A 115343-nucleotide genomic window follows, 5' to 3' on the forward strand; every position below is an offset into this window, starting at 1 on the left:
TGGCTTAACCGGTGGTGGGAGTAATCCTTGCGTATCCATTTTAGGTGTCCACTTAAAGATAGGTGGACACCATCATGTTGGCCTGGGCTCAGGAGTGAAAGGTGTGTTGGCCGGACGGATACGGCGATACGCCCCTATGTACTGGCAGAGCTGGACAAGGCAAAGCAGGCCGCCGACAACCGCGATGCCAGCGGCGCTTTCAGGCATCTGGAAAATGCCCATGTACTGGGTCAGGAATCGACGTACTGGCACGTCGTGGTGCATTGGCTGATGTTGATATGGGGAATACGGCAGCGTAACGGCCGGGAAGTCGTCGGCCAGCTTATTCGCATCGTTGGAGCCGCCGCATTAACAGCGATTAAGGGGGTGCCCATTGGCAATACCGGGGGCAGCAATGTTAGCCCGATAAAACCGCTGCCTGTCAGCTCGGAGCACGCGGCAATCATTGCCGAAGCCAAGGGCATGCAAGACTAACCTTCAGCGGAAATCGGGAGTAACCAGGGCCTCAAGCCAGTCAACACGGCGCTGCTTGAATCTACTCAGGCAGCCCCCCCAAACAAGCCCTTAGTAGGTTGCCACGACCACGCGCTGCTGGCGGGTTTCGTTCATGTTTTCAAAGGCCCAGCGGCCATTGGTCACTTCGATAGTACGGAACTTGGCGAAGCCACCGGAGGTACACTCAGCGCGATATTCCTGAGCTTTCGGTAATTCGGGGTGTTTGTTTACCGCATTGAGAAAATAGCGGTAATCTCGCCCTTCCTTTGATATCGCATAGGTGCGATCCAGAGCTACGAAGTTTTTGCCGCCGATTTCCTGCTTGAAGGCGCGAATGCAGTTGGTGAGGGCGTCTGCGGCATCCTCGCGCGCTCCCGCCTGAACGTTTACCGCACCGCTTATCAACGCCGCCAATGCGATAAATTTCAAGGGGTTAAGTGTTCTGCCAAGCCAATTTGTCATAATTCCAATCTCCTTTCAGAATGCGACACCCGCCATTCAGTACTACGCGGGAACAACTCCTGCACTACCCTGCCAGCGTCCGATGTAAGCCCGTGTCAGAGTGACTACGGGATGGCTCGAGTCTACTCTCGGCACAACTACGACACATCCCCAGAACTGTTGACGCGTAGCGAATTAGATCGTGGCTAAATAACCAACGTGGTTTAATGAGGCTAAGTGCCGCCGTGTGAGCAGCCGAAAGACATGGACAAGTTGGTAAAACACAGCGTTAAACATCGCATTCGCTTCTCTGGACACACGAATACGGTATTGGCGCCAATGAATATACTGGCCGCTATCGCGATTGTTGCTATCGCCGCCATGATAGTGATTACCAGTTTGCTGCACCGGTCACCCTGGCTGGGGGTGGAATTTGTGCCGCCCGATGACGGCCCGGGGCTGATTATCGCCAAGGTCTTTGCAGACAGCCCTGCTGCCCATTCCGGCTTGTCACCCGGCGACATCGTATTGGCAGTGCACACGGCCCCACTCCAGCGCAGTCAGCCCGCCGCTCTTCCCAACGACACCATCACCCTGCAAGCCCACGATGTCATTGATGACCCGGCACTGTTGAATCGCTACGACGAGTACCGACGGTTTTTCACCAAGCAGGCGGTGCTCTTCCAGGCCTTCAAATCAGGCCCTGTAACCTTGCAACTGCTCGACGGCCGGCATATTCAGGTGACGGCCTTGACCAAGCGTCCTGTTCTCGCGCTGCCGTGGAGCTACTGGTATCAGCTTATTTGCGCGATGATCGCGCTGTTGACCGCCGCCCTGGTTGTCGCCTTCCAGCACCGCCAGGCGGCGGCGCGCTACTATGCGCTGACCGGCCTAGGTATCAGCACGGTGATCTTCACCAACAGTTATTTTTCATCGCGGGAACTGGCCCTGCACCCCGAGTTGTTTGTGGCCTTCTCCAAAATTAACTGGCTGGGTGTATGCACCCTGGGCTGGGGTATGATTGGCACTCTGTGGTATTACCCAAGGCGCATTTCCGCCCTGCCCTTTGGCCCACTGTTGAGCATCCCCTTTGTACTGGCGTTTACTGTAGATTTTTTCGAAATTCCTGCGTCCCTTGACGTTGGCCAGCGCTACCCCCTGTATGCCGGATTTATCGCCGCGGCCTCGCTGGCAATTTATCAGTGGCGCCGATGCCGGCACGACCCTCTCAGTCGCGCAGCAATGCGTTGGTTTTTTATCTCCTGGTTTTCCGGCACCGGCGCCTTCATCGTATTGGTGCTGCTGCCCCTGACCTATGACATAGGCTGGCAACTGGATTACACCCTTGCTATCGGCTTATTGCCAGTACTGCAGCTGGGCATTGCACTGGGCATCATGCGCTATCGACTGTTCGATATGGATCGCCTGAGCATGATGATCTGGCTGTGGTTTATTGGCGGCTTGTTAGTGGTTATTCTCGACTCTATTCTGGTCACGCTGATTAATCTCACCGCTCCGGTCGCCATGTCACTGGCATTGCTGGTCGTGGGTTGGCTGTATTTCCCGCTGCGGCAATTGCTGTGGCGCCGTCTGGGCTGGAATGCAGTAAAAGTCGATTTTCAGCAGTTGTTCCCGAAACTGATCAAATCCATTCTGGCGGCCTCCAACCCGCAGCAAGTGAAAACCCTCTGGCTGGAGTTGCTGCAGGAGTTATATCAACCACTGTCGATCAAGGAGACACCCGGCGCCGTCAGCCAGCCGGAGCGCATCGACCACGGGTTGCGCATGCGGATTCCCGGCTTTGACGCTGCGCCCGCCTTCGAAATCTACGGTGCGGACCGCGGCACTCGCCTGATGGGCCCTGACGACGAGGAGTTTGCCGCCAGCCTGTGGCAGTTGTTTAAAGAAATTCAGGAGTTTCGCGCGGCCTTCGAACAGGGTGTATTAACGGAGCGGGCGCGGGTCGCGCGGGACTTGCACGATGATATTGCCAGCGACCTGCTTGGGCTGATTTACCAGGCGCCCGACCTCGACACCCGGCGCCAGGCACAGCGGGTGTTCGACGAACTCCGGGTAATCATACAGGGTATGGAAAGCTCCAATCTCAGCTTCAGCGAGAGTCTGTCTAACCTGCGCGCCGAAACCGAGGAGCGCTGTCGTTCAGCAGGCATTGATAGCCAGTGGCGAGTCGACGACAGTGCCGATATTCTGCTGCCTTCCCGCAGTATTGTGAACCTGCGCCGCGCCTTCAAGGAAGCGATATCCAATGTTATCAAGCACAGCCAAAGCAGCACTGTGGCAGTGAGCATTTTCTGTCAGGAGGCGGATTGTCCAACACTGGTCATGGAGATCCGCGACAACGGCGTGGGGATGGAAAAGGAGGTCAAACGAACTCGCGGCATCGCCAATATCAGCGAGCGATTGGCCGAACTCGGCGGCACCGCCCGGTGGTGTAAAACGGCCCACAGCGACAGCGGCACCACCTTACAGCTACGCATTCCGCTCAGTCCCCAGCCGCCTCTACGGCGCGCATCATGAATTTACGTCCGTTTACCCGCGCATTGATTCTGGAAGACCTGGAAGTGGCCCAACAATGGCTGAAAGGTGCTCTGGAACTCGCCTTTCCTGGCATCAAGGTCAGAATCGCCGCATCGCTGGCCGAGGGGCGACGCTGCCTGCTTCCCCTCCCCGATATTGCATTGATCGATTTGAAACTCCCCGATGGCGATGGCATTGAATTACTTCGCGAGATCAAAGGCAGTGGCAACCCCCTGCCCTGTATTGTCACCACCATCTACGACGACGACCGACACCTGTTTCCCGCCCTCACTGCTGGGGCCGACGGTTACCTGCTTAAAGATCACGACCAGGAGGATCTCGCCAATGAGCTGCAGCGCATTCTCGTCGGCCAGCCACCGTTATCTCCGGGTATTGCGCGACGGGTACTCAGTTCGTTCACGCCCTCCACCGAGCCGCTGGTCGAACCCTTAACGCCCCGACAGTTACAGGTGTTGCGAATGATTGCCCAGGGCCGCAGCATTCAGCAGGTGGCAGATGAATTGAGCATTAGCTATCACACGGCGGCCAGCCATATTCGCGGCATTTATCAGCGCCTGGGCGTCACCTCGCGGGCAGAGGCCACCGCCCGTGCTATCAAGCTGGGTCTGGATACTTAGGGGCTGGATACTTAGGGTCTGGAAAATTTGGGTCTGGGCAGTCAGGGCCTATTGTTGCCTTGCCATTCAATGCCTGGGAAGGTAGTTCGCCAACCATTGTTCAAACTGAGCCGGAGGCAAGGCACCGGCATTGCGCACCACTTCCCGCCCTTGAGAAAACACCATCAACGTCGGTATTGAGCGAATCTGGTATTGCCCCGCCGTCACTGGCTGGGCTTCCGTATCCAGTTTTAGAAAGCGCGCCCGGCCTGCCCATCGCTTGGCCACATCCTTATACACCGGCGCGAAGGACACACAGGGGCCGCACCAGGGCGCCCAAAAATCCACTACCACCGGCAGGTCGTTCTTCTGCAGCCAGCGGGCAAAATTGGCATCCCCGACGTTGATGGCCTCGCCACTGAGAATCAACGATTTGCATTTGCCGCACACCGGGCGATCGGCAAGCCGCGATGCAGGCACTCGATTAACCGCACCGCAGCTCGCGCATACCAGCTGTAAAGCCTGTTTTTCGCTCATTTCTGACTCCCTGCTGAGCATTTTTCGACATTGAGGCTATTGTTCAAGACCTTCACTGATGGCCATACCGCGACATAAGACCGCCGTTTTCCACCCTGCTCGGCACCGCGTTGTGCACAACAAAAAAGGCGCCCGCAGGCGCCTTGATAATACCAAACCCGCGCGGGTTACAGACTGAGTATTTTCTCGCCCCGAGCGATGCCGGACACACCACTGCGCACCACTTCCATGATGGCAGCGTCACCCACTGCCTCCAGAAATGAGTCGAGCTTGTCGGCAGCGCCGGTCACCTGAATGGTGTACACGCTGGGGCCGACATCGACAATCTGGCCACGGAAGATATCGGTGCAGCGTTTGATCTCGGCGCGCTGGGCACCGGTCGCCCGCACCTTGACCAGCATCAGTTCGCGCTCGATGTGAGCACCCTCTGACAAGTCCACCAGCTTCACCACATCGACCAGGCGATTGAGATGCTTGGTGATTTGCTCGATCTTGTGGTCGTCGCCAATGGTTGTCAGCGTGAGCCGCGACAGCGTTGGGTCTTCGGTCGGCGCCACATTCAGGGTCTCAATGTTGTAACCCCGCTGGGAGAACAACCCCACTACCCGCGACAGCGCACCGGGCTCATTTTCCAGTAGTACAGAAATAATCCGTCGCATCAGGTTCGCTCCGTCTTGCTCAGCCACATATCACGCATCGAGCCATTGGGGGCAATGTGCATCGGGTAAACGTGCTCGTGTGGGTCAACATGTATATCCATGAATACCAGTTCGTTTTTACGCGCAAACACTTCAGTCATGGCGTCTTCCAGGTCACTCAGTTGGGTCACCTTGATGCCTGAGTGATGATAGGCCTCGGCCAGCTTGATAAAGTCCGGCAGCGAGTCTTCATACACACTCTGGGAATAGCGCCCTTCGTATTGCATGTCCTGCCACTGCTTCACCATGCCAAGGTAACCGTTATACAAATTCAGGATTTTCACCGGAATATTGTACTGGGCGCAGGTAGACAGCTCCTGAATATTCATCTGGATGCTGCCTTCGCCGGTCACACACGCCACATCGGCATCGGGGAAGGCCAGTTTGACCCCCATCGCCGCAGGCAGGCCGAAGCCCATGGTGCCGAGGCCACCGGAATTGATCCACCGGCGCGGTTCGTCAAACTTGTAGTACTGGGCAGCAAACATCTGGTGCTGGCCCACGTCGGAGGTGACAAACGCCTTGCCACCGGTCACCTTGCACAGGGTCTCGATAACCTGCTGGGGCTTGATATAGGGCGTCGTGGTGTCGTAGCGCGGCGCGGTCCACAGGCCGTGGGAATCGCGCCATTCGTCGATCTGCTCCCACCACACTTTCAGTGCCTTTTGATCCGGCAAAGCCGGTTGCTCGGCGCGCATTTCCTTGAGCACATCGAGAAGGTCGTTCAACACCGAATCCACCGGGCCAACGATGGGCACATCGGCGTTGATGGTTTTGGAGATCGCCGCGGGGTCAATATCGATATGAATGATTTTGGCACCGGGACAGAACTTGCCTGTGGTATTGGTTACCCGGTCGTCAAAACGGGCGCCTACCGCCAGAATCACATCGCTGTGGTGCATGGCGTTATTCGCTTCGTAGAAGCCGTGCATTCCCAACATCCCCAGGAATTGTCGGTCGCTGCCGGGATAGGCGCCAAGGCCCATCAGCGTATTGGTCACCGGGAAGTTCAACGACTGGGCCAATTCGCGCAGCTGGGCAGAAGCATTGCCCTGTACCACGCCGCCACCGGAGTAGATCACCGGGCGTTTGGCCGCCAGCAGAAGGCTGGCCGCCTTTTTGATCTGGCCGCTATGGCCGCGACTGGCCGGGGTATACGAGCGCAGTTTGACCTTTTTCGGGTAGTTGTACTCGTACTTGTCGTGGGGGTTGGTCAAGTCTTTAGGCAGATCGACAACAACCGGGCCGGGGCGTCCGCTGGAGGCAATATAAAATGCCTTCTTGATAATCTCGGGGATTTCCGCCGTGCTGGTGACCTGAAAGCTGTGTTTCACGATCGGCCGGGAAATACCCAGCATATCGGTTTCCTGGAAGGCATCTTCGCCAATCAGGTGGCTCATGACCTGACCGGACAGCACCACCATCGGAATCGAGTCCATATAAGCCGTGGCAATACCGGTAATAGCGTTGGTCGCGCCGGGACCCGACGTTACCAACACCACACCGGGCTTGCCGGTGGCACGGGCGTAGCCGTCAGCGGCATGGGTTGCCGCCTGCTCGTGGCGCACCAGAATATGGGGCACCTTGCACTTATTGAATAACGCGTCGTAAATATGCAGTACCGCACCGCCGGGGTAGCCGAAGATGAATTCAACACCCTCATCTTCCAAGGCGCGTGCGATCATTTCACCGCCAGATAACAACTCCACTGAATGACCCTCGCTTCAATCTGAAAATAAATTTCGTCGCTGCGCCTCCGAATAACTCGGAAGCGCCTGTAAATGTGAACGCGCGTGATGTCGAAACACATACCTACCGAACACAACAACGGTGCGTTCGGGCGAATCGCCTAAATGCCACAAAAGGTGGCCTTTTATATGCCACGCGGGGTACGCGGGGCGGGCAATCTCGCAACACAGGTCATGTGTCTGCAGAGTGAATGGAACTACACCGGGTAGCAGCGCGACAGCTTGAGTCGCACTCTGTACATAGGCCGCAGGTAAGCGGCGCGAAAAACAGCCATCTCTACCCTTTCGGATAGACCGCGTATTTTTTAACCTGGCCCATTTTTTGTCAAGGTAAACCGACAGTAAAGCCAGTATTTTTAACCATTTACACCTTATCGAGCCTCATTTCACACTAATTGGCGCAGACGCTTTTTGCGCTGGGAGGCTTATCTGCCATAATTAGTCCACAAATCCGACTCGCGGTAGACCCGAATGACACACAAGCGCCTGCAAACAATTGGACTGGCACTGCTGATGACCCTGGGCAGTGCAGACTTGCTGGCGGGCAAAAGTGGCTACTACCGCTGGGTAGACGATGAAGGCGAAACCCACTTCACTCAAAAGCCGCCCCAGGGCAAGCCATCGGTGTTCATTGAAACCGTCAGTGGTCGTCAGGGCAAAGCCCCAAGCACAGAGCCCGCCCAGTCAGGCAGTAGCAACAGAGCCGCACCCGAGCCGGGTAAAATGGAAGTACTTCCACCCAAGAATCCCGAGTTGTGCACCCGGGCCAAGGGCAATATGGAGTCGCTGTCGATTTCCGGGGCACGCATCAAGGCAACCGGGAAAGACGGTGAAGCCCGCTACCTCACCCCCGAAGAAATCGAAGTGCAGAAGCAGCGCGCCAAGGACGTTATCGATATCCACTGCTAAGGCCCTAGATGCGCTGCCAGGCCCAAAACATTCCGATAAGGGTAATGACCGCCATCGCCGCGGGATTTACTCCCCGCTGATACCAAACCGCCCGCCGAAACAGGTAAAGTACCGGCAACACCAGCAACATCACCGCGATTTGCGCCACCTCAATACCGAGATTAAAGCTCGCCAGCGCCAGCACGGTATGCGGCCCCTCGGCGAGCAAGCCCGCCAACATGCTGGCGAAGCCAAAGCCGTGGATCAGCCCAAAACCCGCCGCCAACTGCCATTGCAGGTGATAACGGCTCCACAACCCCAGCACCGCGGCAATACTCACCGACAGGGCGATCACCAGCTCCACCGGCCCCGAAGGCAGGCGAACCCACGACAAACTGGCCGCCGTAAGGGTCAGGCTATGGGCCAGTGTGAATGCGGTGACAATTTTGCCGCACTGCCACAATAGCCCGGGCAAACGCGATGAAGCCGGCAGACGCGCCACCACCGGCAACAACAGCGCCAGCAGAAAAAGAATATGGTCATAACCGAAGACCAGGTGAATCACCCCTTGACCGAAAAAGTCCACCACGGTCTTCCACAGGCTATGTTGACCGAGCAGCAGTGGCGGTGAGTCTGGCGCCAATACCCCCACGTCAACAACCGCACCCCGTTCCACCCGGTACAGACTTCGGTGCAGCGGGTCGATGGCAAACAGCAACTCATAGGAGAGGCTGACACCCTGCACCTCGGCGGCGAGACAGGGCGACTCCAACTGCCACACCCCATACGCGCCATCGCTATGCTGAGTTACACCGGAGAGTGCCGCATTGACCGCACAGAACGCTCCGTCGCGCTGTAGCACGACAGCACCGAGAATATCCGCCGCCAGAGCCGCTTCGGCGGCACGCAGCTCACCCCACACCACTCGTCCATCGCCATTGCTGTCGATATTCTGCAAGCGTTGCAGGTCCTGCACCGCCACATCGAGACGCGCCGAGCCGTCGGTTATATACAAAAAGCTGTCGCTGGCCTTGTGGGCATGGGCGGTGCCCATAGTGAACACCACCAACAGAAGGAGAATCAGCGCAGACCTCGCCATCATGGTGCCTCCTCGCGACCGACAGCCCGCCGCGCCTCCTCGAGAAGTCGCCAGTCCGGCAGTTCTTTTTGCTCGGCCCAGTTGGCCTCAGCAAGCACCAAAGCCTCCTCCGGCCGCTCGGCAATTCGTAGCAGATAGCGGGCCTGAGCACGCTTGTGCAGGGCCTCCCCGCGCCATTCGGCTTCGGCAAAGCGCTCTGCCAAATAGGCTTGCAGGCGATGCAGACGACGACGCTCTTCGGCCTCGCCCGAAGCAACCCTGTCCACGCTCTGCTCCAGCGCTTCGGCATGGCACAGCGCAAGGGTGTCGATATGATCGAAACCTCTGCTGACCTCAAGGGCCTGTTCAGGATCGCCAGCGTACAACGCCGCGTCACACAGACGGCTGCGGGCATACAGGTCGCTGTCGTCCAGTTTGACGGCCAGCTGCCACAGGGCCACCGCGTCGCCAAGGGCTCTGCGCTCCCCGGCGTCGGCCAGGGTCACTGCGAGCCAGGGCGCGACGGCATCGCCGGCGACCACCGCCGACATCAATAATTGTTTCAGTTCGTTAAAGCTCTCTGCCGCGCCGGCATCGCCGGCACTGTGCAATTCCAGCTGATAGCGACAGCCCGATGCATAGCTGCTCGTTGATGGTATCGCCGCACAGGCAACTCGGGCAGTACCCATATCCAGCCGCACCAGAGCGATGCTATATTTCAGTAAGTATAGAGCCACGGCCTCCGGCTGCTGGCGCAGCGCCATATCTATCGCGACCATGGCATCGTCAAAACGGTGCAAACTTTGCGCGGTTCGCGCCTCCAGTTCGTAATATCGCGCTCCCCGTTGAGCTTTCGCAACACCATTCAACAGAATTTGGGCTTCGCCCAGGCGCCGCGGATCACCGCTTTGGTGAAATGCCCGCAGTGCCGTTTCCGCACGCCCCAACAGTCCAGCTGTCGGCTTATCGACGACACCATCAGCACTATCACCCCAGATATCGCCCTTGATTTCATACAGTACATCCTGCTCCGCCGGAACTGCCACAGGCGGTGCGGCTGTCGCCAAGGGCGCCCAAATCAGCAAGGCACACAGGTAAACGGGGCGCCATCGGCACCCCGTTTTCGCCTTAGCGCTATCACGCTCAGTTTTGCAGATATTCATCAAAGGACTGATTATCCGCAAACTGAATGTCCACGCCGTTCACCGCAAGCGGCGCATCGTCAGGACTGCGTTTGAACGCCTCATCAACCAGCGCTGAAAAGCTGCGGGCTTGCCCGGCTTCTGCGCCGGGGGCTGCCGCTGGCGAGCGACTGCTGTCGTCGTTGCAGGCACTCAGCGCCAGCAACGACGCAGCAAGTGCTATTCCGGTTAAATGTTTCATGGTCGCCTCCCTCAGTTATTCGCCAGTGTGTCGCCGGGCGAGCCGGGAACAGGCGTGTTCAGGTAGGGGAAGACGGTCAGGTAATCTGCCTGGCTGGGCATCGCACCATCATTCACCACCGCTCCCTCGTTCACCACAGTTGGGCTGGCGCCGCTGAGGTCACAGGTTTGCAGATTCAAGGCATTAGTGCCGTCAATCGCGCCTTCGGCTACGGTCAGTGCGATATCGACCACGTCATCATAGGGGCGACGACCATTGGGGAAACCCGCCAGATCACAGTCGAGGAAACCGAGGTTTTTCTGGCTTTCGATCGACACCGCCGCGATAGCTGTGTTCAAGCGCAACATCTCGCCCGGAGCTGGCGAATCAACCTGTGGTTTGGTCAGGCCATCGACACCGGTCACAAAGGCGGCCAACAGGTCGTTGCGCGGTGTCGCCGGTGCAGGAACGTCAAACAATACCTGAACCAAAACCGGCAGGGTCGGATACAACACATAGCTGCCGAAACTACCGACGTCGTTACTGGGCTCGCTGGCATTGAACTTGTCTTTATCAGTAATACCAATGACCACTTCATTAACCAGCGGGCTACCCAAACGGGATACCTGAGTCCACGCACCACCTTCTACCGAGGACCCTTTACCGTTGTCGCCGTCAGTCGGTCCGGCGGGTTCAGGGTTGAGAACACGCACCTGGGGCTTGCTCGCTGTCGTCCACGCCCCGATAACCGGATTGCTTCCCGCAGTCACACAGCTGATGGGCAACTCCAGCGCCAGTGAGGTGACGTTTTTGTCGCCAATGGTGTTCTGGCGACTATTGCGCGCGCCCAGTGGGTTTAGGTTGACCTGGTCAAACACCTCACCGAGGTTCACCACAAAACCTTCGCGGCGTTGACCGACAAACAATTTAGCCGATGTCGCACAGCCAGGCACATTCACATCATAGACAAACTGCTGGGCGTAGCCCGCGTAGTCCGGAATGGTTTTTTCACCCATATTATCGACCGGCTTGGTAAAACTGGTGCTGCCGTCGGACTGCTTGGTCACGCTGGCCTTGGTGCCTGTGCGGCGGTCACCGGTAACGACAGTCACGGTGTAATCTTCCACCACGTTTAACAAACCCGGGCTGGTACCCGAACCGCCGCCGACCGCTGCCAAAGGCACCTGAACCAAACCGTTACCGGTTTCAACGGCACCATTGGTAATCAAGCCGCTGGCGTTAGCCTGGGCGTATTTATTGCTGAATCGAAACTGAAAGGTCAGATCTTCAACGGCGTCGCCGTTGTTGTCGATATGAATTTCATAAAGCGCATTGGGATCCATGGTGAAATAGTTTGGACCACCATAGGGGTCCTGCAGGGGCTGGTAGTTGGCGATCAGCGTGACATAGTCGCCGCGATTGCCTTCGTAACTGCGGAACATATAAAAATCGGTGCCATCAACTTTTGGCGAACCGGCGATATAAGGCGCTTCACGGTGACTGGAGGCCATGGCGGAACTGGCGATAATACCGGCACTGAGCGCACCCAGCACGAGCACCTGGAGTGGGGAAGACAATTTCATGTAACACCTCGTTAGCGTTATGGCGATGTAGTGGAATCTACTTAGTGCCTACGCCACAACCCATGCTGCTGGATCACCGGTGAACAAAATAGTCTTGACGAAAAACTGCGCCAAATGAGGAAAAAGGACTGTACGATCGGCGCCCGGAGGGGCGCTACAGATAATATGAAAAGGCTTGCGCCAGGCCGGCCCGAAGGGTGGCGTCGGTGCAAACGGCCCGCCGCACCGATCTGGCGCAAACACTTTTCACCCTTATACTTACGCGGCGAACTGCAATCAGATCAGTATTCCCGCGGGATATTTCACTGCAAGGTCGCCGCCTTGAAACTGAGATGGTCGCCCTCGATGTCAGCCACGATACGCTGCCCCGGCAAAAACTCACCGCGAAGCAAGCGCTGCGCCAGCGGGTTTTCAAATTCCTGCTGAATCGCCCTTTTCAAGGGGCGCGCACCGTACACCGGATCGAAACCGATGCTCGCCAGCCGCTGCATTGCGGCGTCGCTGACATCCAGAGTCAGCTCGCGCTCCGCCAACCGCTGGTTCAGAATCTCCAGCTGAATACCGGCAATGGCCCGCACCTGCTCGCGATCCAGTGGCTCAAAGACCACCAGCTCATCCACCCGGTTGATAAACTCGGGGCGGAAATGGCGGCCGACCACATCCAGCACCGCATCGCGCACCGCCGGATAATCGCTACCGGCGCGGGTCATTTCCTGAATGACGTCGGAGCCGAGGTTAGAGGTCATCACAATCACTGTATTGCGAAAGTCCACGGTACGCCCCTGGCCATCGGTCAACCGGCCATCATCCAATACCTGCAATAGAATATTGAACACATCGGGGTGGGCCTTTTCGACCTCGTCCAGCAGCAACAGTGAATAGGGCCGGCGACGTACCGCTTCCGTCAAGTAGCCACCCTCTTCGTAACCGACATAACCCGGGGGCGCACCGATGAGCCGCGCCACCGAGTGTTTTTCCATAAACTCCGACATATCAATGCGCACCATGGCGTCGTCGCTATCGTAGAGGAAGCTCGCCAACGACTTGCACAGCTCGGTTTTACCCACACCAGTTGGCCCCAAAAACATAAACGAGCCATTGGGTCGGTTGGGGTCACTAAGCCCAGCCCGGCTGCGACGCACCGCATTGGAAACCGCGTCTACGGCCTCGTGCTGACCAACCACTCGGTGGTGAAGGGCCTCTTCCATACGCAGTAATTTGTCGCGCTCACCCTCCAGCATTTTGCTGATGGGAATACCTGTCCAGCGGGACACCACCTCGGCGACTTCCTCCTCGGAAACCTTGTTACGCAGCAATTGCATCTCGCCGTGTTCCACCGCGTCGGCCGAAGCCAACTGCTTTTCCAGGTTGGGAATCACCCCATATTGCAGCTCGGACATTTTGGTGAGGTCACCCGCGCGGCGGGCGGCATCAAGGTCGAGCCGCGCCTGCTCCAGCTCACCCTTGATTTGGGCGCTGCCGTGCAGGGTGGCCTTTTCCGCCTTCCAGATTTCATCGAAGTCGGCGAACTCCTTCTCGGCCTTGTCGATGTCGGCATCGAGTTTTTCCAACTGCTTTTTCGCCGCCTCGTCTTCGTCTTTTTTCACCGCCTCGCGCTGGATTTTCAGCTGAATAAGTCGCCGCTCCAGTTTGTCCATCACCTCGGGCTTGGAATCGATTTCCATACGAATGCGGCTCGCCGCTTCGTCGATCAGATCAATAGCCTTATCCGGCAACTGGCGGTCAGTGATATAGCGCTGGGACAGCTTTGTCGCCGCGATAATTGCCGAGTCGGTAATATCGACACCGTGATGCACCTCGTAGCGTTCCTTCAGGCCACGAAGAATGGCAATGGTGTCTTCTTCTGACGGCTCTTCCACCAGCACTTTTTGAAAGCGTCGCTCCAGCGCCGCATCCTTTTCAATATATTGACGGTATTCATTCAGCGTCGTCGCGCCCACGCAGTGGAGCTCGCCCCGCGCCAGCGCGGGCTTGAGCATATTGCCTGCGTCCATCGCGCCATCGGCTTTGCCAGCACCCACCATGGTGTGTAACTCGTCGATAAACAGAATGACCTGCCCCTCTTCCTTGGCCAATTCATTCAGCACCGATTTCAACCGTTCCTCGAAGTCGCCGCGAAATTTGGCACCGGCCAGCAACGCACCCAAATCCAGCGACAGCACACGCTTGCTTTTCAGGCCCTCCGGCACTTCGCCATTGATAATACGCTGGGCCAAACCTTCGACGATGGCGGTTTTACCCACCCCCGGCTCACCGATCAGCACCGGATTGTTTTTGGTACGGCGCTGCAAGACCTGAATAGTGCGGCGAATTTCATCGTCGCGACCAATAACCGGGTCGAGTTTGCCCGCCTCTGCGCGGGCGGTGAGGTCGATCGTGTATTTTTCCAATGCCTGGCGGTTTTCCTCCGCAGATGCATCATTCACCGGCTGCCCTCCACGGAGCTTTTCAATTACAGATTCCAGGGTCTGGCGCTGTATCCCCGACTTCTTCAACAGTTCAGCAACGGCGCCCCCCGCCTCGAGTATGGCCAGCACGACCAATTCGCTGGAGATATAGGCATCCTGCCGCTGCTGGGCCAATTTATCGGCAACATTGAACACTCGGCCAAGACCCTGAGACACGTGCACATCCCCCGGCGCGCCCTCCACCCGGGGCAGTTTATCCAGCGCCTGTTTCAGGCCCTGTTCCAACATGGGTATATTGCCCTGGGCCTGAGCCAACAGCGGTCGCACTGACCCGGAGCGGGTATTGAGCATCGACGACAACAGGTGCTCAGCTTCAATAAACTGGTGATCGCGCCCCAGGGCCAGCGACTGCGCATCGGCCAGAGCGCTTTGCAAGGATGTGGTAAAACGGTCTATACGCATATTCAGTAACTCCCTGACAAGCGCGTTATTTCCGCACTCGTATTGTGGTCTTTGCTGAATAAAAGATGGGGGTGAATCGCCACCTTTCAAGGTGGCCGGTAGTATTTTATGGGTTCTCGCTAATCCAGATCAGCGAGGCCTGGCGCCCGCAACGGGGCTCACGCCGATAGGAGAAAAAGCGCTCGGCGTCACCATAGGTGCAAAATTCGCCGCCATAAATCGCGCTGACGCCAAGGGCTTTCAGCTGCATCCGCGCCAGCGCGTAGAGGTCGGCGAAATAGCGGGTCACCCCCGCGCGATCAGTGTGGGGCGATGAAAAGGCACAGTTGATTTCGGCAGCGCTCGGCCCGGCAAAGTCGCGCAGAAAGGCTTCGCGCACTTCTGCCCCCACCTCAAAATACTCGGCTGAGATCGCCGGTCCCAGCCAGGCCAGCAGCTGCTGGCTCGGCGACATCATCTGTGCAACGGCTTTCAATAGAATGCCCTGACACAGGCCCCGCCAGCCGGCATGCACCGCCGCCACTTCAAAGCCACCGCGGTTACACAGCAGCACCGGCAGACAGTCAGCAGTGAGCACCGCGCTGGCAACTCCGCAGCGCCGACTGATACTCGCATCGGCATCGGGGCAAACAGCCAGGTCTATGTCCCGGTCCCGGGGCACCTCCACCAGAGTGGTGCTGTGGGTCTGATTCAGCCAGTACACCTCACGCAGCCCGTCAGCGGCCGCATTGGCGAGCAGGGCCCTGCGGTGCGCCTCCACCGCGCGGGGGTTGTCATCCACATGGCTGGCCAGATTAAAGCCGCTGTAGCGACTCTCCGGGGCGACTGACGCCCCCGCCGGCAACAGGCGGGTGGTCGCCAGTGCGCGAATATTATTGGGTGCCGGCCAGTCGGGGCGAATCAGCACAGCTTTTCCTCAGCGCGCAGCACCGCAAGCAAGCCCTGCATGTCCTCAGGCAACTCGCATTCCCAGCTCATGGTGTCGCCGCTGACCGGATGTTCCAGCTCCAGCCGCCGCGCGTGCAGGGCCTGGCGACGAAACCCGCGCAGGGTATCAACCAGTTCTGGGCTGGCCCCCTTGGGTAAGCGGGGACGGCCGGCATAGGTCGGGTCACCGACCAGTGGGTAGCGAATATGGGCCATATGCACGCGAATCTGATGGGTCCGGCCGGTTTCGAGAAAGCAGCGAATATGGGTGTGGTCGCGGAACCGACTCTGCACCCGATAGTGAGTAATCGCTTCCTTTCCACCTACCTGCATTACAGCCATCTTGGTACGATGTTGAGGGTGGCGTCCCATCGGCTCATCAACGATTCCGCCCCCGGTCATCCGCCCGAATACCACGGCGTCGTACTCCCGGTGTACATCCCTCGCCTGCAACTGGGCAACGAGATTGGCGTGGGCGGGCAGATTTTTCGCCGCCACCATCAATCCGGTGGTATCCCGGTCGAGACGGTGGACAATACCCGCCCGGGGCACGGCGTCAATACCGGGGCAGTGACTGAGCAGCGCATTGAGCAGTGTGCCACCAGGATTGCCGGCACCGGGGTGAACCACCAGCCCCGCCGGCTTGTTAATGACCAGAATGTCGTCATCTTCGTAAACAATATCCAGCTCGATATCTTCGGCTTCGTAGCGCCCTTCTGCCTGTAGCTGGGCGTCAATACGCAACTCCTGGCCGTCCATTACCTTGTCCTTGGGGCGGCAGGCCTTGCCGTCGAGGGTCAGTTCGCCACTTTTGATCCAGCTTTGCAGGCGGGAGCGGGAATACTCCGGGAACAAGCTGCTGGCCGCCTGGTCGAAGCGGGCGTGATTAAGCGACGCAGGTACAATTTCCTGCCTTTGGATGGTCTCTGTCATAGTGAATCTCCGAGGTCTTCTTTATACCACCCACACGCTGTGGTTAAATAGCAGGCCCTCGCGGTCGCAGGGTTTTTCCGCCATCTGGAACGGGTACATGAAAGCGTTAAATAATGTCGTAATAGTCCTACTCATCGCTGTCCTTGCGGGCTGCGCCAGTAAACCCAACAGGCAGGAGCAATCCGAGCGCGAGATATACGAAACCGCGCAAGGCTACCTGAACAGCAAGAACTTTTCACTCGCTGTGCAAAATCTTCAGCTTCTGGAGAGCCGCTACCCCTTTGGCCCGTACGCGGAACAGGCCCAGCTTGAAATTATCTACGCCTATTATCGCGGTGGCGATAACGAGGCCGCGGTCACCGCCGCAGACCGTTTTATTCGCCTTCACCCCCGCCACGAAAAGGTAGACTACGCCTATTATATGCGCGGCCTGGCCAATTACACCGAGGGCGAGGGGATTCTGGAACGTTTTATCCCCACAGATATGACCCAGCGCGACCCCGGGTCAGCGATTCAGTCCTTCGAGGACTTCCGCATGCTGCTCCAGCGCTTCCCCAACAGCCCTTACGCTGACGATGCCCGCGCGCGCATGGTCAACCTGCGCAACCGCTTGGCCCGCTATGAAATCAACGTGGCCAACTACTACTTCAAGCGCAAGGCCTACCTCGCCGCCGCCAACCGCGGCCGCTACGTGATCGAGAACCTGCCACAAACCCCGGCAGTACCCGATGCCCTGGCGGTCATGGTGCAGGCGTATTTACTACTGGGCATGGACGACCTGGCCGAGCAGTCATTGACGGTGTTGCGTAAAAACTACCCCGACCACCCCAACCTCGACAAAAAAGGCAACTTCGTCAGCAATGTCGGGCTGGATCAGGAAGGGTCGCTGGTGAACAAAGCCACCTTCGGACTGTTCGACCGCTATGAACCACCGCGTTTCGACAACCGCGATAAGGATAATAACTAGCGCGGGAGACGCTGGGCGGGAGACGCTAGACGCTAGACGCTAGACGCTAGACGCTAGACGCTAGACGCTAGACGCTAGACGCTAGACGCTAGAAAATGCTTGGTTTTACCAATATCGCAGTCAAGCGAATTCTCAGCATTTTCTATATTTTTTAAGCCCGGTCGGGCCGCCTTTGCGTCTCACGTCTCCCATCTAGCGTCCAGCCGCCCTTGGCGCCCCCACCTCAATCCCCAATCGGCCAGCGCTGGGTAATTGGATAGCGCCGGTCGCGACCGAAACCGCGTTCGGTAATCCGAGTGCCGATGGGCGACTGGCGACGCTTGTATTCACTCAGATCGACCAAACGCAGCACGCGGTAGACCATGTCGCGGTCGTAGCCCGCTTCGATAATCGTTTCCGCGCTTTCGTCGTGTTCGATGTAGCGCTCCAGTACCTTGTCGAGAATGGGGTAAGGCGGCAGGCTGTCTTCGTCTTTTTGGTCCGGCGCGAGTTCGGCTGAAGGCGGCCGGTCGATGACCCGCTGGGGAATGGCCGGCGAGCGGGTGTTGCGAAAGCGCGCCAGCTCAAATACACGGCATTTGGACACGTCTTTGAGTACGTCGAAGCCACCGGCCATGTCGCCGTAGAGGGTGGAGTAGCCCACCGCCACTTCGCTTTTGTTGCCGGTGGTCAGCACGAGGTAGCCCTTCTTGTTGGAAATGGCCATTAACAGCACGCCACGGCACCGGGCTTGAAGGTTTTCCTCGGTTTTGTCCACCGCCGTGCCGGCAAATTCGTCGGCCAGGGTTGCCATAAAGCTCTCGTAGATCGGCTCGATGGACAGGCACTGGTATTCAACACCCAACAATTCGGCCTGGGCCTCGGCGTCTTCTATACTCATTGACGAGGTATAACGAAACGGCATCATCACGGCCTGCACCCGCTCTGCGCCCAGAGCGTCCACGGCGATCGCCAGGGTCAAGCCCGAGTCAATACCGCCAGACAGGCCCAACACGACGCCTTTAAAGCCATTTTTCTCCACGTAGTCGCGCACACCCAGCACCAGGGTTTCGTATACATCCTCCAGCACCGGGCGCAAATCGGTGATCTCGGCTTCATCAAAGACCAGGCGCTTACCGTTCCAGTGGGCGGTGACACAGCCCAGATGCTCGACGTAGGCCGGACTCCGCGCCATCAGCTCGCCGCTTTTACTGACCACCATCGACGCGCCATCAAAGACCAGCTCGTCCTGACCGCCGACCAGGTTGCAATACACAATGGGCATACCGCCCTGCCAGGCCCGCTGTGCCAGCAAGGCTTCACGCTCGGCCTGCTTGCCCGCGTGAAAGGGCGAGGCGCTCATATTCAGCAACAACTGGGCACCTGCTGCCTTGGCCGCAGAGGTGGGGGCTTTCTCCCACACGTCTTCACAGATACTCAACGCCGTGGGAACACCGAAGACGTCGAACACCAGCGGTTCGCGGCCTTCGATAAAATAGCGCTTCTCGTCAAATACCCGGTAGTTGGGCAGACACTGCTTGTAATACTCGCACTGCAAACGCCCGCGGAAAAACACCCCCGCAGCGTTGTAGAGCCCCTCTTCTGCCACACGGGGGTAGCCCACTACCACATAGGCTTCAGCGCTGGCCTCGGCAATACGTGCCAGGGCCCGCTCCACCCGGTGTTTCAGGCTGCTGCGCAGCAGCAAATCCTCCGGGGGATAACCGGTTACCACCAATTCAGGAAAAAGAATCAGCTGAGGGGTATGCGCGGCGGTCGCAGAGGCCATCGCCTCGATGATTTTTTGGGTGTTACCCTCGATATCGCCCACTATGGGATTGATCTGGGCGGTTACGATTCGAAGCGATGTCATTCGGTCTTGTTCCTATGTTGAGCGCGAGCACCAAGCAGTGAACCTAGCCCGCGCGGCGACATTCTATCAAAACTCGGGGAGTGCATCCGCTTTCTGCTGCGGATACACTGGAGAATCCCTACTGTTCGGAAGGTTTATGGTGGTTGCAGCGGATTATTCCCAAAAAAATGCCGTAATGCGCGTGTACTCCTGTTATCGGCTGGTACTCGCCAATCTGCTGTTTTTCAGCTTTTTTATCACTGAACAGGACAACCTCATCGGCTCTGAAAGGCCCGGACTGTTTGTTCTGGTGTCCTTCGCCTACCTGGGCTATTCCCTGCTGGCTCTGTGCAAACACCTGCTGTCGCGGCGCGAGCCGTCGGACAACATCCTGTTCTTCGATTTTTTTATCGACGTCGGCGCGATTATGCTTATGGCCTACTGCTCAGGCAGTGGCGAATCTGGCTTGCCGCTGCTGCTGATCGTCAGTATCAGCGCCGCGAGCATGACCCTGCCGGCGAGGCTGTGCCTGTCGATTGCGTCTTTATCTACCATTACCACACTGGCCGATGCCGGTGCCCACAGCCTGAACGCCGGTACAGACACTCGGCAGTTCGTGGTTGCCGGCATGACCGGTATCGCCTATTTTTCCACCGCGCTGATCATTCGCTACCTCAGCGGCCGCATCACCAGTGCGCAGAATCTGGCGGAACGCCGCCGCTACGACCTGGAAACCCTGTCGGAAATCAACCAGAGCATTGTCCAGCGCATGCAGACCGGCATTGTGCTGATGTCTCGCAGCGGACGCATCAAGCTGTTGAACGCCGCCGCCGCAGAGCTATTGAATATTCGCTATCAACACGCCCCCCGCCAATTGTTCGCACCGCCACAATTGATTGAACTGGCGATGCGCGGTCGCAGCGCGTCAGAGGTGATTCAGCTTAATTCCACCGGGCTGGAATTACACATCAACCTGACCCATCTCGACCATAATTCCGAAGATGAGTGCCTGCTGTATATCGAAAATATCAGCAAGATCAACCAGCGCGCCCAGAACCTCAAACTAGCTTCCCTGGGCCGCTTCAGCGCGAGTATTGCCCATGAAATCCGCAATCCCCTTGCGGCCATCAGCCACGCGGCACAACTGCTGAAGGAAAACGAAAATCTGGATGTCGACGACCGCCGCTTTCTCGACATTATCCACAACAACAGTGTACGCATGGACGGCATTATAAAAAACATTTTGAATATGTCGCGAGGCAATCCACCACGACCACAACGTTTTTCACTGGTGGAACACCTCGACCAGTTTTGCCAGGAATGGCACTGCGAGCAGCGGGACAAGACCACACTGACCGTCTCTGGCCGGGAATTCAGTGGACAGGTCAATGTTGACCCCCATCAGCTGAATCAAATTCTGAGCAACCTCACCGAGAATGGCGTGCGCCATGCCATCGCCGCCCACGGCAGCGCCGAAATCCAATTTGTCATTTCTGTCGGCAGCGCTACCGGTGGCCCCTGTGTCGATGTCATCGACAGCGGCCCGGGCATTAACGAGGCCGATCACGACCGGATTTTCGAGCCCTTTTTTACCACCCAGACCCAGGGTAATGGTCTCGGCCTCTATTTGTGCCGGGAATTATGTCTCGCCAATCAGATTGCCATTTCTTATCAACGAGGAACCAGCAAGGAAAGTCGTTTTCGACTACAATTCGCCCATCCCGAACGGGGCACTTTCGCCGAATAACCCGGCCCCGAATATGGCCGTTGCCAATTTCGCTGACAACAGATAACAGGACCAATGACCAAGAAAACCGTATTGATCGTTGACGACGAGCCCGATATTCGCGAGTTGCTGGACATCACTATCGGGCGCATGGGCGTGCACACCGAATCTGTTGGCTGCGTACGCGACGCCCTGGCACTGCTGGGGGAGCAAGCCGTCCACCTGTGCCTGACTGACATTCGCTTGCCCGATGGCTCCGGCATCGACATCGTTCGCCATATTCAAGACAACAACCGCGATACCGCCGTGGCGGTCCTCACCGCCTACGGCAGCACCGAACTGGCGGTGGAAGCCCTGAAAGCCGGGGCCTTTGACTTTATCAACAAGCCGGTGTCGATCGAACAACTGCGCAATACCGTCACCACGGCCCTGCGCCTGGAAAGCGGCGAACCCAGGGTCGATAGCAGCAGCCATACCCGCTTGCTCGGTGAAACTCCGGTGATCCGCCAACTGCGCGAACAAATCACCAAATTGGCGCGCAGCCAGGCACCGGTCTATATCAGCGGTGAGTCCGGCAGCGGCAAGGAGGTGGTCGCCCGCTTGATTCACGCCAACGGGCCGCGCAGCAGTGCCCCCTTTGTACCGGTTAACTGTGGCGCCATTCCCGGCGAGCTGGTAGAGAGCGAATTTTTCGGCCATGTTAAAGGCAGCTTCACCGGCGCCTACGACAACAAGGAAGGACTGTTCGAGGCGGCCAACGGCGGCACTCTGTTTCTGGACGAGGTCGCGGATTTGCCGCTAAACATGCAGGTTAAGTTGCTGCGGGCGATTCAGGAAAAGGCCGTGCGGCGCATCGGCTCAAATCAGGAAATTCCCGTGGATGTGCGTATTCTCAGTGCCACCCACCGCGATCTGGCCAAGGAGGTCGCCGCCGAGCACTTCCGCAGCGACCTGTTCTATCGCATCAATGTTATCGAGGTGCAGGTGCCCAGCCTGCGGGAACGGGGTAGCGACATTCCGCTACTGGCGCGTTTTATGCTCGACAAGCTGGCGCAGAGCTGGGGAATTGAAGCCCCGGAGCTCAACCCTTCTGCTCTGGAAGCCCTGACACGCTACAGTTTTCCCGGCAATGTGCGGGAGCTGGAAAATATTATTGAGCGAGCGGCAACCCTGTGCGAAAACAATATTATCGTGGCGGCAGACTTGTCGCTGCCCGATAGCAGCGTGCCCGCAACAGTCGGCGCGGATCAGGGGCCTTCGCTGCTCGGTCAGGCAAAGGGCGATATCGAGGGCTATCTGGCAGGCATCGAGCAGCATATTCTGCGGGATGCGCTGTCCGCCAACGACGGCAATAAAACCGAGACCGCCCATATGCTCGGGCTGACCTTCCGGCAATTGCGCTATAAACTGCAAAAATATAATTTCGACTAGGGCCTGATAACACTCGCCTCTATCAGTTTATTTGTAGTACCAGTACGTCCGTTTGCGTGCGCCGGAGAGGTCCAAAGCCGGTGTTGAGGGCGTAAACGGCGATGGCCCGGTGCCTCCGATAATAAAGGGCACCGTTTTGCCATCGATATCCACAAGGCCCGCAATCGGCGATGGTGGCAGCCCTCCGCCCACAAACTCATTGCGCTGACGCTCACCCGTGACCAAACTGACAATGTAGGCTCCCGCATTGCCCAAATTAGCGGTACAGGAACCCGACGCCGGCACATCCGGCTGATTGGTACCAAAATAGACCTTGCCCGCCACCGTCAGCGGCGCATTTACCCCTTTTTCTCCAGGCAACAGGTCAAAATAATACCCGGCAATGGTGCTCGACTGACCATCAAAGTAGAGGGCACCTACACTGTCGGCACTGGCACAGTCCACCGCACTGCCGCCGGCGTCTGCGCACTGCAACACTGACTGATCGACCAGATCAGACATGGTGACCGTGGTGTACGAGGCGGGAACCGACTTACCCAGGTTTTTATCCATTACCATAAAGAATCGGTTCTGCACGTTAAAGGACAGGCCCGGAGTCGTGTCGGCGGTATACAGCGGGTGCTCACGATCTCCGGATACCGCAACAACGGCATCGAAGTTTCCGGTAGGAATAACATCGGGTGGAAACAGGAACTTACGCGCATTGTTACCCGTGCCACCCAGGCTGGCTAATTTCGTCACCGCCACGTCGCTGAAGGCCGGGCTGGTTGATGACACCGGCTCGAGATCTACCCGCCAGATATTCCCGCCGACATCGTTGGCATAAAGACGCTCGATATAGCCATCCAGGTCGCGATCCAGCAGTGTGATAGACGCCGGTATTGAGTGATTCATATCGCTGACGGCCAGGCAGTGCCCCCCGGACACGGTGGTCACTCCGCTACAACTTTTCAAGCCAGCCCAAACAACACCGCCAGTAACCGAGTCGAGAATGATAATGCCCCTGCCCTGGGTATCGCTGGCCGGAGCCGGCTCGGCATCCTGCGCCGGATCATAGCCAGCGCCCAACACCAGTACCGGGTTCGCGTAACCCTTTATCAGTGCAATTTGCGCCTGCGACCATGTCTGCCCCAACTCGGGGATCTCAGCCTCGCTGATACGCCACAGGAATTTGGGGCTGGTCGGTGTGGTCACATCCAACGCATAGATAAAACGTCCACCGCGACGGGCCGACATATAAATATACGATTTACCGGCGGTAGGGCTACTACTCCGTTTATCTTGCAGCACCGTGGTATTACCGTCGAAAAAGTAATCCCGCGGCTCCGCATCCGGGTCTGTCACATTGGGGTAGCTCACCAATGGGCTGTTGTTGAATTGACGCTTGAGCTTGGGGAAGAACTCCGGCGCGACAAAGCTCCACAATTCGCCGCCGGGTTGCACACTGCCTACATTGCTCTGCTGATTGCCATTTACCGCATGGAAATGGCCGTCGTTCGAGCCGTAGAACAGCACCACCCCGGTAGAACCACCATAATTGATAACCGCTGGACGCGAGTGCAATACATCGGCATGGATGGAGCCGCGCGCGCTGATAGGGCAGTCACTGTCGCGGGATTCCGGCGGGCACGGCCCTCGACGGCTCTCGTTGCCCACGATGTCGTCACCGCGCACCCAGTCGATCAGATTCGCCGCCGACAGGGTTTCCACACTGCTGCCACAACTGATCCCGGCACCCTCTATCATCACGTAGTTGCCAATAGTCATCGCAAAACTGTTGGCACTCTCTATACTCGCCACGCTACCCAGCACCTCCCCCGTCACCGAGGCGAGGTTATAGGTGTTGGTGGTGCCGGATGCTGTGCAATTATCCAGAGTTACCGCGTCGCCCTGTGCCAATGAATGCGCGCTCTGGGTCACGGTGAGCTTATTGGTCACCCGCAGCACTTCAATGCCGGTGTAACTTGCCCCGGAGGGAATATCCTTACTATTTACGGTAAAGGAATTCGCGGTGACATTGGACACCGTACAGGGGGTACTCGAGGTACAGACCTGCTTGTTGGTATTCAGCGAGTCATTCCAGGCCCCGTTGACAATCAACTTGTCAGACGCCGCATTAATCACCATGGTGCCATCGTGGGTGATGACGCAGCTACGCCCGTTACCCGATCCCGAACAGGAGGTGGAGAGATCCATTGCCGGCTCGTAATCACCGCCACTCAGGCTCGCAGCCCCCCCCGCTGTCCCCGCTCCGAGCATAGTAGTGAAGTTATTGACCAAGGTGGTATTGTCGGTGGAAAACGCATTCAGCGCCGCCCCCCCTGTCGGACACGAGCCCGTGGCATTACAGGTATACACCCGGCGCTGGTCAGAACTGAGCAGGTTATCAACCCTTAAAATTTGACCCACCCCGCCTTTTTCAACCAATTCTCCATCCGGGGCGTCTTTCTTGAAGGCCTGACCTTCCGGGCTGTTTCGCCAAAAACCATCGCTGGGCCAGGCGCTGATGAGGGTGCCCGAACTGTCCTTCGGCGCATTGGTCGTCCAGAAACTGCGCGCCAATGGCTCGATAGAACCGGTCAGGGGATTGATCGCTGATTCAACGACACCACTCACATCCTGGTCGGCGTCTGCCAGTACAATATTGCCGCCGGCATCAAAACCCAACTGGTATTGCTTGACGTTACCGTTCCATCGCGGCGCCGCGTCGCCGTCGGGGCGGAAGTTGGCAATATAGACCTGGTTGAGGAAGGTGCCCTGGGTGTTGGCACTGACCGGCAAGGTCGCGGAGGAGAAGGCACTGTTGACATCCTGCACCTCATTAAATATCTGTAGAAAAATTGCCTGTAGGCCCGCGTGATTCGCAGCGGTCACCTTAAAGGCCTTACCACCGCCCTCCAGTGCTAAATCGGCAAGAAAATTAATTTCCCCCGCCAGCTTTGCTTCCAGTGCAGAATCAAAAACCGCGATGGAATAGGTGGTGATATTGCGGTCAGATTGACTACTGTCACTGGTATCCACCAGATTCATAAATCGCGTCCACTCATCGCCCCAATAGGAATTATTCGACGCATCGGAATTGTTTAATTGGGTTACGGCTCTCGGCGTAGCGAAAAAGTTGTATTGCTCGGAGCTGGTCGAATAACCAAACTTATCAGTCAACTGGGCCTTGAGTAAAACATCGGGATTACCGGTACCGTCTTTGACATTGGCCGTTTCCTTGGTGGCATTGCCGATATACACCAATACCGCATCCCGGCAATCGGTAGCGGATTCGGCCAGCTGTGAGTAATCCACCCCCGAGCAGGACGTGGGCAGACCATTCAACATTGCCCAGCTCTCGGCGATTAGATCGCCCAGTCGAGTTTGGTTACCGAGATCACTCTTGTCCATGCTTTTGAGCAAGCGAATAAAATCATTGATCCCCGCCTCATCCATCAACACCGGTGGTACCAATAAAAAGCCGCAGCGGTTGTCACCGTTGCCCAGTGTCGTGCCATTGTCAAAACTGCTGAAGGAGTTCTGGTTGAACACCATCAGACCAATTTTAATAGCGCCCAGTAAATAGTCATTCTCGGGTTCGAGCAGCGACAGCATGGTATTGACCATGGCGCACTGTTCCATTCCCCCAACTGTACTGCCGAGATTGGGAACCCCGAGATCATCGGCGTACAGACAACCGTGCACCACATTCGCATTGGAGTTGGCCGAGCTGTGCCAGCCCAATAACACTGTCGGCGGGTTCGCCCCACCCGGAGTGATCCCGGCGAACAGATCAATATCTTCCGCAAGTACTGATGACGACAGCAGTAGCACTGCTATCAGACTTATTCCTGTACGAAGCATGTTTTTCATCATATTACCGCTCTCGATAACGCCGGAATGTCCCGACGACACCAAAGAGTCACCGACGGAACGCCGGCGACCTAATTCAAACAGGGTGTACCAATAATGGCTTTTACATACACCCCTTGATGCATTTCTATATTGGTCGAAGTCGCCACGTCATTCACCGTAGACATCACATCCCAGGTCATTTTCGCGCACCAGGAGTTGCCCTGCAGGGCAGTGGAGTCATCAGTGAGAGTGCCTCCGCTCGATGACTGGCCGGTACCCAAACACTGGGCGTCCTCAGCTTTGGAAATATCCAGCTCCTGTTGTTTGATCGGCCCCGAGCGCATGCAGGTAGGAGGCGCGACAACGGCGACCATGTCGGCGACACCGTCACCGTTAAAATCGGTTTCAAACTCGCTGGGCAGGGTGGGCAGCGGAATGGCAAAGTTGGCGGGGTTACTCAAGTAGGACTCCAGCGAATTCCGTGCACTGGCCTTCGCCTCAAGCCGATACTGCTGGTTCCCGGCAATTTTAAAATTGATATTACTGCTGCCGATCATGGCCACCACGATCACGCTGAATATTCCCAGCATAATCAACACCACGATCAACACGACACCGGACTCACCTGGCTTTTTCATCACTCACGGGGCCCCGCTACATTGGGTAACATGATTACCGACGAACTGACCTGACGCTTGAAACGATCATCGAATGGTCCCACCCGCGCCGCGCGCCCGATATCGTAGGTGTCGTCGGCCACCGCCTCCAGAGTCTCGGTTTCGGCTCTGACCAACAGGTGAACTTTTATCGCCACCACATTTTGCCAATTTTCCACCGGGGTCGCCGACCAACCCGCTACAGCACAACCGGCGGGAGCCGCCGCTAGCGCAGGGTTGTCGACATAGCAGTCGGGGCTACCATCACCCGTCAAGTCCAGTCCGTATTGAAAGTGCATATCCTCAACACCCGACACCAGCGCTTCGACACTGAGTGTGCCGTTGGCATATCGCGCAAACTTCAGTGTCGGGCGCCCATCGCCACCGTTGCTACAGTCTTCGCAAGTACTGAGGAAATAACTGGTCACCTGATATGGCCATGCTACCGCCGGGGCGTCACAGGCTTTATTGCGCAGGGTCAGCTGAACCGGATCGGTATGAAGAAGATAAGGCGATGCATCGAGGGCACACAGGGCAATTTGTAGATAAGGCGTGGTGTTCGATGCAGCAATGTCGGCGACCGCAACGGGGGTCACATCAACCCGCCGAACCGTAAGAACCTCGGCATTCGCCACGGGGCTTTCCGCAGCAATACAGTCAGGGAGGGGGTCACCTGCCGCAACACCCGACACCGGTACGGGCAGCTCGATTGTCCCACTATCAAACCCCAGATTCGCGGCCAGCCCACTGTCGTCACAGGGGTCGGTTAACTGGTAATCTCCAATACCCACTCCCGGATGATATTCTCCAAAGAAGCCCGCTACCGCCACATCTTCATTGAACAAAAACATCGAATAACGGGCATTTTCAATCTGCTCTGAGGAGGTCGCCAGCCGGGTTCGCGTGGCACTCACTGCGGCGACCAGCGAGATAATCCCGATCAGCATGAATGCGCCAATACTCATGGAAATCAACAATTCGATAAGCGATAGTCCGCGCTGATGTTGCCGTGGAGCAATCATGACAGATCACCTATCTGAACCACCGCACTCACCACCCGGCGCTGCCGGTCATCATCCCCGTATTGATTCTGACCACATAGCAGGTTTGCTGCAGGCGCGGTGCTCTCGCTCATTCCCTGCCAGACCACCGTCACTCGATAGCGCCGATCAACGGCATCAATCTGCTCTATGCAGCCCCGCGCGCCAACCATCGCACCGATATTTTCATCGTCCTCATTCTGTCGCGCCGCACCTAACAGCGCGGCGTTCCATTCAGCCAAATCAAGATTTGCAGTGGCCCGTTGTTCTGCGGTGCCCAAGGTACAGGCCGTCGGCGCCGCCGCCCCGGTGCCCAGCACTCGGCCATTGGCCGCATCGGAATAACAGTCCACTACCTGCCTGTTGGCATTAATACGATCGGTAATGTCCTGAACCAGATTCAGTGCCTGTAAGCGCTGAAAGGCGTCCACTTCCTGCTGTACGGTTCGCACAATCAGCCCCGCAGCACCCATCATGCCCACTAGCGCAATGACCAGTGCAACCAGCACTTCGATAAGCGTAAAACCGCCGCTTCGACTGCGTGTCATCAGCAAGGCCCCTTTTTACTGCGGGCTTTCCCGCTCAAGCTAATCTCTACACAGTAATCGGAAGCACCACTGCCCGTAGTAGGCGCAATAGCAAAACTCACCGATGTCGCCGCTCGACCCGAGGGATTAAACACCAGGGCATTGGCCGCACTGGTAATGGTCAGCGACGATACAGCCGGCTCACTGCGTAACACAGTCGCGCCCTGAGCAACCTGCCAGCCCTCTTCCCAGCTGGCTCCCACTCGGCTAACAGTAATATTGCTGTTGCGCTTGATGGCCTCACTGCGCGCCAGATCCAATGAAGAACGCAAATTGTCTACGGCACTGCGCGCACGCTGGGACTCAATAAGCTGTGTAAATGAGGGAGCAGCGATACTGGCCAGTATCGCTACGATCGCCATTACCACCAGGAGCTCCATCAAGGTGAACCCCCTCACGGCTGCTCGGCCTAATCCCAGCATCGTGTTGCACCGGCAGCGTGGCCCTTTTCCCCGCGACTGTTCAGCGTCAGGGTGCCACAGGCGTCACTGGTCTGCCCCCCGGATGCCGCCGGCGCTGCAGAGAGTGTATAAGTGGGCGGTGTGGCCGCATTATTTGCCGCCACAGTAATAGTGTATTTCGCCGCGATTTCTGCAGGCACCGCGACCCCGAGAGTCGCGATATCGACTGCATAAGCGCGGCGTTCGAGGAATCGGCGCTCTTGCATATTTGCCAGTTCCAGCAGGTAGCTTGCCGCCGCCGCGCGATTACTGCGCTGCATGTGCCCGTTATAGCTTGGCAATGCAATTGCCATAAGGATGGCAATAATCGCCGCCGTAATCATCACCTCAATTAAGGTAAAGCCCGCGTGCTCATTTCTTTTATGCTTCACTGTGTTGAGTCCCTGACGCTACTGGGGCTACAAACAGTTGAAAAAAACCGCTATTGACGGCATTCCATTACGAGTAATAGCTTCCCTGCTAACTCCGTGACAAACAGCATTGATTTATTTCGACAGCCTGTAGATATTCTGAAAACACCTTAAAACTAGGATACTGGGGCAACTGTTAAAAGTACAAAGCCAATGCGCGAATTCGCGCACTATTACACACTTGCCAACAATACCTATTGCTGTGACACCGGCACCAGCCCTTATGTCATAGCGACACGTCCGGAGGAAAACGCCGGGTCAGCGTCGCCAGCAGTCGGCGAGGCTACGATTCGAACCACTGGGCTTATCACTTAACGACACCACCCCGGTCTCATCGAGATTAAAGTTGCCGCAGTCGTCACCGGTCATTGCGCCCGCCCGCACAGCCCTGAGGATATAGCGGTTGTCCGAGGCCGCAGTGACCACAATATTGTAGTAGGCAGTGCCACTTTCAGGCACCTGTGTACGGTATACCGCCGGTAGCTGCCCACTGCCCGCGGCGGTGGTGTAACGGCCATTCGCGGAATAGAATCGCTCAAGTGCCTGCGCCGCCGTCAACAAGGCCCCGGCGGCTTCACTGCGGCGCGCCTTGGCCACCTGTTCCTGATACGTTGGCACCGCCACCGCCGCAAGAATGCCCACGATCGCCACTGCTATCAGTAACTCAATGAGTGTAAACCCTTTTAGCCGCACACTTTTCGCTCCCATTTATTATCACTCTCACAGCTTAGCCTGTTTCATTGCAGCTGCCGCCAGGACTGCCGCCCCGGATACCTGAGGCCACCGGCATCCTCGGTAATCACACCAATCGTACCACTAGTTCCCGAGGTGTACTTATATTCCACTTTCCCGGCGCCAAGAACACCCGGCGTTTTAATCATTTCGTCGCTGCCGACACCGCTGACCGAATAAAAGTGGCCGTTGACTTCCACCATGTCGCCGTCATCAATTATCCCGTCGCTGTTGGTATCCAGCACCGGGTCGGCAATCATACCGCCATTTAACGCATCGACTTCCATCAACCAGCTGCGTCCACCAAAACCGCACCGGCTTTCACTGGGAATAATCGACGCAAAGATGACGCGCCCACTGCGCAGCAGCGGCGCAGACACCACACGTTCACCTTCTGCCCGGCCATCGGGCGGAGTTAAGCGCAGATGCCAGCCAGCGGCCGGAACGGCATCCGCGCTGTTGTTGCTGACCACTCGAACAGGCTCGGCAGTGCTGCCCCCGCTTTGGGTGGCGGCCCTTCCTTCAAAGATTACCGTCTGTGATACCAGACTTGATTTGGTGGTGATGCGCTCTCCGTTGTCCCTCACCCCATAGAAATCGAGAATCTGCGGACTCGAGGGCAACACCGCATCGTCGGTGGTGAAATATCGGCCGGTGCCGAAGTAAACCAGGTAGCCACCGTCGGGGTGACGCCCCACCGTGGGTCGAGTGGTGATCGGCTGACCACGACCATTGCCATCCACCGCTCTGAACAGCGGGGCAGGGTCACCGACTTCGGTATAGGCCACTGACCAAGCACTGATGTTGTCGCCACGAAGGTCGAACTTCCACATATTTCCCGCCAGATCGCCGGCGTAGACAAAGTCGGTAACGCGGTCGTTGTCGACATCCACCGGCACCGGCGTACCCAGGCTGTTACCTTCGCCACTTTGCTCCGTATCAATTGCCTTTAGCAGTGCCCCGGTAGCGAGGTCGACAATAAACAGTTTAACGCTGTCACCGGAGTCGTAGCCATTACCGAATACCGCGACCCAGCGGTTGTCTGCCTTGAGTCGCGCAATAACCGGCTGACTCAAGCTAATACCGAGTTGATGAGTGTCGGCCTCATCAGTGGCGAACTCCCACAGCAGGTTGCCTTTACCGAAACTGTCGGGGCTGCTGACATCCAGAGCGAAGACCGAGCGCCCTCCCGCAGCCAGCGAACTGACGAGCACCGTTTTCCAGGCGTTATTGAGATAGGCATCCATAGCTCGGGGCGAGCCATCCACGAAATACCGATGCTGGTATTGAGAGTCGGTCAGGCTGTACAAACGGGGATACACCCCAAGCGGAATATAGGCCAGCATCTCCTTACCGGTTTCCGCATGGAAGCCATGGAGCATGCCGTCGTTGGCACCCACGTATATCATCGGCGCTCGGCTTTCCTTGGTTTTGAGAAAGCTGTTATAGCTAACGCCTTCGGCACCCGGCAATATGCCCAGACCGAAGTTTTCTGCGCCGACGAAAAATGGATCAGAATTGACAATGTCGCCTAACACCGCGACGCGCTCTCGGTATTTTAAGCCGGCGTTACGGGTGTCGCCGCGCAGCCATTGAATCGCATCCTGCCCCTCGGATTCGGCGCCACCATCACTCAAAAAAGCCCGCTGCTCGTCGGTTAAATCCGTCCACTTTGCGACTTCGAACGCCTCTGCAGAGGTACTGACGTCCCCCTGATTGCCAACGCCGGTGATGATATTCCGCTGCGGTGCACTGGGGACAGTGTCATTGCTGTCCCACACTGCCTGCCCCAACTGACCATCGCTGCGAAGGCGATAGGCCACTAGCCGCCCGCTCCAGTCAGCACTGTTGAAACTGGCCTGGTAAATCAGCGTGCCGGAATCCAGTCGCGTCGAGTTGGCGGCAATTGATGAGGCCGACGACTTGCTTTGATCTGCAATGTTTTGCAATACCGCCGACAGTTCCGCAGCAAAGGTGTCGGGGTCCGCCGCGCTAAAGAAACCTCCGCGGCTGTTGACCGCTGCATGCAGCAGGTCATCAATTTTATAGCCTTCCCTCACGGTGGGGTCCGGCCAGCTCAGCGCCTCGCCCGTGCCCACAGCAGCAAAGGCTGCAGAGGGTTCAACCGTGCCGTAGACTCCGAGCCCCACGCCGTAGGTTGTCATATGCTGCCAAAACGCCGGGTTGTCACGGGTCACGGCAACAACGTTATCCAGATCACCGCGTAAATCCCGCTTCCAGTAATACATTGCGACGTCAGCGAGGGTATCGCTGTAGTCATCGGCAAACGGCGAACTGGCGGTATAGGTATACGCCGCTCCGGTTGGCCCACTATGGCTGGGCGAGCTTGTGCCATCATTGTTGTTTTTGGCATCGCCGTTGGCATCATTGCTGTCGCCGCTACTCCAATAGCCATCGGTCATCAATACCGCGTAATTACGTCGACAGGCCAACTGATCGTCACCATTATCCACACCCGGTGTCGCACTCCAGGGGCCCTTATTGTCACGGCGCTGGAAATACTGCCCCACATCATCCAGCGCCCGGCGCAAGGGTGTTCCTTCGGCGGGAATATCCCGCTGATACAGCAAATTATAAAAGTGTTCGCGGCTGTCCCCATTGAAGTTGCGCACACCGCTGACGATCGTCCGGCTATCATGCCCATCGACACGGTGCTCACTTTGGTTAATAGCGCTGAAACCCACACGCAATCCCGCGCCCTGTTCGTAAAAGGCGAAACCACTCCCCGCCCGCGCCATATTGATACGCGAGCGATAGTAGGTATACCAGTTGGCAAAATTCTGCAGCTCTTCCGCATAGGTGCAGGTCGCGTTTTCCGCATCGGCGCAGTCGTCCCGAGCCTCTCGACCATGACCGATATAAACAGAGGTCGTCGGTCGAATCTCCACGGCGGAATAGTTAGCCCAAAGCCAGTCACTTCCTCCGTTATGCCAGAAGTATTTCGCTGGCCAAAAATTTTTGCCGTCACTGCTAACACTACAGGAGCCACTGCTGTTGCAGTCCACCCATTGATTCCCGTTATAGTTACTGTTCAGAACGGTCAGATTGCGGCACCTTGCGGCATCGTATGACTCTGAGCGTCTCTCAGGATGATGAAGGGCACAGCTGGGGTCGGCATTCGGGTAGGTACTGCCATCAGCCTTTATCCAGGGCGCGTAGGTTCTTCCGGGGTCGTAGTACACTTTGTTCACCTGGGGTGAACGACTGCGGGCATTGTAGGCAGAACCCGCCGCTACCGTAGGCACCCGGTTAGTGTAATCACTCCCGCCGTATACCCCGTTCGCGCGAGGGAAGATATAGCGTGCTGAGGACAGAATGATACTGTCGGGCATCAACTCAAATTGCATCGAACCCGAGTCGTCCAGAATATACATCACATTGGGTTCGGAGGGCTGCGTGAGAAACAATGGCGCCTGTGCGACTGCTGTTGACGGTGCCGGAGCGGTACAGCCCTCAAGTTCCCCGTAGACTTTGAATCTGGCCTTGCAGGTATAGCCATCGTCGTCGCGGTTATATACCGTCAGCACATTATCACCATTGGTGTCATGATATGAGCGTGGGGGGCAGGCGTGACGATCGGGATTTTTTAATTCAAATACTTCAATGCGCGCAATGCTTTTCAGCTCGCCGAAGGTATAGCTGTCGTTTCTTTTATTTTTGCCCACATACTCATCGGTGATACGTTCGACGCTGCACGACAACGCCGTTACGGGCAGCGCCCACAGGCTGGCCAGCACCAGCAACATGGACAACACCAACTCCATGGCTTTCCACCTCCCTGTTCACGTTTCGTCGTCCTGACTCACGTATTATTCATTGTTGCGGTTAAAGGTTGTGCTCAACACCACCATTGTTCTGTCACTAAAGCCGTAGCCCCTGGCAGTGACGCGATACAAATCCAAGGGGATGACCGGCTGATCTGAATCGAGGGATCGGTTTTCGTCCTCAATTTCCAGCTGTTCCAGAATGTACTCGGGCTGTTTGACCACACCCGGCATATCCGTTGCGATAGTCACCCAGCCCACCGACTTTTTGTCTGCCCAATCCGGCGCCGCACATGCAGTACGGGTATCACCAGGATTCGCACAGGCAATATAGTTGCCATTGGTGCCATTAAACACACCGATAGCGCCGGCCGGGGCCAAGCGCGCCTCGGCCTGACGCAGCGCTGCCTCCGCCGCCTGAAACGCAATACTGGCGTCCTTGGCATTGCCCGACATCCGCTCCTGCATGGTGGCGGTCTGCATCGACGACACACCGATCACCGCCAGTATCACCATAAAGATCAAGGCGACAATCAGGGCTGCGCCGCGCTGACGGCCCAGTGTGATCTCGCTGCTAAAATGTCGTATACCCGTCACGGCAATTTATTCCTCAGCGCAAATACATTGGTGAACACCTGACGCATCCTTCCATCGGGGTTGGCGACCGCATTGCCATTGATATCGATCACCCGCTGCGCGTCACCACTGCCATCCTCGCCAACTACCCCGCCCTGATTGGCCACCACAGTAAGCTGGGCCTTTACGCTGACCACCTGCCCCCAATTCGGAGTGACTCCGGGGTTGGCGGAAATTGCGCTGGCATCCAGGTACTGGTTGATAGAAAAGTCGCCGTTGGTATCAACCCCGTAAAGCAACTGAAGGTTTTCTACACCCTCGACCAGCTCTATTGCAGCACCCAGTACACCGCCGCCCCCAACCCCGCGCCGCCGCAGGAACAGGCTGCTTATCGGGTCACCGGCGTCATTGGCACGCCCGGTATCACGGACGAACAAACGCACTTCATCCAGGCCCAGAATTTCGGCGCCGGGACCAAAGGAGCCACTGTTGCGACGGCTCTGGCTGTTGTATTCCCCCTCGGCGTGAACCAGAACAGTAGGACCTTTCCCCGCCTTCTTCGGCTCGTTGCTCACGCGAAAAATCGCCGCCTTTTGGCAATCCGCCAGCAACACAAAATCGCCCTGCTCAAACCCTGCGACATTGTCGCTGATGTTCACCAGTGTGGCAGAGTCATCAGTCGCACTTTCAATCCGCGCATTACTGTCGGAGCCGCGCCGCAATATCAGTACATCGGTACCAGGCTGCGCGCCCCAGGCGTTGTCATCGCCGACATCGTTGGCGCCGCTAATCATGTCCTGGGGCGTAAAATTTACCGCGTCGGCAGGCAGGGCAATAATTTCCACCGCATCGCGAAAATTGTCTTCGCTCTCCCGGCCAAGCCCCCTGGACGCACAGCCCATATAACCTGACATGCGAACTTCCCTGGCAATAAAATGCATGGAGAAACGCCCGGTTTCCTGCACCTGTGCCAGCGAATCCTGAATCTGCGAACTGGTGCTGCTGGCCAAAAACACCTGAATTACCGCGGCACTCAACAGCAGGCCGAGGGTAACGGATATCATAAGTTCAACAAGGCCGAAGCCGCGCTGCCTGCTGTGGGTCACGGCGCTATAACTCCGTCACAAATACAAAGGTCTGGTTGTCGTCGGCGTTCTGTTCGCGGGTCTCCCGCAGACGCCCCTCGTCCCACTGAATGGTAATGGTAAAACGCGTGTTGACCCGCACCACCGAACCATCGCCCGAGGGCAGTCGCCGCGCCAATTCAGTCAACCACTCGCGGCGATCTGCAGCGGGAATATCGTCACCACTGGGTGCATTGGCATCCATCGGCAGGTCGTAAAGCCCGGCCAGCGCCGCGCCGCGGTTGGCGCGAATTCTATCGGCCATATCATTGGCCAGAAATACCGCCATCGAACGCACATGGGCGGCTTGATTAAACTTTACCGCATTCAATTGCAGAGCAGCCGCGCCCAGCACACCGGTAGTCGTCACCAATACCGCCACCATTACTTCGATCAGCGATACCCCCAGTTGCGAGCGCTTCATGCTACGGGCAACCCGCTTTGGATACATTGACCTGACCACTGGCGCCCACGCGAATATCGCGGTCGCGACTGCACTCAACGGGGTGGGCGCGGTAATTGAAAATCACCGTTCCTGCACCATTAAGAAAACCCTCGCTGTTGTAGCTGAATACGTTCACCGCCGCCCCTCCCTGGCTAGCAGAAATCGACGCCCCGCTTTCGGGCGCTTCAACCTTCCTCACGGTTTCGCCGTCTTCCCGGCGGCCATTTTCGTTGAGATCTACCCAAATTCTCCAGCCCTTCCCCCAGTCGCCGCCCTCCGCGCTAACGAATACATTCGCAGCCCGGGCTACCGCCTCGCCGCGTGCAGTACTGAGGGATTTCCCCAGCAGTTGTACATCCTGACTGGCGCGATTATTACTCAGAAAGTTGGCGAAATTAGGCACCGCAATCGATACCAGGATGGCGGCTATTGCCAAGGTAACAATAAGCTCCAGCATAGTAAAACCCGGGGTACCCCCCCTGCTGTGTTGACTTAATTCCCGCTCCGGGATCATTCCACTTGCCACCATTTTCAATATGGGTTAATTGTATTTCGCTGAGACGTCGAACAATACTCTTTCACATAATGTTCAACGTCTTGCCACTTCATTTCGCTAAGTACTTCACATGGAAGGGACTCCATGAAAAGAACTCAGGGAACCACGCTGCTCGAGTTACTGATGACTCTGAGCATCGCGGCCATTATTGCCACCCTGGCGGTACCCGCCTTCAGCGACTTTCTCAGCCGACAACAGTTGCGCAGCGGTACACGGAATTTATACCAGGCCCTGACCATAACCCGGGCCACCGCCGTCAGCCGCGCCACTACCGTAAGTCTGACCAATAACGATGGCGACTGGGCCACCGGCATGACGCTGTATATCGACGACAACAGCAACGGCGTGCTGGAATCCGGAGAACAGGTACTGCGGCATTTCCCACCCCGCCAACCACTGCGAATTCGAGGTAACCGCTGGGTGGCAGACTATGTTTCCTACCGCGCTGATGGCAGTGCACACACCGCCAACGGCGCATTCCAGGTCGGTACACTGTCGCTCTGCCACCCTGAACGACTGGACGAAATTCGCCTGGTGATCAGCATCGGGGGACGGGTGCGCCGCGAAGCGTCGGGGAACCAGCCCTGCCTGTAAGGGGTCAGCGCAGCTGCCGCCAGGACTGTCGTCCCGAACGTGAAGCGCCGCCTCCTTTTTGCGCGATGCTGGTGATCGAGCCACTACTGCCAGAGGTTAATTTGTATTCGAGATCCCCGGCACCAATAATCCCCGGGGTCTTTATAATTTCATCGCTGCCGCGCCCGCTGATCGGCAGGTACTCGCCGTTGTAATACACCTTATCCAGCTCATCCACCAGACGGTCACTGTTGGTGTCAAGCACAGGGTCGGCGTAGCGCCCCCCCGTCTGGGCATCCAGCTCCATCAGCCAACTGCGGCCACCGAATCCGCAAACGCCGTTGCTGGGAATCGTGGTCGAAAAGACAATTCGGCCATTACGCAGCACCGGCCGTGAGACCGAGCGCTCGCCTTCAGCGCTGTTGTCCGGCGGTTGCAGCGGCAGACGCCAACCGTATTGCGGTGAGCTATCCCCTCCCCTGGCACTGACCAGCCGTACCTGAAATTCGGTATTACGGCCTTCAACCGTCAAACCGACCTTCTCGAAAATCACATCCTGCACCAGCAAATCATCGCGATCCACCGGCTTATCCAGGTCACGAATGCCGTAAAAGTCCTGTACCTGAGGCTGTTGCGGCAGCAGCACATCGCTGTTTTCAAAGAATTTTCCCGTACCGAAATACACGTAGTAGCCGCCGTCGTTATGGCGCCCCACTGTCGGCCTGACGGTGATGGGCTGGCGCACGCCTTTATCATCCTCGGCCACAAACAGCGGGGCGGGGGAACCGGCATTACTCTGGGCGATTTTCCATGACGACGGGCTTGCACCACGCAGGTCAAACTTCCACAAATTCCCTTTGAGATCCCCCGCATATACCACATCGGTTATGCGGTCGTTGTCCACGTCGACGGGCACCGGCGTGGCCAGCCCATTGCCCACACCGCTTTGCTCGGTATTGATGGCACGCAGTAACTTTCCGGTGGCGAGATCAACAATAAATAATTTGACCTGATCGCCCGAATTGTAGCCATTGCCGAAAATCGCGACCCATTTATTCCCGGCTTCCAAACGCACTACGGTCGGCTCACTCATCGCCACCCCAAGTTTGTGCGTGCCACCGGAGTCAGTGGCAAATTCCCACAGGACATCACTGCTATTAAACCCGTCGGGATTGCTGACATCCAGAGCAAACACCGAACGTCCACCGGCACCGGTAGACGCCACCGCCACGGTCCGCCATACGCCATTGACATAGGCGTCACTCACCCGTGGCGAGCCGTCTACCAGGTAGCGATGAACATAATCGGGACTCGCCAACTGCGCGAGGTAGGGAAAAACGCCCACGGGCATATAGGCAAACAGCTCGCGGCCATTCTGGGCATCAAACCCGTGAAGCATGCCGTCGTTGGCCCCCACCAGCAGCACTGGCGATCTGGATTTTTTAGCTTTTACATAGCTGTTATAGCTTAGCCCTTCAGCGCCAGGTAACTTGCCGAAACCATAGCCCTCCGTCGGGCCGACGTAGGCGGGGTCTGAATTAACAATATCTCCCAGAATCCTTTTACGACTGCGAAATAGCGTGCCCTCCTGACTGCGGTCACCTCGCAGCCAATTTATCAGTGCGGTACCATCGGCCTTGCTTCCGCCGTTGCGCAACAGATCCTGCTGATAGCTACTGAGCTGATTCCAGTTCGCCTCGGTGAAGGCCACAGCGTCGCGCCCACCACTACCCTCTGTGCCCACACTGGTAATGATTTTGCGGCTTGCGGCCGCTGGCATACCGACGGTATCGCTGTCCCACGCCACCGCGCCGATACTGCCGTCGTCGGGGTCTATGCGATAGGAGATAATGCGCCCGCTCCAGTCGTCGCTGCTAAAACTTGCCTGATATATCAAAGACCCGGAGTCCAGACGGCTGGAGTTCGCCGAGATCGCCGAGGCCGACGCTTTGCTTTCGTTGACAATGACATTCAACAACGTAGACAGCTCATTGGCAAAAGCCGACGGGTCCGCCACGCTGAGAAAGCCGCCCCGCGAATTCACTGCGGCGTGTAGCAGGTCGTCAATTTTGTAGACATTCGCCGCAAATGGATTGGGCCAATTAACGGTCGCCCCCGTGTCCACAGCGTCGAAGGCTGCCACCGGGTCGACGGTACCGTTAACACCCAGTCCAACACCAAAGGTCGTCATATGCTGCCAGAACGCCGGATTATTCTTATTGGCAGGCACTACATTTGGGAGATCCGGACGAAGATCGTTCTTCCAGTAGTGCATCGCGACGTCAGCGAGGGTGTCAGCGCGGTTATCTGTAAAGGGCGGCAGAGCTTTGTAGGTATAAGCGGTATTCCCGACGCCACGATGACTGGGATTGTCAGTGCCATCATTGTTTTTCGCCGCATCGCCGCCGGCACTGCCGCCAGACCAATAGCCATCGGTCACCAGTACGGTGTAGTTTCGCCTGCAGGCTAACTGCTCGCTGCGGTCGCCTGTGCCAGGCTCCCCGCCCCAGGGGCCCTTGTCGTCATTGCGGGAAAAGTACTTACCCGCCGCGTCCAGCGCCCGGCGCAAGGGTGTGCCCGCAGCAGGCACCTCGAGGCCGTAAAGTGAGTCAAAGAATTTGAGACGGTCGGCCCCGGAAAAGGGCCTTACCCCCCGGGTAATCACCGGGGTCGCCACACCATCCAGTATATTACTCACCGCGTTCAAGCTGCCGAAGCCGACCCGCAAGCTGTCACCCTGTTCGGCAAAGGCAAAGCCCGATCCCGCCCGCGCGGTGGCGACGCGGGAACGGTAGTAGGAGTACCAATTGGCAAAATTCTGTATTTCCTCCGCGTAGGAACACACACCCTTGTCAGCGTCTGCACAGTCGTCACGGCTTTCACGACCGTGACCGCGGTAGTCCTTGCCAGGGCGAATTTCCACTTTGTCGTAACGGTTCCAGCGCCACACGTCGCCGCTGCCGCGATACCAGAAATAGGTCGCCGGCCAGAATGTTTTCAGCGCATTGGTGTAGGTGCAGCGGCCGTCCTCATTGCAACTGAACCAGTAGTTGAAATTAAAGTTGGTGTTGATGCTCGTTAAATCGCGGCAAAACACGTCATTAAGCACATTCACCTTGGTTAGCGGGTTGTGGGGGGCGCAGCGGGGGTTGGCATCAGCATAATAGCTGCCATCGGATTTAATCCACGGGGTATAGGTCACCGACGGATTGTAGTAAATGGTATTGACCTGAGGGGAGCGGCTGCGCGCATTATACGGGTCACCGTCATCGACAGTGGGGACATAGTTCGAGTAGTCGGCTCCCCCATGTATCCCGTTCGCCCGGGGGAAGATGTAGCGGGTATTGCCGGCAATAATATCGCCGGGCATCAGTTCAAACTGCATGGAACCGGAATCATCCAGCAGGTACATGATATTCGGTGTCGCCGCCTGGCTCAGAAACAGGGGCTGCTGGGCTATGCCGTCGGTCGCGGGTTCCGCCGGTGTACAGCCCTTCTTGCTGCCCTCTACGGTGAATTTCGCCGTGCACGTCAGGGGAATGAGCTTGCTGTTTTTCACCGTCAGCACATTTCCGCTGACCGAGTAGGAAGCAATCGTACATCCGACATTGTTGCCTGACTTGGGATCGAAGGAAACGACGCGATCGATTTCCTCCAGTTCCGGGAAGGTATGACTCTCGTTCGTGTTGTTTTTGCCAATATATTTGTCAGTTGTCACTCGAATAGTGCATTCGTCAGCCGCTTCCAGCCGCCCACCGGGAAGGGCGGACAACAGCACAAGGCACAGCACCGCAATGCTGCAGGAAGAAAGCCAGTGTTCTCGGCGTGCAATGCACATAACTTGTCTCAGAGTCAGTATTAGGTAGCTGGGTCAACGATTCCCCTGCGCCGGCCTGCCGTCGTCACCCATCTTTTTATTACGCAAGCCACAGCCCGGCCGACCAGTGTATCGCGCCAATTAGCCGTATTACGATGCAGAATTGTACTGATACCAGCCCTTTCGGGCGCCCCTGGCACCAGAAAGTATAGCTGAGCTGCAGAAAAGCACGTGGGTGAACACCCGCGCAATGGAATTTAATGCCACTTATTGTTGATATGACTCAGTGATGAGATGGCTTGCCGTCGTCCGGTAAACCGCGTCAGGAAACATCGACCAGGCGCAGCTCTCGCGGCAATGAGAAGGTGATATTCTCCGGCCGGCCGTCCAGCTCCAGCGGTGGCGCTGCACCGAGTTCACATAAACGGTCAATAACCGCCTGCACCAATACCTCTGGCGCCGAGGCCCCGGCGGTAATACCGATGCGCTGATCGGGCTTGAGCCACTCTTCACGGATATCATCTTCGCTGTCGATCAGATAGGCCACACAGCCCGAACGCTCGGCCAATTCACGCAGGCGATTGGAGTTGGAACTGTTCGGCGACCCCACCACGAGAACCAGATCCGCCTGACCAGCCAGGGTTTTCACCGCATCCTGGCGATTCTGGGTGGCGTAGCAAATATCGTCTTTACGTGGCCCCTCAATGTGGGGGAAGCGCCGGCGCAGGGCATCTATCACCGCCGCGGTATCGTCCATCGACAGGGTGGTCTGGGTGACAAAGGACAGCCGCGCGGGATCTTTTACCTCAAGCACATCGGCCTGGGCAACATCCTCGACCAGATAGATGTGTCCCCCCTTGCTGGCGTCGTACTGCCCCATCGTGCCTTCGACCTCGGGATGGCCCTTGTGGCCGATCAGAACACACTCACGCCCTTCATTGCTGAAGCTGACCACTTCCATATGCACTTTGGTCACCAGCGGGCAGGTGGCGTCAAACACCTTCAAACCGCGCCGATCCGCCTCGGCGCGAACCGCCTTGGACACACCGTGGGCGCTGAAAATCACAATCTTGTCGTCGGGTACTTCGTCAAGTTCGTCGACAAATACGGCCCCGCGCTGGCGCAGGTTCTCAACCACGAATTTGTTGTGTACCACTTCGTGTCGTACGTAGATCGGTGAACCAAACACGTCCAGAGCGCGATTGACAATTTCAATGGCTCGGTCTACACCGGCGCAAAACCCCCGGGGGTTGGCCAGTACGATATTCATGGCGCGGTCACCCATGTCACTCTCTCCCCTATCCCACCGCGCTGTCGGCGGTGGATACGTCGATAATTTCGACCTTGAAGGTCAGCGTACGGCCCGCCAGGGGATGATTGAAGTCAACCTCAACAAATTCATCATCAAAGGCAGAGACCACCCCGGGCAATTCGGTGTTGGCGGCATCAGCAAAACTCAGCATTAAACCCTCGCTCAACTCCATGTCCTCAGCAAATTGCTTGCGCGGAATACGCTGAATATTCGCCGGGTTGCGTTGACCAAAGGCGTCTTCCGGTGCCAGTGTCAGTTCAGCGCTGGCCCCCGCCGCCATGCCTTGCAACTTACCCTCAACGCCGGGTAGCAAACTGCCATCGCCAAACACGAAACTGCCGGGCTTGCGCTCGAAAGTTGAATCCACTGTACTGCCATCTTCCAGCAACAGGGCGAAATGCAGGGTCACTTGCGTACCCGGGCCTACAACTACACTCATGGCAAACTCTCGTACAAAATTCTGAATAAAAGGCTTACGAGGCCTTATCGGGGGCTTTTTCCGGATTCAGCACCGTATCCGCAATCAGCAAAATCGCCCCAACCGTAATCGCCGCATCAGCGATATTGAAGGTCGGGAAATAAGCGCTGCCCCAGTGCACCGAAATAAAGTCGATAACATGGCCCAATCTCACCCGGTCGATCAGATTGCCTACCGCGCCGCCCAATACCAACGCCAGCGCCAATGACAACAACCACTGGACTCGGGGAAGCCGCAGCAACCACACCAACAAATACGCGCTCACCCCCAACGAAATGACGGTAAAAAACCAGCGCTGCCAACCACCTGCGTTGCTCAGAAAGCTGAACGCTGCACCGGGGTTGTAGTGCAAGGTAATGTCCAGTACCGGCAGTATATGCACTGGCTGGGCATAGGTAAGTTGGCCATCTGCCCAGATTTTGGTGATCTGGTCCAGCACAATCGTCACCACCACCAATAGCATCCACCACAGCCTGCTGCGGACCTGCGCATCAGGCATAGTGCCGCACCTCACCCTGACCATCGACATTATCAATGCAACGGAAACACAGCTCGGGGTGGGTCAGCGACTGGCCCACATCCTCGCGGTGATGCCAGCAGCGGGTGCACTTCATGCCATCGCTGGCGGCAACCCGCACCTGCAAGCCCTCCAACTCGGTGGCATGGGAATCGTTGGCCGTGGAGATTGGCGCCAGCATCGCCGCGGAGGTAATCAACACAAAGCGCAACTCATCGCCAAGCGCCGATAGCACGTCGATCAACTCGTTATCGCAGAACAGGGTGACCTCCGCTTGCAGCGAGCCGCCAACCAGCCCCTCCTTGCGCGCACCTTCCAGCACCTTATTCACTGCGGTTTTCACTTCCTGCACCCGCAGCCAGTAGCTGTCGCCCAGTTCGGCATCGGCGGGGAGTTTCTCCAGGCCGGTATACCATTCAGCGGCAAATACCGGGCCGCTGTGCTCGCCGGGCAACACCTGCCACAGCTCATCGGCGGTGAAACTCAGAATGGGAGCAATCCAGCGGGTCAGCGCCTCGGCAATGTGGTACAGCGCGGTTTGCGCCGAGCGCCGCGCCAGGCTGTCCGGCTGGCTGGTGTACTGGCGATCCTTGATGATGTCCAGATAGAAGCCGCCCAGCTCCACTACGCAGAAGTTATGCAGTTTCTGATACACCAAATGGAACTGGTAGGCGTCATAGGCGGCAAGCAGCTCGTCCTGCAACGCCGCTGCCCGACTGACGATCCAGCGGTCCATTGCCAGCATGTCGCCGCTTGGCAGCACATGCTCGGCGGGATCAAACCCGGCCAGATTCGCCAACAGGAAGCGCGCGGTGTTGCGAATACGGCGATAGGAGTCTGCGGTGCGCTTGAAGATCTCGTCAGACACCGTCATTTCATTGCGGTAATCCGTCGCCGCTACCCACAAACGCAGAATATCGGCGCCGAGGTTGTTCATCACCTTCTGCGGTGCGACAACGTTACCCTGGGATTTCGACATTTTGCGACCGTTGGCATCAACGGTAAATCCATGGGTCAGCACAGCCTTGTAGGGCGCGACACCGTGGGCCGCAACAGACGTGAGCATCGACGACTGGAACCAGCCACGGTGCTGATCTGAACCCTCCAGATAGAGGTCGGCGGGAAAGTGCAGCTCCTCCCGTTGATTCAATACCGCAAAGTGGGTCACCCCGGAGTCAAACCAGACATCCAGGGTGTCGGAAACCTTCACATAGTCATTGGCCTCGTCGCCCAGCAATTCGCTCGCGTCGAGGTCAAACCAGGCTTGAATGCCGCCCTGCTCAACACGTTGCGCCACCGCCTCAACCAGTTCGGCGCTACGCGGATGCAGTTCGGCAGTGTCCTTGTGCACAAACAGGGCGATCGGCGCGCCCCAGGTACGCTGGCGGGAAATACACCAGTCCGGACGCTCAGCCATCATTGATTCAATTCGGGCGCGGCCCCAACCCGGCATCCAGTTGACCCCATCGACCGCCGCCATCGCCTGATCCAGCAAACCACTCTGCTTCATGCTGACAAACCACTGGGGGGTGGCACGGAAGATAATCGGCGTTTTATGCCGCCAGCAATGGGGATAGCTGTGCTCCAGCGGACGGTGATGCAGTAACCGTCCCCGGTCTGCCAGTACCGCCACCACCTTGTCATTTGCCTTGAACACATGCTCCCCGGCAAACAGCTCGGTACCGTCCATGTAGGTACCATTGGCCGCCACCGGGTTGTACACCTCCAGTCCATATTGCTGACCGACGACAAAGTCGTCCTGGCCGTGTGCGGGGGCGGTATGGACCGCGCCGGTACCGGCGTCGGTGGTCACGTGGTCGCCCAGAATTACCGGAACGCGGCGATCATAGAAAGGATGTTGCAGCACCAGCTTGTCGAGGGCAGCGCCCTTGCAGCGACCCACGACAGCATAGGTTTCGATACCGCAGCGGGTCATTACTGACTCGTGCAGGGCCTCTGCCAGCAACAGCACCTCATCCTGACCGTCGCGCTGATAGCTGACCCATACATAATCCAGCTCAGGGTGCAGACACACCCCCATATTGGCCGGCAGCGTCCACGGAGTCGTGGTCCAGATTGCCAGATTCAAACGGCCGTTCACCTCGCTGCCAAGATTGCAGCGGGCACGGGCATCGGCATCGTCCACCACCGCAAAGGCGACATCAATGGCGGGCGAGGTTTTGTCCTTGTACTCAACTTCCGCTTCGGCCAGCGCCGAGCCGCAATCCATGCACCAATGCACCGGCTTGAAGCCCTTGTGCAAATGGCCATTTTCGGCGATTTTGCCCAACGCTCGAATAATGTTGGCCTCGAAGTCAAAGCTCATGGTCAGGTAGGGGCGATCCCAGTCCCCCAGCACACCCAGGCGTTTGAAGTCCTCACGCTGACCATTCACCTGCTTACTGGCATAGTCTCGACATTTTTCGCGGAAGGTCGCAGCATCCACCTTGTGCCCGGCCTTGCCCACTTTCTTCTCGACGTTCAATTCAATTGGCAGACCATGACAGTCCCAGCCCGGAATATAGGGCGCGTCAAATCCGCTCAAGGTGCGGGACTTGACGATCATGTCCTTGAGGATCTTGTTTACCGCATGGCCGATGTGAATATCGCCATTGGCATAGGGAGGGCCGTCATGCAGCACGAACTTCTCGCGCCCGGCCCGGGCCTGGCGAATCTGGCCGTAATAATCCTCCTCGTACCACCGTTGCAGCGCCTTGGGTTCGCGCTGTGACAGGTTCGCCTTCATCGCGAAATCAGTCGCGGGCAAATTCAGGGTGTGCTTGTAATCACTCATAAACGCTTATCTTCAGAATCCGGTCACGGAGGGTTAGATGGAGAAAATTTGTTTGGCTTGTTCAATGTCCCGGGCAATCTGGGCACGCAGGGCATCAACGCCGTCGAACTTGATTTCATTGCGCAACTTGGCGCGGAATACCACCCGCAGATTACGGCGGTAGAGGTCGCCGTTAAAATTGAGCAGGTGGACTTCCATTATGGCCTTGTTCAAATCGCCGATGGTGGGCCTCACGCCGATATTGGCGACACCGGGTACCGGCTTGTCGGCCACCCCGTCCACCTCCACAGCATAGACCCCCGCCAGTGGCGAAGTCGGCCGGCGAAGCTGAATATTCGCCGTTGGCGCACCGATGGTGCGTCCCAGTTGCTGACCGACAATTACCCGGCCAGACATACTGTAAGGACGCCCCAGCAAACGCTCCGCAAGGACAAAGTCGCTATTGGCCAGCACTTCGCGGATACGGGTACTGCTGATACGCTCCCCGCCCAGTTCCAGGGTTTGAGTATCGGTCACTTCAAAGCCGTCGCGACGGCCAAACTTGCGCAATAGTTCGAAGTCGCCGCTGCGATTGCGACCAAAGCGCAGGTCGTCACCCACCACAATGTACTTGGCGCCGAGGTTTTTCACGAACAGGGTGTTGATAAATTCGTCGGCGCTCATATTGCGCAGGCTGTCGGTAAATTTGATACGCACCACCCGATCAACCCCAAGTGAGCGAATCAACTGGAACTTCTCCCGGAACGAAGTCAGTCGCGGCGGAGCGAGGTCCGGGGCCAGAAATTCACGGGGCAAGGGTTCAAAAAACACCACCGCCGAGGGCAGGCCGTATTCTTTGGACTTTTTTACCAGTTCACGCAATACCGCCTGATGGCCCAGATGCACACCGTCAAAGGCACCTATCGTGGCAACACAGCCCCGATGATGCGGGCGGAAATTGTGAAATCCGCGGATTAACTCCATATGACGGCCAGACCCCAAGGTTATTGGCCCATCGGGCCGCTACGTATGCAACAAAGCGGGTGATTATAACTTACCCAACCGCCTGACAAAAACTTGAATTACTCCGCCGCTGGCGGCACGCCGCGGAAATGCCGGAGCCGCAGGCCCATGGCGTATAACATCGACAGGTATACCAGCGCCCCCAACGCACACAAGGGCAGCAGCACACCGACCCGCATCCACACAGACCACTGCGCCCAGTCGGCGATCTGGTTCAACACCAACAGCAAAGCCACCGCCATCACCGCCACGGCGGTAACCAGCTGGGCGGTGTACTTCCACCAGCCACTATCGGGACGATACACATCCCGCTTGCGCAGCCCCCGCAACAACAGCAGCGCGTTCAGCCAGGCTGAGGCCGCCGTCGCCAGGGCGAGCCCAACATGACCAACTTGCCAGTAGTGATGCAGGGGCACCACCAGGGCGATATTGAACACCATATTCGCCACCATCGCGTAGATACCAATACGCACCGGAGTGCGGGTATCCTGACAGGCGTAAAAACCCGGTGCGAGCACTTTTATCAGCATAAACGCCACCAGGCCAAGGGTGTAGGCGCGCAGGCTCAACGCCGCCATCGCGACGTCGCGACTTTGCAGCTCACCGTATTGAAACAGCGCGATAAGAATTGGCTCGGCGAGAATCATCAGCGCCACCGCACAGGGCAGTGCCATAAGCAGCACACCGCGAATCGCCCAATCCAGAGTGTGGGCAAAACCGCGCTCGTCGCCCCCCGCCCGCTGTCTGGAAAGATTGGGCAGGATCACCGTGGCAATGGCGATGGCAAACACCCCCAGCGGCAGCTCCACCAGACGATCGGAATAATACAACCAGGAAATGCTCCCGGTAGGCAAAAACGAGGCCAGCACCGTATCCAGCAATAAGTTGATCTGACTCACCGACACCCCAAACATCGCCGGAATCATCAGATGTACGATGCGCTTCACTCCGGGGTCTGACCAGCCCCAGCGAGGCCGCGGCAATAACTGCATCCGCTGCAAAAACGGCAGCTGAAAGGTCAGCTGGGCCATCCCCGCCATCAATACCCCCCAGGCCAGAGCCATGGCAGGTTCGGCGAAATACGGCGCCGCCCACAACGCCGCGCCAATCAGGCACACGTTCAGCAGCACCGGCGTAAAGGCCGGCACGGCAAAGCGCCCGTAGCTATTGAGAATGGCACCGGCAAGTCCGGTGAGAGAAATCAGCATCAAGTAGGGAAAGGTAATGCGGATCATCTCAGTGGTAAGCTGAAATTTCACCGGATCGTCGCGAAATCCCGGTGCGAACACCGTGGCAACCACCGGCGCCGCCAGCACCGCTAACGAGGTAAGGGTCAGCAGCACCCCGCCCAGGGCGCCCGTCACTCGGTCCAGCAACAGTTTTACCGCGGCGCGATCACCGGCTTCCCGGTACTCCGACAACACCGGCACAAAGGCCTGGGAAAACGCACCCTCGGCAAAAAGCCGCCGCAAAAAATTGGGAATCTTAAAGGCGACAAAAAACGCGTCGGCGTTGGCTGTAGCGCCCAGCACCACAGCAATCACCACGTCGCGAATAAGGCCCATCACCCGCGACAGCATCGTCATGCTGCCCACCACCAGACTGGAGCGCAGCAGCCCCCGGCGGGGCGTGTTATCGGTAGAGTCTACTGCCATTGACGTTGCAACCGCGAGCGGTGCTGGCGTAGCCAGTGCAGGGCAATCAGGCTGTGGGCATTGTTGATAAGCCCCTGTTCCAGCCGGGCCAACGCCTCGTCGAGGGGCACCACCTCGGCGCGAATATCCTCACCCTCGCTCGGCAGGCCGTAAATTCCACCGGCCCCACTCAGATCGCAGCGGCCACAAAACAGATAAAAGTATTCATCGCTGCCGCCAGGTGAGGAGAAATATTCTGCTACCGGTTCCAACTCACCCAGAGTGATACCCGCCTCCTCCTCGGCCTCCCGCCGCGCGACCTCCTCGGGGGTTTCCTCCTTGTCGATGATCCCCGCCACCAGTTCCGACAGCCAGGGGCCTCGCGGCGCCGCCAGCGCCCCCACTCGAAACTGCTCAACCAACAACACCGCATCCAGCACCGGGTCGTAAGGCAGCACCCCCACCGCTGGCCCGCGCACAAACAATTCGCGCTCTATTGCCGCGGCCCAGCCCCCGGCGAACAGGCGGTGGCGCAGTTTGAGCAGGCGAATTTTAAAAAATCCCCGCCAGGCAATACTGTCCGCCAGTACCTCAACGTCGTCGCGACCATACCGCGGCATCAGAAACGCCTCTCGGTATACCAGTTGACATCCCGGGCGGTTTTATCCACCTGATCGACCACGTCGAGCATCAGGGCAAACAGCGCCATACGCACCAGCACACCGTTGTCGGCCTGGCGGAAAATCGCCAGATTGGGGTTGTCGTTGAGGTCATTGTCCAGCTCATTGGCCTCTTGCCGGGAGTCCCTGGGCAAGGGGTGCATGATCACCGTATTTGGCTCGCAGTAACGGGTATAGATGGCCTGGTTCAAACGATAACGGCCGCGGTAGAGGTCCGCATCGGCCTTGCTGGCAAAGCGCTCCTCCTGAATGCGTGTCGAATAGGCAATATCCACCTTGGAAATGCTGTCTTCCATCACATCGGATTCGGTAACCTGATGCCCGGCACTGCGTAGCTGTTCGACAATTTCACCGGGCATACGCAGCTCGTCGGGGGAAATCAGCACCACCTGCACATTGCGGTAAAGACGTAGCAGCTTACACAGGGAGTGCACGGTGCGACCGTATTTCAGGTCGCCGATCATGGCGATACGCAGACCGTCCAGATCGTTACGCCCGTGGTGCTGCAACTCCTTGCGAATGGTGTAGAGGTCAAGCAGGGCCTGACTGGGGTGTTCATTAGCCCCGTCACCACCGTTGACCACCGGCACCCGACTGGCGGCGGCGAACTCGGCCACCGAGCCGGAGGCCGGGTGGCGCATCACGATCACGTCGCTATAACCGCTCAATACCCTGGCGGTGTCATACAGCGACTCACCCTTGGCAATGGCGGAGCTTTCAAAACCTGTGGTTTCACGGACTTCACCGCCGAGCAGATTGAAGGCGCAGCCAAAGCTGACCCGGGTACGGGTAGACGGTTCAAAGAACATATTGCCCAGAATCGCGCCATCCAGCACATGGGTCACTCGCTCGCGATGGGCGTAGGGCACCATCATATCGGCGACATCAAACACCCGCTCAATGTCGCCACGGGCAAACTGCTCTATAGAGAGAATATGACTACCAGCAAATTTCAAAGCACTCTCCCCTGTCTGAGAACTTACAATGTCAGAAAATAATCAGTGTGGTACGGCTGCCGCGTCTGCGCCAGCATCGTCAAACTGCAAACTTGCCCAGCGCGCGTACAGCGGCGACTGACTGATCAGTTCGCTGTGGCGGCCACTGGCCACTAACTTACCCTGATCGAGTACAGCAATACGATCAACATTGATGACTGTCGCCAGACGGTGGGCAATCACCACCGTGGTACGCCCTTCCATCAATCGCTCAAGGGCCTGCTGCACCTGGTATTCGCTTTCGGCGTCCAGAGCACTGGTCGCCTCGTCCAACAACAGCAGTTTGGGATCAGCCAGAATCGCCCGGGCAATCGCAATGCGCTGACGCTGACCACCGGACAGGCGAACCCCTCCCTCACCTACGAAACTGTCGTAACCCTCGGGAAGCCGTTCGATAAACTCGTGGGCAAAGGCCGACTGCGCCGCCGCGACAATGTCGGCATCGCTGGCATCTGGTCGTCCATAGCGAATATTGTCCGCCACCGAACCGGTAAATAACACCGGCTGCTGGGGCACCATCGCGATATGCCGGCGCAGTTCATGGGGCTCCAGATCGCGAATATCAACGCCATCAAACAGAATGGCCCCAGCGGTCACATCATAAAAGCGCAGCAACAGGTCGATACAGGTGGACTTACCGGCCCCCGAACTACCCACCAGCGCCAGGCTGCTGCCGGCGGGAATGTGCAGGCTGAGATCGTCGATGGCGGCGTGGTCCGGCCGCGAGGGATAGGCGAAGGTGACGCCGTTGAAGGCAATTTCACCGGAAATATTGGCCGGTAACGAGACGGGCTGTGCAGGAGGCAGAATCAGGCTGTCCGCCGCCAGCAATTCCAGTAATCGCTCGGTCGCCCCCGCCGCACGTTGCAGGTCGCCAAAGACCTCGGAAATAGCCCCCACCGATGCCGCCACCATCACCGCATAAAAGACGAAGGCCGCCAGTTCACCGGCACTGATGCGCCCCTCCAGAACGTCGATACCACCGACCCAGAGCATGGCCATCACCGCACCCAGCACCAGCACGATCACCACGGTAGACAACCAGGCCCGCTGGTTAATTCTGCCAACGGCGACCTTGAAGGCCACCTCAACGTGGCTGTCAAAGGCCTGGCGGTCCAACTGCTGGTGGTTAAAGGCCTGTACCAGTTTGATGTTCTTCACCGCCTCGCCGACAAAGCTACCGACACTGGCAATCTTGTCCTGGCTGTCCCGGGACATGGCCCGCACTCGGCGACCAAAGATCAGTATTGGTGCCACCACCAGCGGCACACTTAACATCACCAGGGCGGTCAGTTTGGGGTTGCTGATAAACAGCCAGATCAGCCCGCCAATAAACATCAGCAGGTTACGTAGGGCGATGGACACCGAGGAGCCGATTACCGTTTGCAACAAACTCGTATCGGTGGTGATACGGGACTGGATATCGCCGCTGAGATTGGTTTCAAAGAACCCCGGATGCAGGGTAACCACATGGGAAAACACCGCTTTGCGCAGGTCGGCACTGACCCGCTCGCCAATCCAGGACACCAGATAAAAGCGCACGAAGGTGCCTATGGCCAGCAGCAGAATCATCACCATACACAGCAACAGCGCCTGGTTCAGCGCCTCTACATTGGCTTCGCTGGAAAAGCCCTTGTCGATCAGCAGTCGCACTCCCTGGCCGATAGACAGGGTGATACCCGCGGTACAGACCAGGGCAATACTGGCACCCAGCACCTGCAAGCGATAGGGCTTGAGGAAGCCAATCATCGCCTTGAGCACGCCGAGATCGGCCTTTTTCTGTGCAGTTTCTGCCGGTTTAGCCATTGTTGTCCCCTTTTGGCGGCGCATTATCACCCTTATCGAAGGCCGGCGAAAGCGGCGAATCGATCAGCTGAAGTTTTTCACGGCGGGACAATTTTTTAATGGCGGCTTCCCGCTGTGAGGCGCGGGAGCGATTTTCAGCGGGTTCGCGATACACCAGCGCTTCGGCGGGGTCACTGCGAAAAAACCGTGCACCACGGCCACCCTCGCCGCAGTGCTCACGAAAACGGCGCTCAGTATCGGTGGTAATACCGGTATACAGCTTGCCACTGCGACAGCGCACCAGATATACCCACCAGTCGCTCAAAGCCCCTCCTGCTCCAGGGCATCGGCGTAGTCATACAGCTCTTGCAATAGATGCTGTTGGAAGTCGCTGCGCGGCTCCTCGGCCAGTTCCTGCAAACGTCGACGGAAGGTGTCAAAGCCGTGCAGGGGCGTCACCGGTGAGCGCAGCCGCTGTTTACAAAAGGCAAACCAGCGCTTGCGCTCGGCCTCGTTCAATTGCTGGGGAAAGTTGCGCGCCCGATAGCGCCACAACAACTCCGGCAGACGGGCATCCTTGAATTGAAAAACCTCGTGGGCCAACTCCTCTGGCCCCAGTTGCCGAATACGCTCCATTTGCCGACGGTCGTCGTCGCCAAAGAAGCCGCCATACAACTGGGTGTCCGGGTCATCGGAGCCATTAAATTCACGCTGCTGATAGATACCCATCAGTTTTTCTTGCAACCCGCCGGCCCGATGCAACATGGCCCAGTGGCGGCGGCAGCTGTCCATATCGAGCGCCAGTCGCTGCGCTGCGGCGTCATCGACCAGTTTGGCGGTCGCAACAATCGGCGCGCGATTGAGGTGAATCTCCTTCAGGGGAATACGCGGCGTGTCTTCGCCAAGTTCAGCAGCGGAACTGAACACCCGACGCGCCACCTCTGCCCCGTCGAGTTCAATCAGCGGGGTGGGATCGACACTCAGGTCATAAACGATCACGCTGTTTTTATTCACCGGATGGGCTGCTAACGGCATCACCAGCGCACTGCACGCCCGCAGCGCTGGCAGGCGCCCGGACACATGCAACACCGGCACCTGGCTCTGGGTGTTCAACATAGCGGCGACAGTGCGCTTATTGCGCAGGGTCAGCGCGTAATCGTAGAGCTTGCGCTGGGCTCCGCGCAGCAACTTCGCCAGGTCAATGGTCGCCAGTACATCGGACAGCGCATCGTGGGCCGACTCGTGGCTCAGGCCATTGGCGGCGGTGAGCTCCTCAAGGCGAAAGCTCGGACTGCCATCCTCCCGCGTAGGCCAGTTCAGGCCATCGGGACGCAGGGCGTAACACAGCCGCATGACATCTATCAGATCCCAGCGCGAGTTACCGTTCTGCCACTCACGGGCATAGGGGTCATAAAAATTGCGGTACAGGGTATAGCGGGTGACTTCGTCGTCGAAGCGAATACTGTTGTAGCCCACCGTGCAGGTCCGGGGCTGGGCCAGCTCAGCGTGAATACGCGCAATAAATTCGGCTTCACACACCCCTTCTTCCAGCGCCTGCTGGGGGGTGATACCGGTCACCAAACAAGCCTCCGGGTTGGGCAGGTAGTCCGGTGTCGGCCGGCAGTACTGCACCAGCGGCTCGCCGATAATATTCAACTCGGCGTCGGTGCGCACTCCGGCGAACTGGGAGGGACGATCCAATGCCGGATTGGTACCCCAGGTTTCGTAGTCGTGCCAGTAGAAGGTTTCAGACATGCTGATGGACGCTGGATGCTGGACGGGAGGCGGGAAACGCTTTTAGCGGGAGATACCAAAAGCGAGACGCTATACGTGAGACGCAAGACGGGAAAGCGAGTCGCGCCGGACGGTTTAGCGTCTTGCGTCTTGCGTTTCGCGCCTCGTCACACCGCAACATCTCCCTCTCCCGTCCAGCCTTTCCCGTCAAACTACCGAGATGGCTTCGGCTTCGATCTTGGCCTGCCAGATTTGCGGGCCGGTTTTGTGCACCGACGCGCCCTGAGTGTCCACAGCGACGGTCACGGGCATGTCTTCCACGGTGAATTCGTAGATCGCTTCCATACCCAGTTCCGGGAAAGCCACGACTTCAGCTTTTTTGATCGCCTGCGCCACCAAATAGGCCGCGCCACCCACTGCCATCAGGTAAACCGCCTCAAATTCCTTGATCGCCTCAATGGCAACGTCGCCGCGCTCCGACTTACCGATCATTCCCATCAGGCCGGTTTCCGCCAGCATGGTGCGGGTAAACTTATCCATGCGGGTCGCCGTGGTCGGACCAGCAGGCCCCACCACTTCGTCGCGAACCGGATCAACCGGGCCAACGTAATAAATAAAGCGATTTTTCAGATCCACCGGCAGTTTTTCGCCCTTGCTGAGCATATCCGCCATTTTCTTGTGGGCGGCATCGCGACCGGTGAGCATCTTGCCATTCAGCAGCAGGGTATCGCCGGGCTTCCAGGTTTTGATGTCCTCGGCGGTAACGGTGTCCAGGTTCACCCGCTTCACATCCCCCCCCGTCTCGCGGGTCACCTCGGGCCACTCCTCCAGCGAAGGCGGCTTGAGGGCACTGGGGCCGCTGCCATCGAGGGTAAAGTGGGCGTGGCGGGTTGCCGCGCAGTTGGGGATCAACGCCACTGCCTTATTCGCGGCGTGGGTCGGATAGTCTTTCACCTTCACGTCAAGCACAGTGGTCAGGCCACCCAGGCCCTGGGCGCCGATGCCCAGCTTGTTCACCTTCTCGTGCAGCTCAAGGCGCAGTTCCTCTGCGCGATTGCTCGCTCCACGCTTTTGCAGATCGTGGATATCAATCGGATCAAGCAAGGCCTCCTTGGCCAGCAGCATCGCTTTCTCGGCGGTGCCGCCAATACCAATACCCAGCATACCCGGCGGACACCAGCCGGCACCCATGGTCGGCACCATCTTCAGCACCCAATCCACCACCGAATCGGAGGGGTTGAGCATGGCGAATTTGGACTTCGCCTCACTGCCGCCGCCCTTGGCCGCGACATGCACGTCGACTTTGTCGCCGGGGACGATTTCGTAGTGAATAACTGCAGGGGTATTGTCCTTGGTGTTGGCACGAGCACCGTCTGGATCAGCAAGAATAGAGGCCCGCAGAACGTTTTCCGGCAGATTGTAGGCGCGGCGAACCCCCTCGTTGACCATATCTGTCACCGACATATCCGCTTCCCACTGGACGCTCATGCCGACAGTAAGAAAGACCGTTACGATGCCTGTGTCCTGACAGATCGGACGCTTGCCCTCGGCACACATGCGCGAATTAATCAGAATCTGCGCCATCGCGTCCTTTGCCGCGGGGTTTTGTTCACGCTGATAGGCTTCGTCTACCGCTTTGATAAAATCTACCGGGTGGTAGTAGGAAATATACTGCAGGGCGTCGGCAACGCTCTGGATCAGGTCATCTTGACGGATTACGGTCATGTGGCGAAGTCCTCTCGGGGCCAGTGATGGCGTGAATACAGGTTGCCCGACGACATTGGCCGGGCAATACAAGGCGATTGGCGAGGGAATACGCTGCTCCCGCGCCGGGGTCGGCGCAGGATTATACACCAGCCAAGCGGCAAGTGCAGTCGAGGGCGGCAGCCTAGCGGGGCTGGGGGCTGCCGGAATGGTACTGTGACATGGTCCGGCGCAGTGCGTCGATATCGCGGTTTACCTGAGTGCGGAAGGCATTGACTGAATCGAGCCAATCCTCTGTCTGCCCCACCCGTTTCTCCAGCGCATTCACCCGCGCATCCAGACTACCTCCGGCGGAAAGCTGTTTGTTCACATCAAGCAGTGTCTTGCGATTGACCTCTGCCTGGGCGATTACCCGGTCGAGTTTTCCGGCCATTGAAGTCATGGTTTCGCGATCGGCCTGATACCCCTTCATCGCGCGACCCACCAGCTCTTCGTTTTTCTTACCCTGGGCCTCGATGGCCACCAGCCGCTTCTCGTTTTTGGCGAGCTGCGCTTCGTGCTCACCCAGGGTTTCTTTCTGTTTCTTCCACACATTGTCCCACAGCTTTCTCACCTCGGAGTCCAGCTCCTTGAGCTTTACGCTGGTGGTGAGACTGTTTTCCTCAAGGCTTTCGTCGGCAGATGACAGGCGGCTCTCAAGCGAATCCAGGCGCTGCTGCGCCAACTGTAACTGTTTGCGCGACTGCTGCAACTGCTCAAAGAGGAAGTAGCCACCCGCGGCCAACGCCAACACCAACACCGTCAGCACAAACAACACAAAGCCGGTGCCACCGCCACCCTGCGCTGGGGGTGGCGGGGCCTTGTCGCTGCCCGGTGGCGGCCGACGAACGAGGTCCTCTTCGTCGAGGGTCAATGAAATACGCGGTTCCTGTTTCTCTCTATCCACTTTATCCATTCCAAATTAAACGAGTTGGCCAATCGGAGGCGCACCCGGCGCTAGCGCCATTATGAACGGCGAATACCGACTCCTCCAGTGCTTTGCGTGGGCCAGGACGGCATATAAGCGTTTCACAGCCTGAATGCTCCGACTAAGACCACGCCACCACTGTGCAAGTTCAGGGCCTTTGCTATACTTCCGCAGCGGGAGGACAGGCGAATCGCCCCTCCGCGATAACAACAGTTACATTCTGACTATAGATTATAGAGAGGGGCACTATGGACGCATTTATATCGGCAGATCTACTGCTGCGCTGGCTTCACGTTCTGTTTGGCATCACCTGGATCGGCTTGCTGTACTACTTTAACTTTGTGCAAACCGAATACTTTAAAGAAGCCGAGCCGACCGCCAAGGCCGACGCTGTGCAAAAACTGGCACCACGGGCACTGTGGTGGTTCCGTTGGGGCGCAATGTTCACTTTCATCACCGGCCTGGCACTGCTCCATTTTGTGATGCAGCGGGGCTTGAATGGCTACATGATTATTGGTGCCGTAATGGGCACACTGATGTTCCTGAACGTCTGGCTTATCATTTGGCCAAACCAGAAGATCGTCTGCGGCATTAAACCCGGCGACGCCTCAAAAGCGGCACCCAAGGCAGGCCTGGCTTCGCGCACCAACACCCTTTTCTCCGCACCGATGCTGATCGGCATGCTGGGTTCATTCCACGGTTCCGGCGACGCGGCCATGGCAGCGGTCGGCAAAACCGCCACCGGCACACCGAGTTTGGGCCTGTGGATTTGCCTTGGCCTGATTGCACTGCTGGAAGCCAATGCCATCTTTGGCAAAACCGGCCCGATGACCACTGTTGTCGGCGTAGTGCATTGCAGTATCGCCCTCGCTGTCGGCATGGTCGCTCTGCTGCAGTTCGTCTGAAAACCATACCGGAGCTTGTTCCAGGCTCCGCGTGGGTTCGCTTGCGGGGCAAGCTCCTACAATAGGATTACCACGGTGGGAGCCAACCTTGCTGGCTAAGAGGCTTGTTCAAACTTCGAGCGGTTTCGCTTGCAGAGCAAGCTCCTACAATAGGAACACCACTGTGGGAGCCAGCCCTGCTGGCTAAGAGGCTTGTTTCAAACTTCGAGCAGGTTCGCTTGCGAGGCAAGCTCCTACAATAGGAACACCGCTGTGGGAGCCAGTCCTGCTGGCTAAGAGGCTTGTTTCAAACTTCGAGCAGGTTCGCTTGCGGGGCAAGCTCCTACAACAGGAGCACCATTGTGGGAGTCAGCCCTGGTGACGAAAGGGCTTATTTCAAACTTCGAGCGGGTTCGCTTGCGGGGCAAGCTCCTACAACAGGAGCACCATTGTGGGAGTCAGCCCTGCTGACGAAAGGGCTTGTTTCAAACTTCGAGCAGGTTCGCTTGCGGGGCTGGCTCCTACAACAGGATCACCATTGTGGGAGCCAGCCCTGCTGGCGAATTCCATCAATACTGACCTGTTCGCAGCAGCACCAAGGTACAGGCTTCCTCACAGTGGATACCTGCTGCTTCAAGCTCCGCTGCCAATGCAGCATCCTCGCTACCCGGATTAAAAATCACCCGATTAGGCGTCAATTCCAGCAACGCCGGCATCAGTGGCCGCAGTAACGCGCCGCGCATATACACCGTCACAGTATCAACCGGCCCGGCAATCTCTGCCATAGAAGGCACACACTTCACCCCTGCCACATCGCTGTGATAAGGGTTAACCGGGCACACACGATGCCCATGATCGCTCAGCATTGCACAGGCCTTGTAGGAATACCGTTCCGGTTTGGGGCTGGCCCCCAGTACAACAACATGTTCAGGCATTGCTTGGTCCCGATGTATACACAAAAAAGCCGGGCGCAGGCCCGGCATAACAGATCACACTTTGGTATTGCTCAGTGTCGGCAGAAAGCGCCTGTCATTTACTTCTGACGGTTGCCCATCCAACGACGCAGGGTCGCGGCAAGTTCCTGGGCATTGTAGGCCTCTGCAGTGTCAGGCATAGGATCGTTGCCCATTTTGATTTCCAGCGATGACTGGTACGACGTTCTGGTGCTGGTGCTGGACACGCCACCGCTCAAACGGCTGGGGTGATCCACCACGTAAGTATCGCAGCTCATCAGGCCACAACGCTGGTAAACCGAGCTACCACCACCCACTTCATGTACGCCAGAGAAGCTGGAGGTACTACGGCTTTTACTTTCAGAGTCGCGGTTGACCAACTGGAACCAATCGTAACCCTCTTGCATGGTCAGTTCAGCGGCGCGCAGCAGCGCGTAGTCATTCACCGTTTCTTTATCGGTGATGGTATTACCGGTGAAGGTGACACGATAGCGATTTTTACCCAGCTTGGTTTCGGTGTAACCGTAAGCGCCGCGTTTTTCGGCGGGCTGGTAGGTTGTGCTACTGCTACACGCTGCAAGCGCAACGGCGATCAGCGCGACAAAAATCATTTTAATACGCATGGTATCTCCTCGTTTGTATTTGTCCGAATGACTTCGGTATCTCGTTGTCGATAGTTATTCTACGCAACTTGTCTTAACCCTGGCTGAATAAGCATTAATACCTATACATTCAGGGCGCCTGACTCAGGCACATCTCGGCCCTCCACTCGGCCCCTGCATCAAGCTCGATCTCGTCGGCAAAGGCGCGGCCACGCTCAACACAGACGTATTGCCCGTAGCTGTCACCCACATCTGCCATGGTTCGGGCGAGCACTGCTCCCGGATTCCAGACGATCACCGTATCACATCCCGTACCAGAGACCCGCAATCGACGCTCGGAGGTCTCAATGCGTTGATCTGTACGTACGCCCTCGAACACTCGATCAACTTCGCCTTCAAAGCGCTGCTCACCGCGCAGAAGCTTGCGCCGCAGCTCGTCGGTATTATCCAGGAAATGCTGGCCATCCAGGCCGCTGACCACAGCCGAGTCCAGCCCATGAACGGCCAGATAGCTGTGCATGGCAAAGGAAAGGGGCATGGTCGTGGCGGAGGAATTGCTGATAGTCAGCTGCAAACGAAGGGTATCGCTAAACACCATCTCGGCAACCACCTGGTAACGCCAGGGAAACTGAGTGAACTCCCCCTCTGCGGAGCTGATCTCAAAGCGCAGCCTTACCGCACCATCCGCCATACATTCAGCAGCACGCAATTGCCACTCACGGCTGCGTAAAAAGCCGTGTTTTGGCAGCCCGGGTTGGTGGCGATTCACGCCAAACCAGGGCAGACACAGAGGAATGCCGCCACGAATCGCCTGCCCTTCGGTAAAACGCGCTCGGGGGCTTAGCCACAACCAGTCCCGACCGCCACGGGGAATAAAGGACAGTACCTGCGCCCCAAGTAAGCTCACTACAGCACGGCAATAGGCAGTATCAACCACCACCACAGGGGCATTGTCGGCACTGCCGAACTCCGCCGTACTATTACTGTAGCTCACACCCTGACAGAGCTCCGCCGCATTCAGGTTATTCACCGGTATCGTCCTCGTTTATCGGCGCGGCCGAGCGCACTCTCAGCATATCCGTCGCGCCCTTTTGAAATCGGTAGTCAACCCGCTCGACCGCTGGCTGGTGGCCCGCTTCCGCCAACGCCCTGATGACCCGAGGGAGGTGGGGTGAGATTTTGCCGTCCAGCCCTACCAGGGGAAACACACGCACCTCGGTCGCCACCCGACACATTTCCAGCAGCGCCGCGATATGTTGCTGCTCGTCCAGTTGCTCACTGTATAAAAACAACAGGTGAGAACACAGGGCCAGATCGAACTCCCGATCAAAAAAGGGCAATTCGGGAAGACCGGCCTCCACATAACGACCAGCGTCCAACCCCCGTGGGTAGTCACTGAGAAATTGATTCATCGCCGACATTCGCGACGAGCCGACATGTCCGGGATTGTGGAAATGCGTCCAGATGTACTGATCTGCGGTTCTCGCCAGTTGCGCAAGTATCACCGGGTAGACCTGCTGAATACGCTGACGAATTTCCTCTGCGCTATAGCAATATATCGGGTCCACCGACATCACTCGTCCGCCTGCGGCGGTCAGCTCCGCATTGAAGCTGGCCGGACCGTCGCCACAACCAAGAATATTGGCCTCAAGATCTTCATCGACCAAGGCAAACATTGCGCGATACTCGGCAAGGGATCGCCCCCAGGGCACTACCGACGACAGCTTCACTCACATCCCCACAACAACATCAAACGGCTCATTGTTTTCCTCTGCGGCAGTATATCCACTCGACCCGAACACTGCACAGACCGAGAGGATATACGACTGACAAAAAAATACCCGCAGCAGAACTGCGGGTATTTAGCGTGCCGGGAAAGCTTACCCGGCAGGGTTCAGCAGAACGGCTTACATCATGCCGCCCATGCCACCCATGCCGCCCATTCCACCCATGCCGCCCATATCAGGCATTGCAGGAGCAGAATCGTCCTTCGGCGCGTCGGCGATCATGCACTCAGTAGTAATGATCAGACCGGCGACAGAACCAGCAGCCTGCAGTGCAGTACGGGTTACTTTGGCGGGGTCAAGGATACCCATTTCCATCATGTCACCGTAGGTGCCGTTGCCAGCGTTGTAACCGAAGTTACCTTCACCTGCACGTACTTTGTCCAGCACTACAGAGGCTTCGTCGCCGGCGTTAGTCACGATTTGACGCAGAGGCGCTTCCATCGCACGCAGCGCTGCGCTGATACCCGCTTGCTGATCGTCGTTGTCACCAACCACTTCAGACAGATTGGAGATAGCACGTACCAGAGCAACACCGCCGCCAGGTACCACGCCTTCTTCAACCGCAGCACGAGTGGCGTGCAGGGCGTCTTCAACGCGGGCTTTCTTCTCTTTCATTTCGATTTCAGTCGCTGCGCCAACCTTGATAACCGCAACACCGCCAGCCAGTTTGGCTACGCGCTCTTGCAGCTTCTCACGGTCGTAGTCAGAGCTGGTATTTTCGATTTGAGTACGGATTTCAGCAACGCGTGCTTCGATATCGCTGCCCTGGCCAGCACCATCGACGATTACGGTGTTTTCCTTGTCCATGGTCACGCGCTTGGCGGTGCCCAGGTGCTCAAGGGTAGCCTGCTCGAGATCCAGACCCACTTCCTCGGAAATCACGGTGCCGCCGGTCAGAATCGCAATGTCTTGCAGCATTGCTTTACGGCGATCGCCGAAGCCAGGTGCTTTACATGCCGCAACTTTAACGATGCCGCGCATGGTGTTAACCACCAGAGTCGCCAGCGCTTCGCCTTCAACGTCCTCAGCAACAATGATCAGCGGACGGCTGGACTTAGCCACTTGCTCCAGCAGCGGCAACAGCTCGCGGATGTTGGAGATTTTCTTGTCTACCAGCAGGATGAAGGGGTTGTCGTGCTCAACGCTCATGTTCTCGGTGTTGTTCACGAAGTAGGGAGACAGGTAGCCGCGGTCAAACTGCATACCTTCAACCACGTCCAGTGCGTTTTCCAGGCCCTGGCCTTCTTCAACAGTGATAACGCCTTCCTTGCCGACTTTTTCCATCGCTTCAGCAATGATTTCACCCACTTGGGTATCGCTGTTTGCAGAAATGGTACCGACCTGAGAGATCGCCTTGGTATCGGAGCAGGGAATAGACAGCTTCTTCACTTCTTCAACCGCTGCAGCGATCGCTTTGTCGATGCCGCGCTTGAGGTCCATCGGGTTCATACCAGCGGCAACCGCTTTCAGGCCTTCGTTAACAATGGCCTGGGCCAGAACAGTGGCGGTAGTGGTGCCGTCACCAGCGTCGTCAGAAGCGCGTGACGCCACTTCTTTAACCATCTGCGCGCCCATGTTTTCCAGCTTGTCTTGCAGCTCGATTTCCTTCGCTACAGACACACCGTCTTTAGTGACAGTGGGGGCACCGAAAGACTTGTCCAGTACCACGTTGCGACCTTTGGGGCCCAAAGTGACTTTAACGGCGTTGGCCAGGGTGTTTACACCGGCAACCATGCGCACCCGTGCGTCGTTGCCAAATACTACTTCTTTTGCCATGATCGTATTACCTTTTATTCGCTAATTCGTTGATTTAATTGTTCTTTCAGGATCAACCTTCGATAACACCGAAGATTTCGCCCTCGCCGAGAACAATCAATTCTTCACCGTCAACTTTTACTGCGTTGCCTGAGTACTGACCGAAAATGACGCGATCACCCACTTTTACACCAACGGGACGCAGCTCACCGTTTTCGAGCAATTTACCTTCACCAACTGCCAGAACTTCGCCCTGGTTTGGTTTCTCTTTTGCAGAACCTGGCAGAACGATACCACCGGCGCTGGTTTGCTCCTCTTCGCTGCGACGAACTACGACGCGGTCGTACAGGGGACGAATTTTCATCTTGATCAATCTCCATTAAAACAATGAATAGATTTTTATTTGACCGGACCATCCGGCGCCGCAACACAAATGGCTGCGCTGCGACATTCCCTTGCTCAGGGACAGTTCACAGGTCCCAGCGCGCGAACCTGGTCTGATTTGTGTCAGGTCACCGTGGGCTGAGAAGGAATTGGGGGCGGGAACAGGGTTTTCAAGAGTCGAAAGTAAAAAAAATTACTCTTCGCGCCGATAGTCACCTTCGATGGTGACATTGCCGCTGTCTCTGGTATCCGCACCCGGGGGACGCTGAAATGGGCCGGCACCCGGCGCCGAACCCGGGCCAGTCATATTGACGACACCGCTGCGAATCACCGCGGCGATAATTTTGCCCCGCAGCGGCGCAATCAGGCAGGCAAAGCCCAGGGCATCAGTGATAAACCCAGGGGTTAACAGCAGCGCACCACCCACCGCCAGCACCAGCCCTTCCATCATTTCCTGGAGGGGAATCTGGCCCTGATCAAGGCGTTGCTGGGCGCGAAACAGGGTGGCAAACCCTTGCTGGCGAAGCATCGACGCGCCGATGACGGCGGTCAGTACCACACAGCCAATGGTGGGCAGCGCACCAATCATGGCGCCGACCTCGATCAGCAGCCACATTTCCAATACCGGGGCGACAATAAAAAGTAGAAACAATACTCTCATAGCGACTTCGACCTGCTTTAATGGGATTGGTGCCCCAGGCCGGGGCGCTCAAGATGTCTTCGACGACAGGGGCGTAGTATGCCAGCCTTTCACGGTCACTGCCCGGCCCGCAGTTTTTTTGGCGGCAGCAACACTCAACGTAGATTCCAACACCGAATTCTCTATAGAATACGCCCCTGCGGCAAAAGCAACGCATTATAAGCCCAGGGCACAGATCGTATGATCTCAAGCGACCTGTGCCCCCGTACGTCTCACTTCAGTACAGGATTAAACCGATGATCAGCTCACAGGAAGCCCTGCAACGGCTCAAAGAAGGCAACGCCCGCTTCGTCGAGAAGCTCAACGACGACTCCTCTTACAAGCTCAACAACAAAAAACCGGAACTGGTGGAAGAACAGAGCCCCTTTGCCATTATTCTTGGCTGTTCCGACGCTCGGGTACCCGCCGAACTGGTTTTCGATCAGGGACTTGGCGATCTGTTTGTCATTCGGGTTGCGGGTAACGTTGTAGCGCCCTCGGGCATCGGCAGCGTCGAATTCGCCGCCCTCAACTTCGGCACGCCACTGGTGGTAGTGCTGGGGCATTCGCGCTGTGGCGCGGTTAAAGCCACCGTCGGCGCGCTGACCGGCAACTCCAAGATCCCCACCTCCAGCCTGCACTCTATCGTTAAGCGGGTGCGTCCGGCAGTTGAAACCCTGCTCGCCACCGAGCTGCGCCACGATGAAGATGAGCTGGTAAAACAGGCAGTGCGCGCCAATGTCCGCACATCAGTCGAGCACCTGTGCAGCGGCTCGTCCACCCTCGAGACCCTGATCAGCGAAGGCAAGCTGATGGTAGTCGGCGCCGAGTACTCTCTGGAAACCGGGGAAGTGGACTTCTTCTACGAAGACTACTGGGAGCGGATTCGCACCCTCGACGACGAGGCGGATGCCAGCTAAGCCCTCCCCTTCGCCCGAGCCGCTGTATCTGGTGCTCGGGCAAATTCCCCATGGCCGACTGTGCAGCTACGGCCAACTTGCGACGCTGGCAGGGTATCCCGGCCAGGCCCGCTGGGTCGGACGCCTGCTTGGCAAACTCCCCAACGACAGCCGCCTGCCCTGGCATCGGGTCGTCAACGCTCAGGGGAAAATCAGCTTTCCCGTCGGCAGCCCCGCCTATCATCGCCAACTCTCTCGCTTGATCGCCGAAGGCAGCGCCGACGACAACGGCAAACTACTGTGGCGACAACGGGTCTGGCCCTAACATCTGCTCGAGGTCAAGCCGCTTCCAGCCGCTTGCGTAAAAACCAGATCAACGCAATGACCGGCACGCCAAGCAAACTCGCCAGAAGAAAGAATATTTCATAACCCACCGTCTCAACCACCGAGCCGGTGTAACCGCCGAGCAGCTTGGGGAACAGTGTCATCACCGAACTGAAGATCGCGTACTGGGTCGCGGTGAAAGACACATTGGTCAAACTGGACAACCAGGCAACAAAGGCCGCCACGGCGACGCCACCGCTGAGATTATCCGCGGCGATAACCACCGTCAGCGCCAGCACACTGACCTCAAGCCCCGCCAGCCACATAAACAGTAAATTGGTCGCCGAGACCAGCACCGCGCCGAGCATCAACACTCGAATAACCCCGAAACGCAGAGTGAGAAAACCACCAAGGAAGCTGCCGACAATGGTCATAACCACGCCAAATACCTTGGTCACGCTGGCGATCTCATCCTTGCTGTAGCCCATATCCTGATAGAACACATTGGCGATCACACCAAGAACAATATCTGACACCCGATAAAAGCCCACCAATAGCAACACCCATAGTGCGAGCTTTTTATAGCGCTGAATAAAGTCGGCAATGGGCTGAACATAGCTTTCATCGACCAGCTGCTGATTTACCACCCCCATGGCACTTTGCAGGCGAAACGCCTGATAGCCGATAAACACGGCCAACAACAGCACCAGCGAGGAGTAGCTGAACGAGAACAGCTGCTGGGAATAACCACTGAACCACACCGGGGCATCAGGCATGCCGAAAAGCACCCCGACAAAGGTCGCCACCGTGATCACAAAGGCAATAAAAAAGCGCAGGTAATCCCCGGTATCATAGTGGTAGGGAGAAACGTCTCCCGCGGGCGGCTCGGCAATTAACAGCGTGGTCGCTACCCCCACCAACATCAGCCCGGCCATACAGTAATAGGTGTTGCGCCAGGCGATGTAGCTATAGACATCATTGGTACTGCCGAAGCCCTCCGCCAGATACAGCGCCCCCGCACCGGCGGCGATCATGCCGATGCGATAACCGGCGATATAGGTCGAGGACAGCAGCGCCTGTAACCGGGGATTGGCGGACTCGATACGGAAAGCGTCGATCACCACATCCTGGGTAGCGGCGGAAAACCCCAGCAATACCGCGGCAATGGCCATCCACGCCAGCTGTTGCTGGGGATCAACCGACGCCATCAGCGCAATGGATGCCGCCACCGCCAGTTGCGCAAACAACAGCCACCCCCGGCGGCGACCCAACGCCCGACTCAACAGCGGCAGGGGAAGCTTATCCACCAATGGCGCCCAGACGAACTTAAAGGAGAAACCCAGCGCCGCCCAACTGAAATAGGTCACATCGGACTTACTGACCCCCGCCTCCCTCAGCCACAGCGACAGGCTGGAAAAAATCAGCAATAGTGGCACCCCGGCAGAAAAGCCGAGGAACAGCATGATCCACACCGGCTTTTGCCGCCACCAGACCAGAGTCGCGTCCTCGCCCCGCTCGCTCATCGGCCTTCGCCCGGCGTTGAACGGTCCCGCTCGACCCATGATCTGCCTGCGCTACATGCTGTCACTGATGATTAATCTCTGAAATTGGTGAATTGCAGGGGCTGCTCCAGATCCTCAGCGCGCAGCAAGGCCATAACCTGCTGCAAGTCGTCGCGCTTCTTGCCGGTGATCCGCACCTGATCCCCCTGAATCTGGCTCTGCACTTTGATCTTGCTATCCTTGACCAGCTTGACGATTTTGCGGCACAGGTCTGACTCCAAACCATTTTTCATCGTGACCCGCTGCTTGACCTGCTTGCCCCGGGATTCAATATCGCCGACTTCCATCGCTTTGGGATCAATTTTATTCTTTACCAAACTACCGCGTAGCATGTCTTCCATTTGAGTAAGCTGGAACTCGGCGTCGGCAAACATTGTTGCCGCCAAACCATCGCGCTCAAAACTCGCATCGACACCCTTAAAGTCAAAGCGGGTTTCAATTACCCGATTGCATTGGTCCAGGGCATTGGTAAAGGTGTGTAAATCAACTTCAGAAACAATATCAAACGACGGCATTGGGCCTCTTCCTTCTTAGGTTTGCGCGGCAAGTGTAACAAGCCCCGCCACAGCTCAGCCAGAGGCTTGCCCCAGCTATTTATGTACGGCGAACTAGTGCCTCGCCCCCGGTGTCATTTCCGCCGGGCTTCGATTAAGCTGCCGCAATGACCGCACACCCTCCACAATGGCACATCCTCGGCGCAGGCGCGATTGGCAGTCTGTGGGCAGCCCTGGCCCAACGGGCCGGAAATCCCCCAGCAATGTTACTCCGCGACGGCCACCGTCTCGCCGACTATCAGCGCGGCAAGGGCATTATTTTCGAGAGCGGCGGACAAGCCGAGATCCTCCCTGTTCAGGCGCAATCCCCCGAATCCATGCAATCACCGATCGCGCAGTTGCTGGTGTGCACCAAGGCTCAGGATACGCTCAACGCGATTTCCGCTTACGCCCCCCGACTGACACCCGACTGCACCGTGGTCCTGCTGCAAAACGGCATGGGCGTTGCCGAGGTGATTCACCGGCACTACCCGCAGTTGCGCCTGCTTCAGGCGAGCACCACCGAGGGTGCATTTCGCCGGGGCGATTTCCACATTGTTCACGCCGGGCGCGGAGAAACCCGCTTGGGAGACATTCCCGGCATATCCACTGTCTCGGAGAGTCACGCCCGCGCTGTAGCCACAAGCCTGAGCTTCCCGCCCGTCGAGGTAGTCTATTGTGATGCAATGACCGAGATCCTGTGGCGCAAACTGGCCATCAATTGCGCGATCAACCCGCTCACGGTGGTTTACCAATGTCGCAATGGCGAGCTGCTGGACAATCCCACCGCCCTTCAACGCATGCACACCGTGGTAGACGAAGTGCTTACTGTAGCCCGGCGACTGGGCATCGACCTCGGCAGCGACCTCCACCAGCAGGTTGTCGCAGTAGCCTCCGCCACTGCCCTCAATCGCTCCTCCATGCTGCAGGATGCCGAGGCAGGACGCAGCACTGAAATCGACTACATCAGTGGCTATCTGTGCCGTCAGGCTCGCGAGCTGGGCGAAGACACCCCCGAGTCAGCGGCGCTGTATGCCGCCGTCACCCAACGTCATCCCGCCGGCGCGAATTGACCTGAACCCCCGTAAAATGCGATCATCGCCGCCCTGAAGGCTCCCATTGGGATTAAAAGGGAATCGCGGTGCTGTTTATGCCCCTTGCATAAACTACTCCGCAGCTGCCCCCGCAACTGTAATTGCTTAGCGTTTTTACCCCGCCACTGGCTTTGCCGGGAAGGCATAAAACGTAACAGGCAATAGCCAGGAGACCTGCCTTCCACAGCACGTGCCACGGCACTGCTGCCCTGAATTCTATCGACGGGGTGTTCGATAGCTCATGCACTGATCACAACCAACGGTGAACATCCTTGAAACACCTGACGCAGGCCTTTGCTGCGTGCCTGACATTGCTATGGGTGCCATTTGCAACGGCGGCCACTGAGCAAGAGCACGTATTGGTCACCGATCGCCACGCCCCCAAGCGCGACAGCATCAGCGAGGTCGATCTCGCCAATTACACCGGCTTTGTACAGGTTATCGACCGCGATCAATTCGCCCACCGCTTCACCGACATTACCGACCTGCTGGACACCCTCCCGGGCATTCAGGTAAAGCAGCTGGGTGGTCTTGGCGGGCTTAGCAGTATTGCCATCCGCGGCTCCGGCGGCAAGCAGGTGAGCGTTTTCCTCGACGGCTTACTGTTAAACAATCCAGATTCCGGTTCTGCCAGTGTAGGCGACATTCCGACGGTACTTATTGACCGCATAGAAGCCTACCCCGACTTCACCCCGGTGCAGCTGGGCAACGCCAACCTTGCCGGGGCGATTAATTTTCGCAGCCGACAATTGCGCCGCGACGACAGCGGCGCCCGCGTCAGTCTGTCGGCGGGCTCCTTCGACACCCGTCACAGCGAGGTCAGCGGCTGGGGCAACTTTGCTCACTGGGAGGTCATCGCAGGCTTGAATTACACCGAGGCCGACAACGACTTCCCCGTCGACGACGAGCTGTTTCGCACCGACAGTCGCCGCCGCCAGAACGACGGCTACCGCCAGCACAGCAGCTTCCTCAAAGTGGGCCGCGACCAGAGCAATGGCCGCCTCAGCGCCCTGCTGCAGCACAGCAAGTCTGAAAAAGAGGTGGCCAGCGCGCTGAATCAGCAACGGGACAACGCCACCCTCGACAAGGAGTCCCTGCGGGTGCAGGCGGTAAGGGATTACCGCCTGGGCAGTGTAGATCTCGCCCACAGGGGTTTTGTAACCCGCAATACCACTCAATTCAGCGACGCCAACAGCACTATCGGTCTGGGCGAAGACCGGGTCGAAAGTGAATACGACAGTTTCGGTCTCTACAATACTGCACGCTGGCAAGGGCAAAGTCTGGAGTGGGTGGCAGGACTGGAACTGCGCCGCGACAGCATTGAAGTACACGACCTCCTGCGCCAGCGCATGCTGACCGAAACCCGGCGGGACACCGCCGTGCTGGCACTGGCCAACAATTGGAGTGCCGGTGACAATCTGCTGGTGAGTACCGCTGTGCGCCACTATTTGCAGGACGACCATATCGACTTCTCGCTCAGCGGCGACAATAGCGACAGCACTCTGGCCGCGTCCAGCGCCCAGCTCGGCGTTCAGTGGCGCCGGAGCTCAAGCCTGACCTTCAAGGCCAATATTGGTCGCCTGCTGCGCCTGCCCACGCTCACCGAAAATTTCGGCGCCGAGGGGCTGCTTGACGGCAACCCCTCACTTAGTCAGGAACGGGCCTTCACCGGCGACGCCGGTTTCGATTGGCAGCGCGGCACTCTCACCAGCAGCGCCAGCGTGTTTTACCGCCAGGTCGACGACGCGATTATTACCATCTACGACAGCAGGGGTGTTGGCCAGCCGCAAAACATCGGTTCGTCGGTGGTGGCAGGGGTTGAAACCGACCTGGATTGGCGTGCGTTGAAGTGGCTGACTGTTCGCGCCAGTGCCACCCTGATCGACAGCGAAAACCAATCGAACATTCGCTCGGCAAAGGGCAAGCAACTCCCCGGCATTTACCATCAGAGCATTGGCAGCGGCCTTACCCTTAGCCTCGGCCACAGCCGGATTGAGCTTGACTATGTTGTTCACAATGAACTCTTCTATGACCCCGCCAACGCGGTCGAGGCCGATAGAAAGGAAGAACTGTCCCTGTCGTTCAGCCATTTTTGGCGTCGTGTCACCGTCGATGTGGCAGCCCGCAACCTGCTCGATAAAAACTTCCTTGATGCGAATCGCTTTCCCACACCGGGGCGGTCTGTAACCGCCACGCTTACCCTTTCTCTCTGACAGCATACTCGACTACGGAGTCTTAACCATGAAATCCAACCTCCCCCTTAAACTACTTGGAAGTCTTGCCCTGACCTCCCTGCTCGCCGCCTGTGGCGGCAGCGACGGTGGCAGCAGCGCCGCCCCCGTCGTCGGTGCAAACACAGTGGTTGTGGCAACCGTCGCCGCTGATTTTTCCGGCTCAGATATCCAGCTGGTTGAACTCGGCAGCGAAGTCACCGTCACCAGCGGCGTAGCTGGCAAGGATCAGTCAGACTTTGGCGCGGCCCGTTTTGGCGAGTTTTTTTACCATATCGGTCGGTTTAATATCGACGAAGTACACAAGCATGGTTTCATCGCCCCTGGCACCCCGATCTACCAATACACCACCCAGGCGAACGCCGAAGACCCCACCGGCAATGCCCAGCGCATGGCCTTTGTCAGTAACGAAAAAGCCTACATCACCCAATACCGCACCCAGCAGGTGCTGATTGTTAACCCCAGCGCCCAGACTGAAGCGGAATTTATCATCGGTTCGCTGGACCTCAGCGCTTACGCCGACGCAGATGCCAATGGCGCACCGGAAGCCTCGGCGGCGATGATTGTCGATGGCAAGCTGTTTGTTGTGTTACAACGGCTGGTGAACTACTCCCCCGCCGAAGACGGTGTAAGCGCCTATGTCGCCGTGTTTGATACCGCCACCGATACTGAGATCGACACCAATCCCAACGACGAGCCCAGTGCTCCCAAGGGCATTGAGCTGAGCACCCGCAACCCCGGCAAGCTGGTCTACCGCGACGGCGTTGGCTTGTTCCTGCAATCCATTGGCGACGCCTATGCTTCTTCACGCAATGGCCGCACGCCGGGCTACACCGGCGGCATCAGCAAAATTGACACTGAAACCTATAGTGTCGAACTGATAGTCGACGACGGCGACAACGACAATCACCCCTACGGGTTTATCTCCAATCTCGCCATTGTCGACGCCAACAACGGCTATTTCGTCGGCTATGAAGGCTGGATGAACACCAGCCTGTACCACTTCAATCCCAGCACCGGCGACGCCACCGCTGTTACCGCTTACGCCAACATCGACATGCGCACCATCGAGGCTGATGCCGCCGGAAACCTGTGGATTGGCATTGCGGATTCCGCCAGCCCGCGCATCGAAGTGCTCGACGGCCAGCAAAGCCTGCTGCGCACCATCAACCTGATTCAGAACCCCACCGAGATTCTGTTCAGCAAAATGCAGTAAACTTGCCGCTGCCGCTGGCAAGCCTTCGGGCTTGCCAGCCATCACCTTTATTTACAGCAGAACGGGCCCGCCAATGGAATCGAGAGATATTCGCCACAAAAAAGCCATGGAGCGCCGCAAGGCACTGGTCGATGAGAAAGTCGCCGAAGCGACCACCGAAAAGGGCATTCTCATTGTGCTGACCGGTAACGGCAAAGGGAAATCCAGCTCGGGTTTTGGCTCGGTGATCCGCTGTCTGGGCCACGGCTACAACGCGGGTATTGTGCAATTTATCAAAGGCACCTGGGACTGCGGTGAACGCAACTTTATTGAACAGCGTTGTCCGGAAGTGCCCTATCACGTAATGGGCAGCGGATTTACCTGGGAAACCCAAAATCGCGAGCGGGACATCGCCGCCGCCGAACAAGCCTGGGCAAAAGCTGAAGAATTATTGCGCGACGACAGCCTTCACTTGGTCTTGCTTGACGAATTAACCTACGTCTTGAAATACGGCTGGATCGAGCAACAGCGCATTTTCGATGCCATCGCCAACCGCCCCGCAGAAATGAGTGTGATCGTCACCGGCCGCGCGGCGTCAAAAGCATTGCGCGAAATGGCCGACACCGTCGCCGAAGTCGGCGATGAAAAACACGCTTTCCGCGCCGGTATCAAAGCGCGCAAAGGAGTGGACTGGTAAGTGTCCCGAAACAGAAATTATCGTCAGTGGCGTCCCCTTCGCGCTTCTGCCATTGCACTGCTCGCCACCCTACTCGGGTCCACCGCCCCTCTGTGGGCATTCGAGCAGACCTTTTGCGCCACGGACGACCAGCAGCTGAACCTCTGCCTGCCAGCCCCAGCCCAGCGCATTATCGCCCTGTCGCCAGGTATTACCGAGCAGGTCTTTGCCGCCGGCGCGGGGGGCAAGCTGGTTGCGGCGGTGTCATTCAGCGACTACCCGGAAGAAGCTCGCGAACTACCCCGTGTCGGCGGCTACAACCGCTTCGACCTGGAGGCGATTGTCGCGCTCAAACCGGATCTGCTGATAGCCTGGAGTGAAGGCAATCCGGCGGAACAGCTCAGTCAGCTGAAGGCCTTGGGGCTGCCGGTGTATCACTCAGACCCCGATAGCTTCGACGATATCGCCAGTGCCATCGAACGCATTGGCAAGCTAGCCGGCACCGCAGACGCTGCCAACACCGCCGCGGCTCACTTTCGTCAAGGCATCGCCGAACTGGCACAACGTTACGCCGACGCCCCCAAGGTGCGGGTATTTCAGCAGATCTGGAACAATCCGCTGATGACGGTAAACAGCGACCATATGATCAGCAAGGCCACCGAACTCTGCGGCGGCGAGAATATCTTTGCCGACCTGGGCAAGCTGTCGGCGCGAATCGACCTTGAAGCGGTACTGGCAGCCAATCCAGAGGCCATCATTGCCGGCGGTATGGGCGAGGAAAACCGCGACTGGCTGGACGCCTGGGAGCGCTTCGACGGGCTCACCGCCGTACAGCGGAACAATTTGTTTTTTGTGCCACCCTCAACCCTGCAGCGGCCCACGCCCCGCCTGCTGGACGGGGCCAGGCTGATGTGCCAGCACCTGGAAACCGCCCGTGCACGCCGCTGAGTCCATCACACACACCGGCGTATTTCGTCGCGGGCCCTTGCCTCTGCTGCTTCTGCTCGCACTGGCGCTGAGCTCCCTGCTACTGGCCATCCGTGTTGGCAGCGTGACCATGAGCAGCAGCGACATCTGGGCGGCATTGACCGGCAGCGGATCGTCCCTCCATCAAACGCTGATTATGGATTTGCGCCTGCCCCGGGCGCTGGCGGCCTTCGCCACCGGCGGCCTGTTGGCCGTGGCGGGCGCGCTGATGCAGGTATTACTGCGCAACCCACTGGCCGACCCTTATATTCTCGGCCTGTCCAGCGGCGCGGCGGTAGGCGCACTCATGGCGATGATCTTCGGCCTTGGTGCGGCACTGGTCTCCGGGTCGGCGTTTATCGGCGCGGTGGTGTCGGCCACCCTGGTCTTCAGCCTGGCCAATGGCCGCGGCAGCTGGACACCCACGCGACTGCTGTTAACCGGGGTGATTATCTCCTCCGGCTGGAGCGCATTGGTAACCTTTATGCTCGCTGTCGGCCCTACCGACAAACTCCCCGGCATGCTCTACTGGCTAATGGGCGACCTCGCCTATTCCCGCTCGCCCTGGCCCGCACTCACCGTGCTACTGGCGATTTGCCTGCTGCTGATGCCACTGGGGCGCAGCCTGAACGTGCTGGCCAGAGGCCCGCTGCAAGCGGCCGCACTGGGTGTGCCCGTCAAGCAGATGGAATGGGGAATTTATATTATCGCCAGTATTCTCACAGCCTTTGCGGTAACCACTGCCGGCAGCATCGGTTTTGTCGGCCTGATTATTCCCCACATGCTACGCCTGGTGCTCGGCAATGACCAACGGATCATACTCCCGGCAGCCGCTCTGGCGGGCGGTAGCCTGCTGACACTGGCCGACACGCTGGCACGGACGATTATCGCCCCCCAACAACTTCCCGCCGGGGTGATTACCGCCATGATCGGCGTGCCTACCTTTTTATATCTGCTGCGGCGGAGCCAGTGATGACGACCCTCAGCGCCCATCAGTTGGTGATCGATATCCCTGGTCGCAGCGACGGCACCGCCCTCAATTTGTCGGTGCAAGCGGGCGATATCTGGGGGGTGCTTGGTCCGAATGGCGCAGGGAAGACAACCCTGCTCCATACTCTGGCGGGCCTGCGCCAACCCCGCAGTGGCGAAATCCATCTGGACGGACGCAATATTCATCAGTTGCGCCGCAAGCAGCTCGCGCAATCGCTGGCGGTGGTCTTTCAGGAACGACAGGACGGCTTTCCCGGCACCGTGCTGGAAACTGCAATGATTGGCCGTCACCCCTTTCTCGCCCCCTGGGATGTAGAAACCGCCAGCGACCTGCTGCTGGCGCGTCAGTCCCTTGACCTACTGGAATTGGCCCACCTCGAACAGCGCCTCGTCAGCACCCTGTCCGGCGGTGAAAGACAACGCCTGGCCATCGCCACGGCACTGTGCCAAACCCCGTCGCTGCTCCTCGCCGACGAACCCAGCAACCATCTCGACCTGCACCATCAGGTGCAGGTGATGGAGCTGCTGCAGCGCCGCGCGCGGAATGATTGCGGCATATTTCTGTGCTTACACGATCTGAACCTGGCCGCCCGCTATTGTAATCGGCTCTTGCTGCTCTACCCCGATGGTCGCGCCTGCTGGGGCGCCAAGGAAGACATGCTGTCACTCAGCGCGCTGGAGGCCCTCTACCGCCAGCCGCTGACACTGATTGAACACGACGGACAACAACTGTTTGTGCCACGCGCCAGCGAGTCCCCCCGCTGATGACCGACCGCTACTCCCCCGAAGACATCGCCGCCGTCTATCGCGCCATTGAGCAGCGCCGGGACATGCGCCATTTCAGCGGCGGCAGCGTGCCGAAGGAGACGCTGACACGACTGCTACAGGCCGCCCACCACGCGCCAAGTGTGGGCTATATGCAGCCCTGGCGATTTATCCGTATCCGCCGTGCCGCGCTGCGCCACGCCATCTACACCCAGGTGCTCGCCGAAATCGAACGCACCGCCGAGGCGCTGGACGAGCGACGCAATGAATTTCTCAGACTCAAGGTGGAAGGTATACAGGACTGTGCCGAATTGCTCGTTGTTGCCCTGATGGACAACCGCGACAAGCACATCTTCGGACGCCGTACCCTGCCCGAAATGGATCTCGCCTCAGCCTCCTGCGCGATTCAAAATATGTGGCTGGCCGCCCGGGCCGAAGGTCTGGGCATGGGCTGGGTGTCGCTGTTTGATCCCGAGGATCTGAAAGCACTGCTGCAGATGCCCGATGGCAGCCACCCGATTGCCATCCTGTGTCTGGGCCCGGTCGACGGGTTTTACGATCGCCCGATGCTCGAGCAAGTGGGCTGGGCCCAGCGGCAGGATATACACGACCTGGTTATGACCGACACCTGGCAGGAAACCGACAACGATGGCTAAAACATTGATGGTACAGGGCACGACCTCAGACGCCGGCAAAAGCGTGATGGTCGCGGGACTGTGCCGGATTCTTAAACGCCGGGGCCTCAGTGTGGCGCCATTCAAACCACAGAATATGGCACTGAACAGCGCGGTAACCGCCAATGGCGGCGAAATTGGCCGCGCCCAGGCGGTGCAGGCCAGAGCCTGTGGATTGCCCCCCCACACCGACATGAACCCGGTGCTGCTCAAGCCCAACAGCGATACCGGTGCCCAGGTGATTATCCACGGCAAGGCGCTGACCAATATGGAAGCCAGCGCCTATCACGACTACAAAAAGGTCGCCATGGACGCGGTGCTGACCTCCCATCGCCGACTGGGCGAGCACTACGACTGGATTATTGTCGAGGGCGCGGGCAGCCCCGCTGAAATCAATCTTCGCGCCAATGATATTGCCAATATGGGCTTTGCCGAGGCAGTGGACTGCCCGGTAATACTGATCGCCGATATCGACCGAGGCGGCGTATTTGCCCATTTGGTTGGCACCCTGAGTTTGCTTTCGCCCTCGGAACAACAGCGGGTATGCGGTTTTCTTATCAATCGCTTTCGCGGCGACATCGCCCTGCTGCAATCCGGCCTCGATTGGCTTGAGGATCACACCACGAAGCCAGTGCTTGGGGTCATTCCCTACCTGCACGACCTGCACCTCGAAGCCGAAGACGCGATCACCACCAGCCAACACCGGGATCAGGCGCAAATTCGCGTCGTGGTGCCGGTGTTGTCGCGGATCAGCAACCACACTGACTTTGACGTGCTGCGCATGCACCCCCAGGTGGATCTACGTTTTATCGGCAAGGGCCAGGTCATTCCGCCCTGTGAGCTGGTCATACTACCGGGCAGTAAAAGCGTATGCCGCGATCTGGATTTTCTCCGCGACAACGGCTGGGACACACAGCTACAGCGGCACCTGCGCTACGGCGGAAAAGTGCTGGGCATTTGCGGTGGATTTCAGATGCTGGGCCGCGCGGTACACGACCCACTGGGCATTGAAGGCCCCACCGGTAGCCGCGATGGTCTGGGGCTGCTGGAGATGGAAACCACCCTCGCCGAAGACAAGATTCTGCGCCAGGTCACAGGGCATTGTGTCGCTCACCTGCACCCGGACTATTCCGGCAAGGGAGCGCTGGCCGGCTACGAAATACACGCCGGGCGCAGCGACGGCCCCGCCCTGTCGCGGCCCTTTGCCACCCTGCGCCACCACGACGCCAGCCAGGAGTTCAGTGACGGCGCGATAAGTGAAGACGGCCAGATTGTCGGCACCTATGTGCACGGAGTATTTGATCAGGAGGCCACCCGCAATGCTATGCTGCAATGGGCCGGCATCAGTGTCGTCAGCACCCTCGACTATGAGGCATTGATTGAAGCCAATCTGGATCGCCTTGCCGACGCCATTGAACAGGCGATGGATATCGACGCCCTGCTGGCTTCGGTGTAACTAGAGGGTAGTGAGAATACAATGAAAAAACTAAGTTTGGTCGCGTTGCTATTGTGCCTGAGCGCATGTAGCAAGCCGATCCCGTTTACCGACTACATCGTCGAGAATCTGCTGCGCGACAATCTGGAAAACCTGACCCAGCCGCCGCTGTTTGAATTGCGTGAAATCATCGTGGTAGAGAAAACCGACCTGGGTGACCGCGCCGAGGCCAGCGTCGATGTGGTGCTGTTTTTCCCAGAAAGCTTCGAAACGGTGGTGAAGGCTCAGCAACTGCAGCCGAATAATATGGCCTACAAGCAATATCGCGGCAGCTTTGGTGCCTTCACCGCAGGCGAACAACAAACCCACCACGCCCATTACAGCTTTGTGCGTGACGGACGCAAATGGCGTATCAGCAGCAGCCGGCCACTGGCGGAACCGACAATTCAAAGGGCCGCCGAATAAGGTGCTTTAACCGTGCTTGTGCAGTTGTACCCAGGGATCGTGGCCGTCGAGTTGATACACACTGAAACGGCTCAGACAGGCATAGGGCACCGCCAGCCGAGTCATCGCCCCCATCGGCATGCCCAGCAAGTGGCACATCATGACGCGAATCACCGCACCGTGAATAACCAATAGAACGGATTCACCGGAATAGCGCTGCTGCAGGCTGTCCAGCGCAGTACACACCCGCTGGCAGAAATCCCCCATCGCCTCACCGCTAGGCGGGCTCGCCTCTGCCGGTGACTGCCAGAATTGCCGCCACTCCTGGGGATAGCGGCGCTCAGCCTCACTATGGGGCAGCCCCTCCCAGTCGCCAAAATGCATTTCCCGCAGCGCGTCATCGAACTCAAGCGGCAATTGCAGCAGACGTGACTGCTCTTCCGCAAAGCGTGCACAGCGTTGCAGCGGGGAGCTGACAATGCGCTGCCAGCGTGGCTCCCCCACAGAGGCGACGGTGTCGCGCATCTGCTGCCAGCCCAACTCACTCAGCGGGACATCGGTGCTGCCGCGAAATATTTCTCCCCCTTCGCAGGCACCGTGACGCAGCATATCGAGACGGGTGACAGCCATCAGTCGTTGCCTCGGCTGACTCCGGCCTGCTCGAAACTGGCCATTTCGTTGTGCAGTAAACAGGCCGCATTCATTATTGGCAAAGCCAGTGCTGCACCACTGCCCTCACCCAGACGTAAATCCAGCTCCAGCAGAGGCACCGCGTCCATTTTGTTCAGCAACCGACTGTGCCCCGGCTCAGCGCCGCAGTGGGAAAAGAACAGCCAGGGGCGAATACTCGGGTTGATCTTCACCGCCGACATCGCCGCCGCCGAGCAGATATAGCCGTCGACCAATACCGCGATGCCCTTTTGCGCAGCACGAATATACGCCCCCGCAAGGGCATTGATTTCAAAGCCGCCAATACGACGCAGGGTTTCCACGCCATTTTTCATATGGGGAAGATGACGCGACATGGCGCGGGTGACCACTGCGGCCTTTTTGGCCATGCCCTGGTCACTGATACCGGTACCGCGGCCCACCATCGCATTGGCCGACAAACGGGTGTGGGCCACCGCCAGTGCCGCGGCGGCGGTACTGTTGCCAATGCCCATTTCGCCGCCGATAAACAGATTGATATCACCGGCCTCGTCGATAATATCCCGGCCGACAATAAAGGCTTCCAGACACTGCTCCAGCGTCATCGCCTCGGTGACACACATATTCTGCGTGCCTGCGGCCACCCGCCGATCGAGCACATTGTCGAGGTCTTCTATCGCGTAGACGGTGCCAGCATTCACCACCTGAAAGGGCACCCCCATGCTTCTCGCCAATACGCTGATTGCCGCACCGCCGCTGGCAAAATTGCGCACCATTTCGGCAGTCACCGTTTGTGGGTAGGCTGAAACGCCCTCTGCGGTCACACCGTGGTCGCCGGCAAAAACGGCGATAAGTGGTTTGTTGACCCGTGGCGTTGATGTGCCCTGCAGGGCTGCCAACTGAATTGCGACATCTTCCAGACGACCCAGCGAGCCCTTGGGCTTGGTCAGATTGTCCTGATGCTGTTGGGCCCGCTGGCGATGCTCTTCGTCAGGCGCCGGGGCCTCTGCCAAATACCATTCACTCACTGTTATGTCCTTTTAAAATTTGCTCCAAACCGGCGGTAACCAGCACAACGCGGTCGGCTAGCTGCGCAATATCCTGATGCAAACGACCGGATTCATCGACAAACTGTCGCGACAGCGCCCCCATTGGTACTACCCCCTGGCCGACTTCGTTACTCACCAGAATCACGCGACCCGGAATACCTTCCAGCAACGCCAGCAATTCATCCTTGATGCGCTGCCACTGCTGCGCATCTTCTTTAATCAGCCAGTTACTCAGCCACAGGGTCAGGCAATCAACCAGAATGCAGCGCTGAGCCGACGCGTGCTCGCGAATTGCCGCCGCCAGCGCCTCCGGCGCTTCGACAGTAAGCCAACCACAACCCGCGCGATCACTCTGATGGGCGGCAATCCGCGCGGCCATTTCCGTGTCTCCGGCCGTCGCTGTAGCGATATATACCAGCTCCAGACCACTGGCCCGCGCCCGCGCTTCAGCCAGCCGACTTTTCCCGGAGCGCGCCCCGCCAAGGTATAATTCCAGCACTGGTGATCCTCTGTTATGTTCCGGTCAGGCCAACACTGCCTTCGTTAAAGCCGGTAACGTATAGTAGGCGCCTCATTCTACAAGACAGCGGCAAGCAGAGGGAAATATGGGACATCGTTTATCCAAGATTTATACCCGCACCGGCGATGACGGCACTACCGGTCTGGGCGATGGCAGTCGTATCGACAAAGATCACGCGCGGATGCAGGCCATTGGCAGCATAGACGAACTAAACTCCCATCTCGGCTTACTGATTGCAGAACTGCCCCAGGGGGATGACTATGCGGCCCTGTTGGCTCGCATACAACACGATTTGTTCGACCTGGGCGGCGAGTTGGCCGTACCCGGTTATACACTGGTGAGTGCTGAACGCATCGACGAGCTGGAAAAAAGCCTCGACGAGCTCAACGAAGATCTGCCGCCACTGAAGAACTTTATTCTGCCCGGCGGCAGCAAGCCTGCAGCCCTCTGTCATATGGCCCGGTCGGTATGTCGCCGCGCTGAGCGCGACTTGATTCGCTTGAACCGGGAAAATGAAGTGAACGACACCAGCCGCAAATATCTCAATCGACTGTCGGACTTTCTGTTCGTTATGGCGCGTCTTCTCGCCAGGCGCGGCGACGGCGAAGAGGTGTTATGGCAACCCGCCAATCAGCGTTAAGCGTATTATCGCGGCCATAACCAAGCCGCCCCCCTCACCCCGCTGCTGTCGCCATACTGCGCTTTCACCAGCCGGGTGCGGCAATCGTCACTGAACACCCATTGCTGCCAAAGCATTGGGACCCGTTCGTACAGGGTGGCAATATTCGACAGGCCGCCACCGAGCACCACCACCTCGGGATCGACGCAGTTAATCACTCCGGCGAGCCCTCGAGCCAGCTGCTGACAATATTGCTCCAGCGCTTGCTCTGCGAGGTCGTCGGCGCTGTCAGCCACTTCTTGCGCCGTTGCCGCCACCCCGCCAAGCTGCCGGTAAGTCTTCAATAAACCCGCTCCGCAGAGATAGGTTTCGACACAGTCCTGACGACCGCAGTAACACGCTCTTTTCTCAGCGGCTCCCGACAAGGGGTTGTGACCCCACTCACCGGCAATGGCATTAGCGCCGGTCAACAGGCGACCATGAACGACCCAGCCGCCCCCTACTCCTGTACCCAGAATCACGCCAAACACGCTGTCGCTGCCAGCGGCACTGCCATCTTTCGCTTCCGACAGGGCGAAACAGTTGGCGTCGTTGGCGATGCGCACCTCGCGACCAAGGGCCTTGCTCAGGTCCGCCGCCAGAGGCTTGCCGTTCAGCACTGTGGAGTTGCAGTTTTTCATTAAACCACTGAGCAGCGACGGCGCGCCCGGTGTCCCCACACCCACAGAACAGCGGAAACCCAATTCCGCCTCAAGCTCCCTGCACAGCGCGCTGATCGCCTGCACCGTGGCCCGGTAATCCTGTGCCGGGGTGTTTATGCGCCGGCGCAATACAATCTCGCCGTCGTCAGCAAGGACGATAGCTTCAATCTTGGTGCCGCCCAGGTCGACTCCGATGCGCATTGATTCAGACCTTGCGTTAAAACAGTTCGATCAAGGCCATGACGCCCACCCAGCACAGCAGGCTGCGCGACAGCATTTGCTGGGCCGCCTGCAATTCATCACTGGCCCGCTGTAAAAACGCACTATCGTCCTGCGCTTCTTCAGCGCTGACACCAGGTAAGCATGTGGCACCGAGCTGATCCAGGTAGTCGTCACTGGGCAGCTCGGCAACACTGAGCTGTCGCCACACCGGGAAGCAGCGATCAAAGTGGCCAATCAACGCAAAGGCAAACCCAAGCAGGCGCGCAGGAAGGTACTCAAAGTAATACAGCCCCTGAAACGCCATGTCCCGCTCGCGCTGTTCAGAGTCTTCATGGCGAGCAATCAAAAACAGCAGGCGGTAAGCCAGCGCAAACACCGGCCCGGCAAGGAAAAACCAGAACACCACCGCAAACCATCGCTCAAAGCCGTGATAGAACACTCCCTTGCGCACGGCCTGGTGCAACTGCAAGGCATTTTCCGCACCTGTGCGCAATTCCGGATCGAAATACTCTCCGTGCCGCCGCGCCCCTTCCAGATCTCCCCGCTGCCAACTATTCAGGTAGAGCCGCAGCTGTATGTGAAAATCACCCCGCCCGAGGCTATACAGCAGAATGACCACACTGATAATAAATGCCGGCAACCCGAACAAAATCGGGCCTAATAAAAACAACACCAGCGCCACCAACAACAAGGGTGACAGGGTCAATAGCAAGCGCGGCACGGCCCCATTTATTTTTCGAAGGGAGCGCCGAAGCGCCACAAACCAATCGTCGCTTTGAACAATTGCGCCACTGCCCCAAAATTGAACCGCCCCCCAGGCGATAAGCACCGCAAAGAATTCCATAGTCTGCGTTAGCACTCCCAGTATTGTAGATAGCGGTGCCAGTCAAAGGCCGGCCCAGGGTCAGTTTTTCGTCCCGGCGCGACGTCGCAATGGCCGACGATGCGCTCAGGGGTAAGCAGCGGAAAGCGCTTCATCAACGCGTCGGTAACCCTTTGCAGCTGCTGATACTGCAGGTCAGTGTAGGGGACGTTGTCACAGCCTTCCAGCTCAATACCGATACTAAAGTCGTTACAGTTATCTCGCCCCGCATAATGGGACACCCCGGCATGCCAGGCGCGATCAAGAAAGGAGACAAACTGGATAACTTCCCCAAGGCGATCAATCAACAAGTGAGCAGATACGCGCAGGTCGAGCAGGTCGGCAAAGTCAGCGTGCACAGAACAATCGAGGGTATTGCAAAACAGCTGCTCAATATAACCGGTGCCAAAACAACCCGCTGGCAGGCTAATGTTGTGTATCACCAGCAACTCAATGCTGTGGCCAAAGGGGCGCTGATTGTAATTAGTCGAAGGCCGGCGAGTCACATCGCTCAACCAACCGTCTGTATCAATCGAATACATGGGGGATTCCTGACAAACTGCAGGAATTGTAGCAGCCCTCAGCGCAATGCTACAGCGCAGGAGGGCCTTAGTTGGTAGGCTTGTTACGCATATCCCGAAGATTGCTGATCACCGACTCCAGCGCCCTATCGAACAAGCGGTCGTCGTCTATCAGTACCAAATCCCCGGACTCAAGCGCCGCTGTTAAACTGCGCAAATCGTGTTCGCAGACTTTGATACCCGCGCGATCAACAAAGATGTACTTGCCAATACCATTAATCACAGCGGCAAGGCGGCAGCGCTGCATCTTGCCATCGGCGACCGTAAGATCAACCCAATTACCGACACGCAAATTTGCCAAACCACTGGCCATCTCCCTCGGCTTGGCGGCACTGCGGGACTCCTCTGTGTCCCCGGACAGCGGCAGCGAATGGGCCGTTCGCCCCTCTTCTGCCTCCGATATTCGATCAAATTTCTCGGCGACCGCCGCGTCGAGGTCGTCGAGATCGAGAACTCTGGCCCGGTTTTCAGTCGAGGGCTGCCCCCGACTCTTCCGCGTCAATTTGGCCATGTGCAGCCGCTCAAGCTGCTCGAACCACTGCCCGGTCTCAAAAATATTGAGCGACACCCTGTTAAAGCCCAAGCGCAGGGTTTCCGTCAACACCGGCAAGGCCTCTATCAATTCGTTGCGGTGACCCGACTCATTGTTTGGAGCCACACTCCACAGCAGACGATCGACCAACTCAGTTTCGTCACGGAAACGGGCGCTGTCAGGGCCGGCCTGAACATAGCTGATAAAAAGAACCTTGCTCCACCCATCCTTGAGAATCTTGTGCACAACCGCCGGATAATTGCCCGAAGCCAATTTATCATCCAGCACACCGGCCACATAGGCGCGAGCGGTCTCCGCGGTCGCGCGACCACCCTCAGCGGACTCGGCACGCTGGGCCAGCAGCTCGGCACGCTGCATCGCGCGCCGCTGAAACTTGCTGAAGTCTTGCAGTGCATCGACAAAGACCTGGGTATCAACCGCAAAGTCGCCCAGGACTCGAATCACCACCTCTTCCAATTTCTTGTAGAGGGGGTCCTTCTTCACAGCACCATTGGGCGACCAACCAATTCCGGCACCCATGATTGAACTCAGCAGTTTTCTCGCGGGGTGTTCCTCATGGCTGAAGAAACCCTTGTCCAACAAGGCAATTTTGAGAATAGGAATTTGCAGCTGGGCCAGAAGCGCCTTCAGGTGTTCGGACAGTACATCGCCCTCAAGAATATACTCGAACAGCGAGCCCACAAAGCTGATCGTGTCGCGGTCACGCTCAGCAGACAGGGCCGATGCATCGCCAGCCCCCACCTTGTTGACCTGCTGCAGGCGCCCAATCAACTTTTCCGCAATATCTTCTATGTGCCCGGTTTCATCATTTGCCGCCCGGCGATTGAGAAAATGGGCGTACTGCTCATTCTGCATATCCTGCAGAGCAACCATAAATGAGGGCTTTGACAGCGCTTTGGGTTCAGCACCGCCAACGCCGTTATTCACAATATTCTCCAGGGCGTCGATCAGCTGGGATACCAGCACCGTCGTCTGGGTCCGAGCACTCGCACCGGATGGGGCTTCCCCCGCTCGCGCCTGCGCCGGCGCCGAAGACGAATCACCGGGCTGTACCGGAGCAGGTTCGGGTTCCGACTCAACCTGAGGGCGCGGGCCTCTTTTGCGGTTAAGCATGTCAATCGACAGTCCCTGAGCTTCGAGCACAGGAACCAGCAATTCAAACATTTCGCCAAAACGCCCAACCAACTCACTGTCGAATAATTTCAACAGCACCAGGCGAGCTTTAATATCAATATCCAACAAGCGGCTTGCTTCACCCAGCGCCTGGGCGATGCTGGCTGGACCAATCGGCAAGTCCGCTGCGGCAATAACCTCTCCGCCGACACAGTGCTGCCAAGCAGTGCATAACAGCCACAATTCCTGCAGAAACTTGCGCTCGGCTTTCTTCGCCATACCTTCAATGGCGACAAGCTCTTCAAGAGCATCTGACTCAAGTAGCTTTAACTTGGCCTCACCGCGGTCCTGGGGTGAAGATCGTCCGCGCAGCCCTCGAGGTGAAAACCCATCACTCAGCACTTCCACAAAACGGGCTTCAATGTGCTGACGATGAACGCGGATTTCCCGCATAGAGTCGAAATAGATGTGTTGTTCTTTGGCGTTACTGGCCTCATCAGCCAACTCGAACAGGCGATCATCCACCTCATCGAGCAGAACGGTCAGGCGCTCGCTTAAGTACAGACGGCTTTTTTCACAAAGCGCTTTGAGCTCTGCAGGGAGATTGGCAGTCGATGGCGCCTCGCCCTGAGGCGCTGCCTTATCGAAGCCAACTATTTTAGATCCCTTATCCGTCATCTCTAACTTATCGCCAATTATGCCATCGCCAACACTACGTTAATTACTCTGCAGCACTGCTGCCTGCAACACCAACCCTGAGGAGAATCTCCTAGATCACCGCAGTTTACACTCAAGTGACTGTTACCGAACCTGTTTTCTGATAAACTGCACCAGATAAAGGCACAAGCATGAACCCGGTCACACTGCCAATACAAACCAGAATCCAGTAAAATCCAATTCCCGCACAGTAGCTCAGCGAAAGGGCAACTCTGCCATACAATTTCACGGCCCGTCGCGCGCGCCATTCACTTTGCCACCCGCGACACAACTCGGGCGGCACCGCTTATAGCCCCCAGCATAGCCCAGCTCAATACACAAATACTACCACAGGCAGCACCATCACCATGCATTTAACAACCACGACCCAAAAAGACCTGAAAGTCAGTGTTAGCGCGGCTTTGGCCGAAGATGTGGGCACCGGCGACATTACCGCCATGCTGATCCCTGAGGGCGAAAAGGCCCGCGCACGGGTGATTACACGGGAACCTGCGGTGATATGCGGCGTGGACTGGGTCAACGAAGTATTTGCTCAAATTGATAGCGACGTCACACTTAACTGGAACGTTAGTGACGGAGACCTCGTCACCCCCAACCAAACCCTGTTTGAGTTACAAGGCAGCGCCCGCGCCCTGCTGACCGGCGAACGCACCGCACTAAACTTTATGCAGTTGCTATCAGGAACAGCGACGATCTGCCGGGAATACGCCGACATCGTCGCCCACACCGGGGTTCGCCTGCTGGACACCCGCAAAACCATCCCCGGCCTGCGCACCGCCCAGAAATACGCTGTCACCTGTGGCGGTTGCCACAACCACCGCATCGGCCTCTACGACGCCTTCCTGATCAAGGAAAACCATATCGCCGCCAGCGGCGGCATCGCCAACGCCGTAGCCCGCGCCCACGAAATCGCCCCCGGCAAGCCGGTGGAGGTCGAAGTGGAGTCGCTGGAAGAACTGAATATCGCTCTGACTGCCGGTGCCGACATCATCATGCTGGACAACTTCACCCTGGACGACATGCGTACCGGCGTAAAAGTGACCCAGGGGCGCGCCAAACTGGAAGCCTCGGGCAATGTCAGCAAGGAAACTCTGGCCGGGATAGCGGAAACCGGCGTGGACTATATTTCTATAGGCGCCCTGACCAAACATGCCAGGGCGGTGGATTTGTCGATGAGGATCGTCATTTAGACTCGACCGGGACCTCCCAGGGATCGAAGTCAAGATAATAGGCATTCTCAGCTCCCTCGCCTGGATACACCTTCACCCAGGCACCAAATCGGCTTTTTACTGGCAGCCAACCGAACTTTTCAGACGGTAAACGGGCACCGTATTTACCAAGGTCGCCCTTCACCCTCATAGCCTCCTCAAGGCGCTCGCCGGGGTAGGCTGCGGCAACTATCTCACCATCGACACACTCGCGGTAGTACCGGGGATAAAGCTCAATATCCTTTCCAGCAACCGCTGTAAACAATAGATTATTGCGCTCCTCGACATCAGTGGGGCGCTCCACACAAACGGTTTTATATCCGGCAACCGGAAGCACGTTATAAGGCGACTCCGCCAACGCCAAGTCAGCATCCTCGAGCTCGGTAGCAGCGATAAACTCAATGCGGTCTATGACAAAAACCTCAAACACTGGCCTTGAAATAAATGTCGAGTAGAGGCCATAAGCCAGCGCAGAAAACTGTAATGCGCCGACCAGAAAATAATCCAACACAAGCTCTTTTTTGGGTTTATACGGACTAAATATAACCAGCGTCATCAACGGGCCAAGGACCAGCTCCACCGTTACAATCAGCTTGTAAAGCTCCCCACCCTTCAGATATTTATACAAGTCGTCGGGGTACCATACCAGGTACACGAAAACAGCGGATATTGCGGTTACTAGCCCGGTCACCACCAAGTGCACTGCCAATGCCTTGAATTTCGCAGCCACGATTGGCTTCATTGCTCACTCCATGCACATTATTAACGTTCAAAAACAAAAAGGCCCCCAATTAAGGAGGCCTCCATGCAGGGCGAAAGCCCCGACCTTACTAACTCAACATCATGTCAGATTATGCGCGACACTCTGCAGGAGCCAGGTTACCAGGCAGTGTTGCACTGGCTGGCGCATTGGTTTTACCGGCAGCATAACAAGTCCAGATGATAGCACCTGTAGGACGAACAGCAGCAGCCAAGGCACCACCGTTAACGGTAGGAATCAGGCTCACGACGTTAGAACCAGCCGCAGACACTCGATTACCAAATGCAACATCAATCTGACCTGTCGCAGTAGTAATGGTAATGGTCAACACGTTTGGCGAAGTGTTGGCAGTAACACCATTGTCACCCACTGTCTGGACACAAGTCCCCGCAGCAGTACAAGGGGTTGTCGCAACACCAGCTGCAGCGCTTGTACCATAACCGGCACCCAGACCACCGTTGGCTGCAGGGGTTACGTTCGACGCATTATCCACAACGATCATTTTTGCTTCGCCAGCCAACGCCAGACCTTCAGCAACACGGCTACGCGCTGTGTAGTCCTGGTACGCAGGCAGAGCGACTGCCGCCAAAATACCGATAATCGCCACAACGATCATCAGTTCGATAAGAGTAAAACCCTGTTGTACTTTTTTCATAACGATCTCCGATTCACTACTTGTAAGGGCATCAGCCAATACTTTATTGGCATGCCTAGGAATTAGCATTGAACATGCCAATCTCAATTATTTTATTAACTCATTGTTTTTTATAAAATAACCTAGCAGCTCATCGCAAACACCCAGCAACAGACTGACATTTTTTGTCAGCAAGACATGTCAATTCGCAAATTTTGTCGCCCATTACCCAGGTCTGTCATCAGCAATACCCCTCTTGCTCCAGCATCTGCCATAATGAGGGGAAAATTCGCTCACACCCAAATCCTGGAAAATCGGCTTACACGATGAATAGCTCGCAAACCCCACTCACTGGCTTGGCCAGACGCCTTGTTTACGATGGCCTGCTGGACGAGGCGGCGGTCGCCAAAGCCCAGGAAAGCGCGCAGAAAAACAAAAAGAGCCTGGTCACCCATCTTGTCGAGAAAAGCCTTGTCGACGGACTGGCCATCGCGGAAGCCGCCGCTGATGAGTTTGGTGTGCCTTTTCTCGACCTGCGCGCCTTTAATATGGAGTTTGCCCCGCAAAAGCTGGTGGACAACAAACTTATCAAACAGTATCACGCCCTTCCGCTATGGAAGCGAGGCAAGCGCCTGTACATTGGGCTTTCTGACCCAACCAACTTGCACGCACTGGATCAGATCAAGTTCCACACCAATCTCATTACCGAACCCATCGTGGTGGAGGAGGCCGCTCTCTCTGCCGCCATCGAAAAGTATATTTCGGCCCAGGAAGAGTCTCTGTCAGACAGCCTGGGCGATATGGAGGATGTTGACCTTGAGGGGCTCGACGTCTCGGCGGTAGACGAAGACGCCGCCGCAAACGCCGACCAGAGCGGCGCCGACGAAGCCCCAGTAGTGAAATTCGTCAACAAGGTGTTACTCGACGCGATTCGCGGCGGCGCTTCCGACATTCACTTTGAGCCCTATGAAAAAGCCTATCGAGTGCGATTTCGTACCGATGGCATTCTGCAGGAAGTTGCCCGCCCTCCGGCATCGCTGGGTTTTCGTCTGGCCGCGCGACTGAAGGTCATGTCGCAAATGGACATCTCCGAGCGCCGCATCCCCCAGGACGGCCGGATTAAAATGAAGCTGTCCAAAACCCGCGCCATCGACTTTCGGGTTAACACCCTGCCCACCCTGTGGGGTGAAAAAGTGGTACTGCGTATCCTCGACCCGTCATCCGCACAAATGGGCATCGATGCCCTGGGCTACGAGCCGGAACAAAAGGAAATGTACCTGTCGGCGCTCAACCAACCCCAGGGTATGATACTGGTCACCGGCCCCACAGGTTCGGGTAAAACCGTTTCGCTGTACACCGGGCTGAATATTCTCAACACCGTAGAGCGCAATATCTCCACCGCCGAGGACCCGGTTGAAATCAACCTCGAGGGCATCAACCAGGTTCACGTCAATGCCAAGGTGGGGCTGGGCTTTCCCGAAGCACTGCGCTCCTTTCTCCGCCAGGATCCGGACATCATCATGGTCGGCGAGATTCGGGATCTGGAAACCGCGGAAATCGCTATCAAGGCAGCACAGACCGGTCACTTGGTGCTATCCACCCTGCACACCAATAGCGCACCGGAAACGCTGACCCGCCTGCTGAACATGGGGGTGCCTGCGTTCAACGTGGCCACCTCTGTCAGCCTGATTATCGCCCAGCGTCTCGCCCGTCGGCTGTGCAGCGAGTGCGCCCGCCCCGCCGACATTCCCAGAGAAACCCTCCTCGACGAGGGCTTCACCGAAGATATGCTGAACAGTGCGCGCATTATGGAGCCGGTTGGCTGCGATCGATGCAATGGCGGATACAAGGGCCGAGTCGGTATTTACGAAGTCGTTCGCGTTACTGCGGACATCTCCCGTATTATCATGGAGAACGGTAATTCCCTGGAAATTGCCGAGCAGGCACAAAAAGAAGGGTTCCCCAACCTACGGCAGTCCGCGCTAAAGAAATGCGCCCAGGGGGTAACCAGCCTCAAAGAGGTCAACCGTGTCACAAAAGATTAGTAGCATAGGCGGCAGAGAATAATTATGGCGACAAGCAAGACACAGGTATTTGTCTGGCAGGGCACCGACAAACAGGGGCGTAAAACCCGCGGCGAAATGTCAGCGGTGTCTCCCGCTATCGCTAAGGCGCAATTGCGTAAACAGGGCATTGCTGCCAAAACGGTCAAGCGCAAACCCAAGCCGCTGTTCTCCAGCAAGAAGCCGATAAAACCGGCAGATATCGCCATTTTTACCCGCCAGATGGCCACCATGCTCAAGGCCGGTGTACCCTTGGTACAAAGCTTTGATATTGTTGCCGAGGGCGCCGGCAACCCCACCATGACGGAGCTGGTCCTCGAGATTAAAAATGACGTTGCCTCGGGGGGAGGGTTTGCCTCGGCCTGCGCCAAACACCCGAAATATTTCGACACTCTGTTTTGCAGCCTGGTTGATGCCGGTGAGCAGTCCGGTACTCTCGAGCTGATGCTGGATCGGGTCGCCACCTACAAAGAGAAAACCGAGCAACTCAAGGCGAAGATTAAAAAGGCCCTGACCTACCCCATCGCCGTTATCGCCGTCGCCATAGTGGTCACTGCTATTCTACTTATCAAGGTTGTGCCACAGTTTGCCGAGACCTTTTCCAGTTTCGGCTCTGACCTGCCTGCGTTTACCAAAATGGTTGTCAGCATGTCCGAGTGGATGCAGGCAAACTGGTATATCGCCGCAGCTATTATCGCCGCCGCTGTCACAGCGTTCACCCAAGCGCGGCAACGCTCTCAAGCCTTTTCCGACTGGGTGGACAAGATGATGCTCAAGCTCCCCGCCGTTGGTGAAATTGTTTACAACTCAGTCATCGCGCGTTTTTCCCGCACCCTGGCAACGACCTTTGGTGCCGGTGTCCCCTTGGTGGATGCCTTGAATTCCGTAGCCGGCGCCGCCGGTAACGCCGTGTACAACAAAGCCATTATTCAAATCAGGGACGATGTCACCACCGGGCAAACGCTTTACTCATCCATACGCTTCACCAACCTCTTCCCCACCATGCTTTTGCAAATGGTCTCCATTGGCGAGGAGTCCGGTTCACTGGACGAAATGCTCGACAAGGTCGCCAATCACTATGAAGAAGCGGTCGATAACGCGGTTGATTCCCTCACCGCATTACTGGAGCCGATGATAATGTCGGTGCTTGGCGTTCTGGTGGGCGGTATGATGATAGCCATGTACCTGCCGATATTTATGCTTGGCAGTGCCATCTAAAGCCTTATTATTGCCCAGACTCCGCACCGCCAGCGGCGGTGCTTTTATTGCCCCTGACACTGCGACCCACAACTATGTTTGACTTCACCTCAGCGCCCAGCTTCGTTCTGCTGGCCAGCACTGGTTTGCTGGCCCTCCTCTTTGGCAGCTTTTTTAATGTTGTGATTTATCGTCTGCCCAAAATGATGGAGGAAAATTGGAAACGGGAGTGCCGGCTGATTCTGGAACAGGACAGCAGCGATACCGGGAACGACTCCGACTTCAACCTCGCCTTCCCTCACTCTCACTGCCCCAGGTGCGAGGCCCCTGTGCGAGCCTGGCAGAATATTCCCGTGCTTAGTTACCTGATACTCGGTGGCAAGTGCGCCAGCTGCAAGACTGCAATCAGCCTTCGGTACCCGCTGATTGAACTGGCCACTGCTGCGCTGGCGGTGTTGGCGATCTGGCAATGGGGCGCCACCCCCCAGGGCGTGGCGATGGTTATTTTCAGCTGGGCCCTGCTGATCATGACAATGATCGATATCGACCACCAACTCCTGCCCGACAGCTTGACCCTGCCTCTGCTATGGCTGGGACTCACATTCAATAGCACCGTGGGTAGCGTCGCCCTCAATGACGCCGTGTGGGGCGCCATTGGCGGCTATCTGTCGCTGTGGTCAGTGTACTGGCTATTCAAGCTCGTTACCGGCAAAGAGGGTATGGGGTTTGGCGACTTCAAGTTACTTGCCGCTCTGGGAGCCTGGCTCGGCTGGCAAATGCTGCCGCTCATTATTCTGTTGTCGTCGGTGGTTGGCGCAGTGCTCGGCGGCACGGTACTGATGCTACAGCGCAAGGACAGCAATGTTACCATCCCCTTTGGGCCGTACTTGGCCATCGCCGGGTGGATCGCCCTATACTGGGGCGACCAACTCGTTGCGACTTATATGCAAATATCCGGGCTTTCGCCCGCGCCCTAGCGGGTGGTTGAATTGTTTCGCCCCCGATGTAACCCAGATCATCAATCAACGGCTTACCGAACAACTGACCCGACTACAGACAAGACAGCACACCCTATGACTAAATTGATAATCGGCTTGACCGGGGGCATTGGCAGCGGCAAAACCGCTGTCTCGACACTGTTTTCCCAAAAGGGTATCGATGTGATTGACGCCGACATCGTCGCCCGCGAGGTGGTCGAAATCGGCACCCCGGCCCTTTCCCGTATTGCTGAACACTTTGGCCCGGCGATTCTGTCCGCTGACGGCTCGCTGGATCGGGCAGCGCTGCGCAAAACCATCTTTAGCGACCCCGCAGCGAAGCAGTGGCTGGAAGCCCTGCTCCACCCTCTCATTGCAGAGGAGACCCGACGGCAGCTGGCACACGTCAGCAGTCCCTACGGCCTTTACGTGTCCCCGTTGCTGGTTGAAATGGGCCAGCAGAACTATTGCCAGCGACTGCTGATCGTCGATGTCAGCGAAGACACCCAGCTGCAGCGCACGATGAACCGGGACAACAACGATCGCGCCCAGGTTGAACGTATTATGGCCAGCCAAGCCAACCGTCGACAGCGGCGCGAGGCCGCAGATGATATCATCGACAACAGCGGGGACCTCGCGTCTCTTGCTGTCCAGGTAGATCGCCTGCATGCTCACTATTTAACTCTTGCCAAGGAATTGAGCTGATGACTGCACAGCCCCCCGTTGTGGCCTGCCCAGGCTGCGGCCACAAGCAACCCTGGAATCCCGCGAACCCCTCCCGCCCTTTTTGCTCTGAACAGTGCAAAAATCAGGACTTTGTTGCCTGGGCTCACGAGGAGCACGCCATTCCCGGCTCACCGGACTTTGACGATGTACTGAGTGGTGATATTGAGTTGGGCCTGTTACAACAGCAACGAGACGGGATGCAATAAACAAAGGGCGGGAGAGAGAAATCGGGGGCTGTTCGCCGAAATGCGGGCTTATACCGATACAGATGCCCGAATCGCATCCACAATAGCGGCATTGGCCGCGGGCAAGGGATAATCATTCAACTGCGCAATAGGCACCCATTGTACCGGCTGTCCTTCGCACCCCCTTGGCTGACCGCCAAAGTCGTTTACCCAGCACACGTCCAGGCAGACCTGTTTATCGCCGTAATCGTGTTCAATTTTTATCAGCGGCGCGCAGTCGGTGGGCTGGACGGTAATACCCAGCTCTTCATGCAGCTCACGGGACAAGCCGTCCAACAGAGTCTCGCCGGGTTCCAGCTTGCCCCCAGGAAATTCCCACAATCCGCCTTGATGCGCATTGGCCGCACGCCGACTGAGTAGAATCCGGCCGTCGCGGCGGATAACCCCCACCGCCACATGGACCGATGAATCAGCTGCGGTATTCGGCATTGATTTTGACATAGTCATAGGAAAAATCTGTGGTCCACACGGTTTCCCGCTGCTCGCCACGGCCGAGATTGATGCGAATGGTGATTTCATCCTGCTTCATCACCGCCGCCCCGGCGGCTTCGGTGTAACTGCGGGCGCGGCCCCCGTTCTCAGCAATAAGCACCTCATCAAGGTGGACGCTGACACCGCTGACATCCAGTTTTTCAACGCCTGCGCGACCAATCGCCGCAAGGATACGCCCCCAATTCGGATCGCTGGCAAAAAGTGCGGTTTTCACCAGTGGCGACTCCGCCACGGTATACGCCACTTTGAGGGCCTCGCTCTGGCTCGCCGCACCGCCAACTTCAACAGCAACGAATTTGGTTGCCCCCTCGCCGTCCCGCACAATAGCGTGGGCCAATACCAGAAATACCTCGTCAAATACCGCTTGCAAGGCCGCGTTCAACTCCGGCGTGTCGTCGCTCAATGCGACCCCGGAGGCGCCGCTGGCCACCAACATGCAGGCATCGTTGGTGGAGGTATCACCGTCCACAGTTATCCGGTTAAAAGACGCCTCGGCGCTTCGGGTTACCATCGCCTGCAATAGTGTCCGCGGAATAGCTGCATCACAGGCAACATAGCCCAACATGGTCGCCATATTGGGTTTGATCATTCCGGCGCCCTTGGAAATACCGGTGATGGTAATGGTTTTACCCTGCCACTCCAGCTGCCGCGAACAGGCCTTGGGGCGTGTATCGGTGGTCATAATGCCGATTGCCGCAGCCGCCCAGTTATCCTCGGACATATCCGACAAGGCATCCGGCAGGGCCGCAACGATTTTCTCTACAGGTAGCGGTTCACCGATCACCCCGGTTGAGAAGGGCAAAATCTGTTCGGATTTCAGTGAGGTTAATTCGGCCAGCGCCGCGCAGCAGCGATGGGCATTGGCCAAGCCCTGCTCCCCGGTGCCAGCATTGGCATTACCGGTATTCACCAGCAAATAGCGGCTTGGGGCCGCCTGAATGTGGTTCTTGGCAACGGTCACCGGCGCAGCGCAAAAGGCGTTTTGGGTGAACACCCCCGCCGCGGTACTTCCCTCTGCCAATTCAAATACCACGACGTCCTTGCGCCCCGGCTTTTTTATTCCGGCACTGGCGATGCCAATGCGCACACCGGGCACCGAATGCAAGGTGCCAAACTCCCCAGAACCCACCGCCATGCTATTTCCTTAATCCAGTTTGCCGTGACACTGTTTGTATTTTTTACCCGAACCACAGGGACAGGGCTCATTGCGCCCCACCTTACGGCCGTCCCGCACAAAGGTTTCCGGTGCAGAGGCTTGATCCCCCGCCGCGGCTGGCTCCTCTTCAGCAGCCAGCGCTGAGGTTTCAGCATGTTGAAATTCCATCGCCCGCGCAGCTTGCTCGTCCCGGCGTTTCTGCTCCAGCGCTTCGGCACTTTCGTTCTGCTGCAGCTGCAAATGCGAGAGGAAGCGCACCACTTCGTGTTTCAGGCTGTCGAGCATTTGCTGGAACAACTCAAAGGCTTCCCGCTTGTATTCCTGTTTCGGATTCTTCTGGGCAAAGGCCCGCAGATGAATACCATGGCGCAGATGATCCATCGTTGCCAGATGCTCCTTCCACAGGGTGTCCAGCACCTGGAGCATGATATGCCGCTCGATTCTGCTCATCTCCGGACCAACGGCAGCGCGTTTTTCAGCGTAGGCGGCTTCCACAGCGTCGTATATACGCTGACGCACACCCTCTTCCTGGAGTTTCTTGTCTTCGTCCAGCCACCGCTGGATGGGCAGTTTGACGGCAAAGTCACCCTCTACCCGGCGCTCGAGCCCGGCAATATCCCATTGCTCAGCCATGCTCTGGGGAGGAATATACTCGCCGATAACGTCCTGCACGACATCGTTGCGGATCACCCGCAACATGTCGCTGATGTCCTCTGACTCAAGCAGGTCATTGCGCTGCTGATAGACAATCTGGCGCTGGTCGTTGGCAACGTCATCGTATTCCAGCAGCTGCTTGCGGATATCGAAGTTGCGACCCTCGACCTTGCGCTGGGCCTTCTCGATGGCGTTGGACACCATGCGATGCTCGATCGCCTCACCTTTCTCCAGCCCCAGCGCCTGCATAATGCCGCGCACGCGATCCGAGGCAAAAATGCGCATCAGGCTGTCTTCCAGCGACAGGTAAAAACGGGACGCCCCCGGATCACCCTGGCGCGCAGCCCGCCCGCGCAACTGGTTGTCGATACGCCGGGATTCGTGGCGTTCGGTGCCGATAATATGCAGGCCACCGGCCTGTATCACCTGTTCGTGACGCAGTTTCCAGGCTTCACGCAGTTCCTTGATAACCGCTTCCGAGGGCGAATCCAGCTTTTCAATTTCAGCATCGACATTGCCACCCAGCACAATATCTGTACCGCGACCGGCCATATTGGTGGCGATGGTGACCACCCCTGGACGACCGGCCTGAGCAATAATTTCGGCTTCTTGCTCGTGATATTTGGCGTTGAGCACCTTGTGGGTAATATTGGCCTGCTGGAAGCGGCGCGACATTTCCTCGGAGGTCTCGATCGAGGCCGTGCCCACCAGCACCGGCGCACCGGCTTCGACGATCTGTTTGACATCCTCAACGATGGCGTCGTATTTCTCTTCCTTGGTGAGATACACCAGGTCATTGGCATCGCGGCGAGCATTGGGCTTGTTGGTGGGGATAACCACCACATCGAGGCCGTATATCTGCTTGAATTCGAAGGCTTCGGTGTCCGCGGTACCGGTCATACCCGCCAGCTTGTCGAACAGGCGGAAGTAATTCTGGAAGGTAGTAGACGCGAGGGTCTGGCTTTCAGCCTGCACGGTCACTCCCTCTTTCGCCTCAATGGCCTGATGCAAGCCCTCGGAGAGGCGGCGTCCGGGCATCGTCCGGCCGGTGTGCTCATCGATCAGCATCACCTGATCGTTCTGCACGATGTACTCCACGTTATTGTGGAACAACACATGGGCCCGCAGCGCTGAGTTGACATGGTGGAGCAGGCTGAGGTTACCCGCTGAATACAGGCTGTCACCCTCATTGAGCAAGCCCTCTTTAATCAGCAGTTCTTCCACCCGCTGGTGACCGGCCTCGGTCAACTCTACCTGACGCATTTTCAGGTCAATAACATAGTCACCGGTTTCCGGTTCTACGCCGGTTGGGGTTTCCTCGACAGACTCGGGCACCGGCTCCAGCAGCGGAATAAAATGGTTGATCTGTTTATAGAGCTGCGAACTGTCCTGAGCAGGGCCGGAAATAATCAGCGGGGTACGGGCTTCGTCGATAAGGATCGAATCCACCTCATCGATAATCGCGAAATTGAGCTTGCGCTGGTAGCGGTCTTCCACCGCGAAGGCCATATTATCGCGCAGATAGTCAAAGCCAAATTCGTTGTTGGTACCATAGGTGATCGCGGCCTCATAGGCAGCGCGCTTTTCATCACCGGACTGCCCCGAGCGGATAATGCCCACACTCAGGCCAAGAAACTCATACAGCGGCCGCATCCAGTTGGCGTCGCGCTGGGCCAGATAATCATTCACGGTGACCACGAACACGCCGTCGCCACTCAGGGCATTAAGGTAAACCGGCAGGGTCGCCACCAGAGTTTTCCCCTCGCCGGTGCGCATCTCGGCGATCTTCCCCTCGTGCATGGCGATACCGCCGATAAGCTGCACATCGAAGTGACGCATCCCCAGTACTCGGCGGCCCGCCTCACGGGTTACCGCAAAGGCCTCTGGCAGCAGATCGTCCAGCGACTCCCCCTCACTTAAACGGGTTTTGAACTCCGCCGTTTTCGCCTGCAAACTGGCATCGCTCAAACCGGTCAGCGCCTCTTCCTGGGCGGCAATACGAGCCACGATTTTGCGCATGCGCTTCAATTCGCGGTCATTTTTACTTCCAAATACCTTTTTGACTACTGCTGTGATCATGATGGGTCGTTGCTATTCCTGGGGAGTTTGAGGTCCTGCCGACAGACTACCGAGAAAACTCAAGGCAGCTGTAGCGGCGTCGAAGGCGGCTTCTTTGAACAGGTTTATCTCGACTACATAAAATCCGCTATATCACCAGTTTGCACCGGTACAGTTAACCATTAGCAGGCTGTCTATCGACAACAGCAGCCCGCAGAACACTTCAGGTACACGCCGTGCTGTTCGATTCGGTGAAGGTCAGAGGGAAGCTCGAATAGTTGCCAAACTGGCGATCGCACCAACATGCCACACCGGCAAAACCGCTGGCACGTACCCTGTGCACCGTCGCGCTACCGAAGGGCAATATCGCATAGTTGGAAAAAGAATGCCAACCCCGAGACTGCGTGGCAGGCGCGGGGTTGGCGGCGGTAGCGATCACGCCCCTGCGGCGGCTACCGTATAGGTAATCGGCGCTTCGCTGGGGTCCTCGAAGGTCACCCACTCCCAGGCGTCGGTTTCCTGAATGAGCTTGCGCAGAGAGGCGTTGTTCAAGCCGTGGCCAGACTTGAATGCCTTGAATTCACCGATCAGGCTGGTGCCCAGCAGATACAGGTCGCCGATGGCGTCGAGGACCTTGTGCTTGACGAACTCATCCTCGTAGCGCAGACCGTCTTCATTAAGAATGCGGTACTCGTCCACCACGATAGCGTTGTCAACACTGCCGCCCTGGGCCAAGCCTTTGGAGCGCAGATATTCGATTTCGTGCATGAAACCAAAGGTGCGCGCCCGGCTGACCTCCTTGACGAAAGAGGTGCTGGAAAAGTCCAGCTCGGCGTGACCGGTGCGATCGCGAAATACCGGGTGATCGAAGTCGATGGTGAAAGATACTTTAAAGCCGTCAAAAGGGAGGAAACTCGCGACTTTATCGCCATCTTTTACCGTCACCGGACGTTTGATCCGAATAAACTTCTTCGGCGCATCCTGCTCTTCAATGCCCGCTGACTGAATCAGGAACACAAAGGGGCCGGCGCTGCCGTCCATAATCGGCACTTCTGAGGAGCTCAGCTCCACATAGGCATTATCGATACCCAAACCCGCCATCGCTGACAACAGGTGCTCCACGGTAGACACCCGCACATCACCATTGACCAGTGTTGTAGAGAGTGTTGTGTCGCCGACATTCTCCGCATGGGCGTGGATTTCGACAACCGGGCTCAAATCGGTACGGCGAAATATCACTCCGGTATCGACAGGGGCTGGTTTCAGGGTCAAAAAGACCTTTTCACCAGTATGCAGACCGATCCCTGTCGCACGGATAGTGTTTCGCAAAGTACGCTGTCTGATCATGTTTCACACTCTTACAAAAGACGTAGAAACGCCCTGACGCTACATCAAGCCGACAAATCTGTCGGCCGATGGTGCGCATCGCTACCGGGTCAAGCTGTAACCAGCGGTCAGGCTGGCCGGCGCTTTATGTGCAGATCAGTCTGCCTGGCGACGCAAAAACGCTGGAATATCGAGGTACTCCATATCCTTGTCGTCAACCATCGGCGCGGCCGCTACGGCTTCGCGCGCGGCAACAGCCTGCTGATTGCGCATAATGGTAGGGCGATCCAACTTGCGATAGTCGCTTGAGCGGGGCTCCACCACTTTGTTTTCAACGGCTTTCAGCGGCACATCCTTGGTCAGGCTGTCCAGCCCCGTTGCCACAACAGTTACGCGCAGCTCGTCGCTCATTTCTGGGTCAATAACTGTACCCACCACCACGGTAGCGTCCTCGGACGCGAATTCCTTTATAGTATCCCCGACATCGCTGAACTCGCCTAGAGACAGATCCAAACCCGCGGTAATATTAACCAAAATGCCACGGGCACCTTGCAGGTTCACATCTTCCAGTAAAGGGCTGCGAATAGCGGCTTCTGCGGCCTCTGCGGCGCGGTTTTCACCGCGGGCGACACCACTACCCATCATCGCCATACCCATCTCGGACATCACTGTGCGCACGTCTGCGAAATCGACGTTAATCATACCCGGGCGGATAATCAGGTCAGCAATCCCCTGTACTGCGCCCAGCAACACGTCGTTGGCGGCCTTGAAGGCATCGAGCAGGCTGGTTTGCTTGCCCAATACCGGCAGCAGTTTCTCGTTGGGAATAGTAATCAGCGAATCCACATGCTGACGCAACTCACGCATACCCGCCTCGGCGACGGCCATACGCTTCTTGCCTTCAAAGGGGAAGGGCTTGGTCACCACCGCCACCGTCAAAATACCCAACTCCTTCGCCACTTCGGCAACCACAGGCGCGCCCCCGGTGCCGGTACCACCGCCCATACCGGCGGTGATAAATACCATATCAGCCCCTTCCAGCGCCTCGGCAATCCGGTCGCGGTCTTCAATCGCCGCCTGGCGCCCCACTTCCGGGTTGGCGCCGGCGCCAAGCCCTTTGGTGATGGTGGTGCCCAGCTGCAACACGGTTTTGGACAGGACGTCGGTCAATGCCTGGGCATCGGTATTGGCGCAGATAAAATCAACACCATCTACCGAGTTGGCAATCATGTGCTTAACGGCATTACCACCACCGCCACCAACACCGACAACTTTTATTACTGCGTTCTGAGGAACGTTATCAACGAGTTCAAACATGGTTTTTTCTCCCTTTTTGCATTTCAGCCGTGCTGCCAACACGACCGCCTACAACTCACTAAAAATTGTTTTGTACCCAGCTTTTCAGCCGCGACAGGAAACCATCGCGACGCACACGGCCGCGGCTGCCGGTCTCAGCCTGATGTTTAATGCCGTAATGCAGCAATCCGACACTGGTCGCATAGATGGGATTGCGCACGATATCGGTCAACCCCCGCGCATCCTGCGGTGAGCCTATGCGGACCGGCATATGGAAAATTTCCTCTGCCAGTTCCACGACCCCTTCCATTTTTGACGTACCGCCGGTCAATACGACACCGGCGGCACACAAATCCTCGTAACCACTGCGCCGCAGCTCAGCCTGAACCAGGGTGAACAGTTCGTCATAGCGGGGCTCGACCACCTCTGCCAGCGCCTGACGCGACAGTTCGCGGGGCGCGCGGTCACCCACACTGGGCACTTTGATGGTTTCACCTTCACCGGCGAGCTGAGTCAGCGCACAGGCGTATTTGATCTTTATTTCCTCAGCGTACTGGGTGGGGGTACGCAGTGCCATGGCAATGTCGTTGGTCACCTGGTCGCCGGCGATGGGAATCACTCCGGTATGACGAATAGCGCCGTCGGTGAAAATCGCGATATCGGTGGTGCCACCACCAATATCCACCAGACACACTCCCAACTCTTTCTCATCGTCAGTGAGCACCGCATAGCTCGACGCCAGCTGCTCCAGAATGACGTCCTCGACCTCCAGGCCGCAGCGGCGAATGCACTTCTCGATGTTCTGTACTGCGTTGACTGCACAGGTCACCAGATGGACCTTGGCCTCCAGGCGCACACCGGACATACCCAGTGGCTCCTTGATACCCTCCTGCTCGTCGATAACGAATTCCTGGGGAAGGATATGCAGCACCTTCTGATCCGCCGGAATTGCCACCGCCTGGGCGGCGTCGATGACCCGATCGAGATCGAGCTGAAACACTTCGCGGTCGCGAATCGCCACAATACCGTGGGAGTTCAGGCTGCGAATATGGTTGCCGGCAATACCCACGTAGACACTGTGAATTTCACAGCCAGCCATCAATTCGGCCTCTTCTACCGCACGCTGAATGGAGTGCACGGTGGATTCAATATTCACCACCACCCCTTTCTTCAGTCCTCGGGAGGGATGGGAACCGATACCCACGATTTCGAGTTTGCCCTCGTCATTGGTCGCACCGACAATGGCCACCACCTTGGAGGTGCCGATATCGAGACCGACCACCATTCTTCCCGCATTTGAACTAGACATTACTGCGCTTCCCCCACGCTTGGCATCCAACAAGTACCGGATAGGTGTATCCGGTCTCGCGGAAAATATATTCGCCGAAAATGCTCATCCCTTTTCACCTGATTCCACCCACGCCACCGCGAGGCCATTGATGTAGCGCGTGTCCACACGTTTGACCCGATCAAACTCCGCCGCCAAATGCTGACGGTATACCCATAAAAAACGCCGCAGTTTTTCCAGCGGTTCTACACGCCCCAGCACCAGTTCCACATCGTTGTCGATGGTCGCGGTCCAGCTGCCCCGCTCGCTCATCTGTAAACGTTTCAGCTCCAGCTTTTCATCGCCGAGCAGCTGACTCATCAGTCGATACTGACGCATGATTTCTATCGCTCCGCCCTCTGGCCCATCCAGTAAGGGCAGACTGTCATCCCGTGCAGTCCCGCCGCTTTCGGGCAGGAATATACGACCCCGGTGATTCAGCAATCCACCTCGCCCCCACACCGCAATCGGCGTTTCCTCGACGATGGTAATTTTCAACTCCCGTGGCCAAACCCGCTCCACTATCGCCCGGTAAACCCAGGGCTCCTGCTCCAGCTCGGACTGAATTTCCGCGAGATCCAGACCGATATAACCCACCGCCAGATGGCCAGTCACCCGCTCGACGAGCACATCCCGGCTCACCCGCTGCAGATCACCGGCAAATACCACACGCTCCACCGGAATCGCTTCCAGTTGCTGACCAAGCCGCTCAACGCCATACACAAAGGCAAATGCCACAACCAGCAATAACAGCCGGTTGGCAATGCGCCCCCACTCCCGGCTGCGCTCGCCGGGTTTGCTTGGCTTGAAGCGGTTCTCTTTGCCAGTCATAGTGAGTGTGCTACTCCCCGCGCTGCACTGGGCGCAAACTTGTCGCCAGAATCCGTAACACCAGCTCGTCAAAGCCGATACCCGCCTGTTTTGCCGCCATCGGCACCAGACTGTGGTCGGTCATTCCCGGCACTGTGTTCACCTCCAGCAAATAGAACTGTCCATCTGCTCCGCGCATCACATCGACCCGCCCCCAGCCGGAACAACCCACACTGTTAAAGGCGTTAATGGCCAGCTGATTCAACTCTGCCTCGTCGGCCTCAGACAAGCCCGCCGGACAGAAGTAACGGGTGGTATTCGAAATATATTTTGCGTTGTAGTCATAGAACGACGCGTCGGTTTCAAGACGGATGGCCGGTAGCGCCGCACCGTCCAGAATCGCGACGGTGTACTCGCTGCCGCTGATCCACTGTTCGGCAAAAACCCGGCCGTAACCTCTGGCGGCCTGCCAGGCTGCCTCCAGTTCCGCCGCGTTTGACGCCCGCGCCATGCCAATACTCGAGCCCTCACAGGCGGGCTTTACAATCGCCTCGCCAAGCAGGGCTGCCACTGCCGTCCAATCGCTGTCGGCGGTCAATTCCACAAAGCGCGGCGTACTCAGCCCCTGCCCCAGCCACAACAGCTTGCAGCGCAGTTTGTCCATACCCAAGGCCGAAGCCATTACGCCGCTGCCGGTGTAATTCACGCCCAGACATTCCAGCGCACCCTGCACCGTGCCGTCTTCGCCACCGGGGCCGTGCAAGGCCAGAAAGCTGTGGCTGTAGTCCGCTTTCAGGGTCTGCATCCAGTCCGCGCTTGCGGTATCAATCCCCTCAGCGGGAATACCCAGGCGTTCAAAGGCCGCCAACACCGCCGCGCCGCTCTTGAGCGACACCGGGCGTTCCGCTGATTTACCCCCCAGCAACACGGCAACACGTCCGCCGATGCGCGCTGAAAGCTCCTGTGTAGTAATCGTCGTCATTGCCTTATTTCGTCCAGTCTTCGGCGGCGAGCTGCTGTGCCAGCACGCCAATATTTCCAGCGCCCTGGGTCAGCAATACGTCGCCGTCGCGCACAAAGGGCTTGATCTGTTCAAAGGTCTTTTCCGGCGATTCAACAAATACCGGTTCCAACCCGGTTTGCAGGCGAATGCTGCGGCACAGATTGCGGCTGTCGGCCCCCGGAATCGCGGTTTCACCTGCGGAATAGACATCCAGCAGCATCAGTCCGTCGGTGGTCGCCAGCACCTTGACAAAGTCCTCATACAAATCCCGAGTCCGGGTGTAACGATGAGGCTGATAGAGCATCAACAAGCGCCGCTCCGGCCACGCCTGGCGGGCCGCTGCGATGGTTGCGGCGACCTCTGTCGGATGGTGGCCGTAGTCGTCCAGCAACATAAAGCTGCCTTCTTTCAGTGGAATCTCCCCGTAACGCTGGAAACGTCGGCCCACGCCCTGGAAGTTCTCGATGCCCCGGCATATGGCTTCGCTGGGCAGGTTTTCGTCACTGGCCACCGCGACTGCAGCGGTGGCGTTCAGTACGTTGTGCACACCGGGTTGGTTGATACACAGCGACAATACGTCACCACCGGGGCGAGCGATCTTGAAGCGGCTCTGCAGGCCGTTTTTCTCTACGTCGAAGATACGGAAGTCAGCGTCTTCAGCGAAGCCATAGGTCAGTGTGTGCCGGCCAATTTGCGGCAGCAATTCCCGCACTACGGGGTCATCGATACACACTACCGCCACACCGTAAAAAGGCAGGTTGTGGAGAAATTCGATAAAGGTTTGCTTCAAGCGATTAAAGTCACCGCCATAGGTGTCCATATGATCGGCTTCGATATTGGTAATCACCGACACCATTGGCTGCAAGTGCAGGAAGGACGCATCGCTTTCATCCGCCTCGGCAACCAGGTAGCGGCTTTCCCCCAGCGCGGCGTTGGTGCCCGCGCTATTCACCAGCCCACCGATAACAAAGGTGGGGTCGAGATCGGCCTCGGCGAAAATCGAGGTGATCAAGCTGGTCGTCGTCGTTTTGCCATGGGTGCCCGCCACCGCGATGCCGTGGCGATAGCGCATCAGCTCCGCCAACATTTCCGCGCGGGGCACAATCGGGATACGGTGTGTCCGCGCCGCGACCAGCTCCGGGTTTTCCGCGTGGACCGCGGTAGATGCGACCACCACATCGCAATTGGCCACTCGCTCGCCATCGTGACCAAAGGCTACCTTTGCGCCGAGCTGCTGCAAGCGCGCAGTGCTGGGTGAGGCCTTCAGGTCAGAACCCGATACCGAGTAGCCCAGGTTCAATAACACCTCGGCGATACCGCACATCCCCGCTCCGCCAATACCGACAAAATGAATGCGCTTCACGCGGCGCATTTCGGGAACTACAAAGGGATGCTTAGTCACCATAGGCGTACTCCATACAACAGTCTGCCGCGACCTGTGCCGCATCGATTTTCGCCAGCTTGCGCGCTGCGCAGGCTTTGGCGAGAACGCTGTCGCGATCCTCGGCGGCAGCGCGAATCGCATCGCCAAGACGCTGCGCGGTGAGGTCTTTTTGATCGATAATTTCACCGCCGCCGCCGTCGACAAACCAGCGGGCGTTGGCGCGCTGATGGTCGTCAATAGCGTGGGGCAAGGGAATCAGAACAGCCGGCACTCCCGCCGCTGCCAGCTCGGCGACCGTCAGCGCCCCCGCGCGACAGATCACCAAATCTGACCACGCATAGGCCGCAGCCATATCGGCGATAAACGCGTCGGCGCGCACGGTCAGCCCCTTCTGTGCGTATCCTTCACGCACAATGGCTTCGTGATCTCGCCCGGTCTGATGCCACAGCTCGACCTCACACTCCACCGACAAGGTCGGCCATACATCAAGCACCGCTTCGTTGATCGCCCTGGCGCCCAGACTGCCGCCCAGCACCAGCACCCGCAGCGCTCCCTCACGGCCGGCCAAACGCGCCTCAGGCGCGGGGATAGCGGCAATTTCACGCCGCACCGGGTTGCCAATATAACGGGCCTTAGCGCCACCCAAGGGAATTGGATAACCGGTCAAACACTGGCGCGCAATTTTTGCCAACAGACGATTGGTGGTGCCGGCCACCGCATTCTGCTCGTGGATCAACACGGGGATTCCCAGCAGTCTGGCTGCCAGTCCACCCGGCCCCGAGGCATAGCCCCCGAGACCAATCACACAAAACGGCTTCAAACGCCGCAGCAACATCATGCTATGCCACACCGCCAGCCCGGCCTTGGCAATCGCAGCGAGCCGGAACAGGGGATTCTTGCCCCTCACCCCAGCCATTTTCAAACAGTGGAGGGGGATGTCGGCCGCGGGCACCAGGCGCGCTTCGATACCCGCCGCCGTGCCCAGCCAATGCAATTCAACGCCGCGGTCGCGTAACTCCTCCGCCACTGACAGCGCGGGAAACACGTGTCCGCCGGTGCCGCCGGCCATAATCAGTACACAGTTATTTGCCATGTACCCCCCGACATTCCCGCTCGATTCGCGCGACCAGCGCCACCATCGCTAAACACACCATCAGACTGCTGCCACCGTAGCTTAAAAATGGCAACGTCAGCCCCTTGGTGGGCAGCAAACCGGTGTTGACGCCCATATTGATGAACGCCTGCGCGCTGATCATGCAGGCAATTCCGTAGGCCACAAAAGCATGGAACTGCTGACCAATGCGCTCGGCGTGGCGACCAATCATCAGAATGCGTCCTACCAAAGCAATAAACAGCGTCAGGATCAGCAGTGTGCCGAGGAAACCAAATTCCTCGGCAAAGATTGCAAAGACAAAATCCGTGTGGGCCTCGGGCAGGTAGAACAGCTTCTGCACGCTATTGCCGAGTCCCACCCCCATCAATTCGCCCCTGCCGAAGGCAATAAGCGACTGGGTGAGCTGATAGCCAGTGTTGAACTGATCTGCCCAGGGGTCGGTAAAGGCGGTCAGCCGTTTCATTCGGTAGGGCTCAAAAATCACCAACGCCACCGCACCGGACACACAACTGAGGATGACTAGCAAAAACTGCCCCAGCTTTACGCCCCCTAAAAAGATCATCACAAAAGCAGTGCCAACGGTGACCACCGTGGCGCCGAAATCGGGCTCAAGCATCAATAACAGCGTCAGGGCAAACAGTACCGCCATTGGCTTGATGAAACCCGACCAACGCTCCCTCACCTCGTCGCGGCGACGCACCAGGTAGCCCGCGAGATAGAAAATCATAAAAAGTTTGACGAACTCCGATACCTGCAAGGTCAAAGGCCCCAGCGCCAACCAGCGGCGACTGCCGTTCACCTCTTTGCCGATACCGGGCACCAGCACCAACGCCAGCAACAAAAAGCCCAGCAACAACCACAGCCAACCACTGCGCTGCCATACCTCTACAGGCGTGGAATACACCGCCACCGCCAGGGCAAAGGCCACGCAGAAATGAGCGGCATAGCGTTTGGCAAAGTAGAAGGCGTCGCCATAGCGACTTGCGGCAACTTCAATGGATGCCGAGGTCATCGCGATAAAGCCAATAATCAGCAGTGCCACCACCAGCAGCTGCAGCACCTGATCCATATCGAAAAAACCATCGCGGAAACGGCTCACAATATTCATTGCCCCGCCTCCATTGCCCGCACTGCCTTGGTGAAGCATTCACCGCGATGAGCATATCCCTTGAACATATCAAAGCTGGCACAGGCCGGCGCCAGTAATACTCGGTCGCCCGGCTGGGCCAGCGCCGCCGCCTCGGCAACAGCCTGTTCCATAGTGTCAACGCGCACTGTGGTCACTTGTCCTGCCATCGCCGACTCGAGCAACGCCGCATCGCGCCCCATCACGATGACCGCACGGGCATTGTGAGACAAGGCCTGTGCGAGGGGTGCAAAGTCGCCTCCCTTGGCCAAACCACCCGCCACCAGCAGAATTTTTCCCGCGGATTGCAGCCCTTTTATGGCCGCCACCGCGGCACCAACATTGGTGGCCTTGGAGTCGTTGTAGTAGGTCACTCCGCCGATCTCGGCAACAAATTCACAGCGGTGCGCAAGGCCTCTGAAGGTGCGCAACGCCGACAACATTGCCGCCATGGGCAAACCCGCAGCGGCGCCAAGGGCCAGCGCCGCCATCGCGTTACTTACGTTGTGGCGGCCGACAATCCGCAGCTCATCGACACCGACCAGAGGCTGGCGGGCAAGCGCAATAGACTCGCTCTGACCTGAGGCCATCAAACCAAATCGGCGAAAATCCGACTGACCCAGGCCGAAATACCACTGTTCGACCTCATCGGGTACCAACGGTGCACTCAGGCGATCGTCGGCGTTAATCACCGCCTTCCTGCAACCCTGGAATATTCGGTGCTTGGCCTGGTGATAGTTCAGCATCGACCCGTGATGATCGAGGTGATCGGCGGAAACGTTCAACACCGTTGCCACTTCAGCACCGAGATTGTGGCAACGTTCCAACTGGAAGGAGGACAGTTCCAACACATAGAGTTCGCACTGATCGTCGAGCAGTTCCAGGGCAGGAACACCCAAATTACCGCCAACGGCAACCCGCACCCCCGCTGCACGGGCCATTTCGCCCACCAGCGTTGTAACCGTACTTTTACCATTGGAGCCGGTAATCGCCACGATCGGCGCTCGCGCCTCGGCGGCAAAGCAATCAATGTCGCCGCTGATACGCACCCCGGCGCGCTTGGCCGCGGCAATTGCGGGGTCACTCAGTGGTATACCCGGATTCACATACAGCTCACCAGCCGAGACAAACTGGTTGTCGTCGAAGTCGCCTAATTGCAGCGACACCTGGGGAAACTCTTGCTTAAAGGTTTCCAGCCCCGGCGGGTTGGCGCGGCTATCCGCCACGGCAAATGGCAATCCACGCGCAGCAAAATGCCGGGCCACAGAGAGCCCTGTGGCCCCCAGCCCTACAATCACGCGTGTAATGTCAGATGCAATCAAGCTCACTGCGCCGATACCCGTTAAAAATTTATCTCAGTTTCAATGTCGCCAGGCCAAACAGCACCAGCATGACGGTGATAATCCAGAAGCGCACAATCACCCGTGGCTCCGGCCACCCCTTCAATTCGAAGTGGTGGTGAATGGGCGCCATACGGAAAATCCGCCTTCCCGTTAACTTGAACGAGGCCACCTGCAAAATCACCGACACTGTTTCAAGCACGAAGATTCCGCCCATAATGAAAAACACAATTTCGTGCCGGGTAATCACCGCGATACAGCCCAGAGTGGCACCGAGAGCCAGGGCGCCGACATCACCCATAAACACCTGGGCGGGGTAGGTGTTGAACCACAGAAAGCCGAGCCCTGCGCCACCGAGTGCACCGCAAATCACGATGAGCTCACCGGCACCGGCCACATAGGGAATGTGCAGGTATTCCGCAAACTTAAGGTGCCCGGAAAGATAGGCAATCAAGCCCAATGCCGAACCCACCAACACCGTAGGCAGAATCGCCAAACCGTCGAGGCCGTCAGTAAGGTTTACTGCATTGCTCGACCCGACGATGACGAAGTAGCACAGCACCATGAAAAACGGCCCCATCTGCCAGGCAAAGTCCTTGAAGAAAGGGATATACAAGGTGGTGTCTACTGGACTATCCGCCGTGACATACAGGAATATTGCCGCGCCAATACCGGCGACGCTCTGCCAGAAATATTTCCAGCGAGCGGGCAGGCCGCGAGGGTTGCGTTCGATCACCTTGCGGTAATCGTCTACCCAACCCACCGCACCGAAGATAAAAGTGACAACCAGCACCGTCCACACAAAGGGGTTGCGCAGGTCTGCCCACAGCAATGTACTGGCAAAAATCGAGACCAGTATCAGTGCACCACCCATTGTCGGTGTACCGGATTTACTCAAGTGCGATTGGGGGCCGTCATCCCGCACCGCCTGACCAATTTGATGGTAATTCAGGCGACGTATCATCGTCGGTCCCACCAGCAGGGAAATGGCCAGGGAGGTCATCACTCCTAAAATGGCACGAAAGGTCAGGTACTGGAACACGCCAAATCCGCTGATGTACTGGCTCAGGTATTCCGATAGTAAAAGCAGCATTTCAGCCTGGCTCCCCGTTTAGATTTGTTTTTAGCGCCTGCACAACCGTATCCATGGCTGCGCTACGGGAGCCTTTCACCAGCACCGCATCTCCAGAGCGGATGTGCTGTAATACGTCCTGTTGCAACGCGATTTTGTCGCGGAAGGCCCGGCCACCATCGCCAAACTCAGCGGCCATTAACTCGGCGAATTCGCCGACACAAAGCAGGCATTCAATACCGGACTGCCTTGCCATCAACGCGATATCCCGGTGATGCTGCGGCGCGTTTTCACCCAATTCCGCCATAGTGCCAAGCACGAGATAACGTGTGCCCAGCTGTTCCGCCAACACTTTAATGGCCGCCGCCACCGAACCCGGGTTCGCGTTGTAGCTGTCGTCAAACAATGTAATGCCGCCGATGTCGTGGCGGGATAGCCGACCTTCAGCATTTTTTGCCCGGCCGAGCCCTGCCGCCACGGACTGAAGAGTCGCCCCCGCCGACAGTGCCGCGGCCGCCGCGGCCAATGCGTTGCGAATCATATGCTCGCCGGGCAGCGGCAGCGTCACCGCCACATTCCCTGCGAAACTGCATAGGGTGAAACTCTGGTTACCCTGTTGATCGCGATTGATATCACTGGCGTACACATCTGCCGAGGACGAATGCAAACTGAACGTGCACCGCCGGCAGTGGGCAGCCATTTTCAGCCACAAATCAGCGTAGACATCATCGGCGTTGATAATCGCTACACCCTCTGCTGCCAGAGCGGTAAATATTTCGCCCTTGGTATTGGCCACGCCATCCAGCGAACCGAATCCGGCGATATGTGCCGCCTGTGCGTTGGTCAATATCGCGATGGTCGGCTCGGCAAATCCACACAGATAAGCGATATCACCGGATTTCGCCGCGCCCATCTCGGTAACCGCATAGCGATGGTGGTGACTGATATTTAACAATGTCAGCGGCAGACCTATTTCGTTATTCAGATTCCCCCGTGTGGCTAATACGGGCCCCTCTTCCGACAAAATTGCCGCCAAAAGTTCCTTGGTTGAGGTTTTCCCGCTACTACCGGTAAGCGCGATTACCGGGCCGCTATAGGCGCGTCGATTTTCCCGCGCAACAATCCCGAGAGCCTTCCGTGTGTCGACGACCTCTACACAGGGCAAGTGAGTGCTGGGCGATGAAACTAACGCAGCGACTGCGCCGCGCTGCTTTGCTCCCTCGACAAATTGATTACCATCGAATTTTTCACCGCGAAGGGCAACGAACAGCGCCTGATCCGGCATGTTCCTGCTGTCAGTGGAAACACTGTGTATTGCAACATCGTCACCCCGGTGGACACCGGTCACGAGCTCAGCAATTTGCGACAGCATCATAGGCTTTATCATGACGCCTTCCTCATAGCGATGGCACGACTGGCCACATCCACATCATCAAAGGGGATTTTCTTGCCGCCAATATCCTGCCATTTTTCGTGGCCTTTTCCCGCGATCAAGACAATATCTCCGGGCTGAGCCTGCACCACCGCGTGAGTAATCGCGGCGGCTCTGTCCACTTCTCGCAGGACTTTCTCGGTGGTGGCAATTCCCGCGTAGATTTCGTCAAGAATCGCTTCAGGCACTTCGGTACGCGGATTATCACTGGTTATCACAATGGTGTCGGCGGCCATCGCCGCACGACCCATTTTCGGGCGTTTCGCCCTGTCCCGATCACCGCCGCAACCGAATACACACACCAGCTCGCGCTGGCATAGCGGTCTAAGGTTGCTCAGCGCCTGGCTCAGGGCATCATCGGTATGAGCAAAATCGATTACGACCAAAATATCGTCGTCGCTGCGCAGGCATTGCATGCGCCCCGGCACCGGTTGCAACTCGGCAATTTTAGTGGCGATGGTATCCGCGGCAATGCCGTGGGCCAGAAGCGCCGCACAGGCAGCGGCGAGATTGGCCAGGTTGAATTCACCCAGCAGGGGCGACGCAATATCGAAGTTGCCCCAGGGGCTGTTCAGCCGCGCTTGGGTACCGTGAATACTCTGCGCCAAAGGCTCCACATACACGGTGGCAGACGTATCGCTCAGGCTATAGTCGACAATTTGTGCAGCGCTGGTTGTCGCCAACAGGCCGCGACCAAACTCATCGTCGCGGTTGACGATGGCGAATCTCAGCTCCGGCCAAGTGAACAGGCGCGCTTTGGCCGCACCGTAGGCCTCCATAGTACCGTGGTAGTCGAGGTGGTCCTGGGTGAGATTGGTAAAGATCGCCGTGTCAAAGGACAGCGCGTCAACGCGATGTTGGGCCAGGCCGTGGGAAGACACTTCCATTGCCGCCCAATTGGCACCGGCGCTGCACCAGTTCGACAACAGGGCCTGAATGGCGATGGGGTCCGGCGTGGTATTTACCGAGGACGCCAACCCACTTAAGCGGCCATTACCCAAAGTACCCACCACGCCACATGGCTCCGACAAGGCCTCCAGCAGCTGGGCTAATATCCAGCTGCAGCTGGTCTTGCCATTGGTGCCGGTGATGCCCACTAATTTCAAATACTGCGACGGATGCCCATAATAGCGACCGGCAATATCGCTGAGACGGGCCGACAAATCGGCAACGGCAATAACCGGCAAAGACCAGGCGCTGTCGTCGCAGGGGGCATCGGCGATTACCGCTACAGCACCGGCACGCACCGCATCGGCGATAAAATCCCGACCATCACTGCGGTGTCCGTTCACAGCGATGAAGACATCACCCGCCTGCAATACTCGACTGTCCAGACACAGGCCGCTCACCGGGATGGCGGCAACTTCTGCACTCAAGCCGTCAAGCAATTGTCCCAACGAACAGTCCGAAGCGGGTTGATAAGGCGCGCTGGAAATCGTCATGCGGCCTTATCCTTCTTAACAACAACGTTTGTGGACGCACTCTCACCCTGCTCGGGTTCAATATCATCCGGCGCAATATTCATCAAACGCAGGGCATCAGCCATGACTTTGGAAAATACCGGCGCCGCGACCAAACCACCAAAATAATCACCTTCGGGTTCATCGATGGCAATCACTGCGACGATGCGCGGATCGGACGCTGGCGCAATGCCCGCAAACAGCGAGAAATAGCGGTCTTCGGCATAGCCACCGGCCACTGCTTTATGGGAAGTCCCGGTTTTACCGGCAACGCGATAGGCATCCACTCGAGCCCGAGTCGCGGTGCCGCCAGGCTGGGTGACGAGCTCAAGCATATCCACAATCTGACGCGCGGTTTTGGGAGTAATCGCCTGAACCCGTTCTGCCTGCTCCTTGCGTTTCAACAGACTTACCGGCTGGAACACACCGCGATTGGCAAACACAGCATAGGCCTGGGCCAGCTGTAAATTGGTCACCGTCAAACCGTAGCCAAAAGCAAAGGTGGCTCGCTCAATCGCGCGCCAACTTTTGTGGTTGGGAAGCACTCCGGCACTTTCGCCAGGGAAACCGGATGCTGTCATTTCACCGAGGCCAAACCGTTTAAAGACCGACCAGACGTCCCGTTCATCCAGGGACAGGGCAATTTTAGTGGTGCCCACCTGGCTCGATTTTTTCAACACTTCGGCCACGGTGAGCACGCCATAATTGCGATGATCTTCCAACACCTTGGGCCCGACCTTGATATAGCCAGGGTGAGTATTGATTGTGGTGTCAGGCTCGTAGCGACCGCTCTCCAACGCTGCAACCAAAGTCATCGGCTTCATCGTCGACCCCGGCTCGAACATATCGAGCACTGCGCGATTACGCATTGCCCTGGGATCCAGACGGCTTTTGTTATTCGGATTGAACGAGGGCTGATTGACCATCGCCAGCACTTCGCCGGTGTGGCTATCCAGAATAACGACGGAACCGGCTTTAGCGCCGGTTCTCTTCAATGCTGCCTTCAGTTCGCGATAGGCCAGGTACTGCAAGCGGAGGTCGATGCTTAACTGGACATCTTTGCCCGGGCTGGCCTCCTTTCCAGCATCTATTTCGCGAATGATATTTCCGTACAGGTCCTTGAGTACCCGCTTCCTGCCAGGTTCGCCGTTGAGCCATTCATCGTAGGCAAGTTCAAGCCCTTCCTGGCCGCGGTCATCAATATCGGTAAAACCGAGCAAGTGAGCAGTCACTTCACCAGCGGGGTAAAAACGGCGGTATTCCCGCTGCATATACAGCCCGGGAATTTTCAACGCCAATATGCTTTGAGCGTCGTGAGGTGCCATGTGGCGGCGTAGATACATAAACTGACTGTCGCGATAGCGCTCCAGCCGAGCCGCCAATTCCGATTGAGGCAGGCCCAGTACCTTGGCCAGCCGCGGCCAGCTTGACTTGGCATTGAGCAGTTCCTGGGGGTTGGCCCAGATGGATGCCACCGGCGTGCTTACCGCAAGGGGCTCGCCATTGCGGTCTGAAATCATTCCCCGGTGGGCAGGGATTACTTCGGTGCGAATGGTCCGGGCGTTGCCCTGGCCTTGCAAAAACTCGTAGCCACGGTCCACATCCAGCACTTGCAGGGTCAAAGCACGGGCGAGCAGAAGCGCGGCCAGCGTGAGCAAGCCTGCAGCGACAACCCAAAAGCGCCAGGTCGAAATTGGCGCGTTAACCTGCTTTCCCATAGCCCCTTACCATTATGACTTTACGCATGTCCGGAGCGGTCATACCCAGCTCGTCCTCTGCCAATCGTTGCACGCGATCAGGTGACGCCCAGGTACTCTGCTCCAACAATAACCGCCCCCACTCTTCTTCCAATTGCAAGGCGTCCTGCCGAAGATCCTGCAGTTCGCTAAATAGTTTGCGTGCGCGATGGGAGCTCTGCACCAGCGCCACACTGGAGATCACCACCAGTATCAGCAGCAATGGCACCAGGGAGCCGCTTAACGCCGGCTCCGCCTGGGGTGTTGCGGCACTGCGCCGCCGCGCCGCTGTCTCGCGCAAACCCTGCCGACTCACCCGCACACTCCGTTCACGCCAATTTCTCGGCAACGCGCATGACTGCACTGCGCGCCCGGGGGTTGATGTCTACTTCCGCGGCAGAGGGCTTTACCGCTTTACCCAGCAGACGCATGCTCTTGCCCACCTCGGCATCGGTCAGCGGCAAATAAGACGGCATTGATTCACCCAATGACTGCCGGCGCATGAAGCGCTTGACGATGCGATCCTCCAGCGAGTGAAAGCTGATCACCACCAACCTTCCACCCGGCGCCAGCAAGGACACCACTTTTTCCAGCAGCAGCTCGAGGTCACCCAATTCGTTATTAATAAATATTCGAATCGCCTGAAAACTCCGGGTCGCGGGATGCTTGTGTTTTTCCCAGGCCGGATTTGCTTCAGTAACAATTTTCGCCAACTGCAATGTTGTGGTAATTGGCTTCTCTGCCCGGTACTCACATATTGCCCGGGCAATGCGCTTGGCAAAGCGCTCTTCGCCGTAGGTTTTCAGCACCTTGGCGATATCCGCTTCAGCCGCCTCGGCGATCCACTGCGCGGCACTCAAACCATTTTCGGTGTCCATGCGCATATCAAGCTGGCCATCGCGGGTAAAACTAAAGCCCCGCTCTGCCTGATCCAGCTGCGGCGACGACACCCCCAGATCCAACAGAATTCCGGTAAAGGGCGCCGCGACGCCACTGGACTCTGCCAGTTGTTCGAAATCGGCAAAGGAACCTTTGGCAATCACAAAGCGGGAATCCTCTGCCATTAACTGCTCACCCGTCGCTATCGCCTGGGGATCCTTGTCGATGCCCAGCAACTGCCCATCGGCATCCAGCCCCGCGAGAATGGCGCGGCTATGGCCGCCGCGACCAAAGGTGCCATCGACATAGCGCCCGGCGGTATCGCTGATAAGTGCAGCGACCGCTTCGTCCCGCAAAACCGTTAGATGCTGTTCCAAGGCAGTCCCCTCTTATAGTGACAGCGACAGCACTTCATCTGGCAACGGACCTTCGTCGTCGCCATTATCAAGCTCGGCGTTCCAGCCGGTCTCACTCCACAATTCCAATTTCTTTCCCTGGCCGACCAGGATCAATTTTTTCTCCAGCCCTGCGTAATCACGCAGAGTCTGCGGCAGGAGCA

Annotated in this window: 103 protein-coding genes and 1 riboswitch (1 of these 104 running past the window's edge); of the genes, 28 read left to right on the forward strand and 75 right to left on the reverse strand. The window is 57.6% G+C overall.

The annotated features are described in order from the left end of the window. Positions 1-27 precede the first annotated feature (27 nt). On the forward strand, positions 28-474 hold the full coding sequence (locus tag HCU74_RS15375; RefSeq protein ID WP_210425330.1) for a DUF3703 domain-containing protein: 447 nt from the start codon (positions 28-30) through the stop codon (positions 472-474). A gap of 90 nt (positions 475-564) precedes the next feature. Here the strand turns inward: HCU74_RS15375 and HCU74_RS15380 are convergent, their stop codons facing one another. Then, positions 565-957 (reverse strand): hypothetical protein, encoded by a 393-nt coding sequence (locus HCU74_RS15380; protein ID WP_168451318.1) that lies wholly within the window; start codon positions 955-957, stop codon positions 565-567. Between the two features lie 243 nt (positions 958-1200). Between HCU74_RS15380 and HCU74_RS15385 the strand changes: the two genes are divergently transcribed. Next, complete coding sequence (locus tag HCU74_RS15385; protein WP_168451319.1) at positions 1201-3474, forward strand: ATP-binding protein; 2274 nt, start codon at positions 1201-1203, stop codon at positions 3472-3474. After that, a complete protein-coding gene (locus HCU74_RS15390; protein WP_168451320.1) occupies positions 3471-4112 on the forward strand; it encodes a response regulator transcription factor in 642 nt (213 codons plus the stop codon). Before HCU74_RS15385 ends, HCU74_RS15390 begins: the two co-directional genes overlap by 4 nt. Before the next feature lie 66 nt (positions 4113-4178). Here the strand turns inward: HCU74_RS15390 and trxC are convergent, their stop codons facing one another. From trxC to HCU74_RS15405, 3 genes are all read right to left on the reverse strand, one after another. Beyond that, positions 4179-4628, reverse strand: coding sequence for a thioredoxin TrxC (trxC, locus tag HCU74_RS15395; protein ID WP_168451321.1), 450 nt, complete (start codon positions 4626-4628; stop codon positions 4179-4181). A gap of 167 nt (positions 4629-4795) precedes the next feature. Beyond that, positions 4796-5287 carry an acetolactate synthase small subunit gene (gene ilvN, locus HCU74_RS15400; protein ID WP_168451322.1) on the reverse strand — a complete coding sequence of 164 codons (492 nt, stop codon included), beginning with the start codon at positions 5285-5287 and terminating at the stop codon, positions 4796-4798. Next, on the reverse strand, positions 5287-7035 hold the full coding sequence (locus HCU74_RS15405) for an acetolactate synthase 3 large subunit (protein WP_168451323.1): 1749 nt from the start codon (positions 7033-7035) through the stop codon (positions 5287-5289). The genes ilvN and HCU74_RS15405 overlap by 1 nt, the downstream gene beginning before the upstream one ends. A 510-nt stretch (positions 7036-7545) precedes the next feature. Here HCU74_RS15405 and HCU74_RS15410 point away from each other — a divergent pair. Further along, positions 7546-7983, forward strand: a complete 438-nt coding sequence (locus tag HCU74_RS15410) for a DUF4124 domain-containing protein (protein ID WP_168451324.1) — start codon at positions 7546-7548, stop codon at positions 7981-7983. 4 nt (positions 7984-7987) lie between these two features. Here HCU74_RS15410 and HCU74_RS15415 read toward each other — a convergent pair whose 3' ends face one another. The 7 genes from HCU74_RS15415 to rluD form a co-directional block, all read right to left on the reverse strand. Further along, positions 7988-9064: a HupE/UreJ family protein gene (locus HCU74_RS15415; protein WP_168451325.1), complete on the reverse strand. Its 1077-nt coding sequence runs from the start codon at positions 9062-9064 to the stop codon at positions 7988-7990. Further along, positions 9061-10086 (reverse strand): hypothetical protein, encoded by a 1026-nt coding sequence (locus HCU74_RS15420; protein ID WP_168451326.1) that lies wholly within the window; start codon positions 10084-10086, stop codon positions 9061-9063. Before HCU74_RS15420 ends, HCU74_RS15415 begins: the two co-directional genes overlap by 4 nt. Before the next feature lie 97 nt (positions 10087-10183). Then, positions 10184-10423, reverse strand: coding sequence for a hypothetical protein (locus tag HCU74_RS15425; protein ID WP_168451327.1), 240 nt, complete (start codon positions 10421-10423; stop codon positions 10184-10186). Positions 10424-10434: 11 nt separating this feature from the next. Further along, a complete protein-coding gene (locus HCU74_RS15430) occupies positions 10435-11985 on the reverse strand; it encodes a DUF4331 domain-containing protein (RefSeq protein ID WP_210425331.1) in 1551 nt (516 codons plus the stop codon). A 302-nt stretch (positions 11986-12287) separates the two neighbouring features. Then, positions 12288-14876, reverse strand: coding sequence for an ATP-dependent chaperone ClpB (clpB, locus tag HCU74_RS15435; RefSeq protein ID WP_168451328.1), 2589 nt, complete (start codon positions 14874-14876; stop codon positions 12288-12290). 106 nt (positions 14877-14982) lie between these two features. Continuing rightward, positions 14983-15783 carry a peptidoglycan editing factor PgeF gene (gene pgeF / locus HCU74_RS15440; protein ID WP_168451329.1) on the reverse strand — a complete coding sequence of 267 codons (801 nt, stop codon included), beginning with the start codon at positions 15781-15783 and terminating at the stop codon, positions 14983-14985. Beyond that, positions 15777-16736, reverse strand: coding sequence for a 23S rRNA pseudouridine(1911/1915/1917) synthase RluD (gene rluD / locus HCU74_RS15445; RefSeq protein ID WP_168451330.1), 960 nt, complete (start codon positions 16734-16736; stop codon positions 15777-15779). The genes pgeF and rluD overlap by 7 nt, the downstream gene beginning before the upstream one ends. A 97-nt stretch (positions 16737-16833) precedes the next feature. Between rluD and HCU74_RS15450 the strand changes: the two genes are divergently transcribed. After that, complete coding sequence (locus tag HCU74_RS15450; RefSeq protein ID WP_168451331.1) at positions 16834-17703, forward strand: outer membrane protein assembly factor BamD; 870 nt, start codon at positions 16834-16836, stop codon at positions 17701-17703. A gap of 223 nt (positions 17704-17926) precedes the next feature. Here the strand turns inward: HCU74_RS15450 and HCU74_RS15455 are convergent, their stop codons facing one another. Continuing rightward, positions 17927-19555: an NAD+ synthase gene (locus tag HCU74_RS15455; RefSeq protein ID WP_168451332.1), complete on the reverse strand. Its 1629-nt coding sequence runs from the start codon at positions 19553-19555 to the stop codon at positions 17927-17929. 136 nt (positions 19556-19691) lie between these two features. Here HCU74_RS15455 and HCU74_RS15460 point away from each other — a divergent pair, with 136 nt between their 5' ends. Continuing rightward, complete coding sequence (locus HCU74_RS15460) at positions 19692-21281, forward strand: sensor histidine kinase (protein WP_168451333.1); 1590 nt, start codon at positions 19692-19694, stop codon at positions 21279-21281. A gap of 54 nt (positions 21282-21335) precedes the next feature. Beyond that, entirely contained in the window at positions 21336-22691 is a 1356-nt protein-coding gene (locus HCU74_RS15465) for a sigma-54-dependent transcriptional regulator (RefSeq protein ID WP_168451334.1), read from the forward strand. A 27-nt stretch (positions 22692-22718) separates the two neighbouring features. On the opposite strand, the gene HCU74_RS15470 is transcribed toward HCU74_RS15465, so the two are convergent. The 12 genes from HCU74_RS15470 to HCU74_RS15525 form a co-directional block, all read right to left on the reverse strand. Continuing rightward, on the reverse strand, positions 22719-26549 hold the full coding sequence (locus HCU74_RS15470) for a pilus assembly protein (RefSeq protein ID WP_168451335.1): 3831 nt from the start codon (positions 26547-26549) through the stop codon (positions 22719-22721). A 68-nt stretch (positions 26550-26617) separates the two neighbouring features. Then, positions 26618-27169: a PilX N-terminal domain-containing pilus assembly protein gene (locus HCU74_RS15475; RefSeq protein ID WP_168451336.1), complete on the reverse strand. Its 552-nt coding sequence runs from the start codon at positions 27167-27169 to the stop codon at positions 26618-26620. Continuing rightward, complete coding sequence (locus HCU74_RS15480; RefSeq protein ID WP_168451686.1) at positions 27166-28206, reverse strand: PilW family protein; 1041 nt, start codon at positions 28204-28206, stop codon at positions 27166-27168. The genes HCU74_RS15475 and HCU74_RS15480 overlap by 4 nt, the downstream gene beginning before the upstream one ends. After that, the gene (gene pilV / locus HCU74_RS15485) at positions 28203-28772 is read right to left on the reverse strand and encodes a type IV pilus modification protein PilV (RefSeq protein WP_168451337.1); all 570 of its coding nucleotides are present in this window, start codon (positions 28770-28772) and stop codon (positions 28203-28205) included. The genes HCU74_RS15480 and pilV (HCU74_RS15485) overlap by 4 nt, the downstream gene beginning before the upstream one ends. After that, on the reverse strand, positions 28772-29233 hold the full coding sequence (locus HCU74_RS15490) for a GspH/FimT family pseudopilin (RefSeq protein WP_210425332.1): 462 nt from the start codon (positions 29231-29233) through the stop codon (positions 28772-28774). Before HCU74_RS15490 ends, pilV (HCU74_RS15485) begins: the two co-directional genes overlap by 1 nt. Then, positions 29221-29643 carry a type IV pilin protein gene (locus HCU74_RS15495; protein WP_345889694.1) on the reverse strand — a complete coding sequence of 141 codons (423 nt, stop codon included), beginning with the start codon at positions 29641-29643 and terminating at the stop codon, positions 29221-29223. The genes HCU74_RS15490 and HCU74_RS15495 overlap by 13 nt, the downstream gene beginning before the upstream one ends. Before the next feature lie 297 nt (positions 29644-29940). Next, entirely contained in the window at positions 29941-30390 is a 450-nt protein-coding gene (locus HCU74_RS15500; protein WP_168451339.1) for a type IV pilin protein, read from the reverse strand. Positions 30391-30419: 29 nt separating this feature from the next. After that, a complete protein-coding gene (locus tag HCU74_RS15505) occupies positions 30420-34199 on the reverse strand; it encodes a pilus assembly protein (protein WP_168451340.1) in 3780 nt (1259 codons plus the stop codon). Positions 34200-34244: 45 nt separating this feature from the next. Then, the gene (locus HCU74_RS15510; protein WP_168451341.1) at positions 34245-34796 is read right to left on the reverse strand and encodes a PilX N-terminal domain-containing pilus assembly protein; all 552 of its coding nucleotides are present in this window, start codon (positions 34794-34796) and stop codon (positions 34245-34247) included. Continuing rightward, entirely contained in the window at positions 34793-35881 is a 1089-nt protein-coding gene (locus HCU74_RS15515) for a PilW family protein (RefSeq protein ID WP_168451342.1), read from the reverse strand. The genes HCU74_RS15510 and HCU74_RS15515 overlap by 4 nt, the downstream gene beginning before the upstream one ends. Positions 35882-35885: 4 nt before the next feature. After that, the gene (gene pilV, locus HCU74_RS15520) at positions 35886-36323 is read right to left on the reverse strand and encodes a type IV pilus modification protein PilV (protein ID WP_168451343.1); all 438 of its coding nucleotides are present in this window, start codon (positions 36321-36323) and stop codon (positions 35886-35888) included. Position 36324: 1 nt separating this feature from the next. Further along, entirely contained in the window at positions 36325-36873 is a 549-nt protein-coding gene (locus HCU74_RS15525) for a GspH/FimT family pseudopilin (RefSeq protein WP_345889695.1), read from the reverse strand. Between the two features lie 111 nt (positions 36874-36984). Between HCU74_RS15525 and HCU74_RS15530 the strand changes: the two genes are divergently transcribed. Next, positions 36985-37494 (forward strand): GspH/FimT family pseudopilin, encoded by a 510-nt coding sequence (locus HCU74_RS15530; protein ID WP_168451345.1) that lies wholly within the window; start codon positions 36985-36987, stop codon positions 37492-37494. A 4-nt stretch (positions 37495-37498) separates the two neighbouring features. Here the strand turns inward: HCU74_RS15530 and HCU74_RS15535 are convergent, their stop codons facing one another. The 14 genes from HCU74_RS15535 to HCU74_RS15600 all read right to left on the reverse strand — a co-directional run bounded on the left by HCU74_RS15535 (position 37499) and on the right by HCU74_RS15600 (position 56871). Continuing rightward, on the reverse strand, positions 37499-41311 hold the full coding sequence (locus tag HCU74_RS15535) for a pilus assembly protein (protein ID WP_168451346.1): 3813 nt from the start codon (positions 41309-41311) through the stop codon (positions 37499-37501). Between the two features lie 301 nt (positions 41312-41612). Beyond that, entirely contained in the window at positions 41613-42560 is a 948-nt protein-coding gene (gene ispH / locus HCU74_RS15540) for a 4-hydroxy-3-methylbut-2-enyl diphosphate reductase (RefSeq protein WP_168451688.1), read from the reverse strand. A 28-nt stretch (positions 42561-42588) separates the two neighbouring features. Next, positions 42589-43041, reverse strand: coding sequence for an FKBP-type peptidyl-prolyl cis-trans isomerase (locus HCU74_RS15545; protein WP_168451347.1), 453 nt, complete (start codon positions 43039-43041; stop codon positions 42589-42591). 34 nt (positions 43042-43075) lie between these two features. After that, the gene (gene lspA, locus HCU74_RS15550) at positions 43076-43579 is read right to left on the reverse strand and encodes a signal peptidase II (protein ID WP_210425333.1); all 504 of its coding nucleotides are present in this window, start codon (positions 43577-43579) and stop codon (positions 43076-43078) included. Next, the gene (ileS, locus tag HCU74_RS15555) at positions 43572-46391 is read right to left on the reverse strand and encodes an isoleucine--tRNA ligase (RefSeq protein WP_168451349.1); all 2820 of its coding nucleotides are present in this window, start codon (positions 46389-46391) and stop codon (positions 43572-43574) included. The genes lspA and ileS overlap by 8 nt, the downstream gene beginning before the upstream one ends. Before the next feature lie 33 nt (positions 46392-46424). Beyond that, positions 46425-47354 carry a bifunctional riboflavin kinase/FAD synthetase gene (ribF, locus tag HCU74_RS15560; protein ID WP_168451350.1) on the reverse strand — a complete coding sequence of 310 codons (930 nt, stop codon included), beginning with the start codon at positions 47352-47354 and terminating at the stop codon, positions 46425-46427. A gap of 98 nt (positions 47355-47452) precedes the next feature. Next, positions 47453-49048, reverse strand: a complete 1596-nt coding sequence (murJ, locus tag HCU74_RS15565; RefSeq protein ID WP_168451351.1) for a murein biosynthesis integral membrane protein MurJ — start codon at positions 49046-49048, stop codon at positions 47453-47455. Next, positions 49039-49647 (reverse strand): NUDIX domain-containing protein, encoded by a 609-nt coding sequence (locus HCU74_RS15570; protein WP_168451352.1) that lies wholly within the window; start codon positions 49645-49647, stop codon positions 49039-49041. The genes murJ and HCU74_RS15570 overlap by 10 nt, the downstream gene beginning before the upstream one ends. Further along, entirely contained in the window at positions 49647-50663 is a 1017-nt protein-coding gene (locus HCU74_RS15575) for an aspartate carbamoyltransferase (RefSeq protein ID WP_168451353.1), read from the reverse strand. The genes HCU74_RS15570 and HCU74_RS15575 overlap by 1 nt, the downstream gene beginning before the upstream one ends. 42 nt (positions 50664-50705) lie before the next feature. Then, positions 50706-52508, reverse strand: coding sequence for an ABC transporter transmembrane domain-containing protein (locus tag HCU74_RS15580; RefSeq protein WP_168451354.1), 1803 nt, complete (start codon positions 52506-52508; stop codon positions 50706-50708). Next, a complete protein-coding gene (locus tag HCU74_RS15585; protein ID WP_345889696.1) occupies positions 52501-52812 on the reverse strand; it encodes a GIY-YIG nuclease family protein in 312 nt (103 codons plus the stop codon). The genes HCU74_RS15580 and HCU74_RS15585 overlap by 8 nt, the downstream gene beginning before the upstream one ends. Then, the gene (sbcB, locus tag HCU74_RS15590; RefSeq protein WP_168451355.1) at positions 52809-54242 is read right to left on the reverse strand and encodes an exodeoxyribonuclease I; all 1434 of its coding nucleotides are present in this window, start codon (positions 54240-54242) and stop codon (positions 52809-52811) included. The genes HCU74_RS15585 and sbcB overlap by 4 nt, the downstream gene beginning before the upstream one ends. Before the next feature lie 186 nt (positions 54243-54428). Next, positions 54429-55946, reverse strand: a complete 1518-nt coding sequence (locus HCU74_RS15595; RefSeq protein WP_168451356.1) for a fumarate hydratase — start codon at positions 55944-55946, stop codon at positions 54429-54431. Positions 55947-56109: 163 nt separating this feature from the next. Then, positions 56110-56871 carry a hypothetical protein gene (locus HCU74_RS15600; RefSeq protein ID WP_168451357.1) on the reverse strand — a complete coding sequence of 254 codons (762 nt, stop codon included), beginning with the start codon at positions 56869-56871 and terminating at the stop codon, positions 56110-56112. A 269-nt stretch (positions 56872-57140) separates the two neighbouring features. Between HCU74_RS15600 and HCU74_RS15605 the strand changes: the two genes are divergently transcribed. Continuing rightward, on the forward strand, positions 57141-57797 hold the full coding sequence (locus tag HCU74_RS15605; RefSeq protein WP_168451358.1) for a urate hydroxylase PuuD: 657 nt from the start codon (positions 57141-57143) through the stop codon (positions 57795-57797). Positions 57798-58345: 548 nt separating this feature from the next. On the opposite strand, the gene HCU74_RS15610 is transcribed toward HCU74_RS15605, so the two are convergent. The 7 genes from HCU74_RS15610 to HCU74_RS15640 all read right to left on the reverse strand — a co-directional run bounded on the left by HCU74_RS15610 (position 58346) and on the right by HCU74_RS15640 (position 63918). After that, positions 58346-58711, reverse strand: a complete 366-nt coding sequence (locus tag HCU74_RS15610) for a CoA-binding protein (RefSeq protein ID WP_168451359.1) — start codon at positions 58709-58711, stop codon at positions 58346-58348. Positions 58712-58809: 98 nt separating this feature from the next. Then, positions 58810-59352, reverse strand: coding sequence for a CC0125/CC1285 family lipoprotein (locus HCU74_RS15615; protein WP_168451360.1), 543 nt, complete (start codon positions 59350-59352; stop codon positions 58810-58812). 109 nt (positions 59353-59461) lie between these two features. Then, entirely contained in the window at positions 59462-60361 is a 900-nt protein-coding gene (locus tag HCU74_RS15620) for an aldose epimerase family protein (RefSeq protein ID WP_168451361.1), read from the reverse strand. Then, the gene (locus HCU74_RS15625; RefSeq protein WP_168451362.1) at positions 60354-61061 is read right to left on the reverse strand and encodes a class I SAM-dependent methyltransferase; all 708 of its coding nucleotides are present in this window, start codon (positions 61059-61061) and stop codon (positions 60354-60356) included. The genes HCU74_RS15620 and HCU74_RS15625 overlap by 8 nt, the downstream gene beginning before the upstream one ends. A gap of 177 nt (positions 61062-61238) precedes the next feature. Next, positions 61239-62897, reverse strand: coding sequence for a chaperonin GroEL (gene groL, locus HCU74_RS15630; RefSeq protein WP_168451690.1), 1659 nt, complete (start codon positions 62895-62897; stop codon positions 61239-61241). 49 nt (positions 62898-62946) lie between these two features. Beyond that, positions 62947-63237 carry a co-chaperone GroES gene (locus tag HCU74_RS15635; RefSeq protein ID WP_168451363.1) on the reverse strand — a complete coding sequence of 97 codons (291 nt, stop codon included), beginning with the start codon at positions 63235-63237 and terminating at the stop codon, positions 62947-62949. A gap of 213 nt (positions 63238-63450) precedes the next feature. Next, positions 63451-63918: an FxsA family protein gene (locus HCU74_RS15640; protein WP_168451364.1), complete on the reverse strand. Its 468-nt coding sequence runs from the start codon at positions 63916-63918 to the stop codon at positions 63451-63453. A 275-nt stretch (positions 63919-64193) separates the two neighbouring features. Between HCU74_RS15640 and HCU74_RS15645 the strand changes: the two genes are divergently transcribed. After that, the gene (locus tag HCU74_RS15645) at positions 64194-64856 is read left to right on the forward strand and encodes a carbonic anhydrase (protein ID WP_168451365.1); all 663 of its coding nucleotides are present in this window, start codon (positions 64194-64196) and stop codon (positions 64854-64856) included. Beyond that, the gene (locus HCU74_RS15650) at positions 64846-65160 is read left to right on the forward strand and encodes an MGMT family protein (RefSeq protein WP_168451366.1); all 315 of its coding nucleotides are present in this window, start codon (positions 64846-64848) and stop codon (positions 65158-65160) included. Before HCU74_RS15645 ends, HCU74_RS15650 begins: the two co-directional genes overlap by 11 nt. A gap of 13 nt (positions 65161-65173) precedes the next feature. Here HCU74_RS15650 and HCU74_RS15655 read toward each other — a convergent pair whose 3' ends face one another. Together HCU74_RS15655 and HCU74_RS15660 are read right to left on the reverse strand one after the other, a co-directional pair. Beyond that, the gene (locus HCU74_RS15655) at positions 65174-66682 is read right to left on the reverse strand and encodes an AmpG family muropeptide MFS transporter (protein WP_210425335.1); all 1509 of its coding nucleotides are present in this window, start codon (positions 66680-66682) and stop codon (positions 65174-65176) included. A 71-nt stretch (positions 66683-66753) separates the two neighbouring features. Further along, a complete protein-coding gene (locus tag HCU74_RS15660) occupies positions 66754-67236 on the reverse strand; it encodes a YajQ family cyclic di-GMP-binding protein (RefSeq protein ID WP_168451367.1) in 483 nt (160 codons plus the stop codon). A gap of 146 nt (positions 67237-67382) precedes the next feature. Between HCU74_RS15660 and HCU74_RS15665 the strand changes: the two genes are divergently transcribed. The 10 genes from HCU74_RS15665 (at position 67383) to HCU74_RS15710 (ending at position 77745) form a co-directional block, all read left to right on the forward strand. Continuing rightward, positions 67383-68327, forward strand: a complete 945-nt coding sequence (locus HCU74_RS15665) for a ketopantoate reductase family protein (protein ID WP_168451368.1) — start codon at positions 67383-67385, stop codon at positions 68325-68327. Positions 68328-68347: 20 nt separating this feature from the next. Beyond that, a riboswitch (cobalamin riboswitch) is annotated at positions 68348-68545 on the forward strand. 75 nt (positions 68546-68620) lie between these two features. Further along, complete coding sequence (locus HCU74_RS15670; protein ID WP_168451369.1) at positions 68621-70561, forward strand: TonB-dependent receptor plug domain-containing protein; 1941 nt, start codon at positions 68621-68623, stop codon at positions 70559-70561. Between the two features lie 28 nt (positions 70562-70589). Beyond that, positions 70590-71795 (forward strand): NHL repeat-containing protein, encoded by a 1206-nt coding sequence (locus HCU74_RS15675; RefSeq protein ID WP_168451370.1) that lies wholly within the window; start codon positions 70590-70592, stop codon positions 71793-71795. Positions 71796-71868: 73 nt separating this feature from the next. Beyond that, positions 71869-72471 carry a cob(I)yrinic acid a,c-diamide adenosyltransferase gene (gene cobO / locus HCU74_RS15680; protein WP_168451371.1) on the forward strand — a complete coding sequence of 201 codons (603 nt, stop codon included), beginning with the start codon at positions 71869-71871 and terminating at the stop codon, positions 72469-72471. Then, positions 72472-73398 carry a cobalamin-binding protein gene (locus HCU74_RS15685; protein WP_345889697.1) on the forward strand — a complete coding sequence of 309 codons (927 nt, stop codon included), beginning with the start codon at positions 72472-72474 and terminating at the stop codon, positions 73396-73398. Further along, a complete protein-coding gene (locus HCU74_RS15690) occupies positions 73385-74389 on the forward strand; it encodes a FecCD family ABC transporter permease (protein WP_345889698.1) in 1005 nt (334 codons plus the stop codon). The genes HCU74_RS15685 and HCU74_RS15690 overlap by 14 nt, the downstream gene beginning before the upstream one ends. Beyond that, positions 74389-75171 (forward strand): ABC transporter ATP-binding protein, encoded by a 783-nt coding sequence (locus tag HCU74_RS15695; protein ID WP_168451372.1) that lies wholly within the window; start codon positions 74389-74391, stop codon positions 75169-75171. Before HCU74_RS15690 ends, HCU74_RS15695 begins: the two co-directional genes overlap by 1 nt. Beyond that, positions 75171-75827: a 5,6-dimethylbenzimidazole synthase gene (bluB, locus tag HCU74_RS15700; protein ID WP_168451373.1), complete on the forward strand. Its 657-nt coding sequence runs from the start codon at positions 75171-75173 to the stop codon at positions 75825-75827. The genes HCU74_RS15695 and bluB overlap by 1 nt, the downstream gene beginning before the upstream one ends. Next, entirely contained in the window at positions 75820-77301 is a 1482-nt protein-coding gene (locus HCU74_RS15705; protein ID WP_168451374.1) for a cobyric acid synthase, read from the forward strand. Before bluB ends, HCU74_RS15705 begins: the two co-directional genes overlap by 8 nt. A gap of 21 nt (positions 77302-77322) precedes the next feature. Then, positions 77323-77745, forward strand: coding sequence for a hypothetical protein (locus HCU74_RS15710; RefSeq protein ID WP_168451375.1), 423 nt, complete (start codon positions 77323-77325; stop codon positions 77743-77745). 6 nt (positions 77746-77751) lie between these two features. Here the strand turns inward: HCU74_RS15710 and cobC are convergent, their stop codons facing one another. Genes cobC through cobU form a run of 3 tightly spaced genes read right to left on the reverse strand, consistent with a single transcriptional unit; the run spans position 77752 to position 79920 of the window. Further along, positions 77752-78354 carry an alpha-ribazole phosphatase gene (cobC, locus tag HCU74_RS15715; protein ID WP_168451376.1) on the reverse strand — a complete coding sequence of 201 codons (603 nt, stop codon included), beginning with the start codon at positions 78352-78354 and terminating at the stop codon, positions 77752-77754. Beyond that, positions 78354-79400: a nicotinate-nucleotide--dimethylbenzimidazole phosphoribosyltransferase gene (gene cobT, locus HCU74_RS15720; protein WP_168451377.1), complete on the reverse strand. Its 1047-nt coding sequence runs from the start codon at positions 79398-79400 to the stop codon at positions 78354-78356. The genes cobC and cobT overlap by 1 nt, the downstream gene beginning before the upstream one ends. Beyond that, positions 79393-79920: a bifunctional adenosylcobinamide kinase/adenosylcobinamide-phosphate guanylyltransferase gene (cobU, locus tag HCU74_RS15725; RefSeq protein ID WP_168451378.1), complete on the reverse strand. Its 528-nt coding sequence runs from the start codon at positions 79918-79920 to the stop codon at positions 79393-79395. Before cobU ends, cobT begins: the two co-directional genes overlap by 8 nt. Positions 79921-80026: 106 nt before the next feature. On the opposite strand from cobU, the gene HCU74_RS15730 reads away from it, so the two are divergent. Continuing rightward, positions 80027-80581 carry a cob(I)yrinic acid a,c-diamide adenosyltransferase gene (locus tag HCU74_RS15730; protein WP_168451379.1) on the forward strand — a complete coding sequence of 185 codons (555 nt, stop codon included), beginning with the start codon at positions 80027-80029 and terminating at the stop codon, positions 80579-80581. 5 nt (positions 80582-80586) lie between these two features. Here HCU74_RS15730 and HCU74_RS15735 read toward each other — a convergent pair whose 3' ends face one another. From HCU74_RS15735 to HCU74_RS15750, 4 genes are all read right to left on the reverse strand, one after another. Continuing rightward, complete coding sequence (locus HCU74_RS15735) at positions 80587-81462, reverse strand: ROK family protein (protein ID WP_168451380.1); 876 nt, start codon at positions 81460-81462, stop codon at positions 80587-80589. A 16-nt stretch (positions 81463-81478) separates the two neighbouring features. After that, positions 81479-82327, reverse strand: a complete 849-nt coding sequence (gene ampE / locus HCU74_RS15740) for a regulatory signaling modulator protein AmpE (protein ID WP_168451381.1) — start codon at positions 82325-82327, stop codon at positions 81479-81481. An 8-nt stretch (positions 82328-82335) separates the two neighbouring features. Continuing rightward, positions 82336-82887: a 1,6-anhydro-N-acetylmuramyl-L-alanine amidase AmpD gene (gene ampD / locus HCU74_RS15745; protein WP_168451382.1), complete on the reverse strand. Its 552-nt coding sequence runs from the start codon at positions 82885-82887 to the stop codon at positions 82336-82338. Positions 82888-82954: 67 nt separating this feature from the next. Then, positions 82955-85270: a DUF1631 domain-containing protein gene (locus tag HCU74_RS15750; RefSeq protein WP_168451383.1), complete on the reverse strand. Its 2316-nt coding sequence runs from the start codon at positions 85268-85270 to the stop codon at positions 82955-82957. A 386-nt stretch (positions 85271-85656) separates the two neighbouring features. Here HCU74_RS15750 and nadC point away from each other — a divergent pair, with 386 nt between their 5' ends. Continuing rightward, entirely contained in the window at positions 85657-86499 is an 843-nt protein-coding gene (nadC, locus tag HCU74_RS15755; protein WP_168451384.1) for a carboxylating nicotinate-nucleotide diphosphorylase, read from the forward strand. Here nadC and HCU74_RS15760 read toward each other — a convergent pair. Both HCU74_RS15760 and HCU74_RS15765 read right to left on the reverse strand, forming a co-directional pair. Continuing rightward, complete coding sequence (locus tag HCU74_RS15760) at positions 86492-87259, reverse strand: hypothetical protein (RefSeq protein WP_168451385.1); 768 nt, start codon at positions 87257-87259, stop codon at positions 86492-86494. The two genes, nadC and HCU74_RS15760, sit on opposite strands and share 8 nt — an antisense overlap. 109 nt (positions 87260-87368) lie before the next feature. Further along, positions 87369-87932 (reverse strand): pilin, encoded by a 564-nt coding sequence (locus HCU74_RS15765; protein WP_168451386.1) that lies wholly within the window; start codon positions 87930-87932, stop codon positions 87369-87371. Positions 87933-88237: 305 nt separating this feature from the next. Between HCU74_RS15765 and pilB the strand changes: the two genes are divergently transcribed. The 5 genes from pilB (at position 88238) to HCU74_RS15790 (ending at position 93080) form a co-directional block, all read left to right on the forward strand. Then, positions 88238-89956, forward strand: a complete 1719-nt coding sequence (pilB, locus tag HCU74_RS15770; protein ID WP_168451387.1) for a type IV-A pilus assembly ATPase PilB — start codon at positions 88238-88240, stop codon at positions 89954-89956. Positions 89957-89980: 24 nt separating this feature from the next. Next, positions 89981-91192 (forward strand): type II secretion system F family protein, encoded by a 1212-nt coding sequence (locus tag HCU74_RS15775; protein WP_168451388.1) that lies wholly within the window; start codon positions 89981-89983, stop codon positions 91190-91192. Positions 91193-91266: 74 nt separating this feature from the next. After that, positions 91267-92148 carry a prepilin peptidase gene (locus tag HCU74_RS15780; protein ID WP_168451389.1) on the forward strand — a complete coding sequence of 294 codons (882 nt, stop codon included), beginning with the start codon at positions 91267-91269 and terminating at the stop codon, positions 92146-92148. Positions 92149-92244: 96 nt separating this feature from the next. Continuing rightward, positions 92245-92853 carry a dephospho-CoA kinase gene (coaE, locus tag HCU74_RS15785; protein ID WP_168451390.1) on the forward strand — a complete coding sequence of 203 codons (609 nt, stop codon included), beginning with the start codon at positions 92245-92247 and terminating at the stop codon, positions 92851-92853. Beyond that, positions 92853-93080, forward strand: a complete 228-nt coding sequence (locus HCU74_RS15790; RefSeq protein WP_168451391.1) for a DNA gyrase inhibitor YacG — start codon at positions 92853-92855, stop codon at positions 93078-93080. Before coaE ends, HCU74_RS15790 begins: the two co-directional genes overlap by 1 nt. Before the next feature lie 48 nt (positions 93081-93128). Here HCU74_RS15790 and mutT read toward each other — a convergent pair whose 3' ends face one another. The 19 genes from mutT to mraZ form a co-directional block, all read right to left on the reverse strand. After that, positions 93129-93566, reverse strand: coding sequence for an 8-oxo-dGTP diphosphatase MutT (gene mutT, locus HCU74_RS15795; protein WP_282596049.1), 438 nt, complete (start codon positions 93564-93566; stop codon positions 93129-93131). After that, positions 93529-94746: a bifunctional glutamate N-acetyltransferase/amino-acid acetyltransferase ArgJ gene (argJ, locus tag HCU74_RS15800; RefSeq protein ID WP_168451392.1), complete on the reverse strand. Its 1218-nt coding sequence runs from the start codon at positions 94744-94746 to the stop codon at positions 93529-93531. Before argJ ends, mutT begins: the two co-directional genes overlap by 38 nt. A gap of 9 nt (positions 94747-94755) precedes the next feature. Further along, on the reverse strand, positions 94756-97500 hold the full coding sequence (gene secA / locus HCU74_RS15805; RefSeq protein ID WP_168451393.1) for a preprotein translocase subunit SecA: 2745 nt from the start codon (positions 97498-97500) through the stop codon (positions 94756-94758). A 414-nt stretch (positions 97501-97914) separates the two neighbouring features. Next, positions 97915-98826 carry a UDP-3-O-acyl-N-acetylglucosamine deacetylase gene (gene lpxC / locus HCU74_RS15810; protein ID WP_168451394.1) on the reverse strand — a complete coding sequence of 304 codons (912 nt, stop codon included), beginning with the start codon at positions 98824-98826 and terminating at the stop codon, positions 97915-97917. Between the two features lie 135 nt (positions 98827-98961). Beyond that, entirely contained in the window at positions 98962-100122 is a 1161-nt protein-coding gene (gene ftsZ / locus HCU74_RS15815; RefSeq protein ID WP_168451395.1) for a cell division protein FtsZ, read from the reverse strand. A gap of 58 nt (positions 100123-100180) precedes the next feature. Continuing rightward, complete coding sequence (ftsA, locus tag HCU74_RS15820; protein WP_168451396.1) at positions 100181-101410, reverse strand: cell division protein FtsA; 1230 nt, start codon at positions 101408-101410, stop codon at positions 100181-100183. A gap of 84 nt (positions 101411-101494) precedes the next feature. Beyond that, complete coding sequence (locus tag HCU74_RS15825) at positions 101495-102259, reverse strand: cell division protein FtsQ/DivIB (RefSeq protein ID WP_168451397.1); 765 nt, start codon at positions 102257-102259, stop codon at positions 101495-101497. A 10-nt stretch (positions 102260-102269) separates the two neighbouring features. Beyond that, positions 102270-103220, reverse strand: a complete 951-nt coding sequence (locus tag HCU74_RS15830) for a D-alanine--D-alanine ligase (protein ID WP_168451398.1) — start codon at positions 103218-103220, stop codon at positions 102270-102272. Positions 103221-103224: 4 nt separating this feature from the next. Then, complete coding sequence (gene murC, locus HCU74_RS15835) at positions 103225-104646, reverse strand: UDP-N-acetylmuramate--L-alanine ligase (protein WP_168451399.1); 1422 nt, start codon at positions 104644-104646, stop codon at positions 103225-103227. After that, complete coding sequence (gene murG / locus HCU74_RS15840) at positions 104636-105718, reverse strand: undecaprenyldiphospho-muramoylpentapeptide beta-N-acetylglucosaminyltransferase (protein ID WP_168451400.1); 1083 nt, start codon at positions 105716-105718, stop codon at positions 104636-104638. The genes murC and murG overlap by 11 nt, the downstream gene beginning before the upstream one ends. Further along, entirely contained in the window at positions 105708-106847 is a 1140-nt protein-coding gene (ftsW, locus tag HCU74_RS15845; protein ID WP_168451401.1) for a putative lipid II flippase FtsW, read from the reverse strand. Before ftsW ends, murG begins: the two co-directional genes overlap by 11 nt. Further along, on the reverse strand, positions 106844-108193 hold the full coding sequence (murD, locus tag HCU74_RS15850; RefSeq protein ID WP_168451402.1) for a UDP-N-acetylmuramoyl-L-alanine--D-glutamate ligase: 1350 nt from the start codon (positions 108191-108193) through the stop codon (positions 106844-106846). The genes ftsW and murD overlap by 4 nt, the downstream gene beginning before the upstream one ends. A gap of 22 nt (positions 108194-108215) precedes the next feature. Continuing rightward, positions 108216-109298: a phospho-N-acetylmuramoyl-pentapeptide-transferase gene (gene mraY, locus HCU74_RS15855; protein WP_168451403.1), complete on the reverse strand. Its 1083-nt coding sequence runs from the start codon at positions 109296-109298 to the stop codon at positions 108216-108218. A gap of 1 nt (position 109299) precedes the next feature. After that, entirely contained in the window at positions 109300-110664 is a 1365-nt protein-coding gene (locus HCU74_RS15860; protein WP_168451404.1) for a UDP-N-acetylmuramoyl-tripeptide--D-alanyl-D-alanine ligase, read from the reverse strand. Further along, a complete protein-coding gene (locus tag HCU74_RS15865; RefSeq protein ID WP_168451405.1) occupies positions 110661-112151 on the reverse strand; it encodes a UDP-N-acetylmuramoyl-L-alanyl-D-glutamate--2,6-diaminopimelate ligase in 1491 nt (496 codons plus the stop codon). Before HCU74_RS15865 ends, HCU74_RS15860 begins: the two co-directional genes overlap by 4 nt. Beyond that, a complete protein-coding gene (locus HCU74_RS15870) occupies positions 112148-113887 on the reverse strand; it encodes a peptidoglycan D,D-transpeptidase FtsI family protein (RefSeq protein WP_168451406.1) in 1740 nt (579 codons plus the stop codon). Before HCU74_RS15870 ends, HCU74_RS15865 begins: the two co-directional genes overlap by 4 nt. Then, a complete protein-coding gene (ftsL, locus tag HCU74_RS15875) occupies positions 113871-114221 on the reverse strand; it encodes a cell division protein FtsL (protein ID WP_345889699.1) in 351 nt (116 codons plus the stop codon). The genes HCU74_RS15870 and ftsL overlap by 17 nt, the downstream gene beginning before the upstream one ends. Positions 114222-114234: 13 nt before the next feature. Then, the gene (gene rsmH / locus HCU74_RS15880; RefSeq protein ID WP_168451407.1) at positions 114235-115161 is read right to left on the reverse strand and encodes a 16S rRNA (cytosine(1402)-N(4))-methyltransferase RsmH; all 927 of its coding nucleotides are present in this window, start codon (positions 115159-115161) and stop codon (positions 114235-114237) included. A gap of 12 nt (positions 115162-115173) precedes the next feature. Further along, positions 115174-115343, reverse strand: the 3' end of a protein-coding gene (mraZ, locus tag HCU74_RS15885; protein ID WP_168451408.1) for a division/cell wall cluster transcriptional repressor MraZ. 274 nt of this gene lie beyond the right edge of the window; only the last 170 of its 444 coding nucleotides appear in the window; its start codon lies off the right edge, out of view — the gene reads right to left on this strand; the stop codon is at positions 115174-115176.

The sequence above is a fragment of the Spongiibacter thalassae genome, from assembly GCF_012272835.1.
Lineage (GTDB): Bacteria > Pseudomonadota > Gammaproteobacteria > Pseudomonadales > Spongiibacteraceae > Spongiibacter > Spongiibacter thalassae.

Coding starts and splice junctions, on each gene's coding strand:
- HCU74_RS15380 (WP_168451318.1), bottom strand. CDS start 957: ATGACAAATTGGCTTGGCAGAACACTTAACCCCTTGAAATTTATCGCA.
- HCU74_RS15385 (WP_168451319.1), top strand. CDS start 1,201: ATGGACAAGTTGGTAAAACACAGCGTTAAACATCGCATTCGCTTCTCT.
- HCU74_RS15390 (WP_168451320.1), top strand. CDS start 3,471: ATGAATTTACGTCCGTTTACCCGCGCATTGATTCTGGAAGACCTGGAA.
- trxC (WP_168451321.1), bottom strand. CDS start 4,628: ATGAGCGAAAAACAGGCTTTACAGCTGGTATGCGCGAGCTGCGGTGCG.
- ilvN (WP_168451322.1), bottom strand. CDS start 5,287: ATGCGACGGATTATTTCTGTACTACTGGAAAATGAGCCCGGTGCGCTG.
- HCU74_RS15410 (WP_168451324.1), top strand. CDS start 7,546: ATGACACACAAGCGCCTGCAAACAATTGGACTGGCACTGCTGATGACC.
- HCU74_RS15415 (WP_168451325.1), bottom strand. CDS start 9,064: ATGATGGCGAGGTCTGCGCTGATTCTCCTTCTGTTGGTGGTGTTCACT.
- HCU74_RS15425 (WP_168451327.1), bottom strand. CDS start 10,423: ATGAAACATTTAACCGGAATAGCACTTGCTGCGTCGTTGCTGGCGCTG.
- HCU74_RS15430 (WP_210425331.1), bottom strand. CDS start 11,985: ATGAAATTGTCTTCCCCACTCCAGGTGCTCGTGCTGGGTGCGCTCAGT.
- clpB (WP_168451328.1), bottom strand. CDS start 14,876: ATGCGTATAGACCGTTTTACCACATCCTTGCAAAGCGCTCTGGCCGAT.
- rluD (WP_168451330.1), bottom strand. CDS start 16,736: ATGACAGAGACCATCCAAAGGCAGGAAATTGTACCTGCGTCGCTTAAT.
- HCU74_RS15450 (WP_168451331.1), top strand. CDS start 16,834: ATGAAAGCGTTAAATAATGTCGTAATAGTCCTACTCATCGCTGTCCTT.
- HCU74_RS15455 (WP_168451332.1), bottom strand. CDS start 19,555: ATGACATCGCTTCGAATCGTAACCGCCCAGATCAATCCCATAGTGGGC.
- HCU74_RS15460 (WP_168451333.1), top strand. CDS start 19,692: ATGGTGGTTGCAGCGGATTATTCCCAAAAAAATGCCGTAATGCGCGTG.
- HCU74_RS15465 (WP_168451334.1), top strand. CDS start 21,336: ATGACCAAGAAAACCGTATTGATCGTTGACGACGAGCCCGATATTCGC.
- HCU74_RS15470 (WP_168451335.1), bottom strand. CDS start 26,549: ATGATGAAAAACATGCTTCGTACAGGAATAAGTCTGATAGCAGTGCTA.
- HCU74_RS15480 (WP_168451686.1), bottom strand. CDS start 28,206: ATGATTGCTCCACGGCAACATCAGCGCGGACTATCGCTTATCGAATTG.
- pilV (WP_168451337.1), bottom strand. CDS start 28,772: ATGACACGCAGTCGAAGCGGCGGTTTTACGCTTATCGAAGTGCTGGTT.
- HCU74_RS15490 (WP_210425332.1), bottom strand. CDS start 29,233: ATGCTGGGATTAGGCCGAGCAGCCGTGAGGGGGTTCACCTTGATGGAG.
- HCU74_RS15500 (WP_168451339.1), bottom strand. CDS start 30,390: ATGGGAGCGAAAAGTGTGCGGCTAAAAGGGTTTACACTCATTGAGTTA.
- HCU74_RS15505 (WP_168451340.1), bottom strand. CDS start 34,199: ATGGAGTTGGTGTTGTCCATGTTGCTGGTGCTGGCCAGCCTGTGGGCG.
- pilV (WP_168451343.1), bottom strand. CDS start 36,323: ATGAAGCGCTCGCAACTGGGGGTATCGCTGATCGAAGTAATGGTGGCG.
- HCU74_RS15525 (WP_345889695.1), bottom strand. CDS start 36,873: ATGGTGGCAAGTGGAATGATCCCGGAGCGGGAATTAAGTCAACACAGC.
- HCU74_RS15530 (WP_168451345.1), top strand. CDS start 36,985: ATGAAAAGAACTCAGGGAACCACGCTGCTCGAGTTACTGATGACTCTG.
- HCU74_RS15535 (WP_168451346.1), bottom strand. CDS start 41,311: ATGTGCATTGCACGCCGAGAACACTGGCTTTCTTCCTGCAGCATTGCG.
- ispH (WP_168451688.1), bottom strand. CDS start 42,560: ATGAATATCGTACTGGCCAACCCCCGGGGGTTTTGCGCCGGTGTAGAC.
- HCU74_RS15545 (WP_168451347.1), bottom strand. CDS start 43,041: ATGAGTGTAGTTGTAGGCCCGGGTACGCAAGTGACCCTGCATTTCGCC.
- lspA (WP_210425333.1), bottom strand. CDS start 43,579: ATGCCTGATGCGCAGGTCCGCAGCAGGCTGTGGTGGATGCTATTGGTG.
- ileS (WP_168451349.1), bottom strand. CDS start 46,391: ATGAGTGATTACAAGCACACCCTGAATTTGCCCGCGACTGATTTCGCG.
- ribF (WP_168451350.1), bottom strand. CDS start 47,354: ATGGAGTTAATCCGCGGATTTCACAATTTCCGCCCGCATCATCGGGGC.
- murJ (WP_168451351.1), bottom strand. CDS start 49,048: ATGGCAGTAGACTCTACCGATAACACGCCCCGCCGGGGGCTGCTGCGC.
- HCU74_RS15570 (WP_168451352.1), bottom strand. CDS start 49,647: ATGCCGCGGTATGGTCGCGACGACGTTGAGGTACTGGCGGACAGTATT.
- HCU74_RS15580 (WP_168451354.1), bottom strand. CDS start 52,508: ATGGCTAAACCGGCAGAAACTGCACAGAAAAAGGCCGATCTCGGCGTG.
- sbcB (WP_168451355.1), bottom strand. CDS start 54,242: ATGTCTGAAACCTTCTACTGGCACGACTACGAAACCTGGGGTACCAAT.
- HCU74_RS15595 (WP_168451356.1), bottom strand. CDS start 55,946: ATGACCGTAATCCGTCAAGATGACCTGATCCAGAGCGTTGCCGACGCC.
- HCU74_RS15605 (WP_168451358.1), top strand. CDS start 57,141: ATGGACGCATTTATATCGGCAGATCTACTGCTGCGCTGGCTTCACGTT.
- HCU74_RS15610 (WP_168451359.1), bottom strand. CDS start 58,711: ATGCCTGAACATGTTGTTGTACTGGGGGCCAGCCCCAAACCGGAACGG.
- HCU74_RS15615 (WP_168451360.1), bottom strand. CDS start 59,352: ATGCGTATTAAAATGATTTTTGTCGCGCTGATCGCCGTTGCGCTTGCA.
- HCU74_RS15635 (WP_168451363.1), bottom strand. CDS start 63,237: ATGAAAATTCGTCCCCTGTACGACCGCGTCGTAGTTCGTCGCAGCGAA.
- HCU74_RS15640 (WP_168451364.1), bottom strand. CDS start 63,918: ATGAGAGTATTGTTTCTACTTTTTATTGTCGCCCCGGTATTGGAAATG.
- HCU74_RS15645 (WP_168451365.1), top strand. CDS start 64,194: ATGATCAGCTCACAGGAAGCCCTGCAACGGCTCAAAGAAGGCAACGCC.
- HCU74_RS15650 (WP_168451366.1), top strand. CDS start 64,846: ATGCCAGCTAAGCCCTCCCCTTCGCCCGAGCCGCTGTATCTGGTGCTC.
- HCU74_RS15655 (WP_210425335.1), bottom strand. CDS start 66,682: ATGAGCGAGCGGGGCGAGGACGCGACTCTGGTCTGGTGGCGGCAAAAG.
- HCU74_RS15660 (WP_168451367.1), bottom strand. CDS start 67,236: ATGCCGTCGTTTGATATTGTTTCTGAAGTTGATTTACACACCTTTACC.
- HCU74_RS15665 (WP_168451368.1), top strand. CDS start 67,383: ATGACCGCACACCCTCCACAATGGCACATCCTCGGCGCAGGCGCGATT.
- HCU74_RS15675 (WP_168451370.1), top strand. CDS start 70,590: ATGAAATCCAACCTCCCCCTTAAACTACTTGGAAGTCTTGCCCTGACC.
- cobO (WP_168451371.1), top strand. CDS start 71,869: ATGGAATCGAGAGATATTCGCCACAAAAAAGCCATGGAGCGCCGCAAG.
- HCU74_RS15695 (WP_168451372.1), top strand. CDS start 74,389: ATGACGACCCTCAGCGCCCATCAGTTGGTGATCGATATCCCTGGTCGC.
- bluB (WP_168451373.1), top strand. CDS start 75,171: ATGACCGACCGCTACTCCCCCGAAGACATCGCCGCCGTCTATCGCGCC.
- HCU74_RS15705 (WP_168451374.1), top strand. CDS start 75,820: ATGGCTAAAACATTGATGGTACAGGGCACGACCTCAGACGCCGGCAAA.
- HCU74_RS15710 (WP_168451375.1), top strand. CDS start 77,323: ATGAAAAAACTAAGTTTGGTCGCGTTGCTATTGTGCCTGAGCGCATGT.
- cobC (WP_168451376.1), bottom strand. CDS start 78,354: ATGGCTGTCACCCGTCTCGATATGCTGCGTCACGGTGCCTGCGAAGGG.
- HCU74_RS15730 (WP_168451379.1), top strand. CDS start 80,027: ATGGGACATCGTTTATCCAAGATTTATACCCGCACCGGCGATGACGGC.
- HCU74_RS15735 (WP_168451380.1), bottom strand. CDS start 81,462: ATGCGCATCGGAGTCGACCTGGGCGGCACCAAGATTGAAGCTATCGTC.
- ampE (WP_168451381.1), bottom strand. CDS start 82,327: ATGGAATTCTTTGCGGTGCTTATCGCCTGGGGGGCGGTTCAATTTTGG.
- ampD (WP_168451382.1), bottom strand. CDS start 82,887: ATGTATTCGATTGATACAGACGGTTGGTTGAGCGATGTGACTCGCCGG.
- HCU74_RS15750 (WP_168451383.1), bottom strand. CDS start 85,270: ATGACGGATAAGGGATCTAAAATAGTTGGCTTCGATAAGGCAGCGCCT.
- nadC (WP_168451384.1), top strand. CDS start 85,657: ATGCATTTAACAACCACGACCCAAAAAGACCTGAAAGTCAGTGTTAGC.
- HCU74_RS15760 (WP_168451385.1), bottom strand. CDS start 87,259: ATGAAGCCAATCGTGGCTGCGAAATTCAAGGCATTGGCAGTGCACTTG.
- HCU74_RS15765 (WP_168451386.1), bottom strand. CDS start 87,932: ATGAAAAAAGTACAACAGGGTTTTACTCTTATCGAACTGATGATCGTT.
- pilB (WP_168451387.1), top strand. CDS start 88,238: ATGAATAGCTCGCAAACCCCACTCACTGGCTTGGCCAGACGCCTTGTT.
- HCU74_RS15775 (WP_168451388.1), top strand. CDS start 89,981: ATGGCGACAAGCAAGACACAGGTATTTGTCTGGCAGGGCACCGACAAA.
- HCU74_RS15780 (WP_168451389.1), top strand. CDS start 91,267: ATGTTTGACTTCACCTCAGCGCCCAGCTTCGTTCTGCTGGCCAGCACT.
- coaE (WP_168451390.1), top strand. CDS start 92,245: ATGACTAAATTGATAATCGGCTTGACCGGGGGCATTGGCAGCGGCAAA.
- HCU74_RS15790 (WP_168451391.1), top strand. CDS start 92,853: ATGACTGCACAGCCCCCCGTTGTGGCCTGCCCAGGCTGCGGCCACAAG.
- mutT (WP_282596049.1), bottom strand. CDS start 93,566: ATGACTATGTCAAAATCAATGCCGAATACCGCAGCTGATTCATCGGTC.
- argJ (WP_168451392.1), bottom strand. CDS start 94,746: ATGGCGGTGGGTTCTGGGGAGTTTGGCACCTTGCATTCGGTGCCCGGT.
- secA (WP_168451393.1), bottom strand. CDS start 97,500: ATGATCACAGCAGTAGTCAAAAAGGTATTTGGAAGTAAAAATGACCGC.
- lpxC (WP_168451394.1), bottom strand. CDS start 98,826: ATGATCAGACAGCGTACTTTGCGAAACACTATCCGTGCGACAGGGATC.
- ftsZ (WP_168451395.1), bottom strand. CDS start 100,122: ATGTTTGAACTCGTTGATAACGTTCCTCAGAACGCAGTAATAAAAGTT.
- ftsA (WP_168451396.1), bottom strand. CDS start 101,410: ATGTCTAGTTCAAATGCGGGAAGAATGGTGGTCGGTCTCGATATCGGC.
- HCU74_RS15825 (WP_168451397.1), bottom strand. CDS start 102,259: ATGACTGGCAAAGAGAACCGCTTCAAGCCAAGCAAACCCGGCGAGCGC.
- HCU74_RS15830 (WP_168451398.1), bottom strand. CDS start 103,220: ATGACGACGATTACTACACAGGAGCTTTCAGCGCGCATCGGCGGACGT.
- murC (WP_168451399.1), bottom strand. CDS start 104,646: ATGGTGACTAAGCATCCCTTTGTAGTTCCCGAAATGCGCCGCGTGAAG.
- murG (WP_168451400.1), bottom strand. CDS start 105,718: ATGGCAAATAACTGTGTACTGATTATGGCCGGCGGCACCGGCGGACAC.
- ftsW (WP_168451401.1), bottom strand. CDS start 106,847: ATGAATATTGTGAGCCGTTTCCGCGATGGTTTTTTCGATATGGATCAG.
- mraY (WP_168451403.1), bottom strand. CDS start 109,298: ATGCTGCTTTTACTATCGGAATACCTGAGCCAGTACATCAGCGGATTT.
- HCU74_RS15860 (WP_168451404.1), bottom strand. CDS start 110,664: ATGATAAAGCCTATGATGCTGTCGCAAATTGCTGAGCTCGTGACCGGT.
- HCU74_RS15865 (WP_168451405.1), bottom strand. CDS start 112,151: ATGACGATTTCCAGCGCGCCTTATCAACCCGCTTCGGACTGTTCGTTG.
- HCU74_RS15870 (WP_168451406.1), bottom strand. CDS start 113,887: ATGGGAAAGCAGGTTAACGCGCCAATTTCGACCTGGCGCTTTTGGGTT.